Genomic DNA, 115,343 nt, shown 5'->3' with positions numbered 1-115,343 from the left:
AATAAAGAGAATCCAGGCAATTGCGGAAGCATAGCCCATATGCAAGAAAGAGAAACCTTCCCGGTACAAGTAAAGCATGAGTACTAAACTCGCATTATTCGGACCACCAGCTGCAGAAATATCAGCGGCTCCGCCTGTCATAACATATATTTGTTCAAAAGCTTGGAACGTTGTAATTGTACTTAGCACGATTACTAAGAAAGTAGTAGGTGATATTAAAGGCAATGTAATGGATTTAAATTTCCTTATTGAACTGGCTCCATCCATTTCAGCCGCTTCGTATAACTCATTCGGTACGTTCTGTAACCCTGATAAATAAATAATCATAATATAGCCGATCCCTTTCCAGACAGCCACAAGCACTAAAAGCGGAATAACCTGCTGTTCATCATTTAACCATTTCTGCGGTTCCAACCCTAATTGGATAAGAAAAGAGTTTGCCAGTCCAAAACGTGGGTTGAAAATGGCATCAACCACGTACATAACAACAGTCCAAGATGAAATAACCGGTATAAAATGAGCCATACGGTACAGCTTTAATGCTTTTATTTTCTGATTAAGCGCTATCGCTAACAACAAAGCAAGAAAAGCTTGTGCTGGTACAAACAAAACAGCAAAATAAAGTGTATTCCAAAGAGATTTATAAAATAAAGGTTCATTAAACAATTTCTCGTAGTTTTCCAAGCCAATCCACTGAGGAGCATTTAACATATCATATTGGGAAAAACTGAAATATAAAGAAGCAATCAGTGGTGCAATTACAAATACGATGAATTGAATGAGGTAAGGGGAGACTAATAGAAGTCCCCACTTCCCCTCATACGATATGAACTTGCGTTTTTTTCTGGGTAAGGTGGTTGCTGCAGAATTGCCACGATTCGTCTGCATCTCACAAGGCCCCTTTCATCTATTATTCGTTATAAAAATCGGTCAAAATCTTTTGCACATCTTTATCTGCATTTTCTAATGCTTCTTCAATCGGTTGTTCTTCAAGAAATGCTCGTCGGGCATGTTCGTTAAACTTCGCCACCCACTCACTCCATACTGCGTTGGTATCAAGACCTCCTGCAAAATCAAAACTTTCAAGAAACGCCTGTTTATTTTCTGGTTTGTCCGTGGAATTTAAGAACGTATCTGATTGAGCTACAGATTTCTTGACAGGTACCGCTTCTCCAAGTTCTGCCCACTCTTTTTGTACTTCATCTTCAGTTGACCAATACTTCACCCATTCCCAAGCAGCCTCTGCTTTCTTATCACTCGTACTTTCATTAATCACCCATGAGTTCGTAATGACAGGAGAAAATCTCTCGCCGTCCGGACCTTTTGGCAGCACGGTGACATCATAGTTCAATCCAGCTTCATTTGCAGCTAACACTCGGGCATAAATACCAATTCTCATCGCAGCTGATCCGCTAGGAAAGACAGCCATTGGACTTTGAAAACTATTGAGGTCAGCCGGGTCTGTAATAATACCCTTGCTCATACCATCTACCATCCATTCAAACGCTTGTTTGTTTTCCTCAGAATTAATTATGGAATTATTCAAAGATTCATCCAGGATACCCCCACCATATGATTTAAGAACGGAGAACCATCCCTCTGTGATACTAAAGAACGTTAACCCAAATTGTTTGATATTTTCACTATTAAATCCTTCTTCACTCGGTTTCTTATCGGAAGCATCTATTGTTAATTTAGCAGCAGCTTCTTTTAAGTCCTCCCAAGTCCAATCTTCACTTGGATATTCTACACCAGCTTTATCAAACAGATCTTTGTTATAATATAAGGCCCCGATCTGAATACCTTGCGGAACGCCCCAATACTTACCATCTGTATCTTGATTAGATTCCAATCCGTAATAATCTTCTTTATTCAAATCTCGATTAATCCATTCTGTTAAATCTTTAATTGCACCACGCTCCGCATACTTCATAACTAACACACCATCAGATAACCATACATCGGGAGCTTCGTCAGCAGCAATTTGCGTATCGAGCTTTTGGAAGAATTGCCCATAAGGTGAACTCTGAGTCGTGACCTTAATGTTAGGATGCTGCTCCATAAATCTATTAATCAACTCTTGCATTTTTTCATCCGACTTCCCACCCGAATAATAGCCTAGATTAATGGTGACTTGTTCTTCATTGGCATTTTCTGTATCATTTTCATTAGAGGTAGTATTTTCTCCTGTAGAATTACTTGAACAACCCGCTAGCAATAATCCCGTAATAAAGACAAATGAAAGGAAAGCAGTAAGTATTTTTTTCTTCATTTTTGTTACCTCCTAAATATTAATATTTGTAAAAAGCTTACAAAAAATAAAGTCACAATGGAATGGTTTTTTTTAATTTACTTGTCCTTTTTTGCTCTTAGTAAGATTAACGAATTACTTCTTGCTAACTAACTTCACAAGAATAATGCTGAATAAGACATGGATAAGCTATTGTAAACATATATTAGTTATTACTATTCACTCCTTGTCCCTATTATTTAAATGTTAAAAAAGGGTGTGTCCTACATGCATACACATTCCATTAAAAAGAAGCTTTTTTTAATTTTTACTTTTTTTGTCTGTTTACCGATCTCGATAATCGGTATGATCTGGTACGAATCCTCTACGAATACGATTGAACAAGAAGCAATCCAATCGAATAAAAAACTTATCCAGCAAGCCAACGAGTACTTGAACATGTATATTACAGAGATCGAAAATTCTACTTATCCTTTTATCACGAACCCTCAAATTCAGTGGTATATCAACAACGACAAACTAAGCAAATATAATGCGTTTATTCTGTCGGAACAAATAGAATTGGAGTTATTCACGCAATTAATGAACGGCAGATCGGATATCGTCGGTATATCTTTGGTCAGTCAAAAGCACAGCCAGATCAACTTCTATCAAAGCAAAGAATTGCTGGACATGGAGCGGATAAGAAATAGAAATGAAAACCTCTTTAGCAACGGGAAGGATATGGACAACTTTAGTGTGATCGGATTGCGAAGAATTGGATCCCAGCCCGTCATTACAGTATCGCGAAAGATCCATAGTACCAGTTCTTATTTATATAAAGCTCTATTAATTATAGATATTAATCTTCATCAGCTTTCTTCTATCAGTGACAATCTGTCTATTGAGAATTCTAATGTTCTAATTATGGACGATACCGGACAGACTATTTTTCATACAGATCCCAATCGAATTGGTGAATTCGTAGATACATCTCTAAAAGAGCGCTATTTATCGAGTGAAAGTGATGTGTTTACAACAACAGCAAATGATGAGAAGGAAATACACATATATGAGCAATTTAAAGATACGGATTGGGTATTAGTCGCACAACTCCCCCATAACAAAATTATTGGTGATTTAGTCCAAATGAGAACAATAACAATTATATTAGGTGCATTTATTGTCATCGTAGCACTTACGGTATTTGGAGGATTTGCCTTATCACTCACTGGTTCACTCTCCACTCTTCAACGTATGATGAAAAAAGTAGAGTCAGGAAATTATAGCGTCCAGCATACAGGTATGAAGGAACGTCGAGATGAAATTGGTCATGTTTTTCGAAGTTTTCATGCGATGGTAAATGAATTGAAGAGACTGCATGAAGAAGTGCATCTAGCACAATTACAAGAAAAACAATTGCAAATTAAACAAAAAGAGTCAGCCCTTCAAGCAATGCAGGCACAAATTAATCCACATTTTCTCTATAACACACTTGGGATCATTAATTCACATGCGATACTGGATAATAATATGGTTATCAGCAAAATAACTACCTCATTGGCGCAAATGTTCCGGTATAATCTTAGTGAGGCTCGGCAAGTCGTACTGCTAAAAGAAGAAATGAACCACATCCATTCATATCTGGAAATCCAGCAAGAAAGACACCGGCATTTGACCGTAGACATTCAGATTGATGAGCAATGCCAGGATTTGATCTCGATGATTCGCTTTTCTCTACAGCCATTAGTGGAAAATGCCTTCTTACATGGCTACCAAAAACACAAATTGAAAGCTACCTATATTGGTATTCGCACGTATAAACAACCAGATTACTACGTGATTCAAATCATTGATAAAGGCTATGGCATTCAATCTGATATTAAAGAGGCGTATAACCAAGCTTTTACAAACCTGGATGAGCAGCTCATTCATGATTATGAAAAAGAATATAAAAGTATCGGCTTATGGAATGTACATGAAAGAACCCGTTTAGCGTTTGGTTCTCCTTATGGACTACACATTAAACAATGGAAGGAAGACAGAGGAACAATCATTGAATTGAGACTTCCATATCAGAAGGAGGATAACGAATGTACAACGTAATAATTGTAGATGATGAACATATGATTCTATTAAGTTTACAAAAGCTGTTGGAAGGATTGGAAGGTAAATTTTCTATTGCGGGTGTTGCTGAAGATGGAGAAGAAGCGCTGCTTTTACTCGAAAAGCAGTCGATCGATCTTTTGATTACAGATATTTGTATGCCAGAAATGGATGGTCTTGAGTTAATAGAGAAAGCCAGAAACATAGATCCGAACATGAAGTTCATTATCATTTCTGGTTATGATGATTTTAGTTATGCCCAAACAGCTATCCGGTATGGAGTTTCCGATTTTATCCTAAAGCCAATCGTACCTGGTCAAATACTTTCAACCTTGGATAATATGTATACTCAGATGCAAGCAACTAAACGCTCCTACACTGAGAATAATGAATGGGTCTTGCTGCTCGAAACCTTTAAGAAAGAGTTGGTTGAACATATATGGACGTTTGATAAGGAAGGAGCTCTAGAAAAAATCATGGATGTCATCGATGGTTTTAACCGGCTCCCTCATTACCCGCAATCTCTCTCGCAATTATTGGAAAATCTTTTTAGAGATATAGAAAATGAATTAATGAATAGAAATGCAAATTTAACAAACCTGCTGCCCGAACAAATTAGATGGTCTCCTAGTACAGCTGGAACGATGGATATAGCGAAACAAATGATTAGACAAATGATCGATTATGTTCAAGGCAGCCGAAATTTAGGTTCACGTCAAAATGTGTTAAAAGCTGTCAAATATATAGAAGCGTATTATGCTTCAGCGGACTTTTCCTTACAAGAAGTGGCTAATTATATAGGCGTATCCGAATCATATTTCAGTCGTTCTTTTAAAGAAGAAATGAATATTAGTTTTATTAAGTACGTGATCCAGTTCAGAATGGAAAAAGCGAAAGACTTAATTAAAAACTCTGATAGGAACATTACAGAAATTGCATTTGAAGTTGGGTTTACCGATTATCCGCATTTTAGCAAATCTTTCAAAAGACATTATGGGCTGACACCTAACGAATACCGTAAGCAACTCTTACAATTGTAACAACCATATTATTGGATGACGAGGTAAGCAGGATTCTTATTTTCTTTGCTGTCTATCATGAACAGCCTGTCTGTTGCAGCTTGATCTGATAATTTGAATGACGCTACTTTATCTTCTGTTTGATTGGTAATAAAATTAGTTACATCGATGCTGTACCACCCTGCTTTATCGACTTCGATCGCCCCAATGATGGCATCGTCTTCACGTAACGCAGGTTGATTGTTCCATGTAATACTGTTCTCATTCCAACTGTCTGTACTGAGCCCCATTATGGTTACAGGTAATGTGACAACCGATGTACTAGTATGAAAATACAATACTGCTGAGTTTATTGGAGAATCTGCGGAACTAGTAAGGTCAAATTTGAAGAAGCCAAGTCGGTCATAATAATTTGATCCAGCTACATCTTTAATTTGAATAGCGCTATCCGCACCATAGTTCATATCTGCATAACTTCCTCCACGGACATAGGCATCTTCCGTAACGGTGACTATTTCTTGAGACCAGGTTGTTGACATTTGGTGCGGATCATCATAAGCTTGTGCCCAATAATAGCCATCTGATACGATCCTTCTTGGTTCAAAACCTATTTCACCCCAATCTTGCACTACAGATTCACTCACAGCGGAAGCAACTCCTTTTTCATCAGCAGTAGCACTGATAAATTTTCCTGCCATATGCGTAAATCGTCCATGAACTTCAGCTTGAATACCTTCTAGTGTCTCTTTATCTACAACTTGCAACGTCACTTTACCTTTGCTTTCTTCATAACTGACATCCATACTATTAATAATCATCGGTTTTAATGTCGTATCATCCGTCATGGCAGAGGTTTCTTCAGAAAACGGACCAATATTCCCTTGCACATCTACAGCAGCTACCTTATAATAATACCTCGTATTCGGAAGTAAACCTACATCTGTATATGTTAAACCTCTTTCTGTTCCTGCCAGATTACTGGCGTCTGGTGTAAAATCACTGTCCGTACTACGATAAATGTTATAAGATTCTACTTCCGTATTATCAGATGCTCTTCCATATTCCAGATGGATACCTTGAAAATCAAAACTGGAAGCGGCTGGATTTTCGCTAAGTGCTGAAGGCGCAATTGAATCTGCGGGCGGCTCCCAAAAATAACCGTTTGGTCCCCAGGCGGATGGTAATGCTCGGATTTCATCATAATGATGCAGTGCAATACCTCCGAAGGCTTCTTCTCCATTAAAAGCTTGATAAACCTTATCTAATTCCGCTTCCATATAAGTTCGACCCTCTTCACGAAAAGAAATCGTCTCTGGATCTCCACCATTGGCGATGTCTTTTGTTTCCACACCGATAATGACAGAGTTTGGTTTGCCGATTTGGTTGGCGTAGTCTATTTCACCTTGTGCATCTGGAATAATACCCGGACTGTCATCTGCTACATCCCAGTAATCCATAATTGAAATATAATCAGCAATATCCTGGATATGTTGAGACATCCATTTTGTATTACCGTTCCATTCTATATTTTCAGCGTTGGAAGAGGAATCATACCATCTAGGAATGGCTGCACCTACTAATAAACTATACCCTGCGGTGTCACGTCGTTGCATAAGCTTTTCAAAATAGTTTAAATATTGAATTTGAACGGAAGGATAAGCGGATTTAAAATCTGGTAGAATATAAGGTTCCGTATCTACATTCACCCCGTCAAAACGCTCGTTTGGAGAGGAAGATATATTATAGTTTAGGACTTTTTCAAATTCTCCAATAGCTAAATCATGATATCTGGTGTAAGCGCCAAAATAAGGTGGGTTGGTCCCCCCTGCGATAAGAGCGTGGATCTTATATCCCTTATTATGAGCCCAGCTTACAAAGTCTCTTACTTTCTCCCTTTCGTCTTCTAGCATATCCATCCCATCAAATGTATCCACGCCAAAATATAATGTTGTAATGGGATCCTGATTAAATGTAGTGGTGTCTTTCGCCATTGCATCTAAAACCGTTCTCGAACCTGGATTAAGCAGTAAATTATAGCTGGCATTTTCCCATATCCACATCGAACGATCTTGATCTACAGCAGTGGTAGTCTCGCTCGTTCCCTTGCCAACTTTCACATAAGAGGTTGAGCTTTTTCCTGTATTTCCGTTGGAATCGATTGCTCTTGTTTCGATACTGCTTGTTTTATCACCAATATCAGACGTGTTCCACTTGTATTTATAGTATTTACCTTTTAACGACGCTTCTTTCCAAGTACCTCCATTGATTCTTACTTCCACACGGTTTATTTTATTTTTGGCTTCTACTGCAATCTTTATATTGACATCACCTTTGACACTGCTGCCATCAGCTGGTTTCTCAATGGATAGAGCGGGAACGTTCGCTTCGGCGTTATCCACATTTACATGAAGAGTGGACCATGCATTACTTCTGGTTACAGTATCTTGTCCTTTGATCATTAATTCTATTTCCCCATCATAAGTGGAGGTGTCCAAATCGTAATACCAGATACCAACATTATCACCATCAGGGTCATCCGTCTGCACTTTCACAACCTTCACACCATTAATCACAATCTCCATATTATAAGTCTTCGTATATGTTCCAGAAATGCGTTCCACCCCAACAGGTACAGACTGCCCTTCAGCATGCGAGTCAATGGTTATTGCTGATGTTGCATACACAGAATGTGCTTGAAGAACCATCATCAAAAGTGCGAATGCGATCAAAAGAATCATCAGAGCTAAACTTCGTACGTGTTCCAGTTTCATTTTACCCAACATAAAACGAACCTCCTATCTTTTTGAAGCGCTTTCGATATAGTATACAGACGAAACAATATAATGAACATGTATTTATTTGTTATACTTGTCTTCTTTTGTTGGAACATCCCAGCATTTTGGAAGTATAAGAAAAACCGGGCATAACCCACCCGGTCCTAATTGACTTAATTAATAAACTTCCTATAATATGGATTATGTTAACTAGGGCTGTATATCAAAATACTCATTTTGATATACATTATCTGCTTAGCAAAGCTCCGGAAATAGGCTCCGCGTCCTGTGGGGCACGGCTTCAGCTAACTTAGGAAAGAAAATTCTTTTCTTTCCTAAGTGGATCTTCAGCTCGCGCTGACGCATGAGGAGTCTCCGCCTATTTCCTACGCTTATGGGAAGTGCTACAACTTACGGTACAGCTAAAAGCAGTGGTTCTAGGCATTATGTTATTCAAAAGCTGTTATTTATGGTGCAATCAATATGCTAGCAATTCCAAAAGTTGTAGAGCAAACATCCTAGCGTAGGCCAACCACGTAGACTCCCGCGGGATTATGCAGGTGCTGAAGATCCACTTTGTGAAGTGCTCTTCTTCACAAAGTTAGCTTCAGCCGTGCCCCGCAGGACGCGAAGTGGTTGGCCGAAGCGGTATTCTAGCACATTAAATATCTCAATATGGATGCTTGGCTAGCGATGGCTAGTTGACACAATCCATATTATAGGAAGTCAGCTTCATTTTCCATATGATTACTGCTGTGACTGTACTAATATACTTTCTTTACTCATTAGAAAAACCAGGATATACAACTACCAATAATATAAATTATTGATTGTTGCTTATGGATAGTAATTCACATGCTAAATCTTACATGAGCTGCAGATCCAATTCACTAGATTATTTGTATCACGGAAACAAAAAAGCACTCATTCCTAGAGTGCTTTTACTGTCAGACTATTTATGATTTCTTTTTCCGATTCATCAGTGCAAGTTTCATCCCACCTCCGATAAGCAGTAAACAGACAATACTGACCTGGAAATAGGAATTATAGTAATGCCAGAAATGATTGCCTAGCAGATTACCCAGTACTGGTAGAATGACATGATCAAATAAATAAAACAACCCAAGTACAACTAATCCAATACCAATCCACTTTTGGTTGTTCTTAATATTTTTAAAGATCGGTACATCCTGCACGTTTTCATATTCGATTCGGTTTACGGTTTGTAACGTATCAAAGAAACTGTAAAACCAGACAATAGGTATCAAGAATAGAAATAGTGACAAATGTAATACATCTAAAATATAAATAGAGAACAAGAATACAGCCATCAGCTGAAGTCCACGTTTTTGGAGGCCCAGATATAAATGGCCGGCTCCTGGAAAAATCGATAGAATAACGGCTAATACGCGGCTTTTATTTTCACTATTACGCGCACGTTCAAAATCATCTAATATCGTTTTATCCTCTAATAGTTCGCCAGCTTGTTTACGATTTAAAAGTTGAATTACATCAAATAAGCTGTAGACCCAAATAATTGGCAGGATTAATAAAAAGATTAAAAATACGCCACTGGTTAAGATGCTGATAAAAAATACAATCGTGATGATACCGATAAAAGCTGATAATAGTGTAAGTCCGCGGTATGTTAATCCGATATAAAAATGGCCAATTCCAGGAATAACGGAAAAAATGATGGTCTTTACTCTTTCATTACTAAGATTCGTCTCGTATTCACCAGCTTGTGCATGCCCAACTCCTGTTGGTTTTGCATGTAAAATGGTGACGATCATATCTATCAAATTAATGAACCAGATAATCGCTAGTAAAAGAAACATTAATATATAAAATTCACTGTAGCCAACGAACCCGGTAAATGCTGAGAACAGTGAAACAAATACACCACCGAAAAAAGCTAGTGTATATATAACACCTCGGAATGTTTTGCCCCAGTAAATTTGACCAAATCCCGGAAAAAAACTTAAGAAAAATGCAAATACTGCAGATTTATTATTCATTACTTACCCTCCCCTTTTAACTTTTCGATCCATTGATCTGTCTTTAACATGAGATGCTCAGAGATAGATGGTTTTTGTTCCATTTGTTGATCATTTGTTGCTTGCATCACACCTTGGAATACACCAGATACTGTTAGAAGCACCGTGAATCCAGCCGCTATCGCGTAATGAATCAGTGCTCGATTTGTGCGGCCCTTCGAAGGTGTTACAATTGTTTTGTTCATTTGTTGCATGAATGTATTGGTAAAATCAGAAGATGGTGCGGCTTCATATGTTTGATTGTCTATCACATTAAGATATAATTCCATACAGTTGTCACACGTTAATAAATGATTTTCCATTTCCTCTCTATTATCGATAGATTGTTCTAGATACGCGATAACTTGTTCTTTCGAAAGATGGCTCATCTAAAATCTTCCTCCTTCCAATTTTCCTTCATCCATTTTCTAGCTCTGTACAACCTCGTCTTCACCGTCGTTTCTTCCAGACGGTAGCGATCCGCTATTTGTCTATAACTCAATTCCTCGAAATAATAGGCATGAACAACTAGTTGAAATTTAGCAGGCATCTGCTTGATCCGCTTTTGAATCATAGCGATTTGATCGTTAGCCATCACTTCTTCTTCGACATTCAACTTCTTGTCTACAGGATGAAAGCTTTCAAACGTATGTAATTCTTCCCGCTTTCGTTTCTTTTGGCGCTGGTGATCAATAGCTTTATGTAAAGCGATTCTTGATAACCAAGTTTTAAATCCTTGATGCTGATAGGTTGGAAGGGCATCGAGCATTTTGATAAATGCTTCCTGCGCAAGATCCTCTGCAATTTCTTGGTCACGAACGACACTGTATGTTACCTTAAAGACATGATGCTGATAGCGTTCTACGATCATCCGGATCGCATGCTGATTACCTGCTTTCATTTTTTCGATCAGTTTCGTCTCATCAATCATGCTCTCCCCCCTTCTAAACGGCTACACCATAATGGACGACATAAAGGAATAAAAAGTATACAAAATTATTCAAGTTTTTGATGCTTAAATTTTTCCAGATCGTGCTATAATGGTTACTATTAGATAACAAGCAGTCAGGAGTGAAAAATTGAGAACGTTAAGAGCGCTTATATCCTTGCTACTAATTGCTGGTATATTAGGCTTTATATATAGTGATGACTATCAGGAAAAAGGCATTAACGGTGTCTGGCAACAATTAACCACCGATGTAGAAAACATTAAAAATAATCCGCAGTTGGTAAGCACCATCGAAACAATGAAGTACAAATTTGAAAATGTGTACGAACGATTGACTGATTCAACTGCACAGCCACCAGCACCATCAGATGCAGAAAAACCTGAACTTACTGCACCTGACGAACAGTCGTTCTCCATCCATAATATTGAATTGTCTCAATCAAAGGCAAGCGTCACTGAACAATTAGGAGAAGCGAACCGGCAAAGTCTAAATGAATACGGAGTTGATTGGTACAGCTATCATGAAAATTATCAGAATTTCCTTATGGTAGCTTACAATGAGCAAGACCAGGTCGCTGCTCTATACACTAATCAAGATTTAATCTCATCCACAAAGGATATAACCCTTTCCAGCAGCAAAACAGATGTTCGTGACGCGTTTGGTGAACCATTAGATTCGATTCGAAAAGGTTTTACCCGCTATAAAATAAACGATAGTGAAGAGCAAGATACGTTTCTGATAGATGAAAGCTATGTTACTTTCTTCTATGATGTTCACCAGGATAACCAACTAGCAGCGATTCAGATTGTGGCCGAGTCGTTAGAGAATCAAAAACAAGATTTCTTCGGTGGAACAAGTGACGCCTTAAAAGAAGGATTTGAATACCAATTGTTTGACCTGACCAATGCATCCAGAGTCAAGTTCGGTCTGCCTGTTCTGCAGTGGTATGAAGAAGCACGAACAACCGCTCAAAACCACAGTACCGATATGGCAGAAAATAATTACTTTGGTCATAACAATCTCGACGGGCAATCTCCTTTTGATCGCTTAAAAGAGGATGGTATCTCCTTTCAATTAGCAGGGGAAAATCTGGCAGCTGGTCAATCGAGCAGTATCTTTGCGCATCAAGGTTTAATGAACTCAGAAGGTCATCGAAAGAATATATTACATGCTGATTTTCGCCTCATGTCGATAGGTGTTGCCATGAAAGAGGACGGCCAGCCTTTCTATACAGAGAGTTTTATCACGAAATAAAGCTTACCCGCGGGTAAGCTTTATTTGTTACTCTTTATCTTTTTTATGGTGATGTTTGTGGTCCCACATTGGAACAAATTTATTTTCTTCGAGCATTTTGTATTTCTTATCAAGATGCTCGAGAATCTTCTTTCCTTTTTCCTCGGTGAGCACGCCATATTCCACATACTTATTAATAATCGTCTTTTCTTTTTCTACCAATTCCTGCTGTAATGTCTTCATTTCGGTGATCTGTTCATCCGATAATGTCACATCGTTTGTTTCTGCTTGTACAGGGGAAAGGCTGATACCTGCTAGCAATGACATCATAAACCCTGCGATTAGCCATTTCTTCCATAATCTAATCATTTAATCACTCCTTTTTTTCTTAGTGTAACGTTATAATCGTCCTTTATACGAAAAAAAAGAATGAAAAAAATCAGATTGTCTTCATCCAATTTATTAATAAATCTTCCTGATATAAATCGTCGGGATACTGCACCATCGCGGTGTCTTCCTCTGCATATAAATACTGTAGTAATTCATTCAATGCACCCATATATTCCTGGTACAGAAATTCATAACTGATCGTTTCTTTCGGCATCTCATTGTCCTTACAAACAGACGGGTCCGTATAATTTACATAGGTTCTGCATGGGAGTGGCCTTATTTCATATGCGAGACATTGGTTAGTTTCTGTATCAAGCATCACACAAGGAAGCCCTGCTTTTTTATAATTATATTTGGCATCACCGTCAGTTACGACGTCGAGTTTACCTAATTGCTCTACCTCTTGTCCGTGCGTTTCATAGTACTGCTTTATATGATGTTTAATCTTATTTTTACGTGATACAGGCATCTGATCAATTGAGTGCTGTATTACTTTTGCCTCCATTTTGTTAATTACAATCGGGAAATAACAGCAGAATGCACAGCCCATTTGGCAAGTCGGATTTAATGAGACAGCAGTTTCCATCTGTTCCATCTCTTCCGATACAGCTTTCATCAATTGCTGATATCCCTTAATTATTTTTTGCTTAGTTGGTAAATCACTTTCTAACAATTGATCAACCACCTGGTAAAATGTTTCTTCATCTATACTATATTTTTCATTTAACTGTTCACATTTCGTTAAAATTTCGTCATATGTTAAATAGCTTTCCATCAAGTCATACTCCTACTAGTTTTGATATCTTCAACTAGTATAACAGATCACCGCACATTTTCTACTGGAAAAAGAGAAAATTCCATACTGAAATAAAAAGTCACAAGCATCCACGCGCCTAAGAGAATGACAAACAAAAGATCATGCAAGGAAATCACCATTTTGTAATAATAGGTTCTTTCCGTTTGTTTGGTAAATTGTTTGGCTTCCATTGCGACAGCGATTCGGTGTGCTCTCCGAATGCTTTGTGCCAGTAACGGAATACTGTATTGCTTCACTTTCTGATACATGCCCTTAACACCTCGCGGAAATACGACTCCTCTTACTTTCATAGCTTGGCGTAATGTCTGGAATTCTTCGAGTATAATCGGCAGCATACGAATTCCGGCCATAAAACTGTAGGCATATGCCGGCTTTACTTTCATTTGCTGCATGACAGAATAAAACAGATAGACCGGTCTGGTTGTTAAAGCAAAGATAAGACTTAAAATCCCAAACACCGTACTTCTTAATCCTAAGTGGAGACCACGGTAGAAGCTTTCTTCTGTAATATGAATCAGACCAAACTGATACCAAGTCGTTTCTCCTTCACCAAAGAATATCATTGCAGTAGCAGAAGACACGAATATAATTAATAGTGGTAACGCGAGCAAACCGATCATTTTCCACGTGTGCCCCGTAGCAAATAAATATATCAGAGTTGCTCCTATTATAAAATAAAGCAAAAAATTGGGATTATGAATAAACAATAAGCCAATAAATACAACTAGAAAAGCCATTAGCTTCATACTTGGATTTAATCGGTGCAGCCATGTTGAGTGATACGTTATCTCTCCAATCATTCGCCTCATCCCTCTCTTTGAATAGGTAATGGATATGTTGTCACTTCTTGAACTTGCCCCTGTTGCACACGCCATTCTCTAGTAGCGAAATGATGCACAATTTCTTTTTGATGGGTTACCATCATAATCGTTATCCCATTTCTGCGACAGGAGTCTAACATATCGAGCATAGCAAACGTGTTTTTAGCGTCCTGTCCAAATGTAGGCTCATCCAAGAGTAAGACCTCAACATTAGCGATCGTAGCGGTAGCAACACTTAACCTTCTCTTCTGCCCTACAGACAATTCGTAGGGATGTTGATCCTTGACATGAAATAAGTGATATTTTTTAAGATGATGTTCTATTTTCTCAGCAAGCACTTCCTCTCCACTATTTACTAAGGATTGAGCTAGCTCCTCATATACAGAGTTTGCAATGAATTGTAATTCCGGATTTTGAAATACATAACCCATTTTCCGGTAGTTACAATGAATTGATTCCTGTGGCAAATAATAATAAATATTCCCTTTTATACGAATCAGCTTCATGATGGCAAGTAAAAGTGTACTTTTGCCAGAACCATTCTCACCAGTAACTGCCAGCCAGTCCCCTTGATTAATGGTTGCCTTTTCTAATTCAATTTTTATTTTTTTCTGACGGTAACCTGTAAAGGAGTCGAAACGCATGACCGGCTGACCCGACATTGGCTTAGAGGGCCTGGCATTTGCTCGTTGCGCAAGATAATCATGCCAAATGTCAGGATACCAAACACCATAGCGATATAGCTTCTCACGAAATCTCGTAAAAATGGCTTCTGGTGTACCATCTCCCATTATATTGCCTGACTCATCAAGCATGATAACTCGATCGACAAAGGACAAAACATGCTCAATCTTGTGTTCGACAATGATAATCGTTTTATCTGCTGCCACCTTTTTTATCGTATCCCACACATCTACAGTACCTTGATCATCTAACATAGCAGTAGGTTCATCCAAAAAGATGACGGACGGCTCCAACGCCAAAACGGTTGCAATCGCAAGTCGTTGCTTCATGCCACCTGACAATTGTTGAATCAGCATATGATTGTCAGCAAATGATAAACCGACTTGCTCGAGATACTCTGTTATCAGGCCAGGCATCTCCTCACGATCGACACCTCGATTTTCAAGAACGAACGCTATTTCTTCATCGACATATGGCATGCAAAATTGTGTGTCCGGATCCTGAAAGACTATGCCGTACGCGTCAGGTACAGTACGAGACTGATATTTTAGAGGAATGTCGATAACCTCCGGAATTAATCCTGCTAATATCTGCATGATGGTTGACTTACCAGAACCCGAAGGACCAATTAATAAAACCTTTTCCTCCTTCGGAACGGATACAGAAAAGTCGTTAATAATTGTCCTGGACTGTCCTGGGTATTTCGCTTTTAAATGGTTAATTTCGATCATGCTACGACCCCGTTTCTTTATCGGAAAAATGATAATCTTCTTCGGATAACGGACGAATTATCTTGGTAACACCTGTTTTATCCAATGCTAACACTACATAATAAGCAAAAACACCAGTGATCACAATAGCACCAATCGTCCGATTAACAATTAATAAACTTACATTCCACCATGCTAACGTATCGATATAGCCATAAAACACATCCAGTATTAACGAACCTATCGTAGCACCGATGGCCGCCAGACAAGTGACAAACAATCGATAGCTTTTGTAACGAAACATTGCAAACGCAAGCTCACAGCCTAGTCCTTGCAGGATGCCGTATAGTAATAATGAAATCCCCCAGGATCCTCCGAAAAGAAATTCACCCTGAGCTGCCGCCACTTCAGCTAATAATGCAACACCTGGCTTTCGAATAATCAGGAAAGCAACCGTAGCCGCCATAAACCACATACCATAAACTAGCTGATCAACTTGCAAGCCAACCACAGAAATCACATTGTATAATGGTCCCCAAATTCGGTAAATCACACTAAAAATAAAAGCAATGACAATCGTAATTAAAATGTCTACCAATGTTAATTTTTTCTTCATCTTCTCCCACTCCTTCTACATATTTTCTTTACCACACAAAAAAGCCACCTTCTCGCACGCAAGAAAGTGGCTATACGTATACTTATTCAACTCATATGTATAGGAATAGTCGCCACTTCCCTACGCTGGTATAAACCAGATCAGGTTCTAAGGGTCTTAAAGTATCACTTTAATCTCAGTCTTGTTAAGACACCCCTAGTGGATGTGTTTCGTATATTAAATTCGACTTTATCATATCAGATTTTTCCAGATTGTCAAGAATTAATGAAAGAGAGAAGCTAATTTATAACCTTGTGCAAACCAGCGTGGGCAGTACTCCTGCTAATTCAAGTAATATATTTAAATATTATTATTTGCTGCCAATACACTTGTTTTATTTAATAAAAAAGGACGAAAATAACCATTTAGATTTGATAATGGTAATATTTCAGGTTGCAATTTTATTCCTAAAACATCTATCATATAAAGTCGTCGTTGTTGCATTCTTTCCCAAACCATTGGATAGTTTTCAGCAAGTTCGATTCTTAACTCTTTATCAGCAATTGCCACGCCATCCTCAGCACTAGCTCCTCCATATCCTGCGACTTTTGGGATAATATCCATCTGTAACATCATGCCACTTTTAAACGTGATAGTTGAGTCAGGATAAACCGGTGAAGACATCCATTCTTCAGATGCAGTTAGATGACCGGGATTTAAATGCCAATTATATTCTGATTTCGGAAGAACCCTTTCGATTAAATGATACATATCCTTTCCTGTCATACCAATTGCAATATTTTCGTACCAGGCAACAGTAGCAGCATAATAAGGGATGGCTAACCTCTCTAAATAATCATTTAGCTCTGAAGGTAATTGCTTAGCTGAGGAAACGACATAACCAGATCGACTAGTTAGTCCACCTCTATACCCAAGTGTAGAGGAAAATGTATCTCCTACACTAACTTTTTTTGCCCGGGGAGCAACTATAGCATTTGTAAATCTATCCCCAGTAGCCACGATAGTTTGAACATTATTCGGTTGACCAAAAGCGGCCAATTCATCTGCGAGTTCCATTTCTGTTTTGCCTGGTTCGATATTGTCCAACATATTCAACATACGTGACGAAGCAAGTGTAGCACCGAATTCATAGTGAGCAATCTCATTGGCATTCATCTTCGTGCGAACTCCTTGGTCCGGGTTGATGAACAAATCAGTTGCATTTTTGACTATTCCAGACTCACTCACCATTTTCTGCACTGTATCTACTATAAAAAAAGGCACATCGTATAATTGTTTATTGTCTTCCAAACTGCTCGTAAATAGCTTCCAACCCACCATACCAACTTGCATATCCTTTAGAATACCTGCCGACTCAAACAACATTTGTAATGTATCCGTATTTCCCATTGGTTGATTCGGTAATGAGAAGTATGGTGTATGAATTGCCTCTACGGTAATTCGACTGTATTGATGCATTCGCAGTGACTCATTGCCAAGCAGCATATATGCTTTCCCGGTGATGTGCAAGACTAACACAGCCTCTTCGAACCTTGGCTCAAAACCAGTCAAGTAGCCAAAATTTCCGCCATGTTCCCGATCAGCATAAATGACCAATACGTCGAAACCTTCCTCTTTCATTCGTTGTATTATTCTTTTCTTATGCGATAGCATCGTTTGATCTGTTAAATGAACAGGACTAGTCACCTCTAAGTTGGTTGGAGCAACGACTTCTTGATAGCGGATCCTTTTTTATAATCATTCATGTTATTGACTCCTTCTTGTATTTATCTACCTTACCGATTAAATTGCCTTCGTGAATTCCTGGTTGCTTTACATGTGGATCGACTCATTTTATTTTGTGCAAAATATAGGATCGCTAATCAATTTTGGTCTCGCATAATTTAGAACGAATTAGAGAAAATAAAGATAAACATTTATCAAAATCGAAGACTTACTATAAAAAGTAATGGAGGAATTATAATTGACTCAGCCTTATAAGTGTCCGAAATGTAAAACAAATCGGTCGCGCTTTAATGTAATTGAACAAATAGCAAAGCCAGTGAAATTAGACATGGAAACAGGAGAAATAATAAATGATTACGAAAATGAACCACTGGAGATTTTTCATATCGCCTACAACGGGCCTAACCAGAGAATACAGTGTGGTGTATGTGGTTTAATTGAAAATGAGGAATCGTTTATTAAATATGCTAATTCACTGAACTAACGAAGGAGGATGAATACAATGGCAAAAAACCGAAAAGGTCCAAAGCAATCTGAACAACCTGATTTACCGAAAAGCCCTACTCAACCATACGGAGAACCGATGGCAGGCTCTCATAAAGTAAAGAACCAGAAGCACTCCAGACAAAAGCATAATAAATCGCATGATATGTAGATTGAACAAAGGCGCAAGCGCCCGTTTAGAGACGTAGCGAGTGGAGCGAATCAACTGAGATAAAGGAATCACGGTGAGCTTGCGAATCGATGATGACTTATCGTAGGGCGATTTCGCGAAGTCGCCTAGTCTCTGGGCGCTGGAGCCGGACGTGGCCGTTTCTGTCAGCGAACATCATATAGCCTAAAATTTATACTTTCTTGACTTATCAGAAAAACCGGGCTTAAACCGCCCGGTCCTCATTGACTTAATTAATAAACAACTTCCTATAATATGGATTATGTCAACTAGCCATCGCTAGCCAAGCAGCCATATTGATTGCACCATAAATAACAGCTTTTGAATAACATAATGCCTAGAACTACTGCTTTTAGCTGTACCGTAAGTTGTAGCACTTCCCATAAGCGTAGGAAATAGGCGGAGACTCCCGTGGGATCAGCGCGAGCTGAAGATCCACTTAGGAAAAGAATTTTCTTTCCTAAGTTAGCTGAAGCCGTGCCCCACAGGACGCGGAGCCTATTTCCGGAGCTTTGCTAAGCAGATAAACGATATCAAAATGACCATTTGGCAATACAGTCTTTGTTGACATAATCCATATTATATGAACTAAAATTTATGTTCAATGTGATTACTGCTGTGACTGCACTTTAATACCTTTGTTGACTGATAAAAAAGGGGATAGTGTAACAAAATCGCTGGATCGCGAGTATTGTTACACTAACTTTCATTACTCAGACTTTTAGTGCCCCTCGGAAACCTCTGGCGGCATAATAGGAATCTGCTCCATTATGATAAGTAAACACGGTATCATAACGTCGGTCACAAAAAATTGCACCGCCATGATTTCTTATTTTCTCAGGTGTTTTCACCCAGCTCGATGTTTTCTTATCAAATTCTCCAAGCTTTTGCAATTTTCGGTATTGTTCTTCCGTTAAGAGCACAATACCCATTTCATTAGCCATATCCATTGCAGTGTTTTCAGGTTTATGTTTTTTCCTGGATTCCAATGCTTCGCGATCATAACAAATGCTTCTGCGACCTTTTGGACTTTCTGCAGAACAGTCAATAAATAGGTATGCATCCGTGTGTTCATCATATTCAACAACATCCGGTTCCCCACCAGTTTCTTCCATTTTATTCAGTGACCACATTTTATCCGAATCAGCTTCCAGTTTTGCTTTAATTTTATCCCAAGTATACCCTTGATGGCGTTCCATATTTTTCTCGAAGCGGTCTTTTAACACACCGAGCAATGTTTCACACTTCTCAGGCGACATTTCTATTTCTTTGGTCAATTTCTTATCTCCTTTCGTTATAAGCACAATACCCTCATGTAAATCGTACCATATTTTTTAATAAAGTGAGAATTCTATCAGTGGGAGTATTGCGGGTAGTGATATAAGTAATTATTTAACTGATAGTATACTTTACAGCTCTTGTAGCGATAAAAGTTTTAATATATTTGTCCAATATTCTGCTGCCACCAAAATCATCTTCATAAAAACCAGTTATCGCAAATCCTGCATCTATTTGTCCTTGCATTTGGTCTTCTAATGTATGGGCGTATTCGATTGTCTGATCGGAATGAATATAGTCTGCGATATTGTCCTCTGGCAAATAATCTAATGTGCAAGACGGTATAGAATGCTGAACATCTAATATACCTTCTCTTTCTTGCTCATCATCAAAAATCCATAATAACGGGTTTGTAAAGCCTGCAATTAAAACACCTTTATCTTTTAACACTCGTGCAATCTCATTCCACACCGTACGTACATCATTGACAAATAAATTTAAAACCGGATTTACAACCATATCAAAATATTGATCTTCGAAATCGCTGAGGTCGGACATATCTCCCTGGACCGTGTTTAAAGTAAGTCCATCGCGGTTTGCTACCATTTCGTCTTGTTGTAATTGCTTTTCAGATATATCTGTAACGGTTACCTCTGCGCCAGCTGCAGCTAATATCGGTCCTTGTTGGCCACCTCCAGAAGCTAAGCAAAGAACCTTCAAGCCAGACAACGTTTTCGGAAACCAATCCCTAGGTACCGCTTTTTCAGTAGTTACAGTTATTTCCCATTCACCGGATTTGCTTTTTGCAATCATTTCCCTACTTACAGCTTGTGTATATCTAGACCCATCTTCCACTTTTTTGTCCCAAGCTTTGCTGTTTTGATTTGCAGAATCCATTCAAATCCCTCCCTTTTTACGTTTATTTGTTAGAATTGTTGTGTGTCATTAGTGAGCTTGTCATTTATGGTTCACATAAGCGTATAATATAAATTCCATGCAAAAAGCAACGAATGTAAAAGAACTCAGTTGATGGAAGAAATATAATAATCGTTACTGTTCATTCCAGTTCCAAAACGCGACTTCATCTACTTCTAATTCAGCTATAGAATCGTCGTTCTGCAGTTTTAGTATTTCTTTAGTCGGGCCTGTAATAACTGCTCCATAATGCTGAAAACCGTGTTCTTCAAGATAATTTAGTCTTTCACTAATATTAAGCTCGCCCCACACTAATTTATCGGCTTTATTTTCATGTTGTTTTAAAAATTTCAACGTTTTTATAAATTGTTCATGCAAAACAGCATAATCACCTTCTTCATATTCTGGTGACACCGCACTTTCAGAAACTACTTTACCTCCAAGCCATCCACTATCTTCTTCCGAATGTTCCGTTACAATAAAATCATCATCATGCCAAATAGGAAAGCTAGGGAATCCGATTGGATCGAAGATAGTACCCTTAGTTGGAACTTTGTCTTCTCCACCTGTATCTACTGCCAACCATAGTAAGTCTATATTCTTCCCTTCCAACAAATCAAACACTTCTTTTGTTTCCAGTAGTTCTGAAAAAGATACATAACCTGAGACAACCGTACCTTCGGACAAATTCTCTAATTGATTCCAATCAGACATACCCCTGGTGCCTAATCCAGGAAAGGCAAAGGCAGGTTGCTCCTGAGACTGTCTTCCATAATTCTCTTCCTCCGGCAGAGACATGGAGGAAAAGAGGAAATTTACTTGCCATTCACCAACCATAATCCGCTCATGTCCTACTATCTTATTTTGCTCTCTCGTCGCTTCTAAACCAAAATATGTCTTTGTGTGCATACTTGTTGCTCCCATATAACCGTAAGGATCTGTTATCGTCAGTGTATGGTCAATGATATTTCTGTAAACTTCCAGGCGATCCGGTTTTCCCCATGAATAATAAATGGCCGTAAAAATTATCGCAATTATTGTGAATGCAATAAATAACCCAATTGCAACCAGTGCAGTTTGAAATCTTGCTTTCCATTTCCCACGGCGCATTATTTTTTTTTTGCTTTTTACTTTTATCTGGATTTACCTTGTGCTCAAGCGTTTCGTAATCATTCTCTTGAAGATGCTCTTGGTATTTTTCAATCTTGTCTAACTCTTCTTCAAATGCATCCAATTCATCCTCGGATAATTCGCCTTTCTCATATGCTTCTAACTTTTTCTTAAATTCATCCGTCATTTTCTCCCGCCTTTCTTTTTCTGATCGCCGACCTACCTCTAAATAACAATACTTTGAAATGACTTTGCTGGATTTTCATAACCTGTGCCGCTTCTCTTTGCGACAGTCCATGGAAATCATGGAGTAGCACTGCGTATTTATGTTTATCAGGCAAGCTTTCTAGTAAAGTAACAATCTCTTCAATTTCTTCTTTTTTTATAAGAGAATCTAACAATACTTTCTTTTTGTCAAAAATAGATGTAAAAAATCCTTGTTCTTTAACTACCATCCGCTTATGTTTACGGTAATAATCGATATAAACCCGATATGCTACAGAGAACAGCCACGATTTGATCGTGTCTCCTTCATAATGCTCAACATTTAAGTAAGCACGAAAGAACGTCTCTTGCACCAGATCCTCCGCTGTATGGTGATCTTTACTTAGGAGAGCAAAAACCGGTATATATCATGAAAATATAAGTTATAAATACGATCAATCGATTCCATCATTTGCTCGCCCCTCCATATATAAAACGAATAAAAAGGGAGAAAGTAACAAAAATATTTAAAAAAGTCGAATTTTAAAATTATATTATTATGTGAATTTTAAAATCACCATTGCAATTCAGCTCGATTTTTGTTATAGTGATAAGCAACATAAAACAATTTAATATTTTACTTCAATTTTTTATTGAAGTGAGAATAGAGGTGCAAAAACCAATAGTACATAATCGGAGGAAGATGTTCCTGTGATGATTATGGAAAGGGGAATTTGCCGAAGTAATGAGAGCAGACATCAGCTGTTATTACTGGTCCATCATTAAATAAATGCTGGGCTGTCATATAGTGAACAACTATATGGAGGGCTATCTCACGCATCGAATCCAATCATTCAAGATGCAACAATGATAGCTATCTACATTGTTGCATCTTTTTAATTGGGGATGAGATACCCTCTATTCAATGGAATGTCTCAATTGTTTTAAATCTTTGAATAGAGGTGGATTATAATGAATTTCGGACGTATTTTAACGGCAATGGTGACGCCTTTTGATCAGCAAGGCCAAATTGATTATAACAAAGCAGAACGATTAATTAATTACTTATTACAAAATGGAACAGACGCAATTGTAGTTGCGGGAACCACGGGTGAATCCCCTACCTTGTCAAAAGAAGAGAAAATTTCATTAATAAAATTTGTAGTAAAAATCGTTAATCGACGTGTGCCAGTAATTGCTGGTACAGGCTCTAACAACACGCAGGAATCGGTTGAATTAACAAAAAAAGCAGAAACAATCGGCGCTGACGGTGTGCTATTAGTTGCACCGTACTATAACAAACCTTCTCAGGAAGGCTTGTATCAGCATTTCAAAGTGATTGCAGAGGCGACAACATTACCAGTTATGCTCTATAACATACCAGGAAGAACAAGTGTCAATGTTAATCCAGAAACAATTATTGAACTGGCGAAGATCGAGAATATTGTTTCTGTTAAAGAAGCTAGCGGCAATTTAGATGCAATGACAAAAATTATTCGCGAAACCAATGAGGATTTTTCCTTATATTCAGGAGACGACACACTAACATTACCAGCGGTAGCGATTGGCGCTGCAGGCATCGTATCTGTTTCATCTCACATTATTGGCAATGAAATGAATGAGATGGTCACAGCGTGCCAAACTGGAAATATTATACGTGCCCAAGAATTGCACCAGTACTTGGTACCTATTATGCAATCGATGTTCATGGCTCCAAGTCCCGCACCTGTCAAATCAGCTCTTGGCATGTTTGGTGTTGACGTTGGAGAAGTAAGATTACCACTTGTTCCTTTAAATGAACAGGAAATGACACTCCTGCAACATGAACTTCATTTCTTACAAAAAAATTATTATGCAGGATAATGAAGAAGCAGCGCCAAGTTTCATGACCTATAGCTGGACACGGCTATTCATGTTAGAAGGTGCAGGAAGCCTTAAAATATTAAAAAACTTGCCCCTCTGTTTTACACAATAGAGAGGGCAAGTTTTTTATACAAAAGTAAACATAACATTGTTTTTCAATTTAATAAAATGTAATTTGATACTCCGAGTTGAAGGTTTCGCCTTGTTCAAGTGTTTGTACTCCTAACTTCTTCTCCATGTCTCCAGTGGTATCATAGGTATCGGCTATGCCATACCAAGGTTCAATACATACAAACGGTGCTATTTTTCCGTCTTCTCCATACGGTGACCAACCCCCTACAAATGGGAAGTTCTCAAAAAGGACTTCAATACCATGTTCTGTTTTGTTAGAAACAAGTTTCATCTTGTCGATATTACTGTACACGAGTGCATCGTTTTTAAATAATGAATCAGAAAGCGGAATAGCAGATATATCATTAGCAAATCCCTTTTCATGAATCAATGCATCCTTCAGCTCATATTCCATTACTTCTTTATTTGCAGCAGGTGTGAAATGCAAACTGTAGTCTTCCATTGTTTCCTCTTCCATCAGAGGTACTCGGAATGCAGGATGAGCCCCGATTGAAAAATACATCTTCTCATCATTTTTGTTGATGATTTCCCAGCGAACAGCTAGTGATTCACCCTTTAACGAATAATGTATGTATGCTGTAAATTCATACGGATACAGATGACGGAATTGTCCATCAGAGTGAAATACGAACGAAATACTGTTTGTAGTATGTTTATCCAAGTCAAATTCCACATCTCTCAGGAATCCATGTTGTGACATGGAATATGTCTCTCCATTAAGCTGATACTGATCTTCTTTTAATCTACCTACAATCGGAAATAATACCGGAGAAATCCGCCCCCAATAGGTACTATCTCCAGTCCACATATAGTCTAATCTGTTTTCTATGTGCTTTACTTTACGTATCTCTGCTCCTTGTTTCGCAATTTCAACCTTTAGTACTTCATTTTGAATTTCCAACGCCATTTAAATCCCTCTTCTTTTGTTTCTTGTTTACGATTTTTCTATACCTTTATTAGTATAACATTTGATATCTTTAGGTTCACTTATAACAGATTGCAGTAAAAGAAAAAAGAGCTAACGTTGTAGCCCTTTTTACTCTTCATCTTCTTCTGTTTGTTGATTATCTTTCATTTCGTAGTATGTTTTAATAATTCGTTTACCGATTGCATGGTGAATTTGATGTCTTCCATTCCCAGTTCCATTTTCAGGTACCATGATGGCAAAGGCAACTTCTGGTTCATCTAGTGGCGTATAGCCAATTAGTGCTAGATTGTCTGTATCTGCAACCTGAACTGGTTCATCATTTATCATTTTAAACTGTGGTTTTTCTGCAGTACCGGTCTTCCCAGCCATTTCATAAGGAAAACCAGCCCACTGGCCCCTTGCTGTTCCTCGAGAACCAGCATACACTCTTCTAAATCCCTCTTGTACTCTCTCGATGTACGTTTGATCCATTTCTACTCTATTTAAAACTTCCGGTTCTAATGATTGAATGATTTTACCAGGAGTATCCCCCTCAGCACTAGGTTCTCTTATTTCTTTTACTAGTCGAGGTTTCATACGGTAACCATCATTTGCAATGGTAGATACATATTGGGCTAACTGTAATGTTGTATAGGTATCGTATTGCCCAATAGCTAAATGCATTAAATTTTCCGTACTGGGTATGCCTGTTAAACCTGTTGCTTCATATGGTAAATCAATCCCCGTCTTAACACCTAGACCAAATTGACTGTAATAATTTCTCATCGTATCAAACGTTTCCTGTACATTAATATTTAATGGTTCATTTTGCCGATAAACACCATTTCCAATTTTAATAGCTATTTTTGCCATGTACACGTTAGACGATCGTTCGATAGCAGTCAAATCTGATATAGAGCCCATTGATGCACCGTGAGAAGAGAATGATTTAGAACCTTTAATTTTTATCGGTGCATCCACCAGTGTCGAACCAATGCCAACCACACCTTCCTGATATCCAGCCAGCAAGGTCGCCCCTTTTATAGATGAACCTGGCTCATGTGCATCATAAACTGTCCGGTATGCTTGGTTCATAAACTCATTTGTCTCACGATCATAACGGAATCCGGACATTGCAAGAATATCACCGGTTTGTGGATTCATTACAACGGCTAATGCATCCTTTAAATAACCATTGTTACTTGCAGAATTATGAATCGCTGTTTCCAGTTCTTCTTTCACAATCTTATCTACTTCTTGCTGAAATTCCATATCTGTAGTCAAGACAAGATCTTTCCCTCTCTGCCCTTCCACAACAACTTCTGAACTAATGACATTCCCATCCGCATTCGTTGTATAGTTAATTTTTTCTTTTCTTCCTCTTAGAACATGTTCATATTCCTGTTCTAATCCACTTTCACCGACACGATCATTCCACGTATAGCCGTTTGATAAGTAATATTGACTGTTATCTCGTGGAATTCCTTGTTCAGAAGTAGAGATACCACCGATAAAGGAGCTGATCGTATTTTCATACATGTTTTTTCTTTCCCAGTCGATCATCGCATTGATTCCATCAAGATGATAGAGGTTTTCTGCTACTTTGGCATACTCTTCATCGGTTAACCCTTCATTAACGACGATATGTGGTGATAGTTCATAAGCAGAGGCAAGTTCTTTTTTGATCGCAATAACGTTTAACAGATCAGTAGTCCAGTCTATTTTATCTAAATCTTTCTGTGTAATCTTCTTCAGTTCCACCTTATATTGTTCACTACTGTCCAGTGCCTTTTCATCTTTTGTTAACCTGTCAGCTACTGTGTCACGATTTTCAAGATACCAATATTCTTTTTTATCTCGTTCGCTGATCGATTCTGTTAATTCTTCTTCATCTTTGATTATCGTAATATACGCTGCTAATTCTTCGGCTAATGTTAGCAGGTCTTCTGCAGACTCACCGTTCTTAGGCGGTGTGTATGTAATTGCTTTCACAGGTTCGTTATCTAAAATTAAATCATAATTGCTGTCGTACATTTTCCCTCTTGGTACAGCTTTTTCTGTAGGTGTATTAGCGGTCTCATTAATTTCCCGCTGAGCTTCTTCCCCATTCAATATTTGCACAATACCTAACTGAACAATTAATAATGAAAAAATCAGAAAAACAAAGGCAAATAATATATTTAAACGAATAGGCAATTGAGAACGCTTCTTTTTAGGCTTTTTCTTTAATAGAGCATTCGGCTTCATCCTGTATTCCCCCTCATTATTTACAGTATAACATGTTTCATGGAATATTTTATACCCATTAACACAAATAGACAATTTTGTAAGTAGAATATCCTTTTCTACTAACTGCAAAAAATTTAGAGAATGGTTTATAAACTAAAGATCATGAAGATTGGATATTTCTTTCCTTGTAAACATTCGTTATGCTTAACTCGAAACGTTGAGTAAGCGTTATCATTTTTAAAGGAGGTGGAACGGGTCTACTGCAAAATAATACTTTTATAAAATAAGGAGGAATTCGGAGTGAAACAGTATAAAATACGCTACCTTATTACCACATTTCTTTGCTTTTTCCTGTTGATTCCAGCAGTGAATGTACATGGCGCAGTAACAAGCAACGATACAGGTACTCATGATGGCTATGATTATGAATTCTGGAAGGACAGTGGCGGTTCAGGCAGTATGACGCTTAATAGTGGTGGAGCGTTTAGTGCGGAATGGAGTAACATTAATAACATATTGTTCCGTAAAGGGAAAAAGTTTGATCAGACACAGACCCATCAGCAAATTGGCAATATCTCGATAAATTATGGAGCAACATACCAGCCAAACGGCAACTCCTACTTGTGTGTTTATGGCTGGACGGTAGATCCACTGGTAGAATATTATATTGTCGATAGCTGGGGCGATTGGCGTCCACCTGGAGCAACTGCTAAAGGTACTATTACCGTCGATGGTGGAACATATGACATATATGAAACAACCAGAACGAACCAGCCGTCCATAGAGGGAACAGCTACATTCCAGCAATATTGGAGTGTGCGCAGAACAAAACGTACGAGCGGGACCATTTCGGTCAGTGAGCATTTTAAAAAATGGGAAAGCTTAGGCATGGAAATGGGAAATATGCATGAAGTAGCACTTACTGTAGAGGGCTATCAAAGCAGCGGTACGGCTAATGTATACAGTAATACACTAACAGTCGGAGGCAATTCTGATGGCGGTGACGGAAGCGGCAGCATTACCAGAGTTGAAACAGAGAACATGACAAAAAGTGGCCAGTATACTGGCACTATCAACTCCCCTTTTAACGGAGTCGGTTTATACGGCAACAATGATTCCGTTAAATACAGGCAATATTTTGCCAGTGGTACGCATAGTTTTTCACTAAGAGGTGCCTCCAATAATTCGAACATGGCAAGAGTTGATTTAAAAATTGGCGGCCAGACAAAAGGTACTTTTTATTTTGGTGATAACTATCCTGCTGTTTACACTTTAGACAATGTCTCTCATGGAACTGGTAATCAGGAAATTGAGCTCGTAGTTACGAGTGATAACGGGCAATGGGATGCATTGATCGATTATTTGGAAATCGAGTAAGAACACTTTTTAGCCCCAGCGGTGTAATGAACCGCTGGGGCTATTTGCTTACGTTTCAAGTGTATTATTCTTGCCATTTAGCATAGGAGAATCCTTTATACATACTCCATACTAAGATTATGGCCAATAATGTCATCATCCATCCTCCTAATTGCACGCTGATTTGGATAGAAACTTTTTCGGCTGCAACACCTATTAAAGTAGTAACCATCATAATGAGGACAGCCTCAAGAAATTGAAACATACTTGCAATTCTCCCCATCATATATACCGGAATATTATATTGAAAATAAGTAAGGATGCCTGTATTTGCAAAGGAAATGAAAAATGCGAGACTAAAAAATCCAACCGATGCCGACACGAATGAACTAGAATAAGCATAGATGATGTACCCGATGGAAACAAGGATCGTGCCAGCCCCAATTAAAATATATATAGCGACTTTTCTGCCAATAAGTGTATTAATGATTGCTCCAACGACAATTCCCATGCCAGCAATGGATACCAGGATACTATATTCACTATTAGATAAGGACAGTACCACTTTGGTAAAAGAAACTTCGAGAGAATCAATCCCACTCGGCAGAATGACCATAACACAGCTGCTTAGTAAATAAATACCCATAATGTGCTTATGTTTCTGACTGAATGTGAACACCGTATGCCAATCTTCTCTTAATAACTTTGAGGAAAATGTCTTATTCATAGAATCTTTCCTTTGATCCATGTCTACGTTTGGCAGCATCCAAGTGATCATACCTGAAAATAATAATGCTACTGCATTGATGAGTATCGCCATTGCTGGGTCACTTATTAAGAATAGTAGACCTGAGATCGCTGGCCCGATAAAGAATGCACCCGATGTCACTAAACTTAAAATAGAATTAAATTGTTGTCTGCTGGTGTCTGGTATTAATTTCGTCATGTAAGTGATCGATACTGGTTCGAATATTGCGTTTGACATGTTGACGATAAGTACAGCTGAATAAATGGTGGTAAGATCCTTTGTGAATAGTAATAAAAAAATTACCAGTGCTCTAAATAAATCAAGACATATCATTAGATGACGCTTATTTAATCGATCTATCAAACTTCCAGCCCAAAGATTTGTCAATAACGTTGCGATAGTTTTCATTAAGTATAATCCAGTGACTGCTAGTGGCGAGGAAGTCATATCTAATACAATCAAGTTTAAAGCGAGAAAGTAAATCCATTCGCCAATATTTGAAATACCAATACCTAATAGTAAAAGAAATGCATAATGTTTCATGTAGATCCCCCCTGTTAATGACTATTCTTTTAAAGTGCGTGTTCAAAAAGTCGACAAATTAGAAGCAAGAAGGTCAAGGCGGTGCAGCGAGGAGCATCGGAACGTATGGTATGAATACGTGAGAAGCGGACTCGCAAACCAACGAAGAGATTCGCTGCTTATCATTTGATGACTTTTTGAACAACCTCTTAAACAATAAAAAAATCTCGCCCCCAAGACTGTGTCTTAGGGACGAGATTTAATCGTGGTACCACCCAAATTTGTTAATATATCACTATATTAACCTCTTCAAGTACAGCAACTTTCTGCATATACTCTAGCTCTGTAACAGGAGCTCCTGTCACGCCATCATTTTTAAGGAAATCCAACGCGATACTCAGAGGCTTGTTTCGATAAAGTCATACATACCCCTTTTCAGCAACTGGGGCTCTCTTATATGAATGGCCTTTATTTACTCTTCTCATCAATGTATGTCATTATTAATTTTGTATATATTACCATTTCATCAGAAACATTGCAATACAGATACTTGTTACTTTCTCAGTATGCCTATAAAAACAATGCCAGTGATAATAAATCCTAATATAATCGGGCCTAATAGTTGACTTAGATTTGTATAGGCATCCTGAAAGAGTTGCAGTAATGGTTGTATTTCAAATAAAATTGCTATGATAAGCAGAACTAGAATGGCGATTAGACATTTTCTCATGATCGACACACCACCTTTTATCCATTTAACTGAATTCATTCCATCGTGATGTCTCACTGAATTCCTGTTTTTAGACATTCCCATTAAAAATTCAGCCTTAGCCGAATCATATCGGTGCACCTAATACCATTTTCGTAAATTTCCTGTCGGTAGTTTCGTATAAAAAAATCTTTATCAATGGTATCTAATCTAAATCCACATTTTTGATAAAGTGCTAGTTGATTTATGCTTGAGTTGCCAGTTCCAACTTCAATCGACTTGTATCCAGATTTTTTTGCTCGCTGGATAGCATCCAGTACCAATCGCTTCCCAATACCTTGACCACGATAGTTTATTGCAATAGCGATATTCACTAATTCAACCGTAAGATTCCCTGTCGATATTAACAGATATACACCGATTACCTTTTGGTCACGTTCCAATACATAACATTCGCCATTCTCTACATACTTTAGGACATGGTTTGGAGACGGATCTGCTTCTATCAGTAATTCCATAGGTACTGCTTCTTTTTCAGTTAAACGTCTCACTTCCATTACTCTCTCTCCTTTTACTTGTTCAGTCGGCTATTTCTTATCAGATAATAAAGGAGTACTACGGAGACAATAAGCCCTTCCGACGTTATATATAACAAATAACACGGAAATAGTCGTGGAAGCATCCTTTGTTTCCGTTAAAAATAAAAGCCCGCAATTGAAAAAGCGGACTGATAGACTTATCCCATTAATAGGTTGCTAACTCCTTAATGACATGAGCTAACAATAAGGTGCGCGGTACGAATGAATCTAATTCAAGATATTCACTTTCACGATGAGCTCTTCCACCTACCGGACCCAAACCATCAACCGTTGGAATACTGAGTGCTGAGGTGAACGAAGCGTCCGATCCACCACCTGTTTCCGTGTCCTTAATAAATAAGTCTAACTCATCGCCCACTCGCTTTATAATACGTAACAGCTTTTCGGTTTGTTCTGTTTTCTCCATAGGTGGACGATTAATATCACCTTCTAATTTGACTTTGGTTCCATCTACTTCTGTACTGGCAATGATCGCAGCCATTTGTTCTTTGATTTCTTGTGCCTGTTCCTGTGTACGGAATCGCACATCGATTTGTGCAGTAGCATGGTCAGATACAGTATTAACTGACGTACCACCTTCGATTAAGCCGACATTAACATGGATGCCCTCTTCTTCATCAGTGATCTCATACAATTGAATAATCTTATATGCCAATTCCTCAATTGCACTTCTACCCTTTTCCGGTTCGATTCCTGAATGGGCTGCTTTCCCGATCACCTCTAATGTATATTGTCCTTTGCCTCTTCTGGCTGACACGATCGCTCCGTTTTTGCGGGCTGGCTCCATAACGAGTGCAAATTTTTTGCCAATGGCGTGTTGTTCAATGAGCGCTCTAGAGGTCGGTGAACCAATTTCTTCATCACTCGTTAATAAAATTTCTACTTTTGCACAAGCATCGTTCTGACTATGAAGCAATGCTTTGACCGCATAAATGACGGATACGAGACTTGCTTTCATATCAATCACACCTGGACCATATGCCCGATTTCCCTCAACCTTAAAGGGTCTCGTACCGGCCGTACCTTTTTCAAAAACGGTATCCATATGAGCAAGAATTAAAATGGTTGCTTGTGATGGATTTGCATTTTTGCTAATGATAAAGTGGTTTCCGTGATCAGACTGTTCTACTTTAAGGACGTGAAAGCCTAGTTGCTGATATATGTCACGAAGAAGATAACCGACCTGATTGACTCCTTCTTTATCATAAGAACCACTATCGATATTCACTAATTTCTCTAATAACTGAAGCATTTCATCTCGATGTTCTTCTAGATATCTTTTCATTTATTTCCCTTACTTTCCTTTTATACTAAGAAAATCATACTATAATTTATGTCATTTTGCTATACTATTGATACACTGTTTATAGAAAAAGGAGCGGTATGATGAAAATATTTGTCGATGCAGACGCTTGTCCGGTCGTAGATATCATTATAGAAGAAGCAGGAAAGTATGATCTCAATGTTGTCTTAGTTAGAAGCTACAGCCATTTCTCGATGAAAGACTACCCAAAGCATGTCGAAGTGAAATATGTAGATGATGGTGCAGATGCAGCAGATTACCAAATTGTTAGAATGGTTAGTCATGATGATGTTGTGATTACTCAAGATTATGGCCTCGCAGCATTATGTTTACCAAAAGGGAGTTACGTGATGCATCATATCGGTTTTCGTTACACCAAGGAAAAAATCGATCGCATGCTTCAGGAACGACACCTCAATGCAAAAGCTAGAAAAGCGGGACAACGAACGAAAGGGCCGAAAAAATTTACTGAGGAACAAAAAGAAAGCTTCCGGCGTAAATTCCGAAAGCTGTTGGAAACAGTTTAGTCCTGCTGTTTCTCTTCTTCTACGATCTCTGCAATTCTGCTTACTTGCCAGCGATGTGCTGTTTCATTATTAACCTCATATACTTTGCCTGCCCGTAATAATTCTTTATTATAAGTTGATTGGACAAGCATTTTAACCTTTGTCAATTTACTCACCACTTTCTGCTATATAACCTGATAACCATCTGAGACATGCATTCTTCCAGTCTTTCGTATAATTATGGTCATCTGCAAGGCCTAAACCATGTCGGCCATCCTGATAAATATGCAGTTCATAAGGAATCTGATAACGTTGTAGTGCATCTGCATAATGCAAACTGTTCATTGATATAACTGACTGATCATTCGCCGTTGACCAAATAAATGCTGGCGGTGTCTCACTATGTACCATTTTCTCACACGAATAAGAGTCAATCAATTCTGAGGCAGCACCAGGTCCGAGTAAATTATCTCTGCTTCCTTCGTGAGTAAATTCCCCCATTGTAATCACTGGATAGCAAAGGATTTGAAAATCAGGTCTGGAGTTCAAGTTCTGTACAGCTTGATAACGGTTACTTATGACAGCCGTTAAATGACCACCAGCAGAAAAACCTAATACCCCGACTTTATTATTTCCAGATAAGCCCCATTCTTTACGCTTCGATTTAACAGTTATGATTGCTTCTTGTGCCTGAAGAATGGTCTCTTGATCTTTAATCGGTGCAACTTGATAGCGCAACACACAGGCATGATAACCATTTTCGTTTAACCATTTTGCCACTGGTTCTCCTTCGTGGTACGCTCGATGTCCATATCCACCACCAGGAACTACTACTATAATTGGTGCATCTTGCTCACCATCGATTAAATATGGTGTCAAGCTTGGACATTCTTCATGTAAATACGCTTCATCCCATTTTACCAATGTTTTTTCAATAATTTTCAATGAAACTACCATCCTCTTTACATATTTTATCACGGCGCTAACCGTCCGAAATACCCCCCCACCTCAAGATTCGAAAGATAAATAAGAAGCTAAGCGGGGGATAAACGGACGATAATTTCCTGATAAGTTTAGCTAGCAATCAGTGGGGATCAAAACTCCCGCTAATTAAAGTCTCACTTTATTTTTATAAAAATAGGTGAATACCCCTATCCTAAATTGTACCCGTTGCATAGGCTACTATCAAGTGATGAAAGAATCCAGTCAGAGAGGAGAATGCATTATGCATCATCACCAGTTCGAGATGGCACCACCTCATTTTCGCCATCCACAACAGCCGTATCAAGATGAACGATTCTTCGGACCAATCGGACCACTAGGCGCTGGGTTGTTAGGATTTGGCCTTGGCTTCTTGGGAGGAGAGTTAGCAGGACCTCCAGGGCCATATCCATACCCGCCTTATTATAACTATCCACCATACGGTCAACCTTATGGACCGCCTTATCCACCGTATTGTCCAGGACCATACTGCGGACCAGGACCGTATTAAGATGAAATTAGTGCTTAGAGGTCTCTTCTAGGCACTAATTTAGTTTTTCCTGATATAATATCTTACCATTTTTATCTAAACCTCTTATTGCTACTATAAATGAGTTCTTGGCTTCCCAATTAATGAGAAACATACCCTCATCATTCACCTGGTCTCGATATGTCTGGATATCATCTTCCGCTTTTTTATTCGTTTGTTGCTCTTCTGTATGTACATCCACTTCTATATCTGTAACTTGTGGATTATTTTTAATACCATAACAACTATACACGACTGCATCCCCTGCCTGTGAACCTGATTGTCCATAGGAAATGGCCTCGGACTCATCTATCGGGACACCGCCGACATCAGAGTCGAAACTCCACAGAAAACCGTAATTCCTTTTTACAGAAGTGAGAGAAAACCAATCTTTATACTTCCCTAAATAAAATCTCATATTCTCGAAGTCTCTTACTTCCGAGATTTCTGAAGGACCATAATCAAACGTTTTCTCCGATTGCTTCATTGCCTCTTCAGCAGAAAAATGTATATGTTCAAAAAAAGACGAAAAAAATAAGCTTACACATAGTAATAGCATAGCCACTATCCACTCGATAACTGATTGCCAATTCCACTCTTTCATCACTTACCCTCCTCTCCGTTCAGAGGGATTTCTATTTCAAAGAAGCGATCATACCATTTATATTGAACAAAGACACTTTGTGCACCTAATGGAATAGGTTCAAAACCAGAAACATTACTGGTCATTTTACTATTACCAGTACTCCTTGCACCATTATAAGCATAGACGTTGCCTTTTTCATCTTTTAATTGTAATCTCGAGGAAGAGAAATGCCATCCTGTCTCGGCAGATTTCACTTTATAAATGATCGTTGTATTACCTTTCATTAAAATCAAATGTTTAAGATAAAGCGTTTGATTATTCAAAGAAAAGCTTTGATCGATTTTATAATGGACTGCCTCGCCAGCTGCTATTTTATTTTTTATGTTGTCTGGAATCTTTACTGGAATTAAACCAATTATAATTGCAAAAATTTCTGGCAGCAGCAATATTATACTAATAATTATTATGGATCTTCTTATGATTTTCCCCATTTACATAAACCTCACCGTCTTTTCATATGTCTACCAGTTTAACACATGTTTACATTTAATTGGGAGGTTTTGGGTAAGTGTTCCTTACAATTAGTTATAAAAGCTTCGCCATATAATACTCATCGATAAATTCTCCATTAATCCTTAAAGAATCTTTTTTTGTTCCTTCCACTTCAAAACCCATTTTCTCATATAATGATATAGCGTGTTTATTTTTTGTTACTACAGTTAATTCGAGCCTATGTATGGCGTGTTCATTGGCCCATTCTACTAATTTATTTATGAGCAAACTGCCAATCCCTTGCGCTCTAAATTTATTCAGCACACCGATAACGATATAAACGGTATGCTTATTTCTATTGGCATTTCCGCCTATTGCCATTATATATCCTGTCAGTTTTTCCTCTTCTGCCACAAATATTGTTGCGTTTCCTTTATTTAAAAAATCTTCTATAACATTTGATTGACTGGAAGTGTTTACTTCTCTTTCTCCAGGCTCCCACAGAATATATTGCGCTTCCTGTTCCACTTGATTTATCAATTTAGCGAATGGCTCTGCATCTGATCGTTTGATTTCTCTAATTAGCATTTTCTTCAGTACCTCCCTAACCAGCGTAATGATAAATAAAGATTCCTGTAATACGGATTATATTAGCCCCCTTTAGACCATTTTGAACTATTATTTGTGGTATGATAGCTTCTATCAACCACTTTTCCTCTTGCGGGGCATATTTCCAGAGTCTTGCCAAACAGATAAACTAAATAGAAAGCAACTTTAGCATCCTTTACTTCTGTCATTGGGTCTATAACATAATTATATCCTTCCCTTCTGTACAAGAAAAGGAGATTAACTCCGTTTAGGAATTAACCTCCTTGCATGTTGATTATAAGTTTTTAACTGCCTCTTCAATATCCGTGTCGCCATTGATCAAATCAAATGACTGATTAACTGCATTGTCTGAAAGCAGACTTGCAATAATCGTATCCGCAACGTCTTCACGTGTGACAGATCCTGGTTCCAGGTTTTCTGCTATGCTAATTTTACCTGTACCAGCATCATTTGTTAATGCGCCAGGACGAATAATGGTATGATCAAGCTTGCTTTCCTCTAAGATACGGTCTGCGTGATGTTTAGCGACAAAGTAATGCTTAATCTGCTCACTCCAATTATTACGGTTATGTGCTTGGAAAGCACTTACCATAACGAATCGTTTCACACCTTTGTTTACTGCTGCTTCTACCGCTTTGGCCGCACCATCAAGGTCTATCAATAGCGTTTTATCAGCGCCTGTTTTCCCACCGGAACCGGCAGCAAATACAACTGCATCGATACTATCCATTGCATCTTCTATATCTGCTACGCTTCCTTCAAGATCAACAAGTGTTGTTTCTATACCTTGTCCTTGGAATTTTTCTACTTGTTCTTGTTTACGGACCATTGCGACAGGATCCGTACCTTGCTGTGTATTTAATTTCTGTACAACATGGGTACCAATTTGTCCATTTGCTCCAATTACTAAAACATTCATCTGAAAAACTCCTCCTGTTGTTTAGAATAAATGCATACTCAAATACCGCTCTCCTGTATCCGGCGCAATACAAACAACTTTTTTACCTGCTCCAAGTTTTTTTGCAACCTGAATAGCTGCAAATACAGCTGCACCGGCAGAAGGACCAACGAAAATACCTTCTTCCGCTGCTAATCGTTTAAACGTATCAACAGCATCATTGTCAGCTATTTGAATAATTTCATCATATACGGCTGTATTGAGAATGTCTGGGACAAATCCTGGACTTGTCCCTACTAGTTTGTGTTTACCCGGCTTACCACCAGATAAAACAGGAGATCCTTCGGGCTCGACAACTGAAATATGTATATTGGGCAAATGCTCTCTCAATGTCTCACCGGTTCCAGTAATTGTTCCACCAGTTCCAGCAGTCGCTACAAATCCATCCAAATTATAATCCATCTGCTCTAATATTTCCATTGCTGTTGTTGTTCGGTGAATAGCCGGATTCGCTATATTTTCAAATTGTTGTGGCATGAAACTATCCGGTATTTCTTCGACTAATTCTTTCGCTTTCTGAATCGCTCCTGGCATTTTTTCTGAGCTAGGTGTTAAGACTACTTCCGCTCCATATGCTTTCAAGATATTGATTCGTTCTTTTGTCATATTGTCTGGCATAACTAAAATCGCTTTGTATCCCCTAGCAGCAGCTGTCATAGCTAGTCCGATCCCAGTGTTACCACTAGTCGGTTCAATGATCGTTGATTTTTCTGTAAGCAATCCTTCTTTTTCCGCTTCCACAATCATATTATAGGCAGCACGATCCTTCACACTTTTCGAAGGATTAAACATTTCTAATTTCACATAAACCTCAGCGGCATTTTCTGGTACAATTCGATTTAATTTCACGATCGGTGTATTTCCGATCAAGTCTGTCATATTTTCATAAACATTCATGGATTTACTTGAACCCCTTCCTATTACCTCTACCAATATCATATCAATCAGAAAAGGAGAAATCCAATCTAGAGTCCTTTTCCACCTTCTACAGCAAAAGTATTGATTCGTTGCACATCTTTTATAATTGGTTTTGCTTTTGCAATTAATTTCTGGTTTACTTCATGTGATAACGAGGCTTTGTGAGCATTAACAGAACGCCAAATTTCATAAACGTAAACTGCTTCAGGATTTTCTTGTGCCATTTGTACGACATATACCTTACAATCATCAATGAGTTCCATTGATGTTGCCGCTTCTAGCAAAATACCTCTCAGCTTTTCCTGTTCCCCGTTATTAGCTGTAAATTCTGTCAATAAACCAAATTCACTCATCATCGATTCCACCTTTTTCACTAATTTGTTTTTACATTGAAAACAATATGCTATATACCAAGGTGATAATATTATCTTAACACAATTCAAAATGGTCGTGTAAGTATTGTTGCTACCATAAGAAAAAACGGGCATAAACCACCCGGTCCTAATTGACTTAATTAATAAACAACTTCCTATAATATGGATTATGTTAACAAAGGCTGTATTTCATCAATTATGGTGTAAATCTTGCAGATAGTGCTTCATATCCTAGCTGTCGCATAAATTGTGGAACTATACATCAGCGTAGGCCAACCACGTAGACTCCCGCGGGATTGTGCAGGTGCTGGAGATCCACAACGTCTGCACCTGCGTCTTCTAGTAACGCTTCGAAGTAGGCTTCCTCGGTGCAAGGCAGAGAGAAGTGATTCGTGTAGTAGCCTAGCTTCAGCCGTGCCCCGCAGGACGCGGAGTGGTTGGACGGAGCGGTATCATACCACATGAATCATTTCAAAATTACCACTAAGCATAAAGCAGCTAGCATTACATAATCCGTATTATAAGAACTCAGCTTCATGTTCAATATGTGTTGTGACTGTACTATAATGTTTTCTAAACTTATAAAAAAAGAGCAGTCTTCTCCCATTTCAAAGAGGACTGCTCTACGATTATTATAGATCATCTACTACAATATATGCGGTGTGAATCGGTCCATGTACACCAACTACTAAGTTCATCTCAATATCCGCACTATTACTCGGACCTGTGATGAAATTAATGCAGGATGCAATATCTTTTCCATCTTCCGCTAACTCATGAATCAAATCAGTAGCTTGTGTCATTCGTTTCACAATTGAAGACTTTGGCACAATTGCAACATAGTTCGTCGGGAGTAAGCTGATCGAACGTCCCTGGAATTTCTCATTTAACAAAACGACCGTTCCTGATTCAGCCAATGTCATATCACTGAACGTAATCCCGATGTCTGCTTTTTCCGCAAATTCTACAGATCCTTCTCTATTCTTGTTATCCCATTTGCAGGAATCAAGTTCTTGGATGTACTTGTCTAGTCCAACATTGCTAAATCGAGAATCATCAGGATATATAACCGATGATGATGCATATTGTTCCATAATGGAGGAAATCGTATCTGCTAGTCCGTTCTTAGTGGTTTGGAAAAAATCAGTGTGAATTTCCTTACACTGTTCCTCCAATACTGTTACTAGCTGATCCTGATCATATCCCTCTAACACGTTCTTTTGAGGGGTTACTGACCACTGGGGTTTCTCAATCGGTTTCTCTGCTGAAATACCTCCAATTTTCTCGCGGATATTAGCAAGAAATGAGTCTCGATTTGTAATACTTCCTTTAGGCATTGTTGTCACCTCGCTTCTCGCGATTAGCAAACCAGTCGCGGAATCGTTCATTTGCCGGCATCGGAAAATCTCTGGCATGGGTCCAATGTTTTAATGGACCAGGTCCTTTAGAGATTACATTATTTTTGGCGAAAGGTGTCGTAAGAAACGGCGCCATCTTCGTCGCTGTTCGATAAAAATTGGCAGAATGCATTACTTGTTCAAAACCTTTCATGACAAAACGCTCTGCTAATGGTGTTCGTTTTTCCTCTTCGACTATTTTCTTACGGTGCATAATTAGCTGTTCATGTAATGGTATTTTAACAGGACAAGCTTCTGTACACGCTCCACATAAAGAAGAAGCATAAGGCAATTCTTTGTACTCATCATAATCCGATAATAACGGTGACAACACAGCACCAATTGGACCCGGATAAATCGAACCATAAGCATGCCCACCCACATGGCGGTACACAGGACATACATTGATACAGGCCGCACAGCGGATACAATGTAACGCTTCCTGAAATTCTGTTCCTAGAATTTTTGAACGGCCATTATCTACAATAACAAGGTGAAATTCTTCAGGACCGTCTGCTTCCTCTTCTTGTTTCGGACCTGTTAATGCTGTTATATAACTTGTCAGCTTCTGCCCAACTGCTGCTCGCGTAAGTAAACTAACGACAATATCTAACTCTTCCCAGCCTGGCACAATCCGTTCCATTCCCATTACAGTAATTTGTGTCTTGGGAAGGGTAGAAACCATCCGGGCATTTCCTTCATTGGTTACTAAAGCAAAGGAGCCGGATTCTGCTACTGCAAAGTTACAGCCAGTAATACCTAAATCAGCCTCTAAAAATTCCTCACGGAGTTTTTCGCGTGCAAATAATGCTAATTCTTCCGGTTTTTCTGATTTTAGATAACTTAATTTTTCTTTGAATACATCACGAATTTGCTCTTTATTTTTGTGAAGGGCTGGCGCAACGATATGCGATGGCGGATCATGATCATCGATTTGCAGGATATATTCTCCTAAATCGGTTTCAATTACTTCACAACCCATTTCCTCTAATGCTTCATTCATCGAGATTTCTTCGGTCACCATCGATTTGGATTTCGCGATTTTCTTCGCATCTTTCTCTTTAGCTACCTTTTTAATATATTCATTTGCCTCTTCGCCAGTTTCCGCAAAAAAGACATGCCCACCTAATTCAGCGACTTTCTCACTCAACTGGTGCAAATAGTAATCTAAATGCTCAATCGTATGACTGCGTATTTCCGAACCTAGTGTTCTCCAGTCTTCCCAATCACCTAATTCTTCTGACGCGGTTTCTTTTTTGTCCCGTAGTCTTCCTTGAGCGGAACGGACAGCACCACGCATGAAATCATCTTCTATCCCTTTTGATACCCGTTTTTTAAAGTCTTTTTCCCCAATGTGCATCGGCATTATGCGTCACCTCTGCTATTTAATATTTCTGCAATATGTTTTACTTCGACCGGACTTCCATTACGAGACATTCGTCCACCGATATTCATCAAACAACTGCCATCCGCACCTAATAACAAATTCGCCTTCGTTTCTTCGATGTGGTGTACTTTTTCGTCAACCATCTGTTCCGAAATATCACTCATTTTCACTGAAAAAGTTCCTCCGAATCCACAACAATCATGACGGTTTGGTAAATCAATCATCTCCAGCCCTTTGACATTGTTTAAAAGGCGAAATGGTGCTTCGTTAACCTTCAATAAACGTGTCATGTGACATGAGGTGTGGTAGGTTGCAACAGCATCATAACTGGCACCAACATCTTCCACTCCAAGTACGTCGACAATAAATTGCGTTAATTCATATGTTTTTTCTTTTAACTTAACTGCTCGTTGCTGCCATTCCGAACCTTCTTCAAATAAATGTACATATTCATGAATCATGTACACACATGAGCCAGAGATACCAACAACATACTCCGCATGTTCAAATGTTTCGACCAAATGCTTTGCTACTTCAATTGTTTCTCTCTGATAACCACTGTTGTAGGCAGGCTGACCGCAACACGTTTGTGTTCTAGGAAAATCAACCTCACATCCAAGATGTTCTAGTAATTCGACTGCGGCTTTCCCTGCATTAACATAGAACATATCCCCTAAACATGTGATGAAAAATGATACTTTCATTTGTTTACTCCCCTTTTAGGAACATCGCAATCCTCTTGCAATCTATTTTAACAGCTATCCGCTAATAAGAGAATGGATAAACCCTCTAAAAAGAGAGTTTATCCATTTCCAATCATTATCCTTAGCTAACTGCTTAGTAAGACCATGTAATCTCACATTATCTAGTGAAGGCTGCTGCTACCCCACCGTCAACCGTTACCATACAACCAGTTGTTTTGGCTGCTTTGGAGGATGCTAGGAATGCAATTGATTCTGCAATATCCTCTGGTAAAATATTCACATTTAAAATCGTGCGTTTACGATAGTGTTCTTCTAAATCATCTGTTCCGATTCCGTAAGAGGAAGCACGTTCTTTCTTCCAAGAGGAATCCCAAATTTTAGATCCTCGGATAACAGCATCTGGTAATACAGAGTTAACACGGATTCCAAGTGAACCACCATCTGCTGCGATTGTTCTTGCTAAGTGAACTTCAGCAGCTTTTGCTGTACTGTATGCTGCTGCATTTTTTCCAGCATAAATAGAGTTTTTAGAACCGATAAATACCATGCTTCCGCCGATTTCCTGTTCTTTCATCAGCTTGAACACTTCACGTGCTACTAAGAAATAACCAGTTACTAATACATTAATATTTAAATTCCATTGATCCATCGTTGTTTCTTCAAATGGTGCAGAGCTAGCTAAGCCTGCGTTATTTACTAAAATATCGATTCCACCGTACTGTCTGATCGAAGTTGCTAATGCTCCCTGCACTTCTTCTTCCTTTGTTACGTCCATCTTGACAGCAAGTGCTCGGTTTGCACCATACTTTTCGTTTACTTCATTTGCAAGGTTCTCTGCACCTTCCAAATTAATATCAGCAATCACAACGTGTGCACCTTCATTAAGCAAACGATACGTGGTAGCTGTACCAATTCCGCCAGCGCCACCTGTAACAAATGCAACTTGACGAGAAAATTCTGCTTCCGGCGGAGCTAAGCTTAATTTATACAACTCTAATGGCCAGTACTCGATCAAATAGGACTCCTCTTCATTTAGCGAAACAAAGTTACCAAGAACTGTCGCACCGCTCATTACTGCAATTGCGCGATGATACAATTGTTCACTAATATTTGCCGATTTCCAATCCTTTCCTGTATTCACCATACCTAAACCAGGAATAAGAATAATACGTGGAGCCGTTTCTACGATTTGATCGCCTTCACTCTTATTTCTTTCAAAGTAAGCAACATACTCTTCTTTATACGCTGCTACACCTGTTTTAATTTGTTCTTTTAATGTATCGATATCACCAGATTGCGGATCCCAGTCAATGAATAATGGAACACGTTTTGTGTGAACTAGATGATCCGGACATGCTGCGCCAACTTGAGAAAGTGCCTCTGCATCTTGACTGTTAACGAATTCTAATACTTGGGCATCATCATTATAAGTTGTGAGCATTTTCTTATCATTGCTAACTTGTCCACGGATTACCGGCATGATTTCTGCAAAAAGATTTTTTCTTTCATCATCAGATAGCGATTGGTATTTTGCACCGCCAAACAGCGATTGCCCTTCCGCTTTTTGATTAATATAGCTTTCAGCCTCGTTAATCACTTCAATGGTTTTGTTGTAGCTTTCTGTCGATGTTTCGCCCCAAGTAACCAGGCCGTGTTTCTCCATAATAACCAATTCTGCATTCGGGTTATTCTTCACGCCTTCAGCGATCATCTTAGACAATTTAAAACCAGGACGGATGTATGGAACCCATACAAAACGATCTCCATAAATTTCTTCAGCAATTTCCTTGCCATTGTCTGCACATGCAATGCTGATAATAGCATCTGGATGGGTATGATCCACTTGCTTAAATGGCAGAAATGCATGAAGCAATGTTTCGATGGAAGAACGTGGATGCTTGGCATCAATCATACAATGAGATAAGTATTCTACCATTTCTTCATCAGACATGTCTTCTCTTTCTAGTAATGGACGAATATCATCTAATTTTAAACCGGTGAAATTATGAGATTTCATCGTAGCTAAATCAGATCCGCTACCCTTCACCCACATGACTTCGATGTCATCTCCTTTAAAGTCCTTTTCGATTGTTTTAGAAGATGTATTACCCCCACCGATATTGACTACGGCGCGATCTGATCCTAGAAGATTAGAACGGTATACCAGTGTTTCTAATCCTTCTCCTTGCGTTACTTGACTATCGTCCCATTTGTTTTGTACCAATGAAATTTCCTCCCCTAGCCATCTTTGTTTTATTTGATTTAGTTGGTTGTTTCTGTTTTCATTATACTACAAAACAAAAATAAATCAACACAAACAAAGGTGGTTACCTGTTATTATTAGCTATTTCGTTTAGATAGAACGTTTGTTTCATAATCTTTCACTTCTTGTAACCAGTTCTCTTGAGCCGGAACTCCCATTTGCTCACAATAATAATCCCAAATCGCACCGAATGGATAGGTTTTAAATTCTTCCATTAATGCAAGACGGTCTGTGAAGTTACCTTCTTCTTGTAACTGTTTTAAATGCTCATTTGGTAAGAGTAATGCATATAACAACGATTTGATCATGTTACGAGTTCCGATTGTCCATGCCGCTACACGGTTAATACTGGCATCAAAGAAATCCAGCCCGATCATGACTTTATCCAACGCATCATTGCGGACAATCTCTAAACCGATTTCACGTAGTTCATCATCAAGAATTACCACGTGGTCACTGTCCCAACGAACCGGACGTGATACGTGCAGTGCTAGTCTATCACTAAATAATAATAAAGATGAAATTTTGTTTGAAATAACCTCTGTTGGATGATAATGCCCCGAATCTAGCAGGCATAGCTTATTATTTTTCATCGCATAGCCCATATAGAATTCATGGGAACCAACAACATATGCTTCAGAACCGATACCAAATAATTTACTTTCTACAGCATCAATGTTTAACGATTCGTCCACATCTGCTGCAAAAATTTCATCTAATGAATCCTTTAGTCGCTTACGCGGTGTTAAACGGTCACTTGGAATATCCTTATAACCATCTGGAATCCAAATGTTATTAAGAGCAGGCTGACCTAATTCACGCCCGAAATATTCGCCGATTTTACGCGATTGAATACAATGCTGAATCCAGAAGTCACGTATCTCTTTATCCGGATGTGCTAACGTTAATCCGTCGGCTGCCTTAGGGTGTGAGAATAAAGTCGGATTAAAATCAAGTCCTAAATCATTTTCTTTTGCCCACTTCACCCAATTTTCAAAATGTTTTGGTTCCAATTCATTACGGTCAACCACTTGCCCATCTGTTTCTGCATAAATAGCATGCAGATTAATCTTATGTTTACCAGGAATAAGCGATAACGCTTTCTCCAAGTCACTACGTAATTCCTCAGGAGTTGTTGCTTTACCAGGATAATCCCCTGTTACATCAATTCCGCCAGATAATTCTTGCTGGTCTACTTCAAACCCGCCAATGTCATCACCTTGCCAGCAATGGATCGAAATCGGTACCTGTTTCAATTTGGCAAATGCATCTTCTACAGATACTCCCCATTTTTCGTATTGTCCTTTTGCTCTTTCAAAATTTTCTTTTACGCTCATCTTCGTCACCTCTCCATTAAAATTTTTGAATATCAAATGAATCATTAATAATTGCTTTTGACTCTTCGATGGAAGTTAATTGTCCAGTCGCCAGCATTTGCGCGATTAAATTACCAATTGCTGTTGCTTCAGATGGTCCTGTAAAAATAGACTTGCCAGAAACCTCTGCTAATTTCTTATTCATGTAATTATTCTTACTCCCACCGCCAATGATATGAATTGAGTTGTAGGTTCGCCCGGTTAGCTCCTCAATTTCTGCAGCGGTTTCAACGTAGCAATCTACTAAACTGTCATAAATACACTTTGCAAATTGCCCTGGCGTTTCTGGCAGCTGCTGATTAGTTTCCTGACAATATTCTTGAATAACTTGTTTCATACTATCCGGACTTAAGAATCGTTGATCATTGACATCCACTTTTGAAGTAAATGCAGCTTCCTGTTCAACGAGCTCCACAAACTCTGCAAAGCTGTACTGCTCCTTATATTCTCTTCTCACCTCTTGTATCATCCAAAGTCCCATAATGTTTTTGAGAAAGCGAATGTTTTCATTGGCCCCACCTTCATTGGTGAAGTTGTACTGAAACGCCTGTGGTGAGCTGATTGGTGAATCATGCTCCACCCCCATTAGCGACCAGGTACCTGAACTAATGTAAATCGTTTCTTGTGCTGGAACGGATACAACTGCAGATGCAGTGTCATGTGTACCAGGTAATACAACATCCAGATTAAAACCAAGCTCTTCCTGCAGTTCATCGGTAAGGGAGCCGATCGACTGCATCGGCATCGTCGGTTCTGAAAATAGCTTATCTGGTATTCCGATCTTCTCAAGAAATGCTTTTTCCCATTGTTGGGTATCTGCATTCAAGAACTGAGTAGTAGTTGCATTGGTATATTCATTTGTTATTTTTCCAGTTAGTAAATAATGAAGATAATCAGGCACCATCAGAAAATATGCTGCTTTATCAAAAATTTTCGGACTCTCCTGCTTTAACGCGTGTAACTGATAGATCGTATTAAAGGGTTGAAACTGAATTCCTGTTTGTTGATATATTTCTTGTTGATCAATAAGCTGAAATACTTCCTCCATGGCTCCATCTGTTCGATGATCACGATAGGCGATGGCATCGGTAATTCTATTCCTATTCTCATCTAATAGCACAAAGTCTACTGCCCAAGTATCAACCCCGACAGTCTGAGGCTGATAATTCATCTCAACACTTTTTCGGAGGCCTGTTTTAATTTCGCTAAATAATCGATCAATATCCCAACACAGGTGTCCATCTTTTTTGATCATCTTATTGTCAAACCGATGAACCTCTTCAAGCAACAGTTGATTATTCTCAAGATAACCAGCGATCACACGGCCACTGGATGCACCGATATCAACTGCTAAATTACATTTTTGCAATAGATTCACTCCTTTATGAAAGCGATTTATACATTAATCATAAACGAATAGAAAATAAGATTTAATATCGAAAATTATTTTTTTATTGTCTTTTTTTGCAACCCCCTACAAATTACCAGGCTTTGCGTTAGAAGCCATTCAGTTTTAAATTACCAACGTATATAAGAAGTCTTACTAAGCTCTATTTTTTAATAAGTGAGTTTCCTCATTATCTTTCTCGGTATAAGAAAAACCGGGCATAGCCGTCCGGTTCTAATTGACATAAATTATTTACAGTTACTTATAATATGGATTATGTTAGCCATCGCTAGCCAAGCATCCATATTGAGATATATAATGTGCTGGAATACCGCTTCAGCCAACCACTCCGCGTCCTGCGGAGCCTATTTTCGAAGCTTTGCTGATCAGTTAAATTATATCAAAATGACCATTCTGCAATACACCCTTTGTTACTTTTTGTACTCATAAAAAAGAGAGACAAGCTAGTGTTTAGGCTGTCTCTCTTTCTGCTTAATTAATAGGAAATTGTTAGATTTGAGGTTACTGGATAATGATCACTTGGAAATTGTCCATTTTTATAATCGTTGATGATTCTCGTTTTATGTGTGAATATGTTACCTTTCCCCAATACCCAGTCTATGCGGCTATCAGGGCCTCCACCTGTTTTATCATCAAAACCGTTGAAAGTGCCGAGGTTTTCATTAATGGTGACATTTGCCGTTTTGAGCAAATCGTCGAAAGGACCTTCACTTGTCAGCGTCTCATATGGAATGCTATCAGGACTCGCGTTAAAATCCCCTGTTAGCAATACTGGCAAATCTGGGTCGAATTCTTTTATCTTTTCATTGATCAATGCCGCACTCTTCTCTCTGGCATTTGCAGATTGATGATCGAAGTGCGTATTAACTACATTGAAGCTTTGATTACTTGCATGATCAAGGAATTTGGCCCAGGTGGCCATACGTGGAATGCTATTTCCCCAACTTGTTGAACCAATTACATTTGGCGTATCTGATAACCAAAAGTGATCGTATTCAAGAGGAGTGTAGCGATGTTCGTTATAAAATATAGCTGAATACTCTCCTTTACTACCTCCTTCTCGACCTAAACCAATCCAACTGTAATGATTTAACGTATTTTCCAAATCGGTTATTTGCTGATAAACAGCTTCTTGGGTACCTATAATATCCGGGTGATTTTTTTGTATAAGTTTTTTAATAGCTGGAAGTCTCTCTTCCCAAGTATGTGGTGACGGATCACTATCATTTAAATACCTTAGATTATACGTCATAACATTTAATTGGACTTCGGAAGATTTTGCAGATTTTTCTGAAGCTGTTAATTTTGATGTACCTAGAAATCCATTACTTACTAATACTGTGATCAAACCGCATAGAAAAATTGAATAAAATACTTTTTTCAACAAGATTCCCTCCTTTTTGTATTACAATTTCAGTGTAACGAATACGTGTAAAGCTAGTATTAATTTCTATTTTCATTTGAATAAAAAATAGACTTTACAGAGGGAATCCCTATTTATCATAGGTTTGAAAGCGAAAATTGAGAATAAGGTTCTATTAAATATTAGTTTTTTGTAAAAATTTCAGATAAAAAAGGCTTATCAAATATTGTATTTTCTTTGTTTTTCTATATTTTTACATTTGATTAGTCGATCACTACTATTAATTGTTTCATTACAGATAAAATCAATTGGTAGTTTGACTAAAAAGTCTTGATTGATGTTACTTTTGTATAACTTCTTGCAATCTATTAGCGATAGATTTTTTCGTAATTCCCGGAAGCTTAGCATGATGTCACCGTCAATTAAACTAAAACAGTTTTTCAACTGTTACTCCTTGTGACTGCTAAACTAAAGTAGACAGTTCTTGCTAGATAAAAAGAAACACTTATTACCCAAATATACCAGCAGAATAAAAGACCCTTCTATTGTATGATGTTTATGTCTTACCAAAAACACATCAATGGGGGAACAGTAAAGGTGGATAAGTGGAAAATGTATATGGAGATACAACAGTTGATTAAACAAGGTTTTAGCAAAACAAAAGTGGCAGAAAAGTTAGGAGTTTCGAGATCAACAGTCTATCGAAACTTAGAAAAGTCTCCTTCGGAGATGGCTGGATGGGTAGAATCCTTAAAAACACGAAGCAAGAAATTAGAACCTTATAAAGAATTAATTCTTTCATGGTTGAGGGAACATTCTGATATGTCAGCTGCACAAGTTCATGATTGGCTACAAGAAAAGCATGAAGATTTAAAGATTGGTGAAAGTACAGTTCGTTCTTTTGTCAGAGAGTTAAGAGAAGAGTATCAAATAGAAAAAGTAACATCACCTAGAGATTATGAAGCTATCCCTGATTTACCGATGGGAGAGCAAATTCAAGTCGACTTTGGTCATACTAAACAAAAAACACATGATAATAGAGATGAAAAGCTTAACTTTATAGCTTTTGTTTTAGCCAATTCAAGATACAAATACAAAGAATGGTTAGATAGACCTTTTACAACACAAGATGTAATTCGGGCTCATGAAAATGCATTTAAATGGTTCGGTGGAATACCAAGAGAACTTGTATATGATCAAGATAGTTTAATAGTGGTAAGTGAGAATGGCGGAGACTTGATATTGACAAAGGAGTTCCAACAATATAAAGAAACTAGAAAACTAAATCTTTATGTTTGTAGAAAAGCTGATCCTGAGAGTAAAGGGAAAATAGAAAATGTGGTAGGTTTTATAAAACATAATTTCGCTAAACATAGAGTGTTTCACAATATCGATTCCTGGAATGAACAGGGATGGCGGTGGTTAAATAGGACAGGCAATTACAAGGTTCATAACACAACAAAAAAAAGACCAGTCGAAGTGTTCTCCTTAGAAAAGCAACACTTACGACCGATCACAAAAGATATAGATCTTATAAACAATTATGAACATAGTATAACAAGAAGTGTCCACAAGAACAATACCATTCGATATTTATCTAACAGGTATTCTCTTCCCCTGGGCACCTTTAACAAGTTTGAAAATGTCTGTATTAAAGAAACGGAAGATAAGGAACTCATTATCTATATTTCTCAAACCGGCGAGATAATAGCAAAACATAAGATCCCAGAAGGTAAAGGCCAGTTAGTCAAAGATCGAAAACACTCACGAGATAGGACGAAAGGTGTAGGTGCGTTTATTGATACTGTTACAAACCAATTCACAGATAAAGAATTGGCTAATCACTATCTAGAAACCCTTCGAGAAAAATATCCTAGATATATAAAAGATCAATTACAAATTATATTAAGAGAAACAAAAGAGAATAATGAGAATATTTTATCAGCAGCACTTAGTGAATGTATCAAAAGGAATTTATACAGTGCGACAGATTTCAGCGATATCGTTTCATACCTGAAACGACAACGCCGAGTCGATGATACAACAACCGATAATGATCAGATGGTGGCACCATTAAATAAAACTTCTGGATGGGTAATGGAGACAGAAGCACAGAAAAGAAAAGTCGATACCTATACTGACATATTGGAAGGTGATGCAGTTTGAGCCAGTTAAATCAGTTACAAGAATTGATGAGAACCCTTCGATTAGCTGAAACAGCTAATCACCTTCCTAAATTAATTAGAGAAGCTGAGGAAAAGGAAGTATCCTTTACTCAGTTCCTCTTAGATGTAACAACTTTTGAGCAAAACCGTAGAGAAGAAAAACAATTGGAAAAACGATTCAAATGGGCGACATTTCCCTTCTATAGCACATTAGAGGAATTTAATATACAAGAACAGAAATCATTAAGCAATAAGAAATTAAACCAGCTTAAGGATTTAACCTGGATAGAACAATTATACAATATTATTCTTCTTGGACCGCCAGGTGTAGGTAAGACCCACCTATCCATTGGATTAGGAATAGAGGCTTTAAACCAAGGTTTCAAAGTAATATTTACAACTATGGGAGACCTAATAAGTGTGTTAAAAACTGAAGAAATTACTAGAAAAGCAAAAACAAGAATGAAAAGGATTAGAGAAGCAGATTTAGTCATTATTGATGATCTAATGTTCATGGCAATGGATAAACAAGAAGCAAATATGTTCTTTCATTTAATTAATGACCTTTATAATCAAGCGTCCATCATTTTGACTTCAAATAAAGGACCAAAAGAATGGGGAGAACTATTAGGAGATCAAGCAATTACAACAGCAATATTAGATCGAATACTGCACCGAGTGGAAATTATTCATTTGAATGAAGATAGTTGGCGAATGAAACATAGAAAAACTATATTTGGTCAACAAAGTGTTTCAAATTAACGAGCAAAAATTGTGTCATTCTACTTGACGGTCACACTCCTCCACTGCGTCAGATTGAATATATTTATTGTTTTTTTAGTGATGTCAAAAAGCATGTGTTAATTCCTGTTAATCCACCGCCAATTACCGCCATTAAAGTTCCGATTATAATCCAAACTGTAGTCAAAAGAGTAGACAAGTATATACCTGCCATAAGCAAGCTTAAACCGACAAATAATAGCATAATGCTTGTTTTCATATTTTAGCCTCCTGATATTCTTACCTTCTTCCGGTAAATTCCCCGTTTATTTAACATCAATCATTCGTTGTCAGCTTGTGACATTTCTAAAATATGACTAGCTTTATAAATACCTTCTACTTTTAAGAATCCACATTCTTTATATAAATTAACGGCAGCTGGATTATCAGTAGATGATAACCTTATTGACCGAAAACTATCCTTTGCTTCATCAATTATTGTGTTTAGAAGTTTCTTTCCTATACCAGTACCTCTGTGCTTACGCAAAACATAAAGATGCCTTACTCGTCCTACATCGGAAAGGTTAAGATACGGGTCAATATTTAGACCTCCAATACCAATAACCTCTTTATTAATTTTTGCAACATAAAGTGCCTCACCATTTTTATCAAATTTGTTTTTCTCTAATGTATATTCATCAACTAATCTCTTTATAAATTTATACCCTTCAGCTAAACTATCGTCTATTAGTAAATCTAACTTATACTGTTCGAGCGATGTAACTCTTTCAATTATCATCGTATTTTCCTCCGCGTCATTAGATTTATTAACATAAATACGACGTTTCTGCATTTCCGCCTTTTAAGTAGCTTTTTATACAAGTAATCCGACAATTTCATCCAAATCCTGCTCGTTGCTAATATTCCTTATACAAGAAATATGACTCCTGTTGTAGTGTAGCTACTACTCAACAACTGCGCCCGTTTATGGAGTAAATACCATTAAACCAAAATGTTATCTAATTTATCGGAATAGAAACTGATTGCTTTCTTATACCTCATTATTTCCTTATCTGTAGTCGTATCTATTATGCATTTTAACAGCAACTCCATAGCGCTGTTATGCTCATTTAAATTATACAAAGTCATCGCGTAGAACACTTGAATTGCTTTGTTGTCTGGAAACAATTCAGTTCCTTTACTGAATGTACTCTTTGACTTTTCATACTCACCTAGAGTTCTATATGTACTACCTAGTCCTAACAAGGCATCTTCTAAATCTTTTCCATCCAACCCTAAACTGATTGCATTTTCATAAAAGGGGGCTGCTTGCTTTTCTTCTCCTAATACATCAAAACTCCAAGCACATTGATAGTTGATGTAAGCATCATTAGGAGACTCTTTAACCAAGGTTAAAAGTAACTCATTAGATTCTTTTAGACTACCGTTTTTCCTTAACTCAATAGCTTTAGTGATTTGCTTCTCCATTGCTTCATCTCCAATTTAAGCATTTTTCTTTTACAAACACCGATTCTAACATTAACATAAATATTCAATTTCGCTTGAGATTTCCCCTACATTAAGTTGTGCCCAGTTCTTATGAAAAGAACTTATTTTCCTCCATAAATGCGCCCCTAGTTGAAGTTAACCTCTTCATCTTAATTCTTATTTTAACGCATCCATTGCCTTAACCAATTTCTTATTGTTCTCCTCACTACCTTCTACATAAAAGACTAATGCGTTTTGAACAGTAAAAGTTTTGTGTTGTTCTAATGATGCGGCAGCAGTTTTTTCTTCAAAATCATCCATACCCTTTTCTCTTGCATCAACTGTCGGAAATACATAGATAGATAGAGTTGTGCCATCTACAAAATATGCTTTAGGTACAACACCATTTAATTCTTGGATAAAAACATTTCCAGTTGGTAAATTTGCTTTTTCTAATTCTAGACCTTGCTCAGTTATGGCAGTTTCTACCTCATCTAAAGTTATATCAGGTGTTTTGGCTAAAGATGGTTCTTCTGATTGCTGACTACAAGCACCAAGAACAAAAATAATTAGTACAAAAAATATTAATATTCTTTTGACCATATAAATACCTCCTAACTCATAAGACGTACTCATATATTTTTAGTTTCACCTTATTATTCAACATAACTGGCCCGATTCTTGAACAATCATATAGCCTTCTTGAACTTAACAAAATATGGAGCCAAAAAAGAACCTACTGTTAAAATAGTGATTCCTATTCCAAGTGTCACAAAAAAACTGTTAAAGGTCGAAAGGAAATTCATAAATATTAATGCTGGCATAACAGTCAAAAATGTAAATACAAATCTTCCAGCAACAGATATTATGTGTTCCGTACCACAATTATCACATTCAATTGATTTATTATAAAACCACAAATGGTATTTATAAATTTCATACCAGCTAAACTGTTTATTGCAGTATACACATTTCTGCAACATATACACCTCCTTTTGTGCTAGAATCCAGCCTTTACGTTAAATACACAACGTCCTATCCCGGAATTGCGCCCGATTGTTTAATATTAACAATTACAAATCATTAAAATATTCCCATCCGGATCTTTGAAATTAAAATAATGATTATGTTCAATTCCGGTAATCAAATTAACACCCTTATTACTCATAAAATGAAATGCCTTTTCAATGTTTTTTGTATTGAAGTGGAATGCTGGTGTCTTAAATATCTTATCCTCTGAATATATTTTGCTATCTAACACTATCCCTGTACTTTCCATCGATATTACGTAAAGATGACCAAACTGAATTTCTCCATCCGTTTTCAAACCTAATATATCACAGTACCAATCTCTTGCTTTCTCTATATTTTTTACTGGTATAAATACTGTTCCGATTTCTTTTAATATTGGATTATCTATAACAAGCACCTCCATAATTATTTTGATTTTTTTGACTGTCGAATAGTGGCAGAACTTATTCCAAAATTGCGCCCTATTCTTGAAATCCTTGAATATTAAACTATTTCTCACCTTTAGTTGAATCCATTATTGTGCCTATTACTATACCAATGAGCATTCCTAATCCTGGTCCAAAAGCCCAAATTATGGGGGTTTTAATAAACATTTCAACAACAGTTGAAAAGACTGCGCCTCCAAGCAATCCGAAGGCGACTCCATAACCCACATATAAATTCTTATTATTATTTTTGTTAGTCATAATTAACCGCCTTCCCCTGATTTTAACTTCACACTTTTATACAAATTGGGAAAGTATTTGCTCAACAATCTGGCCCGTTTGATGAATAATAATTCCTTCTTAAATATGGATAAAAATAACACCATATAATTATTAAGTGACCTCACATGCACATTAGGATTTGATGAACCTTTTTCCATTGTTTTGGTGCGTTGTTAATTGAAATGGGTTATGTCTGCTAGAATATGACCACGATACCTGATGAGTTCAGTTTGCGTTTTAGATATATACCCTTTTACCGAAGATCAACCAATTCACACGAGTTAGTTGATGATGAAATTGACTCTATTCGCTATTATGATGCAGAACGACTGGTTATTCTTTCTTTGCATCTAAAATTAATGAAGGACAAACCAGATGTTCGCCTTGATTTCGCGGATCAAACCTTTTCGAACGGAAGATGAGTCCTTTTTTCTCATCCCAGTCATGATAGTGAAATTCGCCTTCTTCGTCACAATACTCTAGTAGACTTACGGTAAAGCCAGCCGATTGAAACAAGTTTGTTAGAGTCTGATAGTTATATACTATTTTATGACTGGCAGCTGGATGATCTTTAGAACCGGGACCACCGACTTTTACAATGTTTTGATACTCCTCATCGGGAAAATAACCGTCAGGAACGGCGCAGCGAATATACCCTGATGGTTTTAAAAAGTGAAAACAAAGCTTTGCGGCGACTAACCCTTCTTCATACGTAAGGTGTTCCCATACATGTTCGGCGAGAATGGCAGTTAAAGATGCTTCGTTAAACTTCGCCTCCCACATCGTCTTATCCAGCAGACTTAATTCTTCTTCCTGAGTATGCATCCAGCCAGGGTTATTATTATATTCATCCGCTCCAATCACAACTCTCGTTTCTTGGTTTATCATCATTTACTCGTTTCCCCTATCTTTTTAATTCTTATAATATATTATCCCTTCGCTTTCTTTCTGCAAATACTCTGATAAGATTCGAAGCATTAGTAATCACTCCTATTAATCCAGTGATCATAAATATATAAGCAACCACTAAAGAAACAGCGCTTACCGATTCAATAAATACTCTATGGAAACCAACGAAAAAAATAAGCATACTGCAAATGAGTGTTAAAAAGTTTCGCATTATTTCTCCCTCCAAACCCGAAACAAATATAGTCAAAGAACACAACTAACTCAAATTTTTAATATGCAATGTTTTAGTAATCGAATGGAATCAACCTGGCATTACAAGTCTTTTCATAAAATTCTTGTGGACCTGCTTCGCCTATAATCGCATATTCATAACCAATTTCTTTCATATCTTTTAAACAATGATGAAGTAAAGAAGAACCAACTCCTAATGTTCTGTTCTTTTTGGAAACACCCATTGGACCAAATAGTCCCTTTTTGGTCCTAACAATGTCATAAGCAGCAAACCCAATTATTTTGTCATCATCATTACAAGCAATGTATATAGTTGTTTTTCCGGCTTTTATTGCTTTTTGATATGTATTCAACCAATCTTTCGCAAAATTTTCATTGATGAAATCATATAAATGATCATAATTTTTCGCTGTTAACCTTTTTATGTTTTTAAAGTGATTATCGGGAAATTGGTATTCTCTAAGAGAGGTTATCATATCTCGTGGTGTGGAAAGATTGCGGACTATAATCGATCTGGATTCTTCGTTCAAATAATTATCAACTAAACCTGAAGTTATTAATGCTTTTAATAAGTGTCCTTCATTCAAAAAAATTTGTTGATATCTTTTCATATATTGTACTGCTTTCCCAAATATTCGTTCGACTTCCTTCGTTATCAGAACGCCTAATTCATAGTCATTAGAGCTCTTCTCAGAAATATCATCTAATAACTTCGAGCCAGTTCTTAAATTATCCAGATTAAAATCACATGCAAGAAACACCTCAGCAAGTGCTCCACTTCTTTCATTTACACTACCTAATAATAAATGAAAAGGATTTAACAATTGGCACCTTGTCAATACTCTTTCTTTTTCAGCCAACCTTATGATACTTCGCACTCTGTCGGTGTATTGCCATTTTTTTATGCTCATTTCCATTCACCCCCAACTTACAATTTGTGCAACATTAAAACAATTCAATACATATAGTATGAAAGTGATGAACAGAGCCTGGGGAACGTAAATTACTATATTATTCCACCATTTACTTGAAAGTGCATAATAAATTATTTTACCTGTTTTCTCGTAACTAACGTAAGTGCATTCGTTCTTAATAAAACTTGTTGCTTATTTCTTTCAATTTGAAATTCAAGTGGTTTTACGTATTCTTTTATTACTTGCCAATCCTCATGATAGATTTTGTTTAATTTCTTCTTCATACTTTATGTAGAGAGATTAATTTCGATAAGAGGATCTAATTTTTCTCCTGTCTCCATAAGTATTTCTTCTACTTCCGTGTTTGCAATAATACAATTAATACCGTTTACTTTAGTTCCTGCCGCCATGTCCTGTAATACGGTCACCAGTAAATCTTCTGATGCGAGGTGTTCCAGACTGGATACTGCTATAATTAGATCAAATTCGTTTTTCTTTATCGTATAATTACCAATGTCGGACCTCACTGGTTCAATCAATTCTTCTACTTCAAATGTATGACTGTAATATTGTAGTTTTTCTATAGCAGAAGTCAAAGAATCTATAAGCTGCAATGGCTGTTCGTTATTCCCCCAGCAACTCTTTCTTATAAGCTTTCGGAGTCTTCCCGTATTTTTGTTTAAATAACCGGTAAAAATAGCTAATGTTTTCATAACCTACTTCTTCAGCAATGGCTTGCATTGAGAGATCACTGTACATTAATAAATTTTTGGCTACTAACAGCCTTTTTTCCTGGACAAGGTCTTTAAAATTCTGCTTCGTAATTGCTTTTACCTGTTTGCTGACCCAATAGGCTGTTTGATTTAATTTATTTGCCAACGCATTTAAATTTGCATCCTGATAGTTATCTTCGATATATCGGAATACTTCTGTCAAAAACGACTGATGATTAGTCTGGGAAGGGTCTTGCTCAAATTGATTGGTTTGTTCCACTAATTCTAAGATCAATAACCCCATCAAAAATTTTATTTTCGATTTAGACAGGATGGAATCCTCCATCATTTCCTTAAGAAGCTGGTTCATGATATCCTGTACTCTTTCTGATTCTGCAACTGGATAAAAGAGAAATTGGGCTGTCTGATTGTAGGAAAACATACTGCTCATCAGAAATTGGAGCATCTGACTTTGAATAAAGCCTGTCGACAAATTAGAAAGAATATAGTCAAAAAAAGCTGGGTGAATAATGAAATTAATAACGATATCTTCCTTACCACAAGCCGAAAGTTCATGATCAATGTATTGATTCAGCAACAGAATGTCACCCTTTTTCAGGTTAACTTTCTTATCAGCTACCTGCTGTTGAAACGAACCATGAAATACATAATTCATTTCGATATAATCATGTGAATGTCTGGGAAAGTCGATATATCTGGGATGCTTTCGAATCATAATAAGGTCGTCTTTGAGAAATTTTTCACTTTGGATGACGAAATCTGAAGTTAAATCAGTATAAATTTGTTTGTTCACAGCCTGATTGCCCTCTAATATGGCCAATTCCTCATCCGTTTCTTTCATTAAATTTTGATATAGCTCTCGATCCAACTGTATCGCTCCTGTTCAGAAGTATTAAAAAACTAGGCTAGGAAGCCGCATGGTCGTTACTAACTAAAATATATTTAGCCACCTATAATATGGATTATGTAAAGTAGGACTATCTGATATTTTTGATATAAAATATGTGCTTAGCAAGGCTCCGGAAATCGGCTTCGCGTCCTGTGGACACGGCTTCAGTTGGTGGCCGGAGCGGTGTCATAATATTTCAAAATCACCACTAAGCTGCTAGTTTACATAATCCATATTATAAGAACTCAGAATTATCTTAACTTAACTAATTCTGAAATTTTCCATAGAATTTCACCTGATAAAGGTGTAACAAAAGGAAGCGACTGCCCGCTTCCTTTCACTTAAATCAACAATTGGAATAATTGCTCATCTTTATTAATTTCAATATACGTAAAGCCCTTGCTCTCCATACGTGAAATGATTAAATGATAATCTTCCGCATGTTTTAATTCAATTCCGACAAGTACTGGTCCTTTATCACGATTGTTCTTCTTCGTGTATTCAAATCTTGTAATATCATCTTCTTTTCCGAGAACATCATCCATAAATTCACGTAATGCACCTGCACGTTGTGGAAAATTAACGATAAAATAATGTTTAAATCCTTCGTAAATCAAGGAACGTTCTTTAAAATCTTGCATCCTATCAATGTCATTATTACCGCCACTTACAACACACACAATATTTTTGCCTTTGATTTCTTCCCGGTAATAATCAAGAGCGGAGACAGGCAAGGCGCCTGCTGGTTCTGCAACAATCGCATTCTCATTATACAGATCTAATAATGTACTGCATAATTTCCCTTCCGGTACAACTGCAACATCATCAATAAATTCTTTGGCAATATCAAACGAAATATCACCGACTTGTTTCACACTTGCACCGTCTACAAATTTATCAATTTTGTCCAATTTAACTACTTCGCCTTTATTTAGAGCAGCCTGCATGGAGGCTGCTCCTTGCGGTTCAACTCCGATAATTTTCGTATCAGGACTAATACTGTTTATGTAAGAGCCCACTCCAGAAATTAATCCTCCGCCACCGATTGACATAAAAACGTGAGAAATCGGTTCTTCCATCGCATCTAAAATTTCCAAGCCGATGGTCCCTTGTCCGGTAATCGTTCTCGTATCATTAAATGGATGAATAAAGGATGCCTGGTGCTGGTTGCAATATTCCATCGCTTCTTCAAAAGAATCGTCAAATGTATCACCAGTTAAACGGATTTCCACAAAAGGGCCACCGAAGAATTCGACACGGTTTACTTTTTGACGAGGTGTCGTACTTGGCATAAAGATTACACCTTTAACACCTAAAGCTTTACAGGAATAAGCTACACCCTGTGCATGATTTCCCGCACTGGCACAAACAACTCCATTTTCTAACTCTTCTTTTGTTAATCCTTGCATTAAGTTATACGCTCCTCGAATCTTAAAGGAACGGACAACTTGTAAATCTTCTCTTTTTAAATATACGTTACAATCATATTTATCTGATAAGATTGAATCTCGCTGAAGTGGCGTTTTTACCACGACATCTTTTAATACTTGATTAGCAATGATGATATCTCTTACTTGGATTGGATTGACTTTTGTACTCATTCTACGAACCCTTCCTACTTCAATTGTTAAATTTATACTAACATAAAGAAGCAGAATAGAAAATAAATTTACTCAATTTTTCAAAATCTTATGACAGTTACATCGGTTCCACCAACCGTGATTTGATCTGATACAGACGAGTTTTGCAAACAGTCTTCGTATTGCTTGTTTGGCTCCAGGGAAATAGTAACCGGATCGTCATTATGATTTAATATAAACAGATAAGTTGTATGATCTTTTTTTCGCTCTACAATTTCTACATTCTTCGGTGCTTCAAGTGGTGCCTTAACACCTGACTGCTGAAATATACCTGTTAAAAAGCTAGCTAAGCATTCAGTTGCTGGATTTGTCCCGATATAGATGGATTTTCCTTTTCCATAACGGTGAACAGTCACTGCAGGTTTTCCTTTGTACCAGTTCTCCTTAAAATGCGCAACAGCTCTCGCACCTTCTAATCGAATAATATCCGCCCACGTATCAACTATAGAAATCTCACCGTTTGAAACAATTGTATTTGTTTCATTATCTGCCATTGGCGCAAACTCCTCGACCGTCATGCCTAACAGGTTTCGAAGTGGAGCCGGATATCCACCTAAATGAATGTGATCTTGCTCATCCACAATTCCACTAAAAAAGCTAACAATCAATGTACCACCATGTTGCACGAATTCTTCTAAATGTTTCTCTTCTCCGTTACGTATCATGTATAGCATAGGAGCCACTACAACTTGATAGTTTGATAGATCGCCAGTAGGCTCGACAAAATCAACGGCAATATTTTGTTCGTAACATACCTGGTAATAATGATAGACTTGGTCTAAATAGGATAATTTGTTATGCGGTTTTCCTTCATGTTCAACAGCCCACCAATTTTCCCAATCGAAAATAATTGCGACTTTCGCTGTGCCCTTAGCCCCAGCTAATCCATTCAATTGCTTTAACTCTTGACCAAGCTGTTTAACTTCTTGATAAACCCGACTGTTAGGATCGTTTGAATGTGGAACCATTGCACCATGAAACTTCTCGGCACCAGCTCTGCCTTGACGCCATTGGAAATACATTACACCATCCCCGCCTCGCGCGACAGTTGAATAACTCCACAGACGCATTTCACCCGGCTTCTTAGTTAGATTAATATCTCGCCAGTTAACATGAGAGGTCACTTGTTCCATTAGATAAAATGGCTGTCCGTTCTTTAAACTCCTCATTAAATCATGATGCATAGCATGTCGATAAGGTTTTCCTTCTCTTGGATCTGGATAGGAATCCCAAGTAACCAAATCCATTTCTTTAGCCCAATCGAAATAATTCAGCGGCTTAAATTCATACATAAAATTCGTGAATACTGGTACTTCAGGTGTTACATCACGTAATACTTCTTTCTCAATTTTATATAATTCAAAAATCGCGTCATTCATAAACCTTTCGTAATCTAATTTTTGACTGGGGTTATAGAATGTTGGCAGGTTGGCCGGAAATTGTATTTCGTCCCAGTCATTGTACCGTTGGCTCCAAAAATTTGTTCCCCACTTTTGATTCAGTTGTTCTATCGTTTCATAACGCTCTTTCAGCCAATCACGGAATGCTTCTAAGCTCTCGGGGCTATAACACTCTGACAGATGACACGCATACTCATTGTTGATATGCCACATTTTTAAAGCAGGATGATCTTTATAGCGATTAGCCATTTCGGTTACAAGCCGTTTGACTGCATAACGAAATCGCTTACTGTTTGGCGAATAATGTTGCCTGGAACCAATTTGATAAGGAACACCATTCGCTTGAACTGCTAATATTTCCGGATAGTCTTTCGATAACCAGGCAGGAGGCGAGGCTGTTGCAGTAGCTAACGAGACACCAACCCCATGCTCGTGCAAAATATCCAGCACTCGGTCGAGCCAATGAAAATCAAATTCTCCTTCTTTTCTTTCAATTACGGACCAGCTGAATATAGCTACAGAAACGAGATTAACTCCAGCTTCCTGCATTAATTTGGCATCCTCTAACCATACAGATTCATCCCATTGCTCAGGATTGTAATCGCCACCAAAAGCAATTTGAGGCATCACATCTTCGATTGCTTTGACCATACTCTCCACTCCTCATCACTCACTATGTATTAATACGTACATCTTATAAGAAAACGTTGTCATAATCAAGTAATGAACTAGGTTTTTAAACAGATATCGTTGAACTACATAAACTAGAAGCAGTATATGAAAAGCAGGTGAAATTAATGGTTGCAAAAGAGCAGCAGCAATTAGGTGGATGGGTGCAAGCAGCAGGAACTGTTTTTGCTGCTATTGGAAGTACGCCTGCATTAAAATTACCAGCAGAATGTCAGGATAACCTTCAATTAATTGGTAATGTCATGCAGGCAACCGGGAATGCGCTACAGGTAGATGAGATCTCCATCACTGATATGGATAGTCTTGCGAATGAAATCCAAGCAGCAGGGAACATAACGGAGGTGGCTGCCTTACAGCTTCATATTGATGAAGCCTTGCAGAATCAACTCAATACGCAGGGAAATGTACTTCAGGCTTTAGGCGGGTCAATCAGTTTCATGCAAGCGAGGCAGCAAGCTATGTCCATTGACATTATATATAACGGCTATGGCAACTTATTGCAAGTAATTGGAAACAGTCTCCAAGCACTCTCCAGCCAACTAAAGCAGCAGGCTGAAAGCGTAAATACGATCGGTAACTGGATACAAGCAATCGGTGCCATTATGACTGCCCTTGCAAACGAACTAGATTAAGATATCTCGATAATACCGTAATGAAACAAAGCCGTTTTTCTTCTTTGTTGATTAAACCCAAACTCAGTAAATCGCTCACTTTTATAATGGTCTTTTAATACAACTCGCTTTCGTGCAACCCGTTTTGCCTCTGCAATCGTTCGCTCTGTTATCGCTTCCGTTATGGATCTGGAACGCAACCCTTTTATCCCATCTGAACTGTCTATTTTCTCCTGGAACATCGGATCAAAATAAACAACATCATATGCATTGGTCTCTGTATTCTGCAAAAATGGCAAATGCGCCGTTTGCTTCACGTCGATTTGTTTCATCGCATCAAGGAGCGCTTGATTACCAGATTGATAACGTTTCAGTCCCTCTTTAACTAATAAATACAACGGAAAACTTCCCTCCACTCCTGTAACGATACCACTTGGACCAACAGCAATACTTGCGATAATTGCATCTGACGCTAACCCTAGCGTACAGTCCAGAAATGACATTCCTGATTTCAGTCCCGTTGCCTGAATCAGTGGATCTTCTTCACCTTTAAATAACCGTTTCGCTCGCACCATTGCCACGTTAGGATGGAAAAAAACATCAGATTGCAGTTCTTGAGGAGATAGGTATAACCCATTTTTACCTGCCACCAGTACATCTGTGTGATACTCCTGTTTTAATCGCTCTACAGCTACACCTTTTCGTTCGATATATGTGATTTGATATTGCTCTGCTAATGCTTGCGCTTCGTGGACGTAGTGGGCATTCGTTCGACCCGCTGTAGTAATAATCATCGGCATCTCCTTATCCGGCATTGCTCTCTCAACGAGTGCCGAATTTTCTCTTGTACTTTTTGCACTGTTAATTTAGCTACCTTAGACAAACAGTTCCTAATCAGCATGATTCCTTCTAAAACTGCAGGTATATGCTTATTTTATAAGAAAGAGGTATTATCGATGATAATACCTCTTTCACCATACTTATTAAAATACATTTTGTAAATTTGGTACAACTTGTTTCTTACGAGATACTACGCCTTTTAAGGTAGCAGTAGCATCATCTAAAGTTACATCAAATGCTTCTGCTACTTTATCTCCCGCTTCACCGACTGTTAGCACAACAGAATCATTGTTTAAAATGTCCGTAATTAAAAATACAAATAGCTTTAACCCTTTATCTGCTACTGTTTTCTCAATTACAGGCTCAATTTCGCTGCGTAACGAAAGAACATCGTTAATATCTACCGTGTTTACTTGTGCAATTTCTACTTTGTTACCATTCATATCAAATTCTTTTGCATCAAGGCTAATTAATTCTTGTGGTGTCTTATCACTTAAATCAGCACCAGCTTTTAGCATATCAAGACCATACGTATCTGTATCAACACCTGCGATTCCTGCTAATTCTTTGGCAGCTGCAACATCCTGGTCCGTACATGTTGGAGATTTGAATAATAATGAATCGGAAATAATTGCAGAAAGCATCAAGCCTGCTGTTTCTTTTTTGATCTCCACATTATGTTCTTTGTAGAGTTTATTTAGAATAGTCGCTGTACAGCCAACCGGTTCAGCACGATAGTACAATGGATCATTCGTTTCGAAGTTAGCAATACGATGATGATCGATTACTTCTAATACTTGAACCCGATCAATATCTTCTGCACTTTGCTGACTTTCGTTATGGTCAACCAAAATAACTTGCTCGACTTCATCAGATACGTTTTCCACCATACGTGGTGCTGCTTGTTTAAAATAGTCTAATGCAAATTGTGTTTCTCCGTTCACTTCACCAAGTCGAACAGCTTCTACATCTTCCCCTAAAGCCGTCTTTAATTCGGCATAAGCAATTGCTGAACAGATCGTATCTGTATCCGGATTTTTGTGTCCAAAAATTAATGTGTTTGCCATGTCTCATACTCCTTTATTTACCATGTATTTATATCCAACCCCATTATACAGGAATTGTTGCAAAAGAAAAATAATTTACTTAATTTGACCGGTACCATGTAACAAATATTTTGAAGAGGTTAAGGCCTCTAATCCCATTGGACCTCGAGCATGCAATTTCTGAGTACTGATTCCTATTTCCGCTCCAAAACCGAATTCAAACCCATCGGTAAATCTAGTGGAAGAATTGTGATAAACTGCAGCAGCATCCACTTGATTCATAAATATAACAACACGTTTTTCATCTTCAGAAATAATTGACTCAGAATGACTGGTACCGTAATGATTAATATGCTTAATAGCTTCTTCCAGCGAATCTACGACTTTAATTGCTACGATTTTATCCAAATATTCCGTATCATAATCTTCGTCTGTTGCTGCAATTACATGATCACCAGACTGCTGTGTGAAACGATCTCCATGGATTTCCACGTCCGCCTGCTGCAAAGATGACACAAGAGCTGTCATATGCTGCTCTGCCCAATGTCGATCGACTAAAATGGTTTCAATCGAGTTGCAGACTGAAGGACGTTGTGTCTTGGCATTGATCGCGATATCGATGGCCATATCTTTTTGTGCCGTTTCATCAATAAATAAATGACAATTCCCTGCTCCTGTTTCAAGTACTGGAACAGAAGCATTCGCAACGACGGTGTCGATCAGTTTTTTGCCGCCTCTAGGAATGAGCACGTCTAAATATTTATTGAGCTTAAACATTTCAGAAGCTGTTGCTCTGCTGGTGTCCTCAACCAATTGGACTGCATCATTTGGTAATGCCGATTGCCGGAGTGCATCATGAATAACTTTGACTAGTGCTATGTTCGAATAAATAGCAGAGGAACTACCTCGTAACAAAACAGCGTTTCCCGTTTTTAAACAAAGACTGGCTGCATCTATTGTCACATTTGGACGAGCTTCATAAATCATGCCAACTACACCAATAGGCACTCGCATCTTTTGAATATTTAAACCGTTTGGTCTTGACCATTCTTCTAAAATATCTCCAATTGGATCCGCTAATTCTGCTAATTGCAGCATTGCGTCAGCCATTTCTTCAATTCGTTGTTCATTCAGGACAAGTCTGTCAATTAATGACTCATGCAAACCATTGCTGCGACCTTGTTCGATATCACGGTTATTCTCTGCCATTATGAATTCTTTCTGATTACGTAATTCTTTCGAGATGAGTTGCAGTGCTTCATTTTTTTGTGCTGTACTTGCGGCTGCCAGGTCTGTTGTTGTCGCCTGCACAAGTTGGGCTTTCTCTAATAAGTCACTCATAATTGTATGCCTCCTCTATTGATAATACGAGTCTATCCCGATGAACAGCTTCCGGTCTGTTACTGACCGAATGCTTCATGGCGACTTTACTCTGTTCTCCTTTAGATTGAATCAGTTCGGTTGCCGAATAATTTACTTGCCCCTTCGCGATAATAGTATCGTTATAGACAATATCTACAACATTTCCGACTTCAAAATCACCTTCTACCCACTTAATGCCAGCTGGCAACAGGCTTTTACCATGATGAAGGATCGCCTCACTTGCCCCTTGGTCGACGTGCAGTCTGCCGGAAATTTTGGAATGGAATGCGATCCACTGCTTTTGTTTGCGGTAACTGTTACTCAGTTCTTCGCCGATGTACGTACCGTCTCCGCGATCTTCCATTATCTTAATTAGTTTATCCTCTCCAGATCCAGTTCCAACGAACACTTTTACTCCTAAAGATAAGGCGGTTTTGGCAGCAAGTAATTTCGATTTCATGCCACCAGTTCCAAATTTCGAGCCAAATTCATGCTTCGTTTGTTGTAGAATCTCTTCCGTAAGCATCGGTAATCGTTCATACCTTGTAGCAGTTGGATCTGTTTTCGGATTCTTATCGTATAAACCATTGATATCCGTCAGCATAATTAAAAAGTCGGCATGAACAAGCCCACTTACCAATGCGGATAACATGTCATTATCACCGAAGGTTAATTCGTCGATCGCAACCGTATCATTCTCATTAATAACCGGAATCACATCTCGCTTTAACAATTCTGTTAAAGTCTGATACACATTACTGTATTGTAGCTGACTCGAAAAAACATCCTTTGTTAGCAGTAGTTGAGCAGCGATCATATCATATTCTCTGAATGCATCATTATACGCCTGAACAAGCTGTCCTTGGCCGACGGCAGCAGCTGCTTGTTTTCCTGATACCGTTACTGGTCTCGTCGGGTACCCTAAATCATAAAACCCAGCAGAAACGGCACCTGATGAGATTAATATCACCTCATAATGCTGTTTTTTTAATGCTGCGATAGCTGCTGTATGTTCTTTTAATTTCAACAAATCAAGTCCACCATTTTTATTGGTGAGAGAACTGCTTCCTATTTTCACCACAATCCGCTGTTTTGCCATAACTTCCACGCTTTCATTTGAATTAGTCACATCTGCACATTACCAAATAAAAAAACTCCCCCATCCTTATCAAAAAGGACGAAAGAGTTTTCCCGCGGTACCACCTTTAGTTGATCATAACTGATTATGATCCTCTTAACTCTTTAACGCAGAGTAACGTTTAAGTTTATCCTTAACAGTTCCTAGAGTAGGTTCATCAGGATAGCGGATGATGGAATCTCTCAGCCAATGAATTCCATTCTCTTCTCATCATATCACTCACTACTGGCTCTAGTCGTAACTTTTTATTTATTCTACTGTTATTATAGGGAATAGTTACGTAAATCTCAAGTGTTATTGCCTATTTATAACTAACTTTTGTCGTCCAATTAAACAGGTCATCTTCCGTTCCATATTGAATGCCTGTTAACGTTTCATATAAACGCTTCGCAATCGGACCAGTTTTACTATCATTAATGACCATTTTTTTACCTTCCCAAGCAAGCTCACCAATTGGCGAAATAACGGCTGCTGTACCTGAACCGAATGCTTCTTCCAATTCTCCGTTCTGGTAATGCTGATAAAGTTCTTCCATCGTAATTTTACTTTCTTTCACAGGAAGACCCCAGTGGTTCAACATTTGAATTACAGAATTTCGGGTAACACCTTCAAGGATACTGCCGTTTAGCTCTGGCGTTACAATTTCCCCATTAATTTTAAAGAAGACATTCATACTTCCAACTTCTTCAATGTATTTTTTCTCTACACCATCCAGCCATAAAACTTGCGCATATCCTTCTTTTGAAACAATTTCCTGCGCTTTCAAGCTAGATGCATAGTTTCCTGCTGTTTTCGCCTCTCCTGTACCACCTTTGACAGCTCGAACAAATTGATTCTCGACAGCAATTTTTACAGGGTTTATTCCTGCTTCATAATAAGCACCAACTGGTGAAAGAATCACAATAAATTGGTAGGTAGCAGACGGTGACACCCCTAAGTATGGTTCTGTTGAAATCACAAACGGTCTGATATACAAAGATGTACCAGGCGCATTTGGCACCCAATCCTGATCAATATGTACAAGATGTTTAATCGCATCGATGGCAAATTCTTCATCAATTTGCGGAATACATAGTCTATCATTTGAGCGATTTAGACGCTCCATGTTTTTATCTGGTCGGAATAATTGGATGTTATTACGCTTCGTCCGATACGCTTTGAGTCCTTCAAAAACCGTTTGACCATAATGAAAAACAATAGCAGCCGGGTCAAGTGTTAGTGGCTGATAGGGTACAATTCGCTGATTATGCCATCCACGTTCTGGATTATAATCTTGAATAAACATGTGATCTGTAAAGTATTTACCAAAAGATAGCTGATCTGATTGTGGTTTTTCTTTTGGATTTTCATTCTTAATATAAGTTATCGTATACTCTGACATAAAAAAAGACTCCTTATTTGTATGAATTCGATCATTTTTCGGCAAAATAACCTATGACTTTTATTTTATTACTAAACAAGTAAAGATGACAACCTTTTTATTCTGACAATTTGCATAAATCAAAGGAGTAATACATCATGGATGAAGCACGATCTGCACGATTTGAAGCTGCGTTTAATCAAATTCACGATAAATTGTGTGATTATGCACAAGAACAGAACAACCATGCATCATTTACTGAAGTCTTGACCAAAGCCAAATACCACCATGCGGTTATTGAGCAATACTATCATATTTTAAAACAATGCAGTAAATTACGAAATGCCATGGTCCATCGAAAGATTAAAGAAGATTTCTACATAGCAGAGCCGCATGAGCAAGTAGTAAAAGAAATAGAGCAGCTTGCAACGATACTGACAGAACCTCCCTTAGCTGTGACAATAGCATCAAAGCCAGTAGAATTCTTTGAACTAAAGTCATCCGTTAATACCTTATTTCATTGTTTACAGGAAAAAGGCTTCTCACAATATCCGATTTATCAGGATAGTAAATTTGTTGGCTTATTAACGGATGGTGAAATTGCAAATACTGTTATCCGCCACATAGATCTGTTGCCAAAAGATAAGGAACAGACTATCGGCGATTTATTTGAAATCGCGAAAGAAGAAAATGTTGCGATTGTAGGCAGTGATGCCACTGTAATGGATGTTGAAGTACTGTTCCAATCTCATTTACAAAAAGGGATAAAGTTAGAAGCCATTCTTCTTACTAAGACAGGTTCTGCAGCAGAATTACCAGTCGGCATTATCTCCTCCTGGGATCTAATCCGATTGAGAACGTACGATTTTCCACTATTGCGTCATACGTAATGTGATTACTACAGAAGCTTTTTCAAGCTAAAGAATTTTATTCACATTTATAGTTTACATAATAAATATTATGTAAACTATATGGCTGTTATTTTTCAATTAATTCCTCTTTATAATAGGAAAAGCCCCGACTTAGCCGGGACTTTTCTTTTTTTACATATTCGCTACTGACGGTAGTGCTGTGTCGCCCATTAAATATTGGTCTACTTGGTAGGCCACTTCTCTACCTTCGTTAATCGCCCAAACGATAAGACTTTGTCCACGGCGTGCGTCACCTGCTGCAAATACATGATCCACATTGGTACGGAAATCTCCGTACGCTGCATTAACACGGTTACGTTCTGTTTCTACATCAAATGCTTTTAGTACAGGTTGTTCTGCTCCTTCAAAGCCGATCGCAATTAAGACTAATTGAGCTGGCCATACTTTTTCTGTCCCAGGAATTTCTTCAAATACGAACATACCTTTTTCATCGCGAGTTTTTTTCATTTCAACTGTGTGAAGTTCTTTTAACTTGCCATTTTCATCTGTAACAAATTTCTTTGTCTGGATGGAATATTGACGAATGTCTTCACCAAATTTTTCTTTCGCTTCTTTATGTGCATATTCTAAACTGAAGACCTGCGGAAAGGCCGGCCATTGATTATTATCATTACGTTTAATTGGCAATTGAGGGTGTTTACCAAATTGTGCAATGCTTTTTGCACCTTGACGCAGTGCTGTTGCAATACAATCGGCACCAGTATCCCCGCCCCCGATGACAATCACATCTTTACCATCAGCATCCAATTCTTCTTCCACTTCTACGGAATCATCTAAGATACTTTCCGTTGCTCTCGTTAAGTAATCCATTGCAAAACGGACACCTTTACCCTCGCGGCCTTCTAATGGAAGATCGCGATGTTTTTGGGCACCTGTACAAAGAATGACAGAATCATATTTTTCTTTAATTTCTTCAGCAGAGATATCTTTTCCAACCTCTGTGCTCAAAACAAATATTACACCTTCTTCGCGTAGCAATTGCACACGGCGTTCCACTACGTCTTTATCTAATTTCATATTAGGAATACCATATGTGAGCAATCCGCCAGCGCGGTCTGAGCGTTCGTATACAGTTACCTCATGTCCTGCCTGATTTAATTGATCCGCAGCGGCCATACCGGCTGGACCTGATCCAATTATTGCGATCGTTTTACCCGTGCGATGCTCAGGTACACGTGGCGTTATCCAACCTTCCTCAAAACCTTTATCGATAATTTTCTGTTCGATATTTTTGATCGTAACAGCCGGATCATTGATTGCCACGGTACAAGAACCTTCACATGGTGCAGGACATACTCTTCCTGTAAATTCAGGAAAATTATTTGTCTTCATTAACCGATCTAAGGCCTCTCTCCATTTCCCTTTGTACACCAAGTCATTCCACTCCGGAATTAAGTTGTAGACAGGGCAACCTGAAGCTGCCCCATCAATATCCATCCCGATATGACAGAATGGTGTACCACAGTCCATACAACGTGCTCCTTGCGTTTTTGCCACTTCATCCGAGAAAGGAGCAGAGTATTCTTTCCAATCATGTATTCTTTCTGCTGGATCACGTTCATTTGCAGATTGCCTTTCTATTTCCATAAAGCCTGTTGCTTTCCCCATATCATCTGTCTCCTTTCTATTTTGTCAGAACTTCTTCCTGATTTAGTGTAACGGTCATTTTGTTATCTTTCTTTGCCATAAATGCTTCGTAACGAGCATCGTCATCAGATAATCCTTGAGATGCAAACCAATCAATCTGACGTAACATTAACTTGTAATCTGTCGGGATAACTTTGACTATTTTGCTGAGTTCTTCTTCCCAATTCTGTAATGTTACAGCTGCTTTATCACTGTTCGTATATTCATAATGGTTCGTAATCATTTCTTTTAATTCTGCAATTTCTTGTTCATCTGTAACCTCTTCAAATTGCACCAATTCGTCGTTACATAGACGTTTAAATTGTTCAATGTTGTCTGGTTTCACATAAGCTACTCCACCTGACATACCTGCTGCAAAGTTTTTGCCGACATTTCCGAGAATAACGACTCGACCACCTGTCATATATTCACATCCATGATCTCCAACGCCTTCTACAACAATTTTTGCACCACTATTTCGGACAGCAAAACGTTCGCCAGCATAGCCTTGGATATATGCTTCACCACTTGTGGAACCATAGAACGATACGTTACCGGCAATAACGTTATTACCTGGATCAATCGTGGTTTTATCAGATACACGAACAATTACTTTACCGCCAGATAAACCTTTACCTACATAATCGTTAGCGTCGCCCGTTACCGTCATCGTCATTCCTGATGGCGTAAACGCTCCAAAACTCTGACCTGCTGATCCTGTAAAGTGAAGATTAATCGTGTCAGCTGGTAAACCTTGTTCCCCATATTTTTTAGAAATTTCACTACCGACAATCGTCCCTACAACTCTATCCGTATTTTTGATTGGATAGGATGCTTCGACCTTTTCACCTGTTTCAATAGCATCTTTAACTGCTGGCAAGATATATTTTAGATCAAGTGACTCATCGAGTTTATGATCTTGCTTGGTTGTATTAATCCGAGTACCTTCAGGCTGATAAAGCAATGTTGTTAAATCTAAATGCTGCGCCTTCCAATGTGACTTCGCACGGTCTGAAACTTCTAGTACATCCGTTCTTCCTACCATTTCATCTATCGTACGGAAGCCTAATTCTGCCATAATTTCTCGTACTTCATTGGCGATGAACGTCATATAATTAACTACATGATCGGGATCACCAGTGAACTTCTTACGTAACTCAGGGTTTTGTGTTGCGACCCCTACCGGACATGTATCTTTTTGACAGACACGCATCATGACACAACCAACTGCAACTAATGGAGCTGTTGCAAATCCATATTCTTCAGCACCTAATAATGCTGCCATTACAACATCCCGGCCTGTCAGTAATTTACCGTCTGTTTCTAAAATAACACGGTCACGCAAATTGTTAAGCATTAAGGTTTGGTGTGCTTCTGCTAGACCTAATTCCCAAGGCAGACCCGCATGCTTGATACTGGTTTTAGGAGACGCGCCTGTACCTCCATCATAACCAACAACGGAAATAACATCGGCATTCCCTTTCGCAACACCAGCGGCAATCGTACCAACACCTGATTTGGCAACCAGTTTCACACTGATTCTCGCATCACGATTCGCATTTTTTAAATCATGAATTAATTGTGATAAATCCTCAATTGAATAAATATCATGATGTGGTGGTGGTGAAATCAAGTCAACACCAGGAGTGGAACCACGCACGTCTGCTACCCATGGATAAACTTTCATACCTGGTAACTGACCGCCTTCACCCGGCTTCGCACCTTGTGCCATCTTAATCTGTAATTCTTTCGCATTCACAAGGTAATGACTCTTCGCACCAAAACGCCCAGATGCAACCTGTTTGATCGCACTGGAGCGCAAGTCACCATTTTCATCTCTCGTAAATCGGTCAGGGTCTTCGCCACCTTCACCACTATTACTTTTACCGCCTATACGGTTCATGGCTATTGCTAATGCTTCGTGTGCTTCTTTACTAATGGAACCGAATGACATGGCTCCTGTTTTAAATCGTTTGAAGATAGACTCTACTGATTCAACTTCATCAATCGGAATAGCATTTGATTGCTTAAAGCTGAATAAATGTCTTAGTGATCCTATATTCTCGTCATTTGCTGCTTTGGAGAACTTCTTGAATAAGCTGTAATCACCACGTCGGCATGCCCATTGCAAGGTATAAATGGTTGTAGGATTAAATGCATGATGCTCCCCTACTTTACGCCATTGGAAGTCACTTCCTGGTTCTAAGGATTCCTCAATCGCTTCTTTATATCCTTCCTTGTGGCGTTTCTCTGTTTCTTCTTGAATGACTGATAAACCGATACCGTCAATTTGTGAAGCTGTTCCGGTAAAGTGATCCGCAATTACTTGCTTACTGATACCGACTGCTTCAAAAATTTGCGCCCCTCGATAACTTTGAACGGTTGAAATACCGATTTTTGACATAACTTTGATAATACCTTCCGTTGCAACACTAATAAACTTGTCTTGTACTTCTGCAAGTGTCATGTCAAGACGATTATTTAAAATCGATTCATAATACGTTTGATACACAAGGTATGGATGAATAGCATCCACGCCGTATCCAAGCAATGTAGCAAAATGGTGTACTTCTCGTGCTTCACCTGATTGAGTAATAATACTTGCCCGTGTACGGATACCTTCACGTACTAAATATTGGTGTAGCCCACTAACCGCTAACAATACCGGAATGGCTTTTTGGTTTGCGTCCATATTCTTATCACTAAGGATAAGGATATTGCTACCTGATTCAATAGCAGCTTTAGCTTGCGCAAACACATCTTCTAAAGCTTTTTCCATATTATCTGTAAATAATGTTTCGATAACCGTTGATTTAAAATCATCAAGTTGATTGTTTTCTAATTTATCAAGTTGTGTGTTCGATAAAATCGGAGAGTCCAGACGAATTCTGCTATTCTTCGTTTTTGCAGGGTGCAGGATATCCCCTTCACCGCCGATCCAAGTCAGCATAGAGGTGACTAATTGTTCACGGTATGCATCAATCGGTGGATTCGTAACTTGAGCAAATAATTGTTTGAAATAATTAAACAAACTTTGCGGGCGCTGTGATAAGACAGCTAAAGGCATATCATTTCCCATTGCTCCGATCGGATCTTTTCCTTCTTCTATAAGCGGGATAAGATATTTTTCCACATCTTCTGTTGTGTATCCGAATGCTTTTTGTTTCTGAATAAATTGCGGATCAAGATAGTCATCATCCTCAGCATCTACATCTAATCTGACAATTTGTTCATCCAGCCATTCACCGTATGGTTGAGCACTCGCGATTTCTTCTTTAATTTCTTTGTCGGAAATAATGCGTCCTTCTTCTATATCTACTAAAAGCATTTTCCCAGGGCTTAAACGTTCTTTTAACAGTACATTTTCCTCTTCGTAGTCGATAACACCAACTTCAGAAGAATAGATGATGTAGTCATCCTTCGTCACATAGTAACGAGCTGGACGTAAACCATTACGGTCTAGAATTGCACCGATTTGTTTCCCGTTTGTAAACGTAATAGAAGTAGGTCCATCCCACGGCTCCATCATCATGCTGTGATACTGATAGAAAGCACGTTTCTTTTCATCCATGTTTGCATTCTTATCCCATGGTTCCGGAATAAGCATCATTGCAGCGTGTGCAGGCTTACGCCCTGCAAGCGTGAAGAATTCCAATGCGTTATCCAATGTAGCAGAGTCACTTCCACCACCATTGATAATTGGCAGGATTTTGTCTAAATCTTCGCCAAATGCTTCAGAAACAAACTGTTGTTCACGCGCACGCATCCAATTTACGTTTCCACGCATTGTATTAATTTCCCCATTATGAATTAGATAACGGTTCGGGTGTGCTCTTTCCCATGATGGGAATGTATTTGTACTGAAACGAGAGTGTACGAGAGAAAAAGCAGATACAAACGCTTCATCCTGTAAATCAAGATAAAATTTATCTACCTGATCAGGGGTTAGCAACCCTTTGTATACGATTGTGCGGTTCGATAAACTTGGGAAATAGAAGCGAATTCCTTGTTCATTTGCCCAGTTTTCCGCTTGTTTTCTAATAATATATAATTTACGTTCGAACGCTAAGTCATCTTTTAATTCGTCATTCGCTTCAATAAATACCTGAAGAACATTTGGTAATGTTTCAATTGCTCCTTTACCAATATGTGTTGGATCAACAGGTACATCACGCCAACCAATTAATTTCTGACCCTCTTGTTCGATCAATTCATTAATTTTGTTTATTGCATTTTTGTTTTCATTCTCATCTTGAGATAAAAACAACATACCAACTCCATAACGTCCAACAGCTGGCAGTTGAAAGTCTTTGCATTCTCTTCTAAAATAACTATCAGGGATCTGTACCATTAGACCAGATCCATCACCTGTCAGTGGATCTGCTCCCTGTCCACCGCGGTGTTCTAGTTTACATAACATGTCAAGACCTTTTTTTACAATTTCGTGTGTTTGTTTCCCTTTTATATGTGCATATAAGCCAATACCACAAGCGTCGTGTTCAAAATCTGGATGATACAACCCTTGGGCTTCAGGCAAGTCACGATATGTCATATGTGTCGCCCCCATTCAATATACTTTTAAGGTGTCTATTTATATTGTAAGTTTTCTTATCAATCTAAACAATATATAATATATATATAATTGTTCTAATATTGATATATATCATGAGGTGAAAAATGTGGAATTAAGACAATTACGTTATTTTGTGGAAGTTGCAGAAAGAGAACATGTGTCAGAAGCGGCAGCTGTTCTGCATGTGGCACAGTCGGCCATCAGCAGACAGATTTCCAATTTAGAAGCAGAGCTTGGCGTCGAATTATTTGAACGCGATGGCCGTAATGTTAGATTAACGCATATCGGGAGAATATTTCTCACACATACCAAATCGGCTTTAAAAGCAATTGACCATGCAAAAAAACAAATCGATGAATTTATCGATCCTGAAAGGGGCTCAATCAAAATCGGATTTCCAACGAGCCTTGCTGGAAATATGTTGCCGACAGTTATTTCTGAATTCAAAAAGAAACACCCAAAAATAGAATTTCAATTAAGACAAGGCTCGTACAATTTTTTAATTGACGCTGTTAAAAACAGAGAAATAGATGTTGCGTTTATCGGTCCAGTTCCAGATGATCTTCCAGACATCCAAGGTGAAGTCTTGTTTAATGAGAATTTTTATGCATTAGTACCAATTTCGCATCCCGCTGCGACAAAAGGTGTCATTGATTTACCGACACTAAAAGACGAGTCGTTCGTATTATTCCCAAAAGGATATGTTTTACACCAGCTCGTTATCGATGGCTGTAAAAGTGCAGGTTTCGATCCAATCGCTACGTCACAGGGAGAAGATTTGGATGCAATTAAAGGGTTGGTCGCTGCAGGTATCGGAATTACCTTACTGCCAGAGAGTGCATTTAACGATTTGAATCCATTTTACAGTGCTAAAGTAGCCATAAAAAATCCCGAATTAACAAGAACAGTCGGTGTTATAATTCCGAAAAAAAGAAAACTCGCTCCATCTGAACAAGTCTTTTACGAATTTATTATCGAATTCTTCTCGCTTATGCAAAAAATGCAATAACACTTAAAAGCCGAACACAACACGGAATCCCCATAGCAGGATTCATGTTATGTTCGGCTTTTTCTCTTACGCTGTATCTATATACTGCGAAGTAAGTTCTAAAACAGATCTAGAAAAAGCGTGATTATCTATTACAAAATGATCTCATCACTAAAGTGTCATTACTTCGCAGTTTGCTTCAATTCTTACAGTAACTATTATTTGTTTGATTAGTCGTGTTCTAAGTTACACTCTTTTGTTATAACCCATGCTATTTTCAGTAACGCTGTCCCTTATGAAGATTCTTGTAATTTATCTAACCAGCGACCAGGATTTTTGAATTCCAGTTCTGTTTGTAAATAGCTGTGAATCGTACTAAGATCTTTATTAAATAGAGCCTCTTCCATTGAGAAAGTAAGTGGAACCTCGGTATGAATGGCTGCCAGTTTACGTGAAATCGTAAGGTCTTCTGCATACTGTTCCAGCTTCTTCTGCATGCCTTTAGTCAAATTCTCTTTATCTGCTAACATATTATCGATTGTTTCATATTGTTGCAGCAGTTTCATTGCTGTTTTTTCGCCTACCCCCTTGATCCCTGGATAATTATCGGACGAATCGCCCATTAACCCTTTTAAATCTATAATTTGATGTGGAGTCAATGATTTCTTTTCATAAAAATTATCTGCAGTAAATACATCGTAGTTACCTTGTCCTTTTTTCATGATCGCAATATTTATGTTCTCATCTACCAGTTGCAGTAAGTCCTGGTCACCGGTAACAACTGTTACTTCGTGTTCCTTGTGTAGTTGTTTGGCGAGTGTACCAATACAATCATCTGCCTCAAATCCGGTCACTCCGATATTCGGGACTTGAAAAGCAGTCACTATCTCTTTTGCTAAATCAAATTGTGGGATCAGTTCTTCAGGTGGCGCATCACGATTTGATTTGTAACCGTCGTATAATTCGTTACGAAACGTTTTACTTCCCATATCCCAACAACAAACAACATGTGTAGGTTGAAAAGTTTCCATCGAATTCGTGAAATAATTCAAGAAACCAAATAAACCATTTCTCGGTACCCCTTTGCTATTGTGCATAAAATTACCTGTAAATGATGTTGCAAAAAAACCTCTAAACAATAATGCCATGCCGTCTACGACAAGAATATGATCTTTATCAGACATCTATTTCACCCTTTGAGTTTTATTCGTTTACTTCTACTAACATAACTTGTATATTAAATGCTACAGAGTGATTTTGCAATATGAAGGAGTAATTTTAATGGAGAAAAAATTTAACAAAGCAACATTTGCAGGGGGATGCTTCTGGTGCATGGTCAAGCCGTTTGATCAATGGGATGGTGTCGAAAGTGTCATTTCCGGATACACTGGCGGACATGTTGAAAACCCCCGCTATGAAGACGTTAAAACAGGAAATACTGGTCACTATGAAGCCGTCCAGATTACATATGAACCAGATAAGATATCTTATCAGCAAATATTAGATTTATACTGGCCACAAATTGATCCGACAGATGATCAAGGGCAATTCCAAGACCGTGGCCCTCAATACCGAACAGCAATCTTCTATCATGATCAGGAGCAGCATCAATTAGCAGAAGCTTCTAAACAAGGATTACAAGCATCTAATCGCTTTAAAAAAGACATCGTAACTGAAGTACTGCCTGCATCAGCTTTTTATCCTGCTGAAGCGTATCATCAGGATTTTTATCTAACAAATAAACAGGAATACGATGAAGACCGGGCAAAATCCGGCAGAGATGAATTTATCAAAGAAAATTGGGATTAAACAGAAAAACAGGCACTTATGCAGCTGCCTGTTTTTCTAATACAATTACCACTTCTTTATCTCAGATCGATCCCCTTTGCTATTCCCTTTCTTTGCAAAGCGATTCGTTAACTCTTGTTTCACATCTTGCAAGGAGACGCCTTGATTTGCCAGCATAACCAACGTATGATACAACAAATCGCTGACTTCGTTGGTGATTTCCTGTTTGTCATCATTTTTAGCTGCGATCACGACTTCTCCCGCCTCTTCAATCAGTTTTTTGCCGATCTTGTCTACGCCTTTATCAAACAAATAATTGGTATACGAATTTTCTACTGATTCTGATTTCCGTTGTTCCACTTCAGTCATTACGTGCTCTATAATGGCATTATTCACCATATCTTCTTTCTCCGCTACCCGGTTAAAAAAGCATGTGCGTTCACCGGTATGACAAGCCGGTCCTGCTGGAATTACCTGAATCAGTAATGTATCCTGGTCGCAATCAAGGTCCATTGACTGTACTTCTTGCGTGTTTCCTGATGTTGCACCTTTATTCCACAATTCTTCACGAGAACGAGAATAAAACCAAGTTTGCCTTGTTTCGAGCGTTTTCTCATACGCTTCCTCGTTCATGTATGCTACCATTAATACTTCCTTCGTATGATGATCTGTTATTACTGCTGGAATTAATCCCTTTGAAAAATCAGGCCTCACGAATGTTCACTCCTTGTTGTTTACATACGTCTTTTACTTGTTCAATTGTAAAAGTATTCTCATGAAAAATAGAAGCAGCTAATCCTGCCGAAACATTCGTTTGATTAAATACTTCAGGGAAGTGCTCCGGTTTACCAACTCCGCCGGATGCAATGACGGGAATACGAATTGCTTGCACTACTGCTTCCGTTAACGCAAGATCAAAACCGTCTTTCACCCCGTCGGTGTCTACACTCGTTAATAAAATCTCTCCTGCGCCTCTTTTTTCTGCTTCCTTAACCCATTCAAGGGCGTCGATTCCTGTATCCTTTGATCCGCCGTGTGTCATCACATGCCATTTATCACCGACACGTTTCGCATCAATTGCTACAACGGTACATTGCGCACCAAAGCGATCGGATGATTCTGTGATCAGTTGAGGATTGGCAACTGCAGCTGAATTCATGCCTACTTTATCAGCACCTGCTTTCAAAAGACGGTTGACATCTTCAATTGTCCGGACACCACCACCTACCGTAAATGGCACAAATACTTGTTCTGCTGTACGTCTGACAATATCGACCATTGTTTGACGGCCTTCATTTGTGGCAGATATGTCTAAAAATATGATTTCATCTGCACCAGCCTTTGAGTAACTGGAAGCCATGGCGACAGGATCTCCAAGTTCTCGTAAGCCGACAAAGTTTGTTCCTTTGACCACTTTCCCTTCCTTCACATCTAGACAGGGAATAATACGCTTGGCTATCATGATCGAACACCCCCATCCATCGTCGTTTCCTGCATGAACAGCTTTAACAATTCTACACCTGCTTCACCACTTTTTTCAGGATGGAATTGCATACCGTATACGAGTCCATTTTGCACAATGGCAGGTATCTTCGCACCATAATCTGTGGTAGCAACAAGATAATTTTGTTCCGTTTGTGCTTGGAAGGAATGAACAAAATAGACATGCTTCCCTTCAAGTGGCGCAAATGTTTGATTTTGATTTTCAATTTGCAGTTGATTCCAACCGATATGTGGCAAAATATATTCCGTTTCTATAACATTTACATTGCCCGGAATTAATCCGAGCCCATCTGATATACCATTTTCATAACCTGTTTCAAATAACAACTGCATACCAAGACAAATTCCCAGAAAAGGTTTTTCTTTTGCCAATCGGATCAACGGTTCCTTTAATTGGCGTTGGTTAATTTCTTCTGCTGCTGCCTGAAAAGAACCGACTCCCGGTAAGATAATGTGGCTTGCTTGCTCCAGCTGTTCGATCGAATCTGTAATCATCACTTGATAACCTAAACGTTCGAAAGCGGTTTTGACACTTGCGACATTGCCCATGCCGTAATCTACAATTGCAATCATTCGATTAACCCCTTTGTGGAATTTACTCCTTTAATAGCTGGATTGATTCGAATTGCCTCTCCTAACGCTCTTCCCAAAGCTTTAAACACTGCTTCGACCTTATGATGTGAGTTCTCTCCGTATAAAACTTTCGCATGCAAGGTAATAGCAGATTGAAAAGCAAATGCTTGTAAAAACTCCTGCACCAGCTCTGTATCAAAATTACCTAATCGCTGATTGTTAAACTGTGCATCAAAAACAAGATAAGGTCTTCCGCTGATGTCAAGTGCTACAAATCCTAACGCTTCATCCATTGGTACGTAGGCACTGCCAAAACGATTAATGGATTGTTTGTCACCTAATGCTTCTTTGATCAATTGACCAAGAACGATCCCAACATCTTCAACAGTGTGATGACTGTCTATGTGTAAATCACCTTCTGCTTTAATCACCAGACCGATTCGGCCGTGACGAGCAAATGCTTCGAGCATATGATCAAAGAAACCAACACCTGTTTCGATGGATACTTCTGTTGGATCATCCAGGTTAACAGAGATGTCAATTGATGTTTCCAATGTTTTACGCTGTTTAGTCGCTGTTCTCATTATTCTTCCTCCAAACGTTTTCTCACTGCATATCCATGTCCTTCTAGTTCTTCCTGATTGGCAATCGCTACAATATCGTTGCCAGCCTGCTTCAAAGCTTGTTGTGAATAATACAAATAAGTTGTTTTCTTAATAAAATCATCGACTGATAAGCCGGATGAAAATCTTGCGGTACCGGAAGTAGGTAATACATGGTTTGGACCGGCATAATAATCTCCCAATGCTTCTGGTGTATATTCCCCTAAGAAAACAGATCCAGCATGACGTACATTTCCTAAACAAGCCAAAGGGTCTGCTACTTGTATTTCCAGGTGCTCTGGTGCAATTTGATTGGAAATTTGGAAAGCTTCCTCTAAGGTATCCACAATAACACATGCCCCTCTTTGCATTAATGATTCAGATGCAATGGCCTTACGTGGCAGTTGACTGCATTGTTTTTCTAATTCAGCTTGTACGTTTGTTACAAGTGGTTCCGATGTTGTTATCAGAAAAGCACGAGCATTTACATCATGTTCAGCCTGTGCAATTAAATCCGCGGCAATGTAAGCAGGGTTAGCTGTTTGATCGGCAATGATCGCTACTTCACTCGGGCCTGCAATCATATCAATACCAACATCCCCATATACCAATTTTTTTGCCGCTGCAACATAAGCATTTCCTGGTCCAACTATTTTATCAACTTTTGGAATCGACTCTGTTCCGTAAGCAAGTGCCGCAATCGCCTGCACACCACCTACTCGATAAATATGGTTAACTCCTGCAATATCAGCTGCAACTGCCAGAATAGGTGCTAATTCTTCTCCGTCTTTTACAGGTGTTACCATATTCACTTCACCGACTCCTGCTAATACAGCTGGAATAGCATTCATTAGAACTGACGAAGGATAAACAGCTGTTCCACCCGGCACGTAGATACCTACTCGGTCAATCGGCCGGTACAGTTGACCTGCCATGATATCACTATCTGCTTGCATAACGCGGGAATTCATTACTTGTTTACTGTGAAAATCACGGATATTATCAGCAGCTCGCTGCAAGGATCGGATAACGCGGTTATCGACTTTATCCCATGCTGCCTGACGTTCTTCTTCTGTTACTAGAAATTGTTTTGGCGGTGTACCATCAAACTTCTCAATGTAAGAGCGGACAGCTTTGTCTCCATCCTGTTGTACATCGGCAATGATAGCAGCTGCTGCTTGTAAATATTGCTGCTGATCCTGACTGTTCGTTCGACCCGGTTGTGCTTTCTCTAAAAAAGCATCTGCTGTTAATACAGGAATCATCGTTGTTTCGCTCCTTCCTTAAACCGTTCGATTACGGGTACTAATTGATTTCGCTTAATTTTCAATGAGGACCTGTTTGCAATCAATCTCGCACTGAAAGATAAAAATTCATCCTGCACTGCAAGCCCATTTTCTTTTAATGTGGTGCCAGTCTCAACGATATCGACGATCGCGTCAGCTAGACCTAAAATCGGTGCCAATTCTACAGATCCTTCTAATCTTATAATATCTACCGACTCACCTTTTTCCTTGAAATATTGTTTGGTAATATTGGTAAAGGTACTGGCAATCCGCTTCTTCTGATCTGGCCATTGATAATCTTCTTTGGTAGCTAACGCCATTCTGCAATGACCGAATGGAAGCGGAAATAAATTATAGACATCCGGCTGATGCTCGATCAGAATATCCCCACCAACAACGCCAATATCGGCTATACCATTCTCCACATATGTGGTAACATCGACACCTTTAGCGAAAAATATTTCAAATTCTTCGGTTTCGATTTGCAGCTTTCTACCCTTTTCCTTCAATGGCTCCACATCGAACCCTACATTCTCAAAAAACTCTAAAAATTGCTTTTCTAAGCGACCTTTTGTTAATGCAATAACTGGTTTCATCGTTCAACCACCTTATATTCATTGTCCTCTTCTACCACTTGATACGTACGGTGGTACCTTATGCCCTCTTTCAACTCATATTGGATATCCACTACCTGTTCATCCAGTTCCATTCGGAATTGTTCAGCGATCGCATGTGTCTTGGGAGAAGCAAGAATACAAATTTTTTCCGGCTCTGCTTCAGCCTTCATATGCTTCGCTAACACATCCACATAAAAAGCAAGGCCTACTGCAGATGTTTTTTGTTCAAATTGTTCATACAGACGATCGTATCTGCCACCTGAAAAACAAGTTGATCCATCGTTAGTCAGAAAACCACGAAACATAATGCCATCATAATATGGCAAATTCTTAACACGACCAAGGTCTACTATGACTTCTGTAACACCGGAAGCTTCCAATAAATCTATTAATCTTTCTATATGTGCCAATATCGCGGTTAGTTCATCATGACCTGCCCAACGTTTGCGATAGTCATTAATAACTTCTTTGGAACCGTAAGCGTCTATTAAAGCAAGCAATGCATCTGCTAGCTGTTGATGACCTGCCTGTGTCACAATCTCTTCGACTACATCAGCCCGTTTATCATGCATCGCTTGTAACAACTTTTCAATCTCTTTATCTGAAAAAGAATAACCTGCTATTAATGTTTCAAAAATGCCAGTATGGCCAAGCTCAATCACATACGAATCGATGGCTAAATTTTTTAAATAAGCGACAGCTGTCAGAAGACTTTCTGCTTCCCCGAAGAAACGATCAGCATGCACAATCTCTATACCAGCTTGACGACTTTCTGTTTCTTCTGTATCAAACCGAAAAACACTGCCTTGATACGACCATTTTTGTTCCGATGGATGTTGGCCAGCAATCGCCCGTGCAACAGCTGCAGTCCAGTCCGGTCTCAATACTTCGATCTCACCTTCCCCATTAAACCATTTCAGCATGGAATGAAGGTCCATACCTGCAACCTCGTTAGTGAAGGTATCTGCATATTCTACAACCGGTGTAGAAATTGATTTGAAATTGCGTTTTTTGGTTACAAGCCGAAAGATCTCTGAAGCGCGTAACCGATTTGATATTTGATTTCCTGTTTCGTCCTGGCTACCTGCTGGTAAAAACATGTAAGTTCACATCCTATTACGCTTTATCGTTTTACCACTCTACCGCAGTAAAGTGTTTGGTTGATTATACATTACCATAAGCTTTGTTGTTTTGTCAATAAATGCTTTTCATTTTTGATTAAACCGTATACAATAGAAAGAACATTTGAAACAAAAGGAGGTATATAATGAATATAAATGGTGATTACCATGTACATACCGCATTTTGTCCGCACGGTTCTAACGACAAAATCGAAGCTTATATTGAACAAGCCATTACTAAAGGCTTAACGGAATTGAGTTTTACTGAGCATGCACCTCTTCCAAAATCTTTCTCTGATCCTACACCAGATAAGGACAGTGCCATGAAGTGGGCTGATCTCGACCAATATATACAAACTATCGAAAAAGTAAAAAAAGATTATCAATCTCAGCTAAAGATAAATTTAGGCTTTGAGTTAGATTATATCGAAGGTTATGAATCAGCAATAACCAGCTTTTTGAATGATTATGGATCTGTGATCGATGACTCGATCCTTTCCGTTCATATGCTAAAAACAAATATGGACGATTATGTATGTGTAGACTTTAGTGTTGAAGAATTCGCTCGGATCATTCAATTATTTGGCAGTGTTGAAGCAGTATATGACAGGTATTATCAGACTTTGGAAAAAGCGATAGTTGCTGATCTGGGCCCTTACAAACCCAATCGAATCGGGCATTTAACTTTAATTCACAAATATCAGCGTAAATATGCAGTCGATCAAGGGTACCAATTCACGATTGAACGATTGTTAGACATAATGAAAAAAAATAAATTAGAGCTTGATGTGAACACTGCCGGCTTGTACAAAGAGGAATGTTTGGAACTGTATCCCCCTCAAGCTATCGTTGATCTCGCTTCACAAAAAGGTATTCCTCTTAAACCAGGATCAGATAGCCATACAGCTAAAACGATCGCTAGAGGATTTAACAAGCTCTCACTGCTGACAAACAATTAAGAACCTAGCATTATCCAAAGTGACTAGTTTACATAATAAATATTATGTAAACTAGTGGTGAGAATATGTACTTCAACTAAATTTACACGTCTAAGGCATAAAAACTACGGCACTCGCTAAAAAACAACGCGAATGCCGTTTTTTCCACTATTTCTTCTTTCATTTAAGAAAAACCGGGCATAAACCACCCGATCCTAATTGACTTAATCAATAAACCACTTCCTATAATATGGATTATGTCAACTAGGGCTGTATACCAAAATACTCATTTTGATATACATTATCTGCTTAGCAAAGCTCCGGAAATAGGCTCGCGTCCTGTGGGGCACGGCTTCAGCTAACTTAGGAAAGAAAATTCTTTTCTTTCCTAAGTGGATCTTCAGCTCGCGCTGATCCCACGGGAGTCTCCGCCTATTTCCTACGCTTATGGGAAGTGCTACAACTTACGGTACAGCTAAAAGCAGTGGTTCTAGGCATTATGTTATTCAAAAGCTGTTATTTATGGTGCAATCAATATGCTAGCAATTCCAAAAGTTGTAGAGCAAACATCCTAGCGTAGGCCAACCACGTAGACTCCCGCGGGACAGGCAGGTGCTGAAGATCCACAACGTCTGCACCTGTGTCTACTAGTAATGCTTCGAAGTAGGCTTCCTCGGTGCAAGGCAGCAATGAAGTAACGCAAGTAGTAGCCTAGCTTCAGCCGTGCCCCGCAGGACGCGGAGTGGTTGGTCGAAGCGGTATTCTAGCACATTAAATATCCAATATGGATGCTTGGCTAGCGATGGCTAGTTAACATAACCCATATTATAGGAAGTCAGCTTCATTTTCCATATGATTACTGCTGTAACTGCACTTTTATACTTTCTTGACTGATTAGAAAAATCGAGCATAACCCGCCCACTCCTAATTGACATAAAGAGTATCAATATAAACTACTTTTAATTACAGTGTTCCGTCTACATAATCCATATTATAATAATCCACATTCATGATCCGCATGATGGCTTCTGTGACTGTACTTATATGCGTTCTGCCTAGAACAAAATGCACTTACATTATATACTTAGATTGAAGAATACTTGAAATCTGTTGTTCAACCACCAGCAATTCTTCTTTATTTTGTTCAGATTGCGCTTGACCATCAATAATTTGCTGATAATATGCATTCATCTCAGTAATATATTCAGCCCAAAGGTCTTGGTCAAACTGCAGCCATTGATCATAATAAAACCTGCTTAATTGATCCTTTTTCTCTTCTGCTGCTACTTTCCATTGTTCCATCAGAACAGGAGTTATTTGTTCCTGTAATTGATCCCTGCCACCTTGCGCAAAGAATGTTTTCGAATCTTTATATTGATTTGCCCATTGTTCAATGGAACGCTGGTCTAGCTGAATCCCCTTTTCCTCTATTTTTGGCTGTACTAGATCCACGTTTTCAAGTTGCGAGAAGGAAAACACTGGATCTACTTGTTTTGCTTCTTTTTGTACATCTACATGTAATTGTTGTAAGGATTGCTGAAAAACTTGTTCCAGTCGAATTACAATCGCTTGGAATTCATGTAAAAACCTCTGATTTAATTCTTTCATTAAGTAATCCAGGCCCTTTTCCAGTTCTTTTTTTCCTTTTCGTCCATTGGATTGAATAACTCCGGGATGAATATGATTCTTAAATACATCCGTAAATTGGATCGATAGTCGTTGAATTACATAAAAGATTTGTTTCTGCAGCTTCTGGTCAATCTGTTCGTAATAGGCTTCGCTATTACGATTTGTGATAATCGTGTTAATATCAGTCTGATGTTGAGTATGCTGCGCAATGAAACGTTCTTTTTCCTTCTGGTCACCATTAATAAAGGTTAGCCAATTCGAAACCAGACCATGAGCTCGTTGCATATCTGTATAGATGGAACGCATGTTCATTTGTGCTAAATCTTCTTTGACAAAGCGATAAAAGCGTTGCTCGAATTGCGGAAATCCAGTTATTTCGTCCTTGTGTTCGATTGCCGACTTACTAGATACAGCAAACATTCTTGGGTTCTTTAACTGAAATTGTTGTAATTGCTTTCGGACGTAATTCATTACCAGCTGTTGTTCCGTCTCATCTTTAGCAAGATCAATCGCATTAATGATGAAGAACATTTTATCTAATTCAAATGCATCCTTGACACTTCCTAATCGCTCGAGGAATTGTTGATCAGGCTTTGAGAATGGGTGGTTATAATACGTAACAAACAAAATGGCATCTGCATTTTTAATGTAAGAAAAAGCTAAATCTGTATGACGTGCATTAACAGAATCAGCACCTGGTGTATCAACCAACGAGATATTCTGTCTAGTTAGCGCACAATCATAAAAAAGCTCCATCTCTTTAACAAAACAAGCAATTGATTCCTCTCTTACATATCGTTGAAAATCATCATAGCCGATCGTATAAGCTGAACCGATATGACCTTCCATGTCAGGGTATCCTTGATGAATAGCTTGCAGGAATGACTGGTGTTGATCAGCAATATCTAATGCAGCAAGCTTCGTTTTGTTAATCCATTTATAAGCTTCTCGCAATGTTCGAAAATCCTGGTCTGTTATTGCCTTGACATCCTGAAGTAATTCATCCTCCTGCTTCATTACTACCAGTACTTCTTTATGCTTATACTGCTCTCTCGTCGGACTAATTTTGTTGATTGCAGCAGTGGTCGGATTAGGAGAAACTGGTAAGACTTTCTCTCCTATCAGTGCATTGGCAAACGATGATTTACCAGCGCTGAATGCTCCGAATAACGCAATGGTAAATAAACGATTTTCGAGACGATCCTTTTTTCTTAATAAGTCATTACGTAATGAGTCCAAGCCATCCACTGTAGCTAAAAGTGAAGCTGCTTCGTTGACATCTTTAACAGTATCATTGTGCGAGAGAAGCGTTATGGACTCTTCGTTTACTTCAGTTTCTTCGTTTGAATCCGTTTTTGCATTTTTCGTTGTTGCATCAGCTAATTCCTGGACTCGATAGGATTGACTTTCTTGAAGTGCCTCCTCGATTTTTTTACAATTTGCAAGATCCTCTTTACTTTCATTCGTTAACAATGACTCTAGTTTTGTCTTATATTGTTGGAATTGCTGTTCTAAGTAATCACGTTCTTGCTGTAATTTTTGATAGGAATCAACCTGTTGCATGTTTGTCTCTAATTCTGTAAGCTCTTCATTAATCGGTTCAAAAATGTCTGCAGATAATTGTTGCCATTTCTGCTTATAATGTTGTCGGTACATTTTCTTGATCGACGCCGACACCTGATCACAGTATACAAGCAAGTAATCATTATTTACTGTTGCACCTTCATTGATCAGCTTCAGCAAAGATTCCGGCTGAAATTGCTCTTGAAAAATAGCTTCTGAAAAAGTAACAGATACATAAGGCTTTAAGAATTCCGATAGTTTGTCTCGTAATTTCCACTCTAAGCCGACTTCGGTTTTCTCTTGCAACACCTGATAAAAAAGGGTTAATCGCTCTCTTCTTTCTGCTTCAATTTTTTTACGATTTTTAAAAAGGCCGACTTTGAATTTTGGGTCGTGTGCAGCTAGCAGCGCCTCCGCCTTCTCACGAATTTCGTATGGGATTAATTGTGCGTTTTTCGTCGTTTGTTCCAACTCATGCAAGAAATCGTTCTCCAAACGACCATTTTCATTTTTTAGTTCCTTGTAACGTTCTTCCAATTGTTGATACGATTTCTCTGGCAATTCCAGTTCATCCATCTGCTCATCCAGCTGTTGCAGTTCTGTATCAAGTACTTGTTGCTCATTATCAACACTGGTTTGAACGGTATGACTAATTCCGTGAGACAAAGTCTCCTCTAACAATTCATGATGATTTTTCGTCATCAGCTGCTGCAACGCAGCTTTTACCTGATCAAATTGATTAATAGAATCGACACGATCCTGCATGGAAGTATAATATACTGCTGTTGGTTCGATGTCCCAATGACTAAACACCTTTGATAAACTTTGTTGAAAGTCTGTAAAGCTTATTTCTGATTCATCATGTTTATCCATTTGATTGATGATCACGAAATACGGTTTATGCATATCATCCAGTTGTTTTAGGAAAGATGCATTCACTTCTGATTGCACGTGGTTATAATCCATCACATAAAAAACGGTATCTACCTGATGAAGCGCAGACTCTGTCATCAAACGATCTGCGTCATTAGCTGCATCTATCCCAGGTGTGTCCATTAAGGTAATTCCAGCAGGCAAATCCTTCATCGTTTTATATATTTCAATTTTTTTAACCTCATCACCATTCGTACAAAGCTGGTGTAATACATCCATTGGCGGTAGTGCTTTCATTTCGATTGGTGCCTGTTCTTTGAAATGGACAATGACCGCCTCTTCACCATGTTTGATTTCCACAATATTCGCACTTGTTGGAATCGGACTTTGGGGCAGCAAGCTTTCACTCATTAAATGATTGATTAAGGTGGATTTTCCTGCTGAAAAATGTCCGCTGAAACAAATATGCACCATTTGCTGATCCCATTTCGAGAAATAATCAAGTATTTGCTCCTGGTAGACCTTTTTTCCATTCACTTTGTAAAAATGATAAAGATCAGCTAGTTTTTGTTTATCTGCAAGTGGCTTACTAGTTGTCAACATATTCTAAACTCCTTGAAATTTCATTCTTTTTTCATTATACTGATTTTTTCCATATAACGCTAATGCTTTTCTTAAAATCCAATGAAAATCCAGCATCCTTTATGTAGATTGAATATTAAGTGGTTCCTATAATATGGATTATGTAATTAAAAGCTGATATTTATGGTGCTCATAATATGCTAGCAATTCCAATAGTTGTAGAGCTCCCATCCTAGTGTAGGCCAACCACATAGACTCCCGCGGGACAGGCAGGCGCTGAAGATCCACAACGTCTGCACCTGTGTCTACTGGTAATGCTTCGAAGTAGGCTTCCTCGGTGCAAGGCAGCAGAACTGTAATTGTTTTTTCTTATACAGTAAATAGACACCCAAGATATCAATCAGGGTGTCTATTTTTTGTTTATTCTTTCTCGCTATCAAATGGTTTTTTCAGTTCTCGCTGATTTTTCACCATGGTTACCTCACCTGTGATATCACTATCCAATACATAGGAACCATTGCTATAGCGATCGCTCAGCGGTAATTCCATCGGTTTGACTTGGTGTGTTTCACCTTTAGCCGTAAACAATTGAACATAATCTTCATTGTCTACCAGTTCAAAACCGACAACTCGATGTGGCTTTGTTTTCAGTTCACGAAGCATTACTAACCCTTTTTTCGCTCTAGAAGATTTTTCAAAACGATCGAGTGACATACGTTTGCATGCCCCGCGTTGAGTTGTTAAAAACAGCTTACGTTTCTCTTGTAGTTCATTTAGCAAGACAGCATTGACAACATATTCGTCCTCTTTCAGCTGGATTGCTTTCACTCCAGCTGCACGCTGACCAATGACAGATATTTCTGATTCATGATACCACAGACCATAGCCTTTATTCGTTGCAATAAACACATCTCGATTTCCATCCGTTAAGTAGACATTGATTAATTCATCACCTTTTTTTAGGTTAAGGGCAATCAATGGCCGTGAGTATCGTTGTGAGAAATAGAGATCTAATGTACTTTTCTTGACCATGCCATTTTGGGTAAAGAAAGTTAAGTATTTGTCTTTTGAAAACTCTCTGATTGGAATTACTTTAACAATTGTCTCCTCTTTATCGATGGAAGCAATATTTGATAAATGCTGCCCTAGCTCTTTCCAGCGGATATCCGGCAGCTGATGGACTGGCAATGGAATATAGCGTCCTTTATTCGTAAACAGCAGCAAATGATCTGTTGTATTTAATTCTAATAATGAAATTAAATAATCGTCTTCTTTCATCGAAAAGTCTTCGTCACTAGAGGCAGTGTAGGATCTAATACTGGTGCGCTTAACATATCCATGTTCTGTTACGGAAGTGATCACATCTTCACTTGCAACGGTAACTTCCACATTGAATTTTAATTCTTCGATTTTTTCTTCAATTTTAGTTCGGCGATCTTCTGCATATTGTTTCTTCATTTGACGCAAATCCTTCTTGATAACTGAAATTAATTTCTTATCATCAGAAAGGATTGAACGATATTCGGCAATAGCTGATTGTAATTCAGTTGCTTCTTTCTCTAATGCAGTAATGTCAGTATTCGTCAGACGGTAAAGCTGTAGGTTCACAATCGCTTCAGCCTGTGGCTCCGTAAAACCATACGCTTCCATGATCCGCTTCTTCGCATCCTGTTTATCATTCGATGCACGAATGGTTTGAATTAATTCATCCAAAATAGAAACGGCTTTGATTAAACCTTCTACGATATGAGCACGTTTCTCAGCTTTATTCAAGTCAAATTGTGTTTGTCTTGTCACAACTTCTCGCTGGTGTGCAATATACGCATCTATAATCTCAATCAAGCCTAATAATTTTGGCGTCTTATCCTTGATTGCTACCATATTAAAATTATAGGTGATTTGCAGATCCGTGTTTTTATATAAATAGTTTAATACACCTTGGCTATCCGCATTCTTTTTTAACTCAATCACGATTCTGAGACCAGTACGATCTGTTTCATCTCGAACTTCTGCAATGCCTTCAACCTTACGATCTAGTCGCAATTCATCCATTCGTTTAACAAGTGATGCTTTGTTTACTTCGTAAGGAATCTCATCTATCACGATCTGTTCGCGATTTCCTTTCATTGGTTCAATGTCTGCTTTTCCTCGAACAACAATTTTTCCTTTACCAGTCTGATAAGCTTTCTTCAATCCTTCATACCCTTGAATAATTCCGCCAGTAGGGAAATCTGGCCCTTTCACTATTTCCAATAATTCTTCTACCGTTATGGTCGGTTTATCAAGGCGTCTCATGATTGCCTCGATAACTTCCCCTAAATTGTGTGGCGGAATTTCTGTTGCATAACCGGCAGAAATCCCTGTTGAACCGTTCACTAGTAAATTAGGAATTCTTGCTGGTAGCACCACTGGTTCGTTGATTGTGTCATCAAAATTGGGAATGTAGTCGACGGTTTCTTTATCAATGTCCCGAATTAATTCTGATGAAATCGCAGACAAACGTGCTTCGGTATAACGCATTGCTGCAGGGGGATCACCATCTACACTACCGTTATTTCCGTGCATTTCAACTAGTACATTACGTACTTTCCAAGTTTGACTTAAGCGGACCATAGCCTCATAAACCGATGAATCACCATGCGGATGATAATTACCAATTACCGTACCGACTGTTTTAGCCGATTTACGGTATGCTTTATCATGCGTGTTCTTCTCTTCATGCATCGCAAACAGAATACGACGTTGTACCGGTTTTAAACCATCACGTACATCAGGTAACGCACGATCCTGAATAATATATTTACTATATCGCCCAAATCGATCTCCCATTACATCTTCTAGCGGGAGATCTAAATACTTCTCTTCCACTGCCAACGGTATTCCTCCTAAACAACCCTATATTTGAATATTTTCATTATCAATAATATTTTCGTCTTCTTCAAGACTGAATTGTACATGTGACTCAATCCATTTTCTTCGGGGTTCTACTTTATCCCCCATTAACGTGGACACACGGCGCTCTGCTCTCGCTAAATCATCGATTGTAACACGGATAAGCGTTCGTGTATCTGGATTCATCGTTGTTTCCCATAACTGGTCTGCATTCATTTCGCCTAAACCTTTGTACCGTTGAATTTGATAACCATTTTTGAATTTTTTTGTGATTTTTGCCAGCTCTTCTTCTGTCCAGCAATACTCACTTTGTGCTTTAGCACCTTTTCCTTTCGAAACCAAATATAGCGGAGGTAATGCGATAAATACCTTTCCAGCTTCAATTAACGGACGCATGTAACGATAGAAAAATGTTAATAATAATACCTGAATATGTGCACCATCTGTATCGGCATCTGTCATGATAACAACTTTGTTATATTGCACATCATCAATTGAAAAGTCTCCTCCAACACCGGCACCTATTGTATGAATAATCGTAGATATCTCTTCATTTTTTAAGATATCAACAAGTTTAGCCTTCTCCGTATTAACGACCTTACCTCTTAGTGGAAGCACGGCCTGAAATTTACGGTCTCTCCCTTGTTTAGCAGAACCACCAGCAGAGTCACCCTCTACAAGGTATAATTCATTTTTTTCTGCATTCCGTGATTGGGCAGGAGTTAGTTTACCGCTTAACAGTGCATCTTTACGACGTTTTTTCTTACCGCTTCTCGCTTCTTCTCTAGCTTTTCTTGCAGCAAGTCTGGCATCTTTAGCTCGAATCGCTTTTTTTATGAGCATTGAGGCGATATCCGGATTTTCTTCTAAGAAATATTGCATCTGTTCGGCCACGATCGCATCTACAATAGATCGCGCCTCAGCTGTTCCTAGCTTACCTTTTGTCTGTCCTTCAAACTGTAATTTTTCTTCTGGGACTTTCAATGACACGACAGACGTAAACCCTTCTCGAATATCATTACCTTCAAGATTTTTGTCTTTTTCTTTTAACAGGTTCACCTTACGTGCATATTCATTGAATGCTCTCGTGATAGCTGTTTTTGCACCAGATTCATGTGTGCCCCCATCTTTGGTACGCACATTATTAACAAACGATAAAATATTTTCAGCATATCCATCATTAAATTGAAAGGCGAAATCTAAATCCATACCTTGTAGCTCGCCATCGAATGCCACTACTTCATGCAAAGCATCTTTCTCTTCATTTAAATAAGTGACAAATTCTTTTAAGCCATCTGGGTAATGATACGTTTCTTTCACCAATTCTTTTCGTTCATCCTTCAGATCAATAGTAATTCCCTTCAAAAGAAATGCCGCTTCTCTTAACCGTTCTGCTAATATGTCAAACTGAAACGCATCCGTTGAAAAGATTGATCGATCTGGCTTGAACGATATCGATGTACCCGACTTTTTCGTTTTACCCTTCTTTTCAAGTGTAGTAACTGGTTTTCCACCATTTTCAAAACGTTGATAGAACACGCCACCATCACGATGAATGGTTACTTCTAACCATTCTGACAAGGCATTCACTACTGACGCCCCTACACCATGAAGACCACCACTTGTTTTGTATCCGCCTTGACCGAATTTACCACCTGCATGTAAAACCGTTAAAATGACTTCAGGTGTTGGTCTGCCTGTTTGATGCATACCTGTAGGCATTCCTCGTCCATTGTCGGCAACAGTAATACTGTGGTCCTTATGGATGGTCACTTCAATTCTTTCGCCAAAGCCTGATAAAGCTTCGTCTACGGAATTATCTACAATTTCAAACACGAGATGGTGCAAACCTCTTGCATCTGTACTCCCAATATACATACCAGGTCTTTTTCTTACTGCTTCTAATCCTTCTAATACTTGAATAGATTCATCATTATATGTTGGCTTATTACTCATTACTTCCTCGATACTCCTTCCCAACAATCACTTCAAATGCCTATCGTCTTCATACACTTACTTATGAAATATAGAACATTCGTTCTAATTTGTAAAGTTATTTCATTAAGACAGCATGCGCTACCTTAATACATCTATCCATAATTACTTTTTTATTATGCTTTACTAATATATCATATGCAACTGGATCAGTGACGCCTTGCTGCATCCAAACAAATTCTGCATCTGTTTTGACAATTTCTTCAGCAAGAGCTTTGACAAATGCTGACCTTCTGAACACATTTACTAATTCGTACTTTTCAGTAATATCTGACAAACTCTTATATGCCTTCTCCCCCAAAACTTCCTCTATGTTAGGGTTGACCGGTATGATGCGATACCCTTCCTTCTGCATTGCTTTAGCAATCTGATACGAAGTTCTATAGGGTTTATCTGACAAACCGACAACAGCAATTGTTTTCGTTTTTTCTAGTATTTCTTGCATTGTATGCTGTTCATTTTCTTTATTCATCGTTACACCTCATTTTTATTGATTAAACCATTTAATGCAAATTGACGCAAGTCTACTGACAAAAAAATATACCAATAGAAAGGTATTTATTGTTAAACAAACCATTACTATCTATTACAATAACAAAATTTACATCAACCGTGTACTTTTTTACAAATTACATGCTAAAATAGAGACATCAATGAAGTCTATCAGAGATTGAGGAGTTTGATAATGGAATATTTTATTTTTATCTTAATTGCGTACATACTAGGCTCCATTCCTACGGGATTAATTGTAGGTAAAGTAGGCTATAAGAAAGACATACGTGATCATGGCAGCGGTAATTTAGGTGCTACCAACACATTCCGCGTACTTGGGCTAAAAGCCGGTATTATTGTGATCACTGTCGATATTCTGAAAGGGACACTCGCAGCTGCATTACCAGTATTTTTAAACGCAGATGTCTATCCACTGCTAATAGGTATCTTTGCTGCTATCGGCCATATGTATCCACTGTTTGCTAATTTTAAAGGTGGTAAAGCCGTTGCAACATCTGCTGGAGTTATTCTAGGTGTTAATCCATTGGTTTTTGTAATAATGATTCTAAGTTTTCTTATTATTTTGTACTTATCAAAGTATGTATCTTTAGCTTCGATGTTGACTGGTATCATTACGATAATAGTTACTCTAATTATGCGGGAAACCGGTCTAACCATTGTCACAGCTATTCTGACGATATTTGTCATATACAGACATAAGGCAAATATTAAACGGATCATAAACAAAACCGAACCAAAAATTAAATGGATGTAACAGGGTCTAATGAATCATTAGGTCCTGTTTTTTGAGATTTTTAAATTGAATATTGGCTAATGTTTAAGTATACTTTGAAATAGTTGATGACGAAAGGGGTCTAATCATGAAAGATATTAACACCAACCAACTGCCAAATAAAGCAGATCGACATAAATTGTTCGGATCAGTTGAACCAGGTGAAAAGACAAAACCTACTGAGAAAGAAAAAATGCCTGATTTACAAAATACAAAGAAAGACTTTTTGTTTGATATAGACCATGTCGGGATTGCCAATGTTAAGCACCCCGTTCAAGTAGAGAGTCAAATTAGCTCGGCAAGCCAGACTACGATCGGGACATTCGAAATGACATCTTCTATTAAGAAAAACCATAAAGGGACTAATATGAGCAGGTTTACGGAAATGATCCAAGAGTCCAGTAATAACAGCCCTTTTCCACTTACTATTAGCTCATTAAAAGCATTCACAAAAAAAATGGCTGAACGTTTAGAACAGGATGATAACCAAATCACCATCCATTTTCCTTGGTTTTTTGAACGCCGAGGGCCTGCATCTGATATGCCGGGTATGAACCATGCAGAAGCATCGATAAAAATAAACTTCGATCGTCACGCTGGCTATCAAATAACTGTATCGCTAGAGGGAACTGTCACTACTCTTTGTCCTTGTTCTAAAGAAATTAGTGAATACAGCGCCCATAACCAAAGAGGAATTGTCAAAATAACTGCAGAACTTGCTGGTAATTTTGACGAAGAGGTCATTGACTGGAAGCAAGCATTGTTAGAGGCTGCCGAAAGTAATGCGAGCGCCCGTGTTCATCCTGTATTAAAACGACCGGATGAAAAAATGGTGACCGAACAAGCATATGAAAATCCACGATTTGTAGAGGATATGGTTCGATTAGTAGCTGCAGATTTATATGAAATGCCATTTGTCAATAAATTCACAGTGACGTGTCAAAATGAAGAATCGATTCATCTTCATGACGCAATCGCATCGATTACCTATGATAAAGCATTGGACCATTGAGGTGAATGTTTGTGAAAAAATTGATCATGCTATTGATCCGATTTTATCAACAATTTATCAGTCCAATGTTCCCACCGAGCTGTCGCTTCCAACCGACCTGCTCACAATATAGCCTGGAATGCTTTCAACGCTTCCATGTGTTGAAGGCTTCCTATCTATCAGTCAAACGGATTCTAAAATGCCATCCCTTTCATCCTGGTGGCTTCGACCCTGTCCCTGATAAAAAGCCAAAACACTGACTTGTTTGACCAAAGAAAGAGGCATGAAGATCCATGCCTCTTTCTTTTTGCTATAGATTGAATTTGTTAATGTGTTGCCATTGTTTCTCTTGTTGCAATATTGCTTTTTGCCGTTCACCGAACAAGTCAAAATGAGGATAATCCGGATCCCGATGTATCCATTCTTCTTTTAATCCGTATTGTTCACCCCATGCAATCAATTTACTATAATCGTTGCAGCCTACTTTCGTTACAGTCGTACAGCCTGGAAAACGGTCATCCAACCAATAATGAGTTAAGAAAGCGATATTTCCGTGCAACACATCCTGCTTCCATTGCCATAAAGTAGCACGATCCAACCCGAACGCCATTATACATCCTCTTTCTGTAAAGCACGTTGATATGCTTCATGCCAATTAGGAAAATGTCTTTTCAAAGATAGTGGACGAAAGTTGTCCTTCTTGACAATTACGTGCTGCGTTTCTCCTGTAACCGCTACTTCTCCATTCTGATCAGTGATTCGATAACCGTACGTCGTTCTTATTCCATTATATTTAACGAGCCATGTTTCCACAAATGCATCGTGTCCATATCTAATTGGCTGCTTAAACTGAATGTTTGCATCTATAACAGGAGAGACGACTCCTTCCGACTCCATCTCATGATATTTGAAACCCAATTCTTCAACAAAAGCAGTTCTGCCAATTTCAAACCAAATTAAATAATTGGCATGATATACTACCCCCATCTGGTCTGTCTCTTGATATCTAACTTTTATTGGTGTAGTTACTTTCATGATTCATTTGTCCTCCTCATCGAATTCCAAGCTAATGCAAAGTCTTTTTCTGTTAACCATTCAAACGACTCAACCGTGTCTGTTTCTAAATCGAGCCGAAGTGCCTGGTATTGAATCGCTTCGTTGATTAGATTGACAATAAATCGTCCGTTTCCTGTAATTTTTGTATGGTCAAACCGCTCTAACAAATATGGAATTACTGCTTCTACCAATTTATATTGATATTCATGAGCGTGGAATTTTGTCATCTCCATTAATTGCTCTCTCGTATAATCTTGGAAATGGAAATATTTTTTAAATCGGGATTCCAACCCAGGGTTACTGGCAATGAAAGATTCCATCTCACGCTGATATCCAGCCAAAATAATCACCAAATTCTCATTGTGTCGCGTCATTTCATCCACGAGAGTATCAATGGCTTCTTTGCCAAAATCTTTTTGGCCACGATTAAGGGCATAGGCTTCATCGATAAACAATACGCCTCCAAGTGCTTCTCGTACTTTATTTTTGGTTTTCATCGCTGTTTGCCCAACGTAGCCAGCAACAAGGTCACTACGGGAAGCAACTACTAAGTGCCCACGTTTTAATAAACCGCATTGTTTTAATATTTGTGCATATAATTTGGCTACTGTAGTCTTCCCTGTACCTGGGTTTCCCGAAAACACTGCATGCAATTGAATCGGTACTTTCGGAAGCTGTAATGACTTCCGTTTCTGTTGAACCTGTACAAATGCTGATAATTTTTTTACTTCTTCTTTGACATTATCAAGTCCTATTAACTGATCCAGCTGCTTCATTGGTTCGTTTACCGTATCCTGTTGATCATCTAAGTCGGCTACATCCTGCTCTGTAATCCGCATATGCGCCAGCCAGTTTTCTTTTAATGGTAATGGATGTTGGGCGCCAATATGAAATATAACCTTTAATACTAAATCTTTTACTGTTCTGGCATTACCAAAGGATTCATCAACACGTGATTTCTCGATTAATGAAACAAACTGACTTATTGCCTTCTCAGTAAAAAAGTAATCATTCTGTAATGCTGTGTCTTCCGCGATTCGCGCAAGTTCTGTATTTGTAAAATCAGGAAGATGGATGAAATTCCCGTCTGGAAAACGGCTTCTTAACCCTTGATTCGACCAGAGAAAATGTTCCATTTCTTCAGGATAACCCGCCATAATAACTGCAAACTGATTCGCATACTCTGAACTTGTCATACTGGAAACCAATGTATCAATGACAGCTTGCCCATAATCATTACCTGCCTGATCTTCACGTTTTAAGTTGTACGCTTCATCAATAAACAGCACGCCACCAACAGCCTTTTTGACATAGTTTAATGTATTCTCTTCACTCTGACCCATAAAGGAGCCAACAAGCTGGGAACGGTTTACTTCCACCACATGATTATTTTTCAATAATCCAAGCCTGTAATAGATATTTGCAAGTAACCGGGCTATCGTTGTTTTTCCCGTACCTGGATTCCCTGTAATCACCATGTTTAAGCCTTGTTCATCAACCATTTGAAATCCAGCTTCCTTGCGGCGTTGCTGGTACTTTAAATAATGGTAATATTGATTAATATACTGTTTGACATCCTGAAGTCCAACCATGTGATGTAATGCATCTAACGGATCTTCACCAGAATCGTCTTTCATAAAGGCAGGTAGTCTGTCATAAAACAGCGTGATATAATGACCCAGTTTCTCGATAGCATCATTATAGGGCTGGATTTCTTTTGTCGATTTCCGTTGTTCCAGCGCAAAGACCAGCCCCTCTGCCAGGTCCTCTAATTCTTCCATTTGAATAAATAGTTGATCATATACTTTCTTTAAATTACTCGTACTTCCCGTCCGATTTACTTGCAAATTAGCGAGATCATTTAATTCAGACAATAAAGCCTTTGCTTTTTTTAGTTTAACTGGATCAAAGTCTGTTTCTCGCATTTGATACTGGGCCAAATCCACATATGCCAACTCTTGATACACCGATAAATAATGTTTCAGTGATTGGACCTCTGCAACCATCGGATGTTCACTATCCTGTTTTAGCTGTTCTAGATGTTGATTCAAATGATCGTCTGTTACATTTCGCTTCAATCGAAAAAAAGTAAGCATACTGTATAATAGTGACTCCGTATCTTTTGATAACGAATAAGACGATTGCTCGACTTCCTCGAGCAATCGCAGTATTTCAATTTCATTGAATGGAGGAATGTCGTCAAGCGAATTCCAACTTTGAATTTTTTGTTCTATCTCTGTCCACTGTTGCATCGTCACGTAACTGCTCCTTCCCCCGTCATTTAACTACTCTGAACATCTTCTAAATGCTCCTGCATTTGTTCAAGTGACATAGAACCATTGATTCTCTTCAAGATTTTACGGTCACTGGTTCTGATTAAAAAAGAAGTGGGCATATTGATAACCGAGTAGCCGTCATAGACGATGTCTTTCTCGTCAAAAAGGATGGTGTATTCATATGTACCCTCATCAAGAAAATCATAGACCACTTCTTCCGATGTTTCGGTATTTGTTACATTTACTGCTACTACTTGAATCTGATCAGCATTTTGTTGCTGGAACTCATGTAACGCTGGCATTTCTTTGACACATGGCGGACACCAGGTCGCCCAGAAATTTACCAGTGTATATGGCTTGTCATGGTTAAAGGCTTGTTGCTCTTCACCACTGCGATTCTTTAAAGTGAATGCCGGCGCCTCTTCCCCTTCCTTTAGCTGATAAGCATCCGGTGCGCTTATCGAGCCACCTTCTACCGACGTATCTCCGGTTACATCAATAATATTAGTTTTTTGTTCATCTTGGCCGATATTTGTAAAATTGGTTACAATAAATATGCCAACCAACAATATAATAATCGAAATGGAAATAATGTTTTTCCGCATAGCACTTCATCCTTTACCTTTACACTACATACATTATATCGGATTATTGTGACAGCGTCTAATTATCAAATTATGTAGACAAACTGAAAACTTCTACGCATTTCTAGTTAACATAATATAGATTATGTCAACTAAGAATATATTGCAAAACGGTCATTTTGAAATATTTTAACTGCGTTGCAAAGCTCCGGAAATAGGCTCCGCGTCCTGTGGGCACGGCTTCAGCTAATTTATGAAAGAAAATTCTTTTCTTTCATAAATGGATCTTCAGCTCGCGCTGATTCCACGGGAGTCTCCGCCTATTTCCTACGCTTAAGGGAAGTGCTACAACATATGGAACAGCTAAAAGCAGTGGTTCTAGGCATTATGTTATTATTTATAAAGTTCCTGTTATATATAGTGATGAGTGATCAATATGCTATCTCTTACAAACATTGTGGAGTACCAATCCTAGCGTAGGCCAACCACGTAGACTCCCGCGGGACAGGCAGGCGCTGAAGATCCACTTTGTGAAGCGATTTTTCTTCACAAAGTTAGCTTCAGCCGTGCCCCGCAGGACGCGGAGTGGTTGGACGGAGCGGTAGCCCAGCACATGAATCATTTCAAAATTACCACTAAGCATAAAGCGGCTAGTTGACATAATCTATATTATAGGATCTAAAATTCATGTTCAATGTGATTACTTCTGTGACTGCACTTTTATACTTTTTTGACTGCTGATAAAAAAAGATAGCCTGTTGTTACAGGCTATCTTTTGAATATATTATGCTAATTTGTTACGTAATACCATTTGAAGGATACCGCCGTGACGATAGTAGTCTACTTCTACGTCACTGTCGAAGCGAGCAATCACTTCGAATGAAGTTTGTTTGCCATCTTCGTCAGTAGCTGTAACTTTTACTAGATCACGAGGTTTTACTGTTTCATCAATTTGCACTTCAAATGTTTCTTTACCAGTTAGGCCTAGAGAATCTGCGCCATCGCCTTCTTGGAACTGTAAAGGTAACACACCCATCATTACAAGGTTAGAACGGTGAATACGCTCAAAGCTTTGCGCGATAACCGTTTTGATTCCTAATAGATTAGTACCTTTGGCAGCCCAGTCACGAGAGCTTCCCATTCCGTAGTCATTGCCTGCTAATACAACAAGTCCTGCACCATCTTCTTGGTATTTCATCGCTGCATCATAAATCGGCATAACATCCTCGGTTGGCCAGTAAGTAGTAAATCCACCTTCTGTGCCTGGTGCAAGCTGGTTTTTAATACGAATATTTGCAAACGTACCACGCATCATAATTTCGTGATTACCACGGCGAGAACCGTATGAGTTGAAGTTACGTGGAGACACATTCTTACCTTGCAAATACTTACCTGCAGGCATGTCTTTTGCGATCGCACCTGCTGGTGAAATGTGGTCCGTAGTAACAGAATCTGCAAACTTACCAATTGCACGCATACCAGACAATGCTTCTACCTTACCTGCATTCTTGGAAAGTCCTTCAAAGAACGGCGGGTTCTGAATATAAGTAGAGTCATCATTCCAGGAATACAATGGTTCGTCAGTCGTTTCAATAGCATTCCATTTTTCATTAGACTCAAATACATTCTCATATTCTTTACGGAAAATTTCTGGTGTTACTACTTTATTCACTTGGTCACGAACATCATCCATAGATGGCCAAATGTCATTAAAGAATACATCATTGCCATCTTTATCTTGACCGATAGCATCGTTTTTCAGATCAATGTCAACCGTTCCTGCTAGTGCATATGCTACTACTAAAGGAGGTGAAGCTAAGTAGTTAGCTTTCACTAATGGATGAATACGACCTTCGAAGTTACGGTTTCCTGATAATACGGAAGAAACTGTTAAGTCACTGTCTGCAATGGCTTTCTCAATTTCTTCACGCAATGGACCAGAGTTACCGATACAAGTTGTACAACCATAACCAACCAAGTTAAACCCTAATTGATCAAGATATGGCATCAAACCAGAATCTTCTAGATAACCAGTTACAACTTTTGACCCTGGAGCTAGTGATGTCTTCACATATTCAGGAACTTCGAGTCCTTTTTCGACAGCATTTTTCGCAAGTAACCCTGCACCTAACATAACGTAAGGGTTAGAAGTATTCGTACATGAAGTAATGGCTGCAATGGCAACAGCACCTGTTTTCATAACAGATTTGCGACCGTTTGGATGATCGATTTCTACTTCTTTATCAAATTCAGAAGCATCCAGACCGAATCCTTGATTACCTGCTGGAGCTGTAATTGCTTTATTAAATGATTGCTGCATATCAGATAATGGAATTAAATCTTGAGGACGTTTCGGTCCTGACAAGTTCGGTTCCAGTTCAGAAAGGTCAATTTCTACAAGTTCAGTGAAATCCGCATCTGGCTGATCGGAAGAATACCATAAACTATTCTCTTTACAATATTTCTCAACCAATGCGATTTGCTCTTCGTTTCTACCTGTTAAACGAAGGTAGTTCAATGCCTCTGCGTCAACTGGGAAGAAACCACAAGTTGCACCGTATTCCGGAGCCATATTGGAAATAGTGGCACGGTCTGCTAACGGCATATCTTCAAGCCCAGGTCCGAAGAATTCAACAAATTTACCAACTACTTTTTTCTCACGAAGCACTTGCGTTACTTTTAATGCTAAATCTGTCGCTGTTGTTCCATTAGGGAAGCTTCCAGTAAATTTGACACCAATTACTTCTGGTGCTGGGAAATAAGAAGGTTGTCCTAGCATTCCAGCTTCCGCTTCGATACCGCCGACACCCCAGCCTAAAACACCAAGACCATTGATCATGGTTGTATGAGAATCTGTACCGACTAATGTATCTGGAAATGCGTCTAGCTCACCTTGTCCATTATCAATAGCGTGCACAACATTTGCGATGTACTCCAAGTTTACCTGGTGTACGATACCAGTTGCAGGTGGAACAGCACGATAATTATTGAATGCTTTCTGAGCCCAATTTAAAAATTCATAACGTTCTGCATTACGTTCAAATTCTAACTCCATATTTGCCTGCAACGCATTTTTCGTACCATATTCATCAACTTGTACGGAGTGGTCAATTACTAGATCCACTGGTACTTCCGGATTAATCTTATCAGGTGAACCACCCATATCTACCATTGCTTTACGTAAAGAAGCAAGGTCTACAACTGCAGGTACACCGGTAAAATCCTGTAAAATAACTCGTGAAGGTTTAAAAGGTACATCTTCCCCTTTTTCTTTCCCCCAGTTTGCTAAACTCTTTACATGCTCATCCTTAATAACATGTCCATCATGCTGACGAATTAACGATTCTAGTAAAACACGAATCGAAAAAGGTAAGCGATCGATATTACCAATCCCTGCTTCTTCTAATGCTTTTAGCTGGTAATAATTATACGTTTTCCCGTTCAGATCAAATTGCTTTTTTGCTTGAAATGGATTCTGATTAGTCATTCCTAGCGTTACCCCCTTCAAAAATGTTAGACCGAAATACAATCTCTCATATCTCTAAAATACTATGTAACATAGTACGCACCATACTATTTTAAATGAAATCGGTTTATAAGTAAAATGTTTCACAACAAAAAAATGAAATAATAGCAATAAATCAATAAGGACTTTTATTAGACATTTTTACTTTTCATCTGTAGGTAAGAAAATTTTAAATGTGCTTCCATGTCCTTTTTCTGATTCAATTTCTAATCGACCATGATGGTTATCAATAATTTGATTAGAGATCATTAAGCCCAGACCAGTCCCGTTTTTCTTCGTTGTAAAAAACGGCTCTTTTAGTTTATGGATCAAGTGCTTCGGTATGCCAGGTCCTTGATCTTTAATCGCGATCATGCATTCTTTTTCTCGGAGTTCTACTAAGACATGGATCATCCCACCATCTGTCATTTCTTCAATTGCATTCTTAATCAGATTAATAAAGACCTGCTTGATTTGTGAACGGTCACAAAGAACCAAGCAATCACGCTCTGCTTCTAATACTAGATCGATATCGTATAAATTTGCTTGTGTACGAAGCAATGTCATGACATCATGCAACAGTTCATTCACATTCTCATTATTTTTATCGTCAGTCATTGGTTTGGAGATAAATAATAATTCAGAAGTAATGGCATTTATTTTGTCTATTTCTTCAATCATTATCTTATAATATTCCTCTTTACTCGTGATACCACCTTGTAACAGCTGGACAAAGCCTTTCAAAGAAGTTAGAGGGTTTCTGATTTCATGAGCGATACCTGCTGCTAATTGGCCAGCAATCGACATCTTCTCAGATCTTATTAACATCTCTTCCGCTTGCTTTTTGTCAGAAATATCTTTCGCTAAAGCTAGAATTTTCTTTTCTCCATGCCACTCCATCATTTGTAATTCCATTTCAAATATGATAAATCTGCCAATCTGATTTCGAATATGTATGAAAAATTTTTGTTCTTGTGAGGTGGTTATATCTAAATAGGTTCGTAAATATTTTTGATCTTCTCTCATAATATAACGAAATACTGATTTCCCCATTAATTGCGATTTTTGAAAACCTAACACCTTTTCAATCGAACTTGTAATATAATTTATTTTCCCAGCGTAATCACTAATACAGATAAAATCAAATCCGGTTGTTTCTAATTTATTAAGAATTGGCTTAGGCAAGTCTGCAAGCATGATCGTTTGCTCCGTTTCATCACTTACACTCCTACCATCCGGCTGGTCAGCGAAATTAAGCAAGGTTCTCCCCCCTAACAATTTCAAAATCGTTTTCTAAAAAAGTCTAAACATGCTATAATATCAACGATCTAGTAAATTATATGAGAAATTTAGATAATCATGACTGAATATACGATTCAATGTTATATTACTATATTTTCAAAAAAATTAAAATGTCATTCTTAAGATCAAGAATAAAAAATGGTAGGTGAGGACAAGTTGTCTTTTGAATTCATGTCGTTTATCGTATTATGGACCTTTGTTTTGCTAGGCTTAATTGCCATAGGCGGTTATTTTATGTTTCGTAAGTTTTTAAAGAGTTTACCTAAAGATGATGGAAAATCAGATCTGGATTGGCAACAACATTATATTGACCAATCTATTCATTTATGGAAAGATCCCGAAAAGAAATTTCTCGAGGAATTAGTAGCTCCAGTACCGGAATTGTTCCGCGATGTCGCGAGACAAAAAATTGCTGGCAAGATTGGTCAGATTGCTTTGGAAAAAAAGGAGCATGCAATTACGCAGGAAACCCTTATACAAGGGTATATCATGGCAACACCAAAAAGAGACCATAAATTTTTACGAAAAAAACTGAAAGAAAAAGAAATTGACGTCACCCCATACGAGCAGTTTTTTCAATACTCCCCTGAAGATTACCAAAACAAAAAATACGCAGCAAAGACACGTTAATCACCTGATTACGTGTCTTTGCTGCGTAAAAATTAACGATCACTTGATATTGTCAGTACAATGGTCATAGCAACCCCAATTACCGTCAAATACACTCCCAAATCAAAAAAGAGAGCAGTGGCTAATTCCATTTCACCGAAAATCGGGAAGTGGAAATACCCAAATGTTTGACTTAAAAAAGGCTCTCCAAATAAGAAGGAACCGACAGCTGTTGCAATTGCTATTATTAAGCCGATTGCTAACACCGTACGATAATTAAAAGGCAACACTTTATTAACCGCACGCTCACCATATGCCATGTACATCAGCACAATAGCAGCAGAAGTCATTAACCCACCAAGGAAACCTCCGCCTGGCGCATTATGTCCTGCCAAAAATAAATTGACTGCAAATCCAAATAAGATAAATGAAATTAACACAGTCATTGTTCTAAAAATCAAATCATTTTTCTCTGCCATACTACACCTCCAGCTGAACGCATAATACTAAAAGCCTTGAAAACCGAAAAACCCGGACAGAAAGGATGTTAATTTTGTCATAAGATCAAAGAACAAAAAGAATCCCATGAATATCATCACAGATCCACCTATTTTTACAAGCTTCGGGCCATTTTGGCGTATCCATTTCATTTTACCAATAAAGAAGGCAAGAATAAAGAATGGAATTGCAAAACCGAGTGAATAAGCGGACATTAAGATCATCCCTAATTCTGTATCAGTTGCTGCGAGTGAAATCACTGCCATTAAAATTGGACCAGTACAAGGTGTCCACCCTAACGAGAATGCCATCCCGATAATATAGGAACCGAAAAATCCTGCAGGTCTGTTTTTAAAATGAAATTTTCTCTCTTTCATTAAGAAATCAAAATTTAATGCGCCAACAATTACCAGCCCAAAGAATACAATTAAAATGGCACCAACCTGTCGAATCAGATCATCCCATCTTGTCAGAAATTCCCCGACGAAACTTGTCGTGAAACCGAGCAGGATAAATACACTTGAAAAGCCAATTAAAAAGAATAAAGTATGTAAAACGCTTTTATAATTGAACATAGCTTTTTCTTCTTTAATATCATTTACACTCATGCCAGTAATATAAGATAAAAATGCTGGATAAAGTGGTAATACACAGGGTGAAATAAAAGATAAAAACCCTGCTCCAAAGGCAATAAAAATATTTACTTCACTCAATCTCTCCCCCCAATCCTCTATCTCCCTATAAATATAATAAAACCCTTGCTTAAATGAAGCAAGGATTCTAATTCGACAATTATGTTACAATGCGTGTTTATTTATTATCCATCTGATTGTTCATTGAACGCATCATTTGTTTAATTTTCTTTTGTGACGGTTTTTGTCCCATCTGCATCATCATTGTACGCAACATTTGTTCGTTAATAGGTGGGTTTTTCTTTAAATAGTTCATCATGTATTTTCTTGCGATAAAAAAGCCTAACGCTACCCCAGCAATCAGACAAGCAATCGCAATCAATACGACCCAGATTGTACTCATTCGCTAGTTTCCTCCTTCAACATATCTCTTATACAGTATAGTAAAAACTATCTAATAATACAAGCACTTGTTTCACGTTTATGTAAACATTGGTTCAATCAATTGTTATGCTATATTTCCGGGACTTACTATTAAAAAAACATCAAGTGCCTAAAAGCTACCTGATAAAAAATGGGACGAGGATCAGCTCCATCGTCCCATTTCGCTTCAATAATTAGAATAATTCGTTCACGTGATTGACAACATTCTCTACAGTGAAGCCATATTCTTCAATAATTTTATTTCCATTTGCAGACGCACCAAAGCGATCGATTGAAATAATCTTACCTTCGATACCTACATAACGCTCCCAGCCTAATGATGAAGCCATTTCGACTGCAACACGTTTCGATACTGCACTTGGTAATACAGATTCTTTGTAAGTAGCATCCTGCTTATCAAAGCGATCCCATGAAGGAATGCTGACAACACTTACGTCTTTTCCTTCTTCTTTCAATTGTTTTTGTGCTTTTACAGCTAGCTGAACTTCAGAACCTGTCGCTACAAGAATGGCATCCGGTGTTTCTTTAGAAGCTGGACTTACAACATATCCACCTTTTTTCACACCTTCGTATGCTTTTTCAGCAGTACCATCTAGTGTTGGCAAGTTTTGACGAGTTAAGACTAATGCGGTCGGCTGGGATGTTGATTCAATCGCTAGTCTCCATGCAGCCTGCACTTCGTTTCCGTCTGCTGGACGGATAACGGAAAGATTTGGCATCGCACGGAAAGCGGCTAATTGTTCAACCGGTTCGTGAGTTGGTCCATCTTCTCCGACAGCAATGGAATCGTGTGTTAATACATACGTTACAGGTAGGTTTTGGATGGCTGATAAACGAACAGCCGGACGCAGGTAGTCACTAAATACAAAGAATGTACCACCGAACACTTTTAATCCGCCATGTAGCGCCATACCATTTAACGCTGCCGCCATCGCGAATTCGCGTACACCGAACCAAATATTACGGTTTTCTGGTGTTGCCGCAGAGAAATCTCCAGCATCTTTCAAGTTTGTTTTGTTAGAGCCTGCTAAATCGGCACTACCACCGAATAAAGTTGGAACTGATTTGGCAATAGCATTTAACACTTCACCTGATGTAGCACGTGTTGCCGCTTCATCTTTTCCAGCTTCATATACTGGTAATTCTTTTTCCCAACCTTCAGGTAATCTCTTATTGATCGCGTCATCTAATTCTGTAGCTAATTCAGGATGCGCATTTTTATAAGCGTCGAATAGTTCGTTCCATTTCTGCTCTTTCTCTTTACCATTGTCAACAATTTTTGTTTGGAAATCTTGGTAAACTTCTTCTGGTACATGGAATGCTTCGTGTTCCCAGCTATAGAATTCTTTTGTTAAGGCAACTTCTTCCGCACCTAGTGCTGCACCGTGTGAAGCTGCAGATCCTGATTTGTTTGGAGAACCATAGCCAATTACGGTCTTCACTTCGATTAAAGTCGGCTGATCTGTATTTTGTTTTGCTTCAGCAATCGCATTAGAGATCGCTTTCGTATCATTACCATCTTCCACACGAATTACTTGCCAGCCGTATGCTTTGAAACGATCTTCGACATTTTCCGAGAATGATTTATTCAATTCACCATCTAAAGAAATATCGTTTGAATCGTATAATGCAATAAGTTTGCCAAGCTTCAGATGACCTGCTAATGATGCAGTCTCATGAGAAACACCTTCCATTAAATCACCGTCACTAACAATTGCATAAGTGTGATGATCTACCATGTTATAGTTATCTTTGTTGTATTTAGCTGATAGATGTTTCTCGGCCATTGCCATACCAACACTCATAGCAATACCTTGTCCTAATGGTCCGGTCGTTGCTTCTACACCATCTGTATGATGAACTTCCGGGTGTCCTGGAGTTCTTGAATCCCATTGGCGGAATCCTTTAAGGTCTTCGATCGTTACATCATAACCAGATAAATGAAGTAAGCTATAAAGTAACATCGAACCGTGACCTGCAGAAAGAACGAAACGGTCTCTGTTAAACCATTTAGAACTTTTTGGGTTATGGTTCATATGCTCGGTCCAAAGTGTGTATGCCATTGGAGCAGCACCCATTGGTAAGCCCGGGTGTCCGGAATTTGCTTGTTCAATTGCGTCTATCGACAATGTTCTAATTGAATTAATAGACAATTGTTCAGTTTGGTTTGACATGATTTTTCCCCTTTCAATATCCAAAAAATATGTACGCACATCTATAATCCTATAACGAAATACGCTATATGACAAGTATATTAAAGTTAAAACACTTTAATTTTCGTTAGAATTATCAGTTTTTTTTAATGAAATTCAACTTGTATGGTCACTATTTTACAAGTAGTTAAAGAAGAAGTTACCGTTACTTCTTCTTTAACTGCTTTAATTTTTCTGGAGTAACGTCATCACCATTCGGATCAACTACCGTCATTCCTTTTAGTTGGTTTTTAAAAGATTTTCTTACATTTTTTAAATATGCCTCTCGTAAATCCTTTTGTTCTTTTTTTTCTTCTTCTGTTAAACCTTCTGATTTAGATTTTTTCGACAACTCATTTATACGAGCTATTTTATCTTGGGAAAGCATACTATTTACACCTCGATTTCTTTTCCATCATTTTTATTCAAACATGCATGCATGTATTTTACCACGAAAAAAGAGTATACATAACTTGTATACCCTCTCTCTATTTTAATCTTCCTTGATAGACTTTTCAAGTGATTGATATTCCTGATAACGCCGATGGACCGTTGCTTTCGACACATTGTATCCCATTCCTCGCAGGATAGATGCAATTTCTTGAAAGGTCAGATTATTTCGCTTCAGCCGTTTCACTTCTTCGATCGGAAATTGTTTGCGTTCTCTTCCTTTCGCAAGGTGTTGATTGGACAGGTTCTCCGCTGGATTAAATCCGTTATCAACAGCTTTTCTCATGCCCCGTTTTATTTTGGCGTTATGTAATTTGCGTTGGTATTCTTCCACAATCGAGACGATTTGCAACACCATTGAATCCCCTTCTGACAGTTGTAATTCACCATTCTGCGCTAAACAATAAATGGACACATCTAACCGTTGAAGCTGGTGCAGTAAGGCGATCTTCGTATTCCCTCGCCCTAATCTCGTTTCATCCTGAATGAGTAACGTATCTGCTGAGCTGCTTTGAAAGGCCTCCAGCATAGCAAAAATGCCTTCTCTTTCGATTTCATACCCACTCTGCTTCTCTTCTATTACTTGTACGATCTCCATCTCATATCGGGATGCAAAATATCGCAACTCTTCCTGTTGCCGTTTCAGTGAGGTTTCTTGTGAGTCTTTATTTGTACTTACCCGACAATAAATAATGGCTTTGGACATAATACGTACACCTACAATTCTACAAGTTTGTTACTGCTGAAAAATAAAAAAATGCAATTCCTAGTATAAATGCTACCAAATAAAAAATGTCAACTTTCGATATATTTTTTAACAACTTGCATCCCTCCCAGAACCTTTGTTCGTACCTTCATTATACACGAACAGGTGTTCATGTCAACTCTTTTTTTCGAACGAATGTTTGTAATGCTATATCATATATGCTATACTTTGATTAATAAATACTACGTGTTAGGAGATTGAAATATGACAAATCTATCAAAGCGACAAGAGGAGATTTTAGCTTATATTAAAGAACAAGTAGAGTTAAAAGGATATCCACCCTCTGTTCGCGAGATTGGAGAGGCAGTCGGTCTAGCATCAAGCTCAACGGTACATGGACATCTAGCGCGATTAGAGAAGAAAGGATACATTCGCCGAGACCCTACGAAACCAAGAGCAATAGAAGTATTGCCACAAGATGGCGATTTAGAAATTCCTAAGACAGAAGCTACCTTTGCTCCCGTAATCGGTAAGGTAACAGCAGGACTTCCGATTACAGCAGTAGAAAATATTGAAGAATACATCCCTATTCCACATAACGAAATGCACGCAAGCGAACAGTTGTTTGTATTGATTATTGAAGGGGACAGTATGATTGAAGCAGGTATTCTCAATGGAGACAAAGTCATTGTCAAACAGCAGAATACAGCTGAAAACGGCGATATCGTTGTAGCCATGACAGATGAAAGTGAAGCAACGGTAAAACGTTTCTTCAAGGAAAAGGATCATATTCGACTGCAGCCTGAGAACGCGACAATGGATGCGTTAATCTACGATAATGTCAGCATTCTTGGTAGAGTAGTTGGCTTGTACCGCAGCTTATAATAGATTCAAAAAAGCCTTTGGTGAAAATGCCGAGGGCTTTCCTACTCAAAATAATCCTTCTACTCTTTTTTGTTAAAATTTATATTTTTTTCTTTTATTGGTTTGAAGCCTAGTGAAATAGGTAATATAAGTAGCAAAACCTTCTTTCAATTCCAGACATTGGATGCCGACACATCAACTATTTCCACATCACAGCTTACTTACTCCATTTATGACAACTATCTTAATTTCAGTAAATCTAGTAAACTTTTTCAACCTAATCACATACTGTATAGAGAGAGGGTAAACTTTAGAGGAGTGAATAAAATATGGTACAAAACAAGGTTCACTTAATTCCTTATACGATTCAATCGATTGAGGATTCCAAAAATGAGACCCCTGAAGGCGTTCAACTAGTACAGGCTCCCGCCTTATGGGAGAAAGGTTTTGAAGGAGAAGATATCGTCGTTGCGGTGATAGACACCGGAATTGAATCGGATCATCCAGACTTTAAGGAGCAAATTATTGGCGGACGAAATTTCACAAGTGACTATAGTGGAGACCAAGACAACTTTGAAGACAATAACGGGCATGGAACACACGTATCCGGAACTATTGCAGCAAGCCTTAATGGCAATGGGGTTGTAGGCGTTGCGCCAAAAGCTAAAATATTAAGTCTAAAGGCTTTATCGGGCGAAGGTTCAGGGGAATACGAATGGATTATTAACGCAATTAACTATGCAGTTGATTGGCGTGGACCAAATAATGAACGTGCAAGGGTCATCTCCATGTCTTTAGGTGGACCGAATGATATCCCTGAGATGCATGAAGCCATTCAAAACGCAATAAATCATGATGTATCTGTCGTTGTCGCTTCAGGTAATGAAGGGGATGGAAATCAGGAAACTCCAGAATATGCTTATCCAGGAGCTTATAACGAAGTCATTAGTGTAGGTGCTGTTAACTTAGACTTAGAGCTTGCTCCCTTTTCGAATACGAATAACGAGGTAGATCTTATAGCGCCAGGAGTAGATATATTATCTACTTATTTAGATAGTAAATTTGCTAAATTATCAGGAACGTCTATGGCCGCTCCACATGTAGCAGGTGCACTCGCATTAATCATTAATTTAAGCGAAAAAGAATTCCAAAGATCTGTTATTGAATCAGAGGTATATGCTCAACTTATCAGACGTACCCTTCCACTTGCATTTCAAAAAAGTGCCGAGGGTAATGGCTTTCTTATGCTGAATCTAGTTGACCAATTAGATAGAATCAATGCTCCCCATGTAAAGGAAACAAATAGAACTTCAAAGAATTAAACAATCATTTTCCAAGCAACAATGGTAACATCAGTTCCGGTAGGATGCTAGCACCTACCTTTCTATCCATTTCTTATGTCATAAAGAAAGGGGAAAATCATGAACAAATTGGAAAGTGAAAAATTAAGTCACACGCTAATGAAATTAAAGGTTAATCAAAACAAAAATAAAAATACAAACGAATACTATGACAAAGAAGAAGATTTACGTCTTATCAAGGCATATTACCAGCACATTAACTTTGATAAAAAAAACTCCCCCAACTTATATGAGCAACTAAACCATTTAACGACAAGCACACATGAAAACCAACTACCCTATAATTCCGAAACACGCGACTACCTTTATTCAACAGTCGACCTTCATTTGGATGGCAACCTGAAAAGTATCTATTCAGGAAACCACAAAGATCCTGAACAAACCATAAAAGAAGATCATGAAGCAGTACAAATTAGAAAACAAGCGTTTCAAAATTTGGCAAGCAATAAAACGAAAGATGATAATACTTGGATAAAAACAGTAGCTAAAATTGAACGCCAAAACATGTTTAATTGTGAACATGTTGTTCCTCAGTCATGGTTTGATGAAGATAATCCAATGAGAGGTGATCTGCATCATCTTTTCACATGCGATAAAACATGTAACTCGACCAGATCTAATTACCCTTATGTAGATTTCGAGGACTACACACCAGAGATGAATATTGAAACAATAAAAACACAATGCGGAAAATACGATGAAGAAAAGTTTGAACCTGAAAGCGGAAAAGGTGTGGTTGCCAGAGCGACATTATACTTCTTAATTAGATATCCTGGGATAGTTAGTCAATACAACGATAAGGATATTGACACCCTGCTAAACTGGCATCAAACTTTCGAAGTATCCATTTACGAAAAACACCGTAACAAAGAAATCTACCATATTCAGAAGAATAGAAATCCACTTATTGATTTTCCAGAATACGCGGACAAAATTAATTTTAAGCTAGGTAGAGATTGTCCTTAACACACGTTAAAAGCCTTCTCGCTTTCTCTACATTTTTAACATGTAATAAGATCGTTCTCGTAGGAGAACGATCCTATTTTGCGTTAACAAAGGCAGTATGGCAAAATGGTAATTTTGATATAGATTATCTGCTTAGCAAAGCTCCGGAAATAGGCTCCGCGTCCTGCGGGCACGGAGTGGTTGGCCGAAGCGGTATTCCAGCACATGAATCATTTCAAAATTATCACTAAGCAGCTAACATAAACCATATTATAAGTACTCATTTTCTTGTTCGGCATGATTACTTCTATGACTGTACTTATAGACTTTAAGCTTATAAAACAAGAATGCTAAGTTTTTCAAATATGGATAGATAAATCATTTTATGGTAAAAGATTAAGATATATAAATAGAAAAACCCCGACACCAACAGTGCCAAGGGTTTCTGCTTATTAATAAGACTGGATATATTGTTCTCTTTCCCAAGGGTGTACTTGCGTACGGACTACATTTTAATAGGAAGAAACTCGGTATATTTATATTAAATGCTTGATAAATTAGCATTTTAAATTATTGATTAAATCAAATAATGTCACCTTTTTTCAAAATTCGTGGGTGGCTCGTGGGTGTTTCGTGGGTGTAAAAATAGCGACAAATTTACGTATCCGTACAGGTTTATACTTTTACAATTAGCACCTACCGAATAGTAGGTGCTAAGCTTTTATTCAAAATTAATGTCATAGTCTAGTTTTTCGGCTATTGTTTCATAAGTGTCCATTTCCTCAACATAGGAAAACACAACCCTTAGATTTTTAATATCAGAATCTTTTAATATATAACCCTGTACATATTCTTTTTTTACATTACCTAGATATTCACCATCAACGAAATTCCCTAAAAACTCTTCACTAGCCGCCTCTATTTGTTGCTTATTGTCTGTAACAATACTATCTATCCCGTAAAAAATTATGTCCTTATCGCTAGTATTTTCTACAATCATTCGAATTTGAAGAAAATCAAATTCATCATCTGTGACATCTCCAAAACGAGATGCTTGATTCACTATATTACTTGGAATATCAGACCATTTTAAAATTTTTGCATTTACAAAGTTTATTTCTAAAGGACCATGCTCTATCGTTTCATTGATATTGGCTATTTTAAGTAATTCAACTT

108 protein-coding genes, 2 riboswitches and 2 other annotated features (2 of these 112 cut by a window edge) are annotated in these 115,343 nt (G+C 38.3%); of the genes, 23 read left to right on the top strand and 85 right to left on the bottom strand.

All coding sequences use genetic code 11. The features are described from left to right. Positions 1-888, bottom strand: partial view of a carbohydrate ABC transporter permease gene (locus MUN87_RS02560; protein WP_244746051.1) — the 5' portion only. The gene continues 63 nt to the left of window position 1, outside the view; 888 of the gene's 951 nt are visible here — the first part of the coding sequence; the start codon lies at positions 886-888; its stop codon lies beyond the left edge, outside the window. A 22-nt stretch (positions 889-910) separates the two neighbouring features. Continuing rightward, positions 911-2,272, bottom strand: coding sequence for an ABC transporter substrate-binding protein (locus MUN87_RS02555; RefSeq protein WP_244746049.1), 1,362 nt, complete (start codon positions 2,270-2,272; stop codon positions 911-913). 246 nt (positions 2,273-2,518) lie between these two features. Here MUN87_RS02555 and MUN87_RS02550 point away from each other — a divergent pair, with 246 nt between their 5' ends. Beyond that, positions 2,519-4,336 carry a sensor histidine kinase gene (locus MUN87_RS02550; protein ID WP_244746047.1) on the top strand — a complete coding sequence of 606 codons (1,818 nt, stop codon included), beginning with the start codon at positions 2,519-2,521 and terminating at the stop codon, positions 4,334-4,336. Then, positions 4,324-5,376 carry a response regulator transcription factor gene (locus MUN87_RS02545; protein ID WP_244746045.1) on the top strand — a complete coding sequence of 351 codons (1,053 nt, stop codon included), beginning with the start codon at positions 4,324-4,326 and terminating at the stop codon, positions 5,374-5,376. Before MUN87_RS02550 ends, MUN87_RS02545 begins: the two co-directional genes overlap by 13 nt. An 8-nt stretch (positions 5,377-5,384) precedes the next feature. Here the strand turns inward: MUN87_RS02545 and MUN87_RS02540 are convergent, their stop codons facing one another. The 4 genes from MUN87_RS02540 to MUN87_RS02525 form a co-directional block, all read right to left on the bottom strand. Further along, complete coding sequence (locus MUN87_RS02540; protein WP_244746044.1) at positions 5,385-8,138, bottom strand: CBM96 family carbohydrate-binding protein; 2,754 nt, start codon at positions 8,136-8,138, stop codon at positions 5,385-5,387. A gap of 947 nt (positions 8,139-9,085) precedes the next feature. Then, positions 9,086-10,147 carry a hypothetical protein gene (locus MUN87_RS02535; protein WP_244746042.1) on the bottom strand — a complete coding sequence of 354 codons (1,062 nt, stop codon included), beginning with the start codon at positions 10,145-10,147 and terminating at the stop codon, positions 9,086-9,088. Continuing rightward, positions 10,147-10,554 (bottom strand): hypothetical protein, encoded by a 408-nt coding sequence (locus MUN87_RS02530; protein ID WP_244746040.1) that lies wholly within the window; start codon positions 10,552-10,554, stop codon positions 10,147-10,149. The genes MUN87_RS02535 and MUN87_RS02530 overlap by 1 nt, the downstream gene beginning before the upstream one ends. Further along, complete coding sequence (locus MUN87_RS02525; RefSeq protein ID WP_244746039.1) at positions 10,551-11,096, bottom strand: RNA polymerase sigma factor; 546 nt, start codon at positions 11,094-11,096, stop codon at positions 10,551-10,553. The genes MUN87_RS02530 and MUN87_RS02525 overlap by 4 nt, the downstream gene beginning before the upstream one ends. Before the next feature lie 148 nt (positions 11,097-11,244). Here MUN87_RS02525 and MUN87_RS02520 point away from each other — a divergent pair, with 148 nt between their 5' ends. Further along, complete coding sequence (locus tag MUN87_RS02520; protein ID WP_244746037.1) at positions 11,245-12,369, top strand: CAP domain-containing protein; 1,125 nt, start codon at positions 11,245-11,247, stop codon at positions 12,367-12,369. Between the two features lie 27 nt (positions 12,370-12,396). On the opposite strand, the gene MUN87_RS02515 is transcribed toward MUN87_RS02520, so the two are convergent. The 6 genes from MUN87_RS02515 to MUN87_RS02490 form a co-directional block, all read right to left on the bottom strand. After that, positions 12,397-12,717 carry a YckD family protein gene (locus MUN87_RS02515; protein WP_244746035.1) on the bottom strand — a complete coding sequence of 107 codons (321 nt, stop codon included), beginning with the start codon at positions 12,715-12,717 and terminating at the stop codon, positions 12,397-12,399. A 70-nt stretch (positions 12,718-12,787) separates the two neighbouring features. Further along, positions 12,788-13,513, bottom strand: coding sequence for a YkgJ family cysteine cluster protein (locus MUN87_RS02510; protein WP_244746033.1), 726 nt, complete (start codon positions 13,511-13,513; stop codon positions 12,788-12,790). A 47-nt stretch (positions 13,514-13,560) separates the two neighbouring features. Further along, entirely contained in the window at positions 13,561-14,355 is a 795-nt protein-coding gene (locus tag MUN87_RS02505) for an energy-coupling factor transporter transmembrane component T family protein (RefSeq protein WP_244746030.1), read from the bottom strand. Between the two features lie 5 nt (positions 14,356-14,360). Further along, on the bottom strand, positions 14,361-15,791 hold the full coding sequence (locus MUN87_RS02500; RefSeq protein ID WP_244746028.1) for an ABC transporter ATP-binding protein: 1,431 nt from the start codon (positions 15,789-15,791) through the stop codon (positions 14,361-14,363). Position 15,792: 1 nt separating this feature from the next. Next, the gene (locus MUN87_RS02495) at positions 15,793-16,386 is read right to left on the bottom strand and encodes an ECF transporter S component (RefSeq protein ID WP_244746026.1); all 594 of its coding nucleotides are present in this window, start codon (positions 16,384-16,386) and stop codon (positions 15,793-15,795) included. A 100-nt stretch (positions 16,387-16,486) separates the two neighbouring features. Then, a riboswitch (TPP riboswitch) is annotated at positions 16,487-16,593 on the bottom strand. A gap of 132 nt (positions 16,594-16,725) precedes the next feature. Beyond that, positions 16,726-18,006, bottom strand: a complete 1,281-nt coding sequence (locus MUN87_RS02490; RefSeq protein ID WP_244746024.1) for a M24 family metallopeptidase — start codon at positions 18,004-18,006, stop codon at positions 16,726-16,728. Between the two features lie 343 nt (positions 18,007-18,349). On the opposite strand from MUN87_RS02490, the gene MUN87_RS02485 reads away from it, so the two are divergent. Next, a complete protein-coding gene (locus MUN87_RS02485) occupies positions 18,350-18,595 on the top strand; it encodes a DNA alkylation repair protein (protein ID WP_244746023.1) in 246 nt (81 codons plus the stop codon). Between the two features lie 18 nt (positions 18,596-18,613). Next, positions 18,614-18,766: a small acid-soluble spore protein P gene (locus tag MUN87_RS02480; protein ID WP_244746021.1), complete on the top strand. Its 153-nt coding sequence runs from the start codon at positions 18,614-18,616 to the stop codon at positions 18,764-18,766. 731 nt (positions 18,767-19,497) lie between these two features. Here MUN87_RS02480 and MUN87_RS02475 read toward each other — a convergent pair. The 5 genes from MUN87_RS02475 to MUN87_RS02455 form a co-directional block, all read right to left on the bottom strand. Next, positions 19,498-20,043, bottom strand: a complete 546-nt coding sequence (locus MUN87_RS02475; protein ID WP_244747859.1) for a DUF4256 domain-containing protein — start codon at positions 20,041-20,043, stop codon at positions 19,498-19,500. A 133-nt stretch (positions 20,044-20,176) separates the two neighbouring features. Next, positions 20,177-20,959, bottom strand: a complete 783-nt coding sequence (locus tag MUN87_RS02470) for a class I SAM-dependent methyltransferase (RefSeq protein ID WP_244746019.1) — start codon at positions 20,957-20,959, stop codon at positions 20,177-20,179. 153 nt (positions 20,960-21,112) lie between these two features. Continuing rightward, complete coding sequence (locus MUN87_RS02465) at positions 21,113-22,039, bottom strand: anti-sigma factor (protein ID WP_244747857.1); 927 nt, start codon at positions 22,037-22,039, stop codon at positions 21,113-21,115. After that, the gene (locus MUN87_RS02460) at positions 21,936-22,274 is read right to left on the bottom strand and encodes an Asp-tRNA(Asn)/Glu-tRNA(Gln) amidotransferase subunit GatC (RefSeq protein WP_244748065.1); all 339 of its coding nucleotides are present in this window, start codon (positions 22,272-22,274) and stop codon (positions 21,936-21,938) included. Before MUN87_RS02460 ends, MUN87_RS02465 begins: the two co-directional genes overlap by 104 nt. Beyond that, on the bottom strand, positions 22,264-22,665 hold the full coding sequence (locus tag MUN87_RS02455; RefSeq protein WP_244746017.1) for a sigma-70 family RNA polymerase sigma factor: 402 nt from the start codon (positions 22,663-22,665) through the stop codon (positions 22,264-22,266). The genes MUN87_RS02460 and MUN87_RS02455 overlap by 11 nt, the downstream gene beginning before the upstream one ends. 283 nt (positions 22,666-22,948) lie before the next feature. Further along, positions 22,949-23,130, top strand: a riboswitch (Lysine riboswitch). 133 nt (positions 23,131-23,263) lie between these two features. Between MUN87_RS02455 and dapA the strand changes: the two genes are divergently transcribed. Beyond that, positions 23,264-24,154, top strand: coding sequence for a 4-hydroxy-tetrahydrodipicolinate synthase (dapA, locus tag MUN87_RS02450; RefSeq protein ID WP_244746015.1), 891 nt, complete (start codon positions 23,264-23,266; stop codon positions 24,152-24,154). Positions 24,155-24,314: 160 nt separating this feature from the next. On the opposite strand, the gene MUN87_RS02445 is transcribed toward dapA, so the two are convergent. Together MUN87_RS02445 and MUN87_RS02440 are read right to left on the bottom strand one after the other, a co-directional pair. Beyond that, complete coding sequence (locus tag MUN87_RS02445) at positions 24,315-25,193, bottom strand: aldose 1-epimerase family protein (RefSeq protein WP_244746013.1); 879 nt, start codon at positions 25,191-25,193, stop codon at positions 24,315-24,317. 129 nt (positions 25,194-25,322) lie between these two features. After that, entirely contained in the window at positions 25,323-27,440 is a 2,118-nt protein-coding gene (locus MUN87_RS02440; RefSeq protein ID WP_244746011.1) for a peptidoglycan D,D-transpeptidase FtsI family protein, read from the bottom strand. 282 nt (positions 27,441-27,722) lie between these two features. On the opposite strand from MUN87_RS02440, the gene MUN87_RS02435 reads away from it, so the two are divergent. Next, entirely contained in the window at positions 27,723-28,799 is a 1,077-nt protein-coding gene (locus MUN87_RS02435; RefSeq protein WP_244746009.1) for a glycoside hydrolase family 11 protein, read from the top strand. 64 nt (positions 28,800-28,863) lie between these two features. Here MUN87_RS02435 and MUN87_RS02430 read toward each other — a convergent pair whose 3' ends face one another. From MUN87_RS02430 to MUN87_RS02415, 4 genes are all read right to left on the bottom strand, one after another. Continuing rightward, positions 28,864-30,069: an MFS transporter gene (locus MUN87_RS02430; protein ID WP_244746007.1), complete on the bottom strand. Its 1,206-nt coding sequence runs from the start codon at positions 30,067-30,069 to the stop codon at positions 28,864-28,866. 224 nt (positions 30,070-30,293) lie between these two features. Further along, positions 30,294-30,545, bottom strand: a binding site (T-box leader). A 56-nt stretch (positions 30,546-30,601) separates the two neighbouring features. Beyond that, positions 30,602-30,778, bottom strand: coding sequence for a hypothetical protein (locus MUN87_RS02425; RefSeq protein WP_244746005.1), 177 nt, complete (start codon positions 30,776-30,778; stop codon positions 30,602-30,604). Between the two features lie 83 nt (positions 30,779-30,861). Next, positions 30,862-31,314 carry a GNAT family N-acetyltransferase gene (locus MUN87_RS02420; RefSeq protein ID WP_244746003.1) on the bottom strand — a complete coding sequence of 151 codons (453 nt, stop codon included), beginning with the start codon at positions 31,312-31,314 and terminating at the stop codon, positions 30,862-30,864. Between the two features lie 187 nt (positions 31,315-31,501). Then, positions 31,502-32,641: a M20 family metallopeptidase gene (locus MUN87_RS02415; protein ID WP_244746002.1), complete on the bottom strand. Its 1,140-nt coding sequence runs from the start codon at positions 32,639-32,641 to the stop codon at positions 31,502-31,504. A gap of 101 nt (positions 32,642-32,742) precedes the next feature. Here MUN87_RS02415 and MUN87_RS02410 point away from each other — a divergent pair, with 101 nt between their 5' ends. Beyond that, positions 32,743-33,186 carry a YaiI/YqxD family protein gene (locus tag MUN87_RS02410; RefSeq protein ID WP_244747856.1) on the top strand — a complete coding sequence of 148 codons (444 nt, stop codon included), beginning with the start codon at positions 32,743-32,745 and terminating at the stop codon, positions 33,184-33,186. Here the strand turns inward: MUN87_RS02410 and MUN87_RS02405 are convergent. Both MUN87_RS02405 and MUN87_RS02400 read right to left on the bottom strand, forming a co-directional pair. Continuing rightward, positions 33,183-33,332 (bottom strand): hypothetical protein, encoded by a 150-nt coding sequence (locus MUN87_RS02405; protein WP_244746000.1) that lies wholly within the window; start codon positions 33,330-33,332, stop codon positions 33,183-33,185. The genes MUN87_RS02410 and MUN87_RS02405 overlap by 4 nt on opposite strands. Before the next feature lies 1 nt (position 33,333). Further along, positions 33,334-34,110, bottom strand: coding sequence for an alpha/beta hydrolase (locus MUN87_RS02400; RefSeq protein ID WP_244745999.1), 777 nt, complete (start codon positions 34,108-34,110; stop codon positions 33,334-33,336). Positions 34,111-34,390: 280 nt separating this feature from the next. Between MUN87_RS02400 and MUN87_RS02395 the strand changes: the two genes are divergently transcribed. Next, positions 34,391-34,657: a hypothetical protein gene (locus MUN87_RS02395; RefSeq protein ID WP_244745997.1), complete on the top strand. Its 267-nt coding sequence runs from the start codon at positions 34,391-34,393 to the stop codon at positions 34,655-34,657. 34 nt (positions 34,658-34,691) lie between these two features. On the opposite strand, the gene MUN87_RS02390 is transcribed toward MUN87_RS02395, so the two are convergent. From MUN87_RS02390 to MUN87_RS02330, 13 genes are all read right to left on the bottom strand, one after another. Then, the gene (locus tag MUN87_RS02390) at positions 34,692-35,279 is read right to left on the bottom strand and encodes a hypothetical protein (RefSeq protein ID WP_244745995.1); all 588 of its coding nucleotides are present in this window, start codon (positions 35,277-35,279) and stop codon (positions 34,692-34,694) included. After that, positions 35,279-35,752, bottom strand: coding sequence for a DUF5643 domain-containing protein (locus MUN87_RS02385; protein WP_244745993.1), 474 nt, complete (start codon positions 35,750-35,752; stop codon positions 35,279-35,281). Before MUN87_RS02385 ends, MUN87_RS02390 begins: the two co-directional genes overlap by 1 nt. 94 nt (positions 35,753-35,846) lie before the next feature. Beyond that, positions 35,847-36,341, bottom strand: a complete 495-nt coding sequence (locus MUN87_RS02380; protein WP_244745991.1) for a GNAT family N-acetyltransferase — start codon at positions 36,339-36,341, stop codon at positions 35,847-35,849. 295 nt (positions 36,342-36,636) lie between these two features. Beyond that, positions 36,637-37,281 (bottom strand): SDR family oxidoreductase, encoded by a 645-nt coding sequence (locus MUN87_RS02375; protein WP_244745989.1) that lies wholly within the window; start codon positions 37,279-37,281, stop codon positions 36,637-36,639. 21 nt (positions 37,282-37,302) lie between these two features. Then, positions 37,303-38,217 (bottom strand): cysteine synthase A, encoded by a 915-nt coding sequence (gene cysK / locus MUN87_RS02370; RefSeq protein ID WP_244745987.1) that lies wholly within the window; start codon positions 38,215-38,217, stop codon positions 37,303-37,305. Between the two features lie 68 nt (positions 38,218-38,285). Continuing rightward, positions 38,286-38,594, bottom strand: a complete 309-nt coding sequence (locus tag MUN87_RS02365) for a putative quinol monooxygenase (protein ID WP_244745985.1) — start codon at positions 38,592-38,594, stop codon at positions 38,286-38,288. Positions 38,595-39,244: 650 nt separating this feature from the next. After that, positions 39,245-39,949: a LutC/YkgG family protein gene (locus MUN87_RS02360; RefSeq protein WP_244745983.1), complete on the bottom strand. Its 705-nt coding sequence runs from the start codon at positions 39,947-39,949 to the stop codon at positions 39,245-39,247. Further along, positions 39,942-41,375, bottom strand: coding sequence for a LutB/LldF family L-lactate oxidation iron-sulfur protein (locus MUN87_RS02355; RefSeq protein ID WP_244745981.1), 1,434 nt, complete (start codon positions 41,373-41,375; stop codon positions 39,942-39,944). The genes MUN87_RS02360 and MUN87_RS02355 overlap by 8 nt, the downstream gene beginning before the upstream one ends. Continuing rightward, positions 41,375-42,100: a (Fe-S)-binding protein gene (locus MUN87_RS02350; protein ID WP_244745979.1), complete on the bottom strand. Its 726-nt coding sequence runs from the start codon at positions 42,098-42,100 to the stop codon at positions 41,375-41,377. The genes MUN87_RS02355 and MUN87_RS02350 overlap by 1 nt, the downstream gene beginning before the upstream one ends. Positions 42,101-42,257: 157 nt before the next feature. Further along, a complete protein-coding gene (locus tag MUN87_RS02345) occupies positions 42,258-44,324 on the bottom strand; it encodes a bifunctional aldolase/short-chain dehydrogenase (RefSeq protein WP_244745977.1) in 2,067 nt (688 codons plus the stop codon). A gap of 116 nt (positions 44,325-44,440) precedes the next feature. Then, a complete protein-coding gene (rhaA, locus tag MUN87_RS02340; RefSeq protein WP_244745975.1) occupies positions 44,441-45,700 on the bottom strand; it encodes an L-rhamnose isomerase in 1,260 nt (419 codons plus the stop codon). Positions 45,701-45,716: 16 nt separating this feature from the next. After that, positions 45,717-47,108 (bottom strand): rhamnulokinase, encoded by a 1,392-nt coding sequence (gene rhaB, locus MUN87_RS02335; protein ID WP_244745973.1) that lies wholly within the window; start codon positions 47,106-47,108, stop codon positions 45,717-45,719. A 514-nt stretch (positions 47,109-47,622) separates the two neighbouring features. After that, positions 47,623-48,531 carry an endonuclease/exonuclease/phosphatase family protein gene (locus MUN87_RS02330; RefSeq protein ID WP_244745971.1) on the bottom strand — a complete coding sequence of 303 codons (909 nt, stop codon included), beginning with the start codon at positions 48,529-48,531 and terminating at the stop codon, positions 47,623-47,625. A gap of 576 nt (positions 48,532-49,107) precedes the next feature. Here MUN87_RS02330 and istA point away from each other — a divergent pair. Further along, positions 49,108-50,676 carry an IS21 family transposase gene (gene istA, locus MUN87_RS02325; protein WP_244745969.1) on the top strand — a complete coding sequence of 523 codons (1,569 nt, stop codon included), beginning with the start codon at positions 49,108-49,110 and terminating at the stop codon, positions 50,674-50,676. Positions 50,677-50,702: 26 nt separating this feature from the next. Then, a complete protein-coding gene (gene istB, locus MUN87_RS02320; protein WP_244747855.1) occupies positions 50,703-51,437 on the top strand; it encodes an IS21-like element helper ATPase IstB in 735 nt (244 codons plus the stop codon). Positions 51,438-51,501: 64 nt separating this feature from the next. Here istB and MUN87_RS02315 read toward each other — a convergent pair whose 3' ends face one another. From MUN87_RS02315 to MUN87_RS02250, 15 genes are all read right to left on the bottom strand, one after another. Continuing rightward, positions 51,502-51,675, bottom strand: coding sequence for a hypothetical protein (locus MUN87_RS02315; RefSeq protein WP_244745967.1), 174 nt, complete (start codon positions 51,673-51,675; stop codon positions 51,502-51,504). A gap of 60 nt (positions 51,676-51,735) precedes the next feature. Further along, on the bottom strand, positions 51,736-52,194 hold the full coding sequence (locus MUN87_RS02310) for a GNAT family N-acetyltransferase (protein ID WP_244745966.1): 459 nt from the start codon (positions 52,192-52,194) through the stop codon (positions 51,736-51,738). A gap of 203 nt (positions 52,195-52,397) precedes the next feature. Next, on the bottom strand, positions 52,398-52,883 hold the full coding sequence (locus tag MUN87_RS02305; RefSeq protein ID WP_244745964.1) for a tetratricopeptide repeat protein: 486 nt from the start codon (positions 52,881-52,883) through the stop codon (positions 52,398-52,400). Between the two features lie 177 nt (positions 52,884-53,060). Further along, on the bottom strand, positions 53,061-53,486 hold the full coding sequence (locus tag MUN87_RS02300) for a hypothetical protein (RefSeq protein ID WP_244745962.1): 426 nt from the start codon (positions 53,484-53,486) through the stop codon (positions 53,061-53,063). A gap of 86 nt (positions 53,487-53,572) precedes the next feature. After that, positions 53,573-53,866, bottom strand: coding sequence for a TIGR04104 family putative zinc finger protein (locus MUN87_RS22405; RefSeq protein WP_369413988.1), 294 nt, complete (start codon positions 53,864-53,866; stop codon positions 53,573-53,575). A gap of 83 nt (positions 53,867-53,949) precedes the next feature. Next, on the bottom strand, positions 53,950-54,303 hold the full coding sequence (locus tag MUN87_RS02295; protein WP_244747854.1) for a VOC family protein: 354 nt from the start codon (positions 54,301-54,303) through the stop codon (positions 53,950-53,952). Positions 54,304-54,403: 100 nt separating this feature from the next. After that, positions 54,404-54,601, bottom strand: a complete 198-nt coding sequence (locus MUN87_RS02290; protein ID WP_244745961.1) for a hypothetical protein — start codon at positions 54,599-54,601, stop codon at positions 54,404-54,406. 354 nt (positions 54,602-54,955) lie between these two features. Continuing rightward, positions 54,956-55,513, bottom strand: coding sequence for a class I SAM-dependent methyltransferase (locus tag MUN87_RS02285; protein ID WP_244745959.1), 558 nt, complete (start codon positions 55,511-55,513; stop codon positions 54,956-54,958). Between the two features lie 28 nt (positions 55,514-55,541). Next, positions 55,542-55,742, bottom strand: a complete 201-nt coding sequence (locus MUN87_RS02280) for a hypothetical protein (RefSeq protein WP_244745957.1) — start codon at positions 55,740-55,742, stop codon at positions 55,542-55,544. 73 nt (positions 55,743-55,815) lie between these two features. Further along, a complete protein-coding gene (locus MUN87_RS02275) occupies positions 55,816-56,673 on the bottom strand; it encodes a GNAT family N-acetyltransferase (protein ID WP_244745956.1) in 858 nt (285 codons plus the stop codon). A 134-nt stretch (positions 56,674-56,807) separates the two neighbouring features. Beyond that, complete coding sequence (locus MUN87_RS02270; RefSeq protein WP_244745954.1) at positions 56,808-56,960, bottom strand: hypothetical protein; 153 nt, start codon at positions 56,958-56,960, stop codon at positions 56,808-56,810. 3 nt (positions 56,961-56,963) lie between these two features. Beyond that, positions 56,964-57,290 carry a class I SAM-dependent methyltransferase gene (locus MUN87_RS02265; protein ID WP_244745952.1) on the bottom strand — a complete coding sequence of 109 codons (327 nt, stop codon included), beginning with the start codon at positions 57,288-57,290 and terminating at the stop codon, positions 56,964-56,966. A gap of 10 nt (positions 57,291-57,300) precedes the next feature. Beyond that, positions 57,301-58,278, bottom strand: a complete 978-nt coding sequence (locus MUN87_RS02260) for an AraC family transcriptional regulator (protein WP_244745950.1) — start codon at positions 58,276-58,278, stop codon at positions 57,301-57,303. A 362-nt stretch (positions 58,279-58,640) separates the two neighbouring features. Continuing rightward, on the bottom strand, positions 58,641-59,900 hold the full coding sequence (gene ilvA / locus MUN87_RS02255) for a threonine ammonia-lyase IlvA (RefSeq protein ID WP_244745949.1): 1,260 nt from the start codon (positions 59,898-59,900) through the stop codon (positions 58,641-58,643). Positions 59,901-59,980: 80 nt separating this feature from the next. After that, positions 59,981-61,990: a beta-galactosidase gene (locus MUN87_RS02250; RefSeq protein ID WP_244745947.1), complete on the bottom strand. Its 2,010-nt coding sequence runs from the start codon at positions 61,988-61,990 to the stop codon at positions 59,981-59,983. 146 nt (positions 61,991-62,136) lie between these two features. Between MUN87_RS02250 and MUN87_RS02245 the strand changes: the two genes are divergently transcribed. Beyond that, a complete protein-coding gene (locus MUN87_RS02245; protein ID WP_244745945.1) occupies positions 62,137-62,661 on the top strand; it encodes a DUF6944 family repetitive protein in 525 nt (174 codons plus the stop codon). On the opposite strand, the gene MUN87_RS02240 is transcribed toward MUN87_RS02245, so the two are convergent. The 5 genes from MUN87_RS02240 to MUN87_RS02220 form a co-directional block, all read right to left on the bottom strand. After that, positions 62,658-63,434: a class I SAM-dependent methyltransferase gene (locus MUN87_RS02240; RefSeq protein ID WP_244745944.1), complete on the bottom strand. Its 777-nt coding sequence runs from the start codon at positions 63,432-63,434 to the stop codon at positions 62,658-62,660. The genes MUN87_RS02245 and MUN87_RS02240 overlap by 4 nt on opposite strands. A gap of 189 nt (positions 63,435-63,623) precedes the next feature. Beyond that, positions 63,624-64,547 (bottom strand): manganese-dependent inorganic pyrophosphatase, encoded by a 924-nt coding sequence (locus MUN87_RS02235; RefSeq protein ID WP_244745942.1) that lies wholly within the window; start codon positions 64,545-64,547, stop codon positions 63,624-63,626. A gap of 75 nt (positions 64,548-64,622) precedes the next feature. Further along, positions 64,623-65,867 carry a glutamate-5-semialdehyde dehydrogenase gene (locus MUN87_RS02230; RefSeq protein WP_244745940.1) on the bottom strand — a complete coding sequence of 415 codons (1,245 nt, stop codon included), beginning with the start codon at positions 65,865-65,867 and terminating at the stop codon, positions 64,623-64,625. Next, on the bottom strand, positions 65,860-66,987 hold the full coding sequence (gene proB, locus MUN87_RS02225; protein WP_244745937.1) for a glutamate 5-kinase: 1,128 nt from the start codon (positions 66,985-66,987) through the stop codon (positions 65,860-65,862). The genes MUN87_RS02230 and proB overlap by 8 nt, the downstream gene beginning before the upstream one ends. Positions 66,988-67,058: 71 nt before the next feature. After that, positions 67,059-67,274: a binding site (T-box leader), on the bottom strand. Between the two features lie 53 nt (positions 67,275-67,327). Continuing rightward, positions 67,328-68,407 (bottom strand): branched-chain amino acid aminotransferase, encoded by a 1,080-nt coding sequence (locus MUN87_RS02220; RefSeq protein ID WP_244745935.1) that lies wholly within the window; start codon positions 68,405-68,407, stop codon positions 67,328-67,330. 137 nt (positions 68,408-68,544) lie between these two features. On the opposite strand from MUN87_RS02220, the gene MUN87_RS02215 reads away from it, so the two are divergent. Then, positions 68,545-69,276 (top strand): CBS domain-containing protein, encoded by a 732-nt coding sequence (locus tag MUN87_RS02215; RefSeq protein WP_244745933.1) that lies wholly within the window; start codon positions 68,545-68,547, stop codon positions 69,274-69,276. 153 nt (positions 69,277-69,429) lie between these two features. Here the strand turns inward: MUN87_RS02215 and MUN87_RS02210 are convergent, their stop codons facing one another. Continuing rightward, positions 69,430-70,926 carry a glutamate synthase subunit beta gene (locus tag MUN87_RS02210; protein WP_244745931.1) on the bottom strand — a complete coding sequence of 499 codons (1,497 nt, stop codon included), beginning with the start codon at positions 70,924-70,926 and terminating at the stop codon, positions 69,430-69,432. Between the two features lie 16 nt (positions 70,927-70,942). Beyond that, on the bottom strand, positions 70,943-75,496 hold the full coding sequence (gltB, locus tag MUN87_RS02205; RefSeq protein WP_244745929.1) for a glutamate synthase large subunit: 4,554 nt from the start codon (positions 75,494-75,496) through the stop codon (positions 70,943-70,945). A gap of 127 nt (positions 75,497-75,623) precedes the next feature. On the opposite strand from gltB, the gene gltC reads away from it, so the two are divergent. Further along, entirely contained in the window at positions 75,624-76,526 is a 903-nt protein-coding gene (gene gltC / locus MUN87_RS02200) for a glutamate biosynthesis transcriptional regulator GltC (RefSeq protein WP_244745927.1), read from the top strand. Between the two features lie 272 nt (positions 76,527-76,798). Here the strand turns inward: gltC and MUN87_RS02195 are convergent, their stop codons facing one another. Continuing rightward, positions 76,799-77,689: a 5'-3' exonuclease gene (locus MUN87_RS02195; protein ID WP_244745926.1), complete on the bottom strand. Its 891-nt coding sequence runs from the start codon at positions 77,687-77,689 to the stop codon at positions 76,799-76,801. A 97-nt stretch (positions 77,690-77,786) separates the two neighbouring features. Between MUN87_RS02195 and msrA the strand changes: the two genes are divergently transcribed. Beyond that, the gene (gene msrA / locus MUN87_RS02190) at positions 77,787-78,314 is read left to right on the top strand and encodes a peptide-methionine (S)-S-oxide reductase MsrA (RefSeq protein WP_244745923.1); all 528 of its coding nucleotides are present in this window, start codon (positions 77,787-77,789) and stop codon (positions 78,312-78,314) included. Positions 78,315-78,359: 45 nt separating this feature from the next. Here msrA and hisIE read toward each other — a convergent pair whose 3' ends face one another. Genes hisIE through MUN87_RS02155 form a run of 7 tightly spaced genes read right to left on the bottom strand, consistent with a single transcriptional unit; the run spans position 78,360 to position 83,974 of the window. After that, entirely contained in the window at positions 78,360-79,007 is a 648-nt protein-coding gene (gene hisIE / locus MUN87_RS02185) for a bifunctional phosphoribosyl-AMP cyclohydrolase/phosphoribosyl-ATP diphosphatase HisIE (protein ID WP_244745921.1), read from the bottom strand. After that, positions 78,997-79,755 (bottom strand): imidazole glycerol phosphate synthase subunit HisF, encoded by a 759-nt coding sequence (gene hisF / locus MUN87_RS02180; protein ID WP_244745919.1) that lies wholly within the window; start codon positions 79,753-79,755, stop codon positions 78,997-78,999. Before hisF ends, hisIE begins: the two co-directional genes overlap by 11 nt. Next, positions 79,752-80,369: an imidazole glycerol phosphate synthase subunit HisH gene (hisH, locus tag MUN87_RS02175; protein ID WP_244745917.1), complete on the bottom strand. Its 618-nt coding sequence runs from the start codon at positions 80,367-80,369 to the stop codon at positions 79,752-79,754. Before hisH ends, hisF begins: the two co-directional genes overlap by 4 nt. Then, a complete protein-coding gene (hisB, locus tag MUN87_RS02170; protein ID WP_244745915.1) occupies positions 80,366-80,953 on the bottom strand; it encodes an imidazoleglycerol-phosphate dehydratase HisB in 588 nt (195 codons plus the stop codon). The genes hisH and hisB overlap by 4 nt, the downstream gene beginning before the upstream one ends. Next, the gene (hisD, locus tag MUN87_RS02165) at positions 80,953-82,236 is read right to left on the bottom strand and encodes a histidinol dehydrogenase (protein ID WP_244745913.1); all 1,284 of its coding nucleotides are present in this window, start codon (positions 82,234-82,236) and stop codon (positions 80,953-80,955) included. Before hisD ends, hisB begins: the two co-directional genes overlap by 1 nt. After that, entirely contained in the window at positions 82,233-82,853 is a 621-nt protein-coding gene (gene hisG / locus MUN87_RS02160) for an ATP phosphoribosyltransferase (protein ID WP_244745911.1), read from the bottom strand. Before hisG ends, hisD begins: the two co-directional genes overlap by 4 nt. Next, positions 82,850-83,974, bottom strand: a complete 1,125-nt coding sequence (locus MUN87_RS02155; protein ID WP_244745908.1) for an ATP phosphoribosyltransferase regulatory subunit — start codon at positions 83,972-83,974, stop codon at positions 82,850-82,852. Before MUN87_RS02155 ends, hisG begins: the two co-directional genes overlap by 4 nt. A 167-nt stretch (positions 83,975-84,141) precedes the next feature. Between MUN87_RS02155 and hisJ the strand changes: the two genes are divergently transcribed. Beyond that, positions 84,142-84,954 carry a histidinol-phosphatase HisJ gene (gene hisJ, locus MUN87_RS02150; protein WP_244745906.1) on the top strand — a complete coding sequence of 271 codons (813 nt, stop codon included), beginning with the start codon at positions 84,142-84,144 and terminating at the stop codon, positions 84,952-84,954. A 1,050-nt stretch (positions 84,955-86,004) separates the two neighbouring features. Here the strand turns inward: hisJ and MUN87_RS02145 are convergent. From MUN87_RS02145 to MUN87_RS02130, 4 genes are all read right to left on the bottom strand, one after another. Further along, positions 86,005-89,601, bottom strand: a complete 3,597-nt coding sequence (locus MUN87_RS02145) for a dynamin family protein (protein ID WP_244745905.1) — start codon at positions 89,599-89,601, stop codon at positions 86,005-86,007. 399 nt (positions 89,602-90,000) lie between these two features. Further along, complete coding sequence (gene parC, locus MUN87_RS02140; RefSeq protein WP_244745903.1) at positions 90,001-92,454, bottom strand: DNA topoisomerase IV subunit A; 2,454 nt, start codon at positions 92,452-92,454, stop codon at positions 90,001-90,003. A gap of 21 nt (positions 92,455-92,475) precedes the next feature. Then, a complete protein-coding gene (parE, locus tag MUN87_RS02135) occupies positions 92,476-94,428 on the bottom strand; it encodes a DNA topoisomerase IV subunit B (protein ID WP_244745901.1) in 1,953 nt (650 codons plus the stop codon). A 97-nt stretch (positions 94,429-94,525) separates the two neighbouring features. Further along, positions 94,526-94,939, bottom strand: coding sequence for a CoA-binding protein (locus MUN87_RS02130; RefSeq protein ID WP_244745899.1), 414 nt, complete (start codon positions 94,937-94,939; stop codon positions 94,526-94,528). A gap of 213 nt (positions 94,940-95,152) precedes the next feature. Between MUN87_RS02130 and plsY the strand changes: the two genes are divergently transcribed. From plsY to yidD, 3 genes are all read left to right on the top strand, one after another. Then, the gene (plsY, locus tag MUN87_RS02125; RefSeq protein WP_244745896.1) at positions 95,153-95,734 is read left to right on the top strand and encodes a glycerol-3-phosphate 1-O-acyltransferase PlsY; all 582 of its coding nucleotides are present in this window, start codon (positions 95,153-95,155) and stop codon (positions 95,732-95,734) included. Between the two features lie 106 nt (positions 95,735-95,840). After that, on the top strand, positions 95,841-96,764 hold the full coding sequence (gene folE2, locus MUN87_RS02120; RefSeq protein WP_244745894.1) for a GTP cyclohydrolase FolE2: 924 nt from the start codon (positions 95,841-95,843) through the stop codon (positions 96,762-96,764). 5 nt (positions 96,765-96,769) lie between these two features. Then, positions 96,770-97,003 (top strand): membrane protein insertion efficiency factor YidD, encoded by a 234-nt coding sequence (yidD, locus tag MUN87_RS02115; protein ID WP_439649645.1) that lies wholly within the window; start codon positions 96,770-96,772, stop codon positions 97,001-97,003. Positions 97,004-97,053: 50 nt separating this feature from the next. On the opposite strand, the gene MUN87_RS02110 is transcribed toward yidD, so the two are convergent. From MUN87_RS02110 to MUN87_RS02085, 6 genes are all read right to left on the bottom strand, one after another. Then, complete coding sequence (locus tag MUN87_RS02110; RefSeq protein WP_244745890.1) at positions 97,054-97,353, bottom strand: hypothetical protein; 300 nt, start codon at positions 97,351-97,353, stop codon at positions 97,054-97,056. Next, positions 97,353-97,778 carry an acyl-CoA thioesterase gene (locus MUN87_RS02105; RefSeq protein WP_244745888.1) on the bottom strand — a complete coding sequence of 142 codons (426 nt, stop codon included), beginning with the start codon at positions 97,776-97,778 and terminating at the stop codon, positions 97,353-97,355. The genes MUN87_RS02110 and MUN87_RS02105 overlap by 1 nt, the downstream gene beginning before the upstream one ends. After that, positions 97,775-100,051, bottom strand: a complete 2,277-nt coding sequence (locus MUN87_RS02100; RefSeq protein ID WP_244747853.1) for an AAA family ATPase — start codon at positions 100,049-100,051, stop codon at positions 97,775-97,777. Before MUN87_RS02100 ends, MUN87_RS02105 begins: the two co-directional genes overlap by 4 nt. Before the next feature lie 29 nt (positions 100,052-100,080). After that, on the bottom strand, positions 100,081-100,680 hold the full coding sequence (locus tag MUN87_RS02095) for a TlpA family protein disulfide reductase (protein ID WP_244745886.1): 600 nt from the start codon (positions 100,678-100,680) through the stop codon (positions 100,081-100,083). A 763-nt stretch (positions 100,681-101,443) separates the two neighbouring features. Further along, positions 101,444-104,146, bottom strand: coding sequence for an aconitate hydratase AcnA (acnA, locus tag MUN87_RS02090; protein ID WP_244745884.1), 2,703 nt, complete (start codon positions 104,144-104,146; stop codon positions 101,444-101,446). A 180-nt stretch (positions 104,147-104,326) separates the two neighbouring features. Then, positions 104,327-105,424, bottom strand: coding sequence for an ATP-binding protein (locus MUN87_RS02085; protein WP_244745882.1), 1,098 nt, complete (start codon positions 105,422-105,424; stop codon positions 104,327-104,329). 180 nt (positions 105,425-105,604) lie between these two features. Here MUN87_RS02085 and MUN87_RS02080 point away from each other — a divergent pair, with 180 nt between their 5' ends. Then, on the top strand, positions 105,605-106,096 hold the full coding sequence (locus tag MUN87_RS02080; RefSeq protein ID WP_244745880.1) for a DUF2621 family protein: 492 nt from the start codon (positions 105,605-105,607) through the stop codon (positions 106,094-106,096). Positions 106,097-106,128: 32 nt separating this feature from the next. On the opposite strand, the gene MUN87_RS02075 is transcribed toward MUN87_RS02080, so the two are convergent. The 6 genes from MUN87_RS02075 to MUN87_RS02050 form a co-directional block, all read right to left on the bottom strand. Beyond that, positions 106,129-106,554, bottom strand: a complete 426-nt coding sequence (locus MUN87_RS02075) for a Na(+)/H(+) antiporter subunit B (RefSeq protein ID WP_244745878.1) — start codon at positions 106,552-106,554, stop codon at positions 106,129-106,131. 27 nt (positions 106,555-106,581) lie between these two features. Further along, on the bottom strand, positions 106,582-107,286 hold the full coding sequence (locus tag MUN87_RS02070; RefSeq protein ID WP_244745877.1) for a cytochrome c biogenesis CcdA family protein: 705 nt from the start codon (positions 107,284-107,286) through the stop codon (positions 106,582-106,584). 97 nt (positions 107,287-107,383) lie between these two features. Then, on the bottom strand, positions 107,384-107,608 hold the full coding sequence (locus tag MUN87_RS02065; protein WP_244717282.1) for a YneF family protein: 225 nt from the start codon (positions 107,606-107,608) through the stop codon (positions 107,384-107,386). Between the two features lie 214 nt (positions 107,609-107,822). Beyond that, a complete protein-coding gene (tkt, locus tag MUN87_RS02060; protein ID WP_244745875.1) occupies positions 107,823-109,823 on the bottom strand; it encodes a transketolase in 2,001 nt (666 codons plus the stop codon). A 184-nt stretch (positions 109,824-110,007) separates the two neighbouring features. Further along, a complete protein-coding gene (locus tag MUN87_RS02055; protein WP_244745874.1) occupies positions 110,008-110,229 on the bottom strand; it encodes a DUF896 domain-containing protein in 222 nt (73 codons plus the stop codon). 105 nt (positions 110,230-110,334) lie between these two features. Then, positions 110,335-110,997 carry a YneB family resolvase-like protein gene (locus tag MUN87_RS02050; protein WP_244745872.1) on the bottom strand — a complete coding sequence of 221 codons (663 nt, stop codon included), beginning with the start codon at positions 110,995-110,997 and terminating at the stop codon, positions 110,335-110,337. Positions 110,998-111,261: 264 nt separating this feature from the next. On the opposite strand from MUN87_RS02050, the gene lexA reads away from it, so the two are divergent. From lexA to MUN87_RS02035, 3 genes are all read left to right on the top strand, one after another. Beyond that, entirely contained in the window at positions 111,262-111,882 is a 621-nt protein-coding gene (gene lexA / locus MUN87_RS02045) for a transcriptional repressor LexA (RefSeq protein WP_244745870.1), read from the top strand. 308 nt (positions 111,883-112,190) lie between these two features. Next, positions 112,191-113,183: a S8 family peptidase gene (locus MUN87_RS02040; RefSeq protein ID WP_244745868.1), complete on the top strand. Its 993-nt coding sequence runs from the start codon at positions 112,191-112,193 to the stop codon at positions 113,181-113,183. Between the two features lie 99 nt (positions 113,184-113,282). Continuing rightward, positions 113,283-114,188: an endonuclease I family protein gene (locus MUN87_RS02035; RefSeq protein ID WP_244745866.1), complete on the top strand. Its 906-nt coding sequence runs from the start codon at positions 113,283-113,285 to the stop codon at positions 114,186-114,188. Positions 114,189-114,888: 700 nt separating this feature from the next. Here MUN87_RS02035 and MUN87_RS02030 read toward each other — a convergent pair. Next, positions 114,889-115,343, bottom strand: partial view of a hypothetical protein gene (locus MUN87_RS02030; RefSeq protein WP_244745864.1) — the 3' portion only. 250 nt of this gene lie beyond the right edge of the window; 455 of the gene's 705 nt are visible here — the last part of the coding sequence; the start codon falls outside the window, past its right edge; it ends in the stop codon at positions 114,889-114,891.

It is taken from the genome of Gracilibacillus salinarum (assembly GCF_022919575.1).
Classification (GTDB): domain Bacteria; phylum Bacillota; class Bacilli; order Bacillales; family Amphibacillaceae; genus Gracilibacillus; species Gracilibacillus salinarum.
This window is presented reverse-complemented; position numbering and strand designations above follow the sequence as displayed.

Bases quoted from the DNA above. Each gene is read 5' to 3' on its own strand.
- MUN87_RS02555 (WP_244746049.1), bottom strand. From the start codon at position 2,272: ATGAAGAAAAAAATACTTACTGCTTTCCTTTCATTTGTCTTTATTACG.
- MUN87_RS02550 (WP_244746047.1), top strand. From the start codon at position 2,519: ATGCATACACATTCCATTAAAAAGAAGCTTTTTTTAATTTTTACTTTT.
- MUN87_RS02545 (WP_244746045.1), top strand. From the start codon at position 4,324: ATGTACAACGTAATAATTGTAGATGATGAACATATGATTCTATTAAGT.
- MUN87_RS02540 (WP_244746044.1), bottom strand. From the start codon at position 8,138: ATGTTGGGTAAAATGAAACTGGAACACGTACGAAGTTTAGCTCTGATG.
- MUN87_RS02535 (WP_244746042.1), bottom strand. From the start codon at position 10,147: ATGAATAATAAATCTGCAGTATTTGCATTTTTCTTAAGTTTTTTTCCG.
- MUN87_RS02530 (WP_244746040.1), bottom strand. From the start codon at position 10,554: ATGAGCCATCTTTCGAAAGAACAAGTTATCGCGTATCTAGAACAATCT.
- MUN87_RS02525 (WP_244746039.1), bottom strand. From the start codon at position 11,096: ATGATTGATGAGACGAAACTGATCGAAAAAATGAAAGCAGGTAATCAG.
- MUN87_RS02515 (WP_244746035.1), bottom strand. From the start codon at position 12,717: ATGATTAGATTATGGAAGAAATGGCTAATCGCAGGGTTTATGATGTCA.
- MUN87_RS02510 (WP_244746033.1), bottom strand. From the start codon at position 13,513: ATGGAAAGCTATTTAACATATGACGAAATTTTAACGAAATGTGAACAG.
- MUN87_RS02505 (WP_244746030.1), bottom strand. From the start codon at position 14,355: ATGATTGGAGAGATAACGTATCACTCAACATGGCTGCACCGATTAAAT.
- MUN87_RS02500 (WP_244746028.1), bottom strand. From the start codon at position 15,791: ATGATCGAAATTAACCATTTAAAAGCGAAATACCCAGGACAGTCCAGG.
- MUN87_RS02495 (WP_244746026.1), bottom strand. From the start codon at position 16,386: ATGAAGAAAAAATTAACATTGGTAGACATTTTAATTACGATTGTCATT.
- MUN87_RS02490 (WP_244746024.1), bottom strand. From the start codon at position 18,006: ATGAAAGAGGAAGGTTTCGACGTATTGGTCATTTATGCTGATCGGGAA.
- MUN87_RS02480 (WP_244746021.1), top strand. From the start codon at position 18,614: ATGGCAAAAAACCGAAAAGGTCCAAAGCAATCTGAACAACCTGATTTA.
- MUN87_RS02475 (WP_244747859.1), bottom strand. From the start codon at position 20,043: ATGTCGCCTGAGAAGTGTGAAACATTGCTCGGTGTGTTAAAAGACCGC.
- MUN87_RS02470 (WP_244746019.1), bottom strand. From the start codon at position 20,959: ATGGATTCTGCAAATCAAAACAGCAAAGCTTGGGACAAAAAAGTGGAA.
- MUN87_RS02460 (WP_244748065.1), bottom strand. From the start codon at position 22,274: ATGACGGATGAATTTAAGAAAAAGTTAGAAGCATATGAGAAAGGCGAA.
- dapA (WP_244746015.1), top strand. From the start codon at position 23,264: ATGAATTTCGGACGTATTTTAACGGCAATGGTGACGCCTTTTGATCAG.
- MUN87_RS02445 (WP_244746013.1), bottom strand. From the start codon at position 25,193: ATGGCGTTGGAAATTCAAAATGAAGTACTAAAGGTTGAAATTGCGAAA.
- MUN87_RS02440 (WP_244746011.1), bottom strand. From the start codon at position 27,440: ATGAAGCCGAATGCTCTATTAAAGAAAAAGCCTAAAAAGAAGCGTTCT.
- MUN87_RS02430 (WP_244746007.1), bottom strand. From the start codon at position 30,069: ATGAAACATTATGCATTTCTTTTACTATTAGGTATTGGTATTTCAAAT.
- MUN87_RS02425 (WP_244746005.1), bottom strand. From the start codon at position 30,778: ATGAGAAAATGTCTAATCGCCATTCTAGTTCTGCTTATCATAGCAATT.
- MUN87_RS02420 (WP_244746003.1), bottom strand. From the start codon at position 31,314: ATGGAAGTGAGACGTTTAACTGAAAAAGAAGCAGTACCTATGGAATTA.
- MUN87_RS02415 (WP_244746002.1), bottom strand. From the start codon at position 32,641: ATGAAAAGATATCTAGAAGAACATCGAGATGAAATGCTTCAGTTATTA.
- MUN87_RS02410 (WP_244747856.1), top strand. From the start codon at position 32,743: ATGAAAATATTTGTCGATGCAGACGCTTGTCCGGTCGTAGATATCATT.
- MUN87_RS02395 (WP_244745997.1), top strand. From the start codon at position 34,391: ATGCATCATCACCAGTTCGAGATGGCACCACCTCATTTTCGCCATCCA.
- MUN87_RS02390 (WP_244745995.1), bottom strand. From the start codon at position 35,279: ATGAAAGAGTGGAATTGGCAATCAGTTATCGAGTGGATAGTGGCTATG.
- MUN87_RS02385 (WP_244745993.1), bottom strand. From the start codon at position 35,752: ATGGGGAAAATCATAAGAAGATCCATAATAATTATTAGTATAATATTG.
- MUN87_RS02380 (WP_244745991.1), bottom strand. From the start codon at position 36,341: ATGCTAATTAGAGAAATCAAACGATCAGATGCAGAGCCATTCGCTAAA.
- MUN87_RS02375 (WP_244745989.1), bottom strand. From the start codon at position 37,281: ATGAATGTTTTAGTAATTGGAGCAAATGGACAAATTGGTACCCATGTT.
- cysK (WP_244745987.1), bottom strand. From the start codon at position 38,217: ATGAATGTTTATGAAAATATGACAGACTTGATCGGAAATACACCGATC.
- MUN87_RS02365 (WP_244745985.1), bottom strand. From the start codon at position 38,594: ATGATGAGTGAATTTGGTTTATTGACAGAATTTACAGCTAATAACGGG.
- MUN87_RS02360 (WP_244745983.1), bottom strand. From the start codon at position 39,949: ATGCCTAAAGGAAGTATTACAAATCGAGACTCATTTCTTGCTAATATC.
- MUN87_RS02355 (WP_244745981.1), bottom strand. From the start codon at position 41,375: ATGCCGATGCACATTGGGGAAAAAGACTTTAAAAAACGGGTATCAAAA.
- MUN87_RS02350 (WP_244745979.1), bottom strand. From the start codon at position 42,100: ATGAAAGTATCATTTTTCATCACATGTTTAGGGGATATGTTCTATGTT.
- rhaA (WP_244745975.1), bottom strand. From the start codon at position 45,700: ATGAGCGTAAAAGAAAATTTTGAAAGAGCAAAAGGACAATACGAAAAA.
- istB (WP_244747855.1), top strand. From the start codon at position 50,703: ATGAGAACCCTTCGATTAGCTGAAACAGCTAATCACCTTCCTAAATTA.
- MUN87_RS02315 (WP_244745967.1), bottom strand. From the start codon at position 51,675: ATGAAAACAAGCATTATGCTATTATTTGTCGGTTTAAGCTTGCTTATG.
- MUN87_RS02310 (WP_244745966.1), bottom strand. From the start codon at position 52,194: ATGATAATTGAAAGAGTTACATCGCTCGAACAGTATAAGTTAGATTTA.
- MUN87_RS02305 (WP_244745964.1), bottom strand. From the start codon at position 52,883: ATGGAGAAGCAAATCACTAAAGCTATTGAGTTAAGGAAAAACGGTAGT.
- MUN87_RS02300 (WP_244745962.1), bottom strand. From the start codon at position 53,486: ATGGTCAAAAGAATATTAATATTTTTTGTACTAATTATTTTTGTTCTT.
- MUN87_RS22405 (WP_369413988.1), bottom strand. From the start codon at position 53,866: ATGTTGCAGAAATGTGTATACTGCAATAAACAGTTTAGCTGGTATGAA.
- MUN87_RS02290 (WP_244745961.1), bottom strand. From the start codon at position 54,601: ATGACTAACAAAAATAATAATAAGAATTTATATGTGGGTTATGGAGTC.
- MUN87_RS02285 (WP_244745959.1), bottom strand. From the start codon at position 55,513: ATGATGATAAACCAAGAAACGAGAGTTGTGATTGGAGCGGATGAATAT.
- MUN87_RS02280 (WP_244745957.1), bottom strand. From the start codon at position 55,742: ATGCGAAACTTTTTAACACTCATTTGCAGTATGCTTATTTTTTTCGTT.
- MUN87_RS02275 (WP_244745956.1), bottom strand. From the start codon at position 56,673: ATGAGCATAAAAAAATGGCAATACACCGACAGAGTGCGAAGTATCATA.
- MUN87_RS02270 (WP_244745954.1), bottom strand. From the start codon at position 56,960: ATGAAGAAGAAATTAAACAAAATCTATCATGAGGATTGGCAAGTAATA.
- ilvA (WP_244745949.1), bottom strand. From the start codon at position 59,900: ATGAGTACAAAAGTCAATCCAATCCAAGTAAGAGATATCATCATTGCT.
- MUN87_RS02250 (WP_244745947.1), bottom strand. From the start codon at position 61,990: ATGGTCAAAGCAATCGAAGATGTGATGCCTCAAATTGCTTTTGGTGGC.
- MUN87_RS02245 (WP_244745945.1), top strand. From the start codon at position 62,137: ATGGTTGCAAAAGAGCAGCAGCAATTAGGTGGATGGGTGCAAGCAGCA.
- MUN87_RS02240 (WP_244745944.1), bottom strand. From the start codon at position 63,434: ATGATTATTACTACAGCGGGTCGAACGAATGCCCACTACGTCCACGAA.
- MUN87_RS02235 (WP_244745942.1), bottom strand. From the start codon at position 64,547: ATGGCAAACACATTAATTTTTGGACACAAAAATCCGGATACAGATACG.
- MUN87_RS02230 (WP_244745940.1), bottom strand. From the start codon at position 65,867: ATGAGTGACTTATTAGAGAAAGCCCAACTTGTGCAGGCGACAACAACA.
- proB (WP_244745937.1), bottom strand. From the start codon at position 66,987: ATGGCAAAACAGCGGATTGTGGTGAAAATAGGAAGCAGTTCTCTCACC.
- MUN87_RS02220 (WP_244745935.1), bottom strand. From the start codon at position 68,407: ATGTCAGAGTATACGATAACTTATATTAAGAATGAAAATCCAAAAGAA.
- MUN87_RS02215 (WP_244745933.1), top strand. From the start codon at position 68,545: ATGGATGAAGCACGATCTGCACGATTTGAAGCTGCGTTTAATCAAATT.
- MUN87_RS02210 (WP_244745931.1), bottom strand. From the start codon at position 70,926: ATGGGGAAAGCAACAGGCTTTATGGAAATAGAAAGGCAATCTGCAAAT.
- gltB (WP_244745929.1), bottom strand. From the start codon at position 75,496: ATGACATATCGTGACTTGCCTGAAGCCCAAGGGTTGTATCATCCAGAT.
- MUN87_RS02195 (WP_244745926.1), bottom strand. From the start codon at position 77,689: ATGTCTGATAAAGATCATATTCTTGTCGTAGACGGCATGGCATTATTG.
- msrA (WP_244745923.1), top strand. From the start codon at position 77,787: ATGGAGAAAAAATTTAACAAAGCAACATTTGCAGGGGGATGCTTCTGG.
- hisF (WP_244745919.1), bottom strand. From the start codon at position 79,755: ATGATAGCCAAGCGTATTATTCCCTGTCTAGATGTGAAGGAAGGGAAA.
- hisH (WP_244745917.1), bottom strand. From the start codon at position 80,369: ATGATTGCAATTGTAGATTACGGCATGGGCAATGTCGCAAGTGTCAAA.
- hisB (WP_244745915.1), bottom strand. From the start codon at position 80,953: ATGAGAACAGCGACTAAACAGCGTAAAACATTGGAAACATCAATTGAC.
- hisD (WP_244745913.1), bottom strand. From the start codon at position 82,236: ATGATTCCTGTATTAACAGCAGATGCTTTTTTAGAGAAAGCACAACCG.
- hisG (WP_244745911.1), bottom strand. From the start codon at position 82,853: ATGAAACCAGTTATTGCATTAACAAAAGGTCGCTTAGAAAAGCAATTT.
- MUN87_RS02155 (WP_244745908.1), bottom strand. From the start codon at position 83,974: ATGTTTTTACCAGCAGGTAGCCAGGACGAAACAGGAAATCAAATATCA.
- hisJ (WP_244745906.1), top strand. From the start codon at position 84,142: ATGAATATAAATGGTGATTACCATGTACATACCGCATTTTGTCCGCAC.
- MUN87_RS02145 (WP_244745905.1), bottom strand. From the start codon at position 89,601: ATGTTGACAACTAGTAAGCCACTTGCAGATAAACAAAAACTAGCTGAT.
- parE (WP_244745901.1), bottom strand. From the start codon at position 94,428: ATGAGTAATAAGCCAACATATAATGATGAATCTATTCAAGTATTAGAA.
- MUN87_RS02130 (WP_244745899.1), bottom strand. From the start codon at position 94,939: ATGAATAAAGAAAATGAACAGCATACAATGCAAGAAATACTAGAAAAA.
- plsY (WP_244745896.1), top strand. From the start codon at position 95,153: ATGGAATATTTTATTTTTATCTTAATTGCGTACATACTAGGCTCCATT.
- folE2 (WP_244745894.1), top strand. From the start codon at position 95,841: ATGAAAGATATTAACACCAACCAACTGCCAAATAAAGCAGATCGACAT.
- yidD (WP_439649645.1), top strand. From the start codon at position 96,770: ATGTTTGTGAAAAAATTGATCATGCTATTGATCCGATTTTATCAACAA.
- MUN87_RS02110 (WP_244745890.1), bottom strand. From the start codon at position 97,353: ATGGCGTTCGGGTTGGATCGTGCTACTTTATGGCAATGGAAGCAGGAT.
- MUN87_RS02105 (WP_244745888.1), bottom strand. From the start codon at position 97,778: ATGAAAGTAACTACACCAATAAAAGTTAGATATCAAGAGACAGACCAG.
- MUN87_RS02100 (WP_244747853.1), bottom strand. From the start codon at position 100,051: ATGCAACAGTGGACAGAGATAGAACAAAAAATTCAAAGTTGGAATTCG.
- MUN87_RS02095 (WP_244745886.1), bottom strand. From the start codon at position 100,680: ATGCGGAAAAACATTATTTCCATTTCGATTATTATATTGTTGGTTGGC.
- acnA (WP_244745884.1), bottom strand. From the start codon at position 104,146: ATGACTAATCAGAATCCATTTCAAGCAAAAAAGCAATTTGATCTGAAC.
- MUN87_RS02080 (WP_244745880.1), top strand. From the start codon at position 105,605: ATGGTAGGTGAGGACAAGTTGTCTTTTGAATTCATGTCGTTTATCGTA.
- MUN87_RS02075 (WP_244745878.1), bottom strand. From the start codon at position 106,554: ATGGCAGAGAAAAATGATTTGATTTTTAGAACAATGACTGTGTTAATT.
- MUN87_RS02065 (WP_244717282.1), bottom strand. From the start codon at position 107,608: ATGAGTACAATCTGGGTCGTATTGATTGCGATTGCTTGTCTGATTGCT.
- tkt (WP_244745875.1), bottom strand. From the start codon at position 109,823: ATGTCAAACCAAACTGAACAATTGTCTATTAATTCAATTAGAACATTG.
- MUN87_RS02055 (WP_244745874.1), bottom strand. From the start codon at position 110,229: ATGCTTTCCCAAGATAAAATAGCTCGTATAAATGAGTTGTCGAAAAAA.
- MUN87_RS02050 (WP_244745872.1), bottom strand. From the start codon at position 110,997: ATGTCCAAAGCCATTATTTATTGTCGGGTAAGTACAAATAAAGACTCA.
- lexA (WP_244745870.1), top strand. From the start codon at position 111,262: ATGACAAATCTATCAAAGCGACAAGAGGAGATTTTAGCTTATATTAAA.
- MUN87_RS02040 (WP_244745868.1), top strand. From the start codon at position 112,191: ATGGTACAAAACAAGGTTCACTTAATTCCTTATACGATTCAATCGATT.
- MUN87_RS02035 (WP_244745866.1), top strand. From the start codon at position 113,283: ATGAACAAATTGGAAAGTGAAAAATTAAGTCACACGCTAATGAAATTA.